The sequence below is a fragment of the Orlajensenia flava genome, assembly GCF_004801905.1.
Lineage (GTDB): Bacteria > Actinomycetota > Actinomycetes > Actinomycetales > Microbacteriaceae > Orlajensenia > Orlajensenia flava.
Window position 1 is genome coordinate 113325 of sequence record NZ_SSSN01000002.1, and the last position, 112024, is coordinate 225348.

Annotated in this window: 111 protein-coding genes, 2 tRNA genes, 1 pseudogene and 1 riboswitch (2 of these 115 only partly in view); of the genes and pseudogenes, 66 read left to right on the forward strand and 48 right to left on the reverse strand. The window is 69.0% G+C overall.

The genetic code is table 11. From position 1 onward, the window contains the following. The 3 genes in view from E6C70_RS00930 to E6C70_RS00940 are tightly spaced (each overlapping or abutting the next) and all read left to right on the forward strand, a layout consistent with a single transcriptional unit that may run on beyond the window. A protein-coding gene (locus E6C70_RS00930; protein WP_136421374.1) for a type III polyketide synthase crosses the window boundary here: on the forward strand, window positions 1–126 show its final stretch. 1005 nt of this gene lie to the left of the window's left edge; only the last 126 of its 1131 coding nucleotides appear in the window; its start codon lies off the left edge, out of view; the stop codon is at window positions 124–126. Then, window positions 123–869, forward strand: a complete 747-nt coding sequence (locus E6C70_RS00935) for a class I SAM-dependent methyltransferase (RefSeq protein ID WP_235833215.1) — start codon at window positions 123–125, stop codon at window positions 867–869. The genes E6C70_RS00930 and E6C70_RS00935 overlap by 4 nt, the downstream gene beginning before the upstream one ends. Continuing rightward, window positions 862–1971 (forward strand): FAD-dependent oxidoreductase, encoded by a 1110-nt coding sequence (locus E6C70_RS00940; protein ID WP_136421377.1) that lies wholly within the window; start codon window positions 862–864, stop codon window positions 1969–1971. The genes E6C70_RS00935 and E6C70_RS00940 overlap by 8 nt, the downstream gene beginning before the upstream one ends. Here E6C70_RS00940 and E6C70_RS00945 read toward each other — a convergent pair. The 3 genes from E6C70_RS00945 to E6C70_RS00955 all read right to left on the reverse strand — a co-directional run bounded on the left by E6C70_RS00945 (window position 1952) and on the right by E6C70_RS00955 (window position 5123). After that, the gene (locus E6C70_RS00945) at window positions 1952–2836 is read right to left on the reverse strand and encodes a sulfurtransferase (RefSeq protein WP_136421378.1); all 885 of its coding nucleotides are present in this window, start codon (window positions 2834–2836) and stop codon (window positions 1952–1954) included. The two genes, E6C70_RS00940 and E6C70_RS00945, sit on opposite strands and share 20 nt — an antisense overlap. 66 nt (window positions 2837–2902) lie before the next feature. Then, window positions 2903–3700: an MOSC domain-containing protein gene (locus tag E6C70_RS00950; protein WP_136421380.1), complete on the reverse strand. Its 798-nt coding sequence runs from the start codon at window positions 3698–3700 to the stop codon at window positions 2903–2905. Between the two features lie 37 nt (window positions 3701–3737). Beyond that, the gene (locus tag E6C70_RS00955; RefSeq protein ID WP_136421382.1) at window positions 3738–5123 is read right to left on the reverse strand and encodes an L-serine ammonia-lyase; all 1386 of its coding nucleotides are present in this window, start codon (window positions 5121–5123) and stop codon (window positions 3738–3740) included. A gap of 125 nt (window positions 5124–5248) precedes the next feature. On the opposite strand from E6C70_RS00955, the gene E6C70_RS00960 reads away from it, so the two are divergent. From E6C70_RS00960 to E6C70_RS00970, 3 genes are all read left to right on the forward strand, one after another. Further along, window positions 5249–6253 (forward strand): ATP-binding cassette domain-containing protein, encoded by a 1005-nt coding sequence (locus E6C70_RS00960; RefSeq protein ID WP_136421384.1) that lies wholly within the window; start codon window positions 5249–5251, stop codon window positions 6251–6253. Continuing rightward, window positions 6250–7095 carry an ABC transporter permease gene (locus E6C70_RS00965; RefSeq protein ID WP_136421386.1) on the forward strand — a complete coding sequence of 282 codons (846 nt, stop codon included), beginning with the start codon at window positions 6250–6252 and terminating at the stop codon, window positions 7093–7095. Before E6C70_RS00960 ends, E6C70_RS00965 begins: the two co-directional genes overlap by 4 nt. A 161-nt stretch (window positions 7096–7256) precedes the next feature. Further along, a complete protein-coding gene (locus tag E6C70_RS00970) occupies window positions 7257–8069 on the forward strand; it encodes a cytochrome c oxidase assembly protein (RefSeq protein ID WP_235833216.1) in 813 nt (270 codons plus the stop codon). 9 nt (window positions 8070–8078) lie between these two features. Here the strand turns inward: E6C70_RS00970 and E6C70_RS16585 are convergent, their stop codons facing one another. Beyond that, window positions 8079–8228 (reverse strand): hypothetical protein, encoded by a 150-nt coding sequence (locus tag E6C70_RS16585; RefSeq protein ID WP_168770832.1) that lies wholly within the window; start codon window positions 8226–8228, stop codon window positions 8079–8081. Window positions 8229–8261: 33 nt separating this feature from the next. Continuing rightward, window positions 8262–11495, reverse strand: coding sequence for an AfsR/SARP family transcriptional regulator (locus tag E6C70_RS00975; RefSeq protein WP_136421388.1), 3234 nt, complete (start codon window positions 11493–11495; stop codon window positions 8262–8264). A gap of 50 nt (window positions 11496–11545) precedes the next feature. Between E6C70_RS00975 and E6C70_RS16800 the strand changes: the two genes are divergently transcribed. After that, entirely contained in the window at window positions 11546–12562 is a 1017-nt protein-coding gene (locus E6C70_RS16800) for a GNAT family N-acetyltransferase (RefSeq protein ID WP_207670002.1), read from the forward strand. A gap of 57 nt (window positions 12563–12619) precedes the next feature. On the opposite strand, the gene E6C70_RS00990 is transcribed toward E6C70_RS16800, so the two are convergent. Next, window positions 12620–15406, reverse strand: a complete 2787-nt coding sequence (locus E6C70_RS00990) for an immune inhibitor A domain-containing protein (protein WP_136421389.1) — start codon at window positions 15404–15406, stop codon at window positions 12620–12622. 164 nt (window positions 15407–15570) lie between these two features. Between E6C70_RS00990 and E6C70_RS00995 the strand changes: the two genes are divergently transcribed. After that, window positions 15571–16131, forward strand: a complete 561-nt coding sequence (locus E6C70_RS00995) for a DUF3060 domain-containing protein (RefSeq protein WP_136421391.1) — start codon at window positions 15571–15573, stop codon at window positions 16129–16131. 27 nt (window positions 16132–16158) lie between these two features. On the opposite strand, the gene E6C70_RS01000 is transcribed toward E6C70_RS00995, so the two are convergent. From E6C70_RS01000 to E6C70_RS01010, 3 genes are all read right to left on the reverse strand, one after another. Beyond that, on the reverse strand, window positions 16159–16689 hold the full coding sequence (locus tag E6C70_RS01000) for a CoA-binding protein (RefSeq protein WP_407921007.1): 531 nt from the start codon (window positions 16687–16689) through the stop codon (window positions 16159–16161). Between the two features lie 125 nt (window positions 16690–16814). Continuing rightward, a complete protein-coding gene (locus E6C70_RS01005) occupies window positions 16815–18110 on the reverse strand; it encodes an O-acetylhomoserine aminocarboxypropyltransferase/cysteine synthase family protein (protein WP_136421395.1) in 1296 nt (431 codons plus the stop codon). 78 nt (window positions 18111–18188) lie between these two features. Further along, complete coding sequence (locus E6C70_RS01010; RefSeq protein ID WP_136421397.1) at window positions 18189–18764, reverse strand: cysteine hydrolase family protein; 576 nt, start codon at window positions 18762–18764, stop codon at window positions 18189–18191. A 38-nt stretch (window positions 18765–18802) separates the two neighbouring features. On the opposite strand from E6C70_RS01010, the gene E6C70_RS01015 reads away from it, so the two are divergent. The 3 genes from E6C70_RS01015 to E6C70_RS01025 are packed head-to-tail and all read left to right on the forward strand — an operon-like array spanning window position 18803 to window position 20800. Then, a complete protein-coding gene (locus tag E6C70_RS01015) occupies window positions 18803–20149 on the forward strand; it encodes an MFS transporter (RefSeq protein WP_207670003.1) in 1347 nt (448 codons plus the stop codon). Between the two features lie 25 nt (window positions 20150–20174). Continuing rightward, the gene (locus E6C70_RS01020) at window positions 20175–20495 is read left to right on the forward strand and encodes a rhodanese-like domain-containing protein (protein ID WP_136421399.1); all 321 of its coding nucleotides are present in this window, start codon (window positions 20175–20177) and stop codon (window positions 20493–20495) included. After that, on the forward strand, window positions 20492–20800 hold the full coding sequence (locus E6C70_RS01025) for an antibiotic biosynthesis monooxygenase family protein (protein ID WP_136421401.1): 309 nt from the start codon (window positions 20492–20494) through the stop codon (window positions 20798–20800). Before E6C70_RS01020 ends, E6C70_RS01025 begins: the two co-directional genes overlap by 4 nt. Window positions 20801–20881: 81 nt before the next feature. Here the strand turns inward: E6C70_RS01025 and E6C70_RS01030 are convergent, their stop codons facing one another. Continuing rightward, the gene (locus E6C70_RS01030; RefSeq protein ID WP_136421403.1) at window positions 20882–22249 is read right to left on the reverse strand and encodes an HNH endonuclease signature motif containing protein; all 1368 of its coding nucleotides are present in this window, start codon (window positions 22247–22249) and stop codon (window positions 20882–20884) included. A 112-nt stretch (window positions 22250–22361) separates the two neighbouring features. Further along, a riboswitch (guanidine-III (ykkC-III) riboswitch) is annotated at window positions 22362–22427 on the forward strand. Between the two features lie 14 nt (window positions 22428–22441). On the opposite strand from E6C70_RS01030, the gene E6C70_RS01035 reads away from it, so the two are divergent. Next, window positions 22442–22759 carry a DMT family transporter gene (locus E6C70_RS01035; RefSeq protein ID WP_136421405.1) on the forward strand — a complete coding sequence of 106 codons (318 nt, stop codon included), beginning with the start codon at window positions 22442–22444 and terminating at the stop codon, window positions 22757–22759. A gap of 21 nt (window positions 22760–22780) precedes the next feature. Here E6C70_RS01035 and E6C70_RS01040 read toward each other — a convergent pair whose 3' ends face one another. The 3 genes from E6C70_RS01040 to E6C70_RS01050 form a co-directional block, all read right to left on the reverse strand. Then, on the reverse strand, window positions 22781–23794 hold the full coding sequence (locus tag E6C70_RS01040; protein WP_136421407.1) for a hypothetical protein: 1014 nt from the start codon (window positions 23792–23794) through the stop codon (window positions 22781–22783). Between the two features lie 88 nt (window positions 23795–23882). Next, window positions 23883–24923 carry a YeiH family protein gene (locus E6C70_RS01045; RefSeq protein WP_328590790.1) on the reverse strand — a complete coding sequence of 347 codons (1041 nt, stop codon included), beginning with the start codon at window positions 24921–24923 and terminating at the stop codon, window positions 23883–23885. Further along, window positions 24914–26563, reverse strand: coding sequence for a dolichyl-phosphate-mannose--protein mannosyltransferase (locus E6C70_RS01050; RefSeq protein WP_136421409.1), 1650 nt, complete (start codon window positions 26561–26563; stop codon window positions 24914–24916). Before E6C70_RS01050 ends, E6C70_RS01045 begins: the two co-directional genes overlap by 10 nt. 18 nt (window positions 26564–26581) lie before the next feature. Here E6C70_RS01050 and rsmI point away from each other — a divergent pair, with 18 nt between their 5' ends. Continuing rightward, entirely contained in the window at window positions 26582–27400 is an 819-nt protein-coding gene (gene rsmI / locus E6C70_RS01055) for a 16S rRNA (cytidine(1402)-2'-O)-methyltransferase (protein WP_136421411.1), read from the forward strand. A gap of 76 nt (window positions 27401–27476) precedes the next feature. Beyond that, window positions 27477–28364, forward strand: a pseudogene (locus tag E6C70_RS16805) (NADP-dependent oxidoreductase); the annotation flags it as partial. A gap of 61 nt (window positions 28365–28425) precedes the next feature. Here E6C70_RS16805 and E6C70_RS16930 read toward each other — a convergent pair. Further along, on the reverse strand, window positions 28426–29598 hold the full coding sequence (locus E6C70_RS16930) for an AI-2E family transporter (protein ID WP_136421415.1): 1173 nt from the start codon (window positions 29596–29598) through the stop codon (window positions 28426–28428). 91 nt (window positions 29599–29689) lie between these two features. Between E6C70_RS16930 and metG the strand changes: the two genes are divergently transcribed. The 6 genes from metG to E6C70_RS01095 all read left to right on the forward strand — a co-directional run bounded on the left by metG (window position 29690) and on the right by E6C70_RS01095 (window position 36960). Then, a complete protein-coding gene (metG, locus tag E6C70_RS01070) occupies window positions 29690–31255 on the forward strand; it encodes a methionine--tRNA ligase (protein WP_136421417.1) in 1566 nt (521 codons plus the stop codon). Beyond that, entirely contained in the window at window positions 31248–32090 is an 843-nt protein-coding gene (locus E6C70_RS01075) for a TatD family hydrolase (protein WP_136421419.1), read from the forward strand. The genes metG and E6C70_RS01075 overlap by 8 nt, the downstream gene beginning before the upstream one ends. Beyond that, entirely contained in the window at window positions 32090–32941 is an 852-nt protein-coding gene (rsmA, locus tag E6C70_RS01080) for a 16S rRNA (adenine(1518)-N(6)/adenine(1519)-N(6))-dimethyltransferase RsmA (protein ID WP_207670004.1), read from the forward strand. Before E6C70_RS01075 ends, rsmA begins: the two co-directional genes overlap by 1 nt. A 9-nt stretch (window positions 32942–32950) precedes the next feature. After that, window positions 32951–33883, forward strand: a complete 933-nt coding sequence (locus tag E6C70_RS01085; protein WP_136421424.1) for a 4-(cytidine 5'-diphospho)-2-C-methyl-D-erythritol kinase — start codon at window positions 32951–32953, stop codon at window positions 33881–33883. Between the two features lie 266 nt (window positions 33884–34149). After that, window positions 34150–35073, forward strand: a complete 924-nt coding sequence (locus E6C70_RS01090; protein WP_136421425.1) for a hypothetical protein — start codon at window positions 34150–34152, stop codon at window positions 35071–35073. 87 nt (window positions 35074–35160) lie between these two features. After that, window positions 35161–36960, forward strand: coding sequence for an ABC-F family ATP-binding cassette domain-containing protein (locus E6C70_RS01095; protein ID WP_136421427.1), 1800 nt, complete (start codon window positions 35161–35163; stop codon window positions 36958–36960). A gap of 18 nt (window positions 36961–36978) precedes the next feature. On the opposite strand, the gene E6C70_RS01100 is transcribed toward E6C70_RS01095, so the two are convergent. Genes E6C70_RS01100 through E6C70_RS16940 form a run of 4 tightly spaced genes read right to left on the reverse strand, consistent with a single transcriptional unit; the run spans window position 36979 to window position 38843 of the window. Continuing rightward, a complete protein-coding gene (locus E6C70_RS01100) occupies window positions 36979–37503 on the reverse strand; it encodes a pyridoxine/pyridoxamine 5'-phosphate oxidase (RefSeq protein ID WP_136421429.1) in 525 nt (174 codons plus the stop codon). Between the two features lie 54 nt (window positions 37504–37557). Next, window positions 37558–38049 carry a MarR family winged helix-turn-helix transcriptional regulator gene (locus E6C70_RS01105; protein ID WP_136421431.1) on the reverse strand — a complete coding sequence of 164 codons (492 nt, stop codon included), beginning with the start codon at window positions 38047–38049 and terminating at the stop codon, window positions 37558–37560. A gap of 36 nt (window positions 38050–38085) precedes the next feature. Beyond that, the gene (locus E6C70_RS16935) at window positions 38086–38526 is read right to left on the reverse strand and encodes an SRPBCC domain-containing protein (RefSeq protein ID WP_136421433.1); all 441 of its coding nucleotides are present in this window, start codon (window positions 38524–38526) and stop codon (window positions 38086–38088) included. Next, window positions 38523–38843: an ArsR/SmtB family transcription factor gene (locus tag E6C70_RS16940; RefSeq protein ID WP_136421435.1), complete on the reverse strand. Its 321-nt coding sequence runs from the start codon at window positions 38841–38843 to the stop codon at window positions 38523–38525. Before E6C70_RS16940 ends, E6C70_RS16935 begins: the two co-directional genes overlap by 4 nt. Window positions 38844–38978: 135 nt before the next feature. On the opposite strand from E6C70_RS16940, the gene E6C70_RS01120 reads away from it, so the two are divergent. The 4 genes from E6C70_RS01120 to E6C70_RS01135 all read left to right on the forward strand — a co-directional run bounded on the left by E6C70_RS01120 (window position 38979) and on the right by E6C70_RS01135 (window position 41787). Next, window positions 38979–39050, forward strand: a tRNA-Gln gene (locus tag E6C70_RS01120). A gap of 1 nt (window position 39051) precedes the next feature. Next, window positions 39052–40482, forward strand: coding sequence for a bifunctional UDP-N-acetylglucosamine diphosphorylase/glucosamine-1-phosphate N-acetyltransferase GlmU (gene glmU / locus E6C70_RS01125; protein WP_136421437.1), 1431 nt, complete (start codon window positions 39052–39054; stop codon window positions 40480–40482). Between the two features lie 29 nt (window positions 40483–40511). After that, window positions 40512–41489, forward strand: coding sequence for a ribose-phosphate diphosphokinase (locus E6C70_RS01130; protein WP_136421670.1), 978 nt, complete (start codon window positions 40512–40514; stop codon window positions 41487–41489). Between the two features lie 4 nt (window positions 41490–41493). Continuing rightward, a complete protein-coding gene (locus tag E6C70_RS01135; RefSeq protein WP_136421438.1) occupies window positions 41494–41787 on the forward strand; it encodes a DUF3253 domain-containing protein in 294 nt (97 codons plus the stop codon). Window positions 41788–41806: 19 nt separating this feature from the next. On the opposite strand, the gene E6C70_RS01140 is transcribed toward E6C70_RS01135, so the two are convergent. Further along, entirely contained in the window at window positions 41807–42595 is a 789-nt protein-coding gene (locus E6C70_RS01140) for a hypothetical protein (protein ID WP_136421440.1), read from the reverse strand. A 180-nt stretch (window positions 42596–42775) separates the two neighbouring features. Here E6C70_RS01140 and E6C70_RS01145 point away from each other — a divergent pair, with 180 nt between their 5' ends. Next, entirely contained in the window at window positions 42776–44476 is a 1701-nt protein-coding gene (locus tag E6C70_RS01145) for a long-chain-fatty-acid--CoA ligase (protein WP_235833217.1), read from the forward strand. A 21-nt stretch (window positions 44477–44497) separates the two neighbouring features. On the opposite strand, the gene E6C70_RS01150 is transcribed toward E6C70_RS01145, so the two are convergent. The 4 genes from E6C70_RS01150 to gnd are packed head-to-tail and all read right to left on the reverse strand — an operon-like array spanning window position 44498 to window position 47029. After that, on the reverse strand, window positions 44498–44854 hold the full coding sequence (locus tag E6C70_RS01150; protein WP_136421442.1) for a hypothetical protein: 357 nt from the start codon (window positions 44852–44854) through the stop codon (window positions 44498–44500). A 12-nt stretch (window positions 44855–44866) separates the two neighbouring features. Continuing rightward, window positions 44867–45181 carry a DUF202 domain-containing protein gene (locus E6C70_RS01155; RefSeq protein ID WP_136421444.1) on the reverse strand — a complete coding sequence of 105 codons (315 nt, stop codon included), beginning with the start codon at window positions 45179–45181 and terminating at the stop codon, window positions 44867–44869. A gap of 10 nt (window positions 45182–45191) precedes the next feature. Beyond that, the gene (locus E6C70_RS01160) at window positions 45192–45545 is read right to left on the reverse strand and encodes a YidH family protein (RefSeq protein WP_136421446.1); all 354 of its coding nucleotides are present in this window, start codon (window positions 45543–45545) and stop codon (window positions 45192–45194) included. Between the two features lie 35 nt (window positions 45546–45580). Further along, window positions 45581–47029 (reverse strand): NADP-dependent phosphogluconate dehydrogenase, encoded by a 1449-nt coding sequence (gnd, locus tag E6C70_RS01165; protein WP_136421447.1) that lies wholly within the window; start codon window positions 47027–47029, stop codon window positions 45581–45583. Between the two features lie 284 nt (window positions 47030–47313). On the opposite strand from gnd, the gene E6C70_RS01170 reads away from it, so the two are divergent. Next, window positions 47314–47958, forward strand: coding sequence for a 50S ribosomal protein L25/general stress protein Ctc (locus tag E6C70_RS01170; RefSeq protein ID WP_136421449.1), 645 nt, complete (start codon window positions 47314–47316; stop codon window positions 47956–47958). 23 nt (window positions 47959–47981) lie between these two features. Next, the gene (pth, locus tag E6C70_RS01175) at window positions 47982–48572 is read left to right on the forward strand and encodes an aminoacyl-tRNA hydrolase (protein WP_207670005.1); all 591 of its coding nucleotides are present in this window, start codon (window positions 47982–47984) and stop codon (window positions 48570–48572) included. A gap of 34 nt (window positions 48573–48606) precedes the next feature. Here the strand turns inward: pth and E6C70_RS01180 are convergent, their stop codons facing one another. Continuing rightward, window positions 48607–49137, reverse strand: coding sequence for a hypothetical protein (locus tag E6C70_RS01180; RefSeq protein ID WP_136421453.1), 531 nt, complete (start codon window positions 49135–49137; stop codon window positions 48607–48609). A gap of 137 nt (window positions 49138–49274) precedes the next feature. Here E6C70_RS01180 and mfd point away from each other — a divergent pair, with 137 nt between their 5' ends. Beyond that, complete coding sequence (mfd, locus tag E6C70_RS01185) at window positions 49275–52925, forward strand: transcription-repair coupling factor (protein ID WP_136421455.1); 3651 nt, start codon at window positions 49275–49277, stop codon at window positions 52923–52925. On the opposite strand, the gene nhaA is transcribed toward mfd, so the two are convergent. After that, entirely contained in the window at window positions 52849–54081 is a 1233-nt protein-coding gene (gene nhaA / locus E6C70_RS01190; protein ID WP_235833218.1) for a Na+/H+ antiporter NhaA, read from the reverse strand. The genes mfd and nhaA overlap by 77 nt on opposite strands. Before the next feature lie 108 nt (window positions 54082–54189). Here nhaA and E6C70_RS01195 point away from each other — a divergent pair, with 108 nt between their 5' ends. After that, window positions 54190–54861: a nucleoside triphosphate pyrophosphohydrolase gene (locus E6C70_RS01195; RefSeq protein WP_136421457.1), complete on the forward strand. Its 672-nt coding sequence runs from the start codon at window positions 54190–54192 to the stop codon at window positions 54859–54861. Between the two features lie 7 nt (window positions 54862–54868). Here the strand turns inward: E6C70_RS01195 and E6C70_RS01200 are convergent, their stop codons facing one another. Together E6C70_RS01200 and E6C70_RS01205 are read right to left on the reverse strand one after the other, a co-directional pair. Then, entirely contained in the window at window positions 54869–55885 is a 1017-nt protein-coding gene (locus tag E6C70_RS01200) for an ABC transporter permease (protein ID WP_136421459.1), read from the reverse strand. Further along, window positions 55882–56814, reverse strand: a complete 933-nt coding sequence (locus E6C70_RS01205; protein ID WP_136421461.1) for an ABC transporter ATP-binding protein — start codon at window positions 56812–56814, stop codon at window positions 55882–55884. The genes E6C70_RS01200 and E6C70_RS01205 overlap by 4 nt, the downstream gene beginning before the upstream one ends. Before the next feature lie 66 nt (window positions 56815–56880). On the opposite strand from E6C70_RS01205, the gene hisS reads away from it, so the two are divergent. The 7 genes from hisS to E6C70_RS01240 all read left to right on the forward strand — a co-directional run bounded on the left by hisS (window position 56881) and on the right by E6C70_RS01240 (window position 63428). Beyond that, a complete protein-coding gene (gene hisS / locus E6C70_RS01210) occupies window positions 56881–58140 on the forward strand; it encodes a histidine--tRNA ligase (protein ID WP_136421463.1) in 1260 nt (419 codons plus the stop codon). A gap of 53 nt (window positions 58141–58193) precedes the next feature. Then, complete coding sequence (gene eno, locus E6C70_RS01215; protein WP_136421465.1) at window positions 58194–59474, forward strand: phosphopyruvate hydratase; 1281 nt, start codon at window positions 58194–58196, stop codon at window positions 59472–59474. 22 nt (window positions 59475–59496) lie between these two features. Further along, the gene (locus tag E6C70_RS01220; RefSeq protein WP_136421467.1) at window positions 59497–59988 is read left to right on the forward strand and encodes an FtsB family cell division protein; all 492 of its coding nucleotides are present in this window, start codon (window positions 59497–59499) and stop codon (window positions 59986–59988) included. Next, window positions 59985–60512 (forward strand): DUF501 domain-containing protein, encoded by a 528-nt coding sequence (locus E6C70_RS01225; protein WP_136421469.1) that lies wholly within the window; start codon window positions 59985–59987, stop codon window positions 60510–60512. The genes E6C70_RS01220 and E6C70_RS01225 overlap by 4 nt, the downstream gene beginning before the upstream one ends. Next, window positions 60513–61805, forward strand: coding sequence for a S8 family peptidase (locus tag E6C70_RS01230; protein ID WP_136421471.1), 1293 nt, complete (start codon window positions 60513–60515; stop codon window positions 61803–61805). It begins immediately after the preceding gene. A 22-nt stretch (window positions 61806–61827) separates the two neighbouring features. Further along, window positions 61828–63252 (forward strand): NAD(P)/FAD-dependent oxidoreductase, encoded by a 1425-nt coding sequence (locus E6C70_RS01235; RefSeq protein WP_136421472.1) that lies wholly within the window; start codon window positions 61828–61830, stop codon window positions 63250–63252. Window positions 63253–63354: 102 nt separating this feature from the next. Next, window positions 63355–63428 (forward strand) — tRNA-Leu (locus E6C70_RS01240). A 644-nt stretch (window positions 63429–64072) separates the two neighbouring features. Here E6C70_RS01240 and E6C70_RS01245 read toward each other — a convergent pair. Further along, window positions 64073–64468 carry an SRPBCC family protein gene (locus tag E6C70_RS01245; RefSeq protein WP_136421474.1) on the reverse strand — a complete coding sequence of 132 codons (396 nt, stop codon included), beginning with the start codon at window positions 64466–64468 and terminating at the stop codon, window positions 64073–64075. 144 nt (window positions 64469–64612) lie between these two features. Here E6C70_RS01245 and E6C70_RS01250 point away from each other — a divergent pair, with 144 nt between their 5' ends. The 8 genes from E6C70_RS01250 to E6C70_RS01285 all read left to right on the forward strand — a co-directional run bounded on the left by E6C70_RS01250 (window position 64613) and on the right by E6C70_RS01285 (window position 72041). Then, window positions 64613–64960: a cupin domain-containing protein gene (locus E6C70_RS01250; RefSeq protein WP_136421476.1), complete on the forward strand. Its 348-nt coding sequence runs from the start codon at window positions 64613–64615 to the stop codon at window positions 64958–64960. A gap of 123 nt (window positions 64961–65083) precedes the next feature. Then, on the forward strand, window positions 65084–65680 hold the full coding sequence (locus E6C70_RS01255; RefSeq protein WP_168770833.1) for a TetR/AcrR family transcriptional regulator: 597 nt from the start codon (window positions 65084–65086) through the stop codon (window positions 65678–65680). Further along, complete coding sequence (locus E6C70_RS01260; protein ID WP_136421479.1) at window positions 65677–66939, forward strand: MFS transporter; 1263 nt, start codon at window positions 65677–65679, stop codon at window positions 66937–66939. The genes E6C70_RS01255 and E6C70_RS01260 overlap by 4 nt, the downstream gene beginning before the upstream one ends. Next, window positions 66936–68174: an amino acid deaminase/aldolase gene (locus tag E6C70_RS01265; protein ID WP_207670006.1), complete on the forward strand. Its 1239-nt coding sequence runs from the start codon at window positions 66936–66938 to the stop codon at window positions 68172–68174. The genes E6C70_RS01260 and E6C70_RS01265 overlap by 4 nt, the downstream gene beginning before the upstream one ends. After that, window positions 68171–69541: a D-arabinono-1,4-lactone oxidase gene (locus tag E6C70_RS01270; RefSeq protein WP_136421481.1), complete on the forward strand. Its 1371-nt coding sequence runs from the start codon at window positions 68171–68173 to the stop codon at window positions 69539–69541. The genes E6C70_RS01265 and E6C70_RS01270 overlap by 4 nt, the downstream gene beginning before the upstream one ends. Window positions 69542–69752: 211 nt before the next feature. Further along, window positions 69753–70454: a hypothetical protein gene (locus tag E6C70_RS01275; protein ID WP_136421483.1), complete on the forward strand. Its 702-nt coding sequence runs from the start codon at window positions 69753–69755 to the stop codon at window positions 70452–70454. Window positions 70455–70592: 138 nt separating this feature from the next. Further along, complete coding sequence (locus E6C70_RS01280) at window positions 70593–71159, forward strand: LemA family protein (protein ID WP_136421485.1); 567 nt, start codon at window positions 70593–70595, stop codon at window positions 71157–71159. A gap of 9 nt (window positions 71160–71168) precedes the next feature. Next, window positions 71169–72041, forward strand: coding sequence for a M48 family metalloprotease (locus E6C70_RS01285; protein WP_136421487.1), 873 nt, complete (start codon window positions 71169–71171; stop codon window positions 72039–72041). On the opposite strand, the gene E6C70_RS01290 is transcribed toward E6C70_RS01285, so the two are convergent. Next, on the reverse strand, window positions 72038–73252 hold the full coding sequence (locus tag E6C70_RS01290) for a winged helix-turn-helix domain-containing protein (RefSeq protein WP_136421489.1): 1215 nt from the start codon (window positions 73250–73252) through the stop codon (window positions 72038–72040). The two genes, E6C70_RS01285 and E6C70_RS01290, sit on opposite strands and share 4 nt — an antisense overlap. Window positions 73253–73337: 85 nt before the next feature. On the opposite strand from E6C70_RS01290, the gene E6C70_RS01295 reads away from it, so the two are divergent. Together E6C70_RS01295 and ilvA are read left to right on the forward strand one after the other, a co-directional pair. Beyond that, complete coding sequence (locus E6C70_RS01295) at window positions 73338–74561, forward strand: AI-2E family transporter (RefSeq protein ID WP_136421490.1); 1224 nt, start codon at window positions 73338–73340, stop codon at window positions 74559–74561. A gap of 13 nt (window positions 74562–74574) precedes the next feature. Beyond that, window positions 74575–75825, forward strand: a complete 1251-nt coding sequence (gene ilvA / locus E6C70_RS01300; protein WP_136421492.1) for a threonine ammonia-lyase — start codon at window positions 74575–74577, stop codon at window positions 75823–75825. Between the two features lie 15 nt (window positions 75826–75840). Here ilvA and greA read toward each other — a convergent pair whose 3' ends face one another. Then, complete coding sequence (greA, locus tag E6C70_RS01305; protein ID WP_136421494.1) at window positions 75841–76329, reverse strand: transcription elongation factor GreA; 489 nt, start codon at window positions 76327–76329, stop codon at window positions 75841–75843. Window positions 76330–76387: 58 nt separating this feature from the next. Continuing rightward, the gene (locus E6C70_RS01310) at window positions 76388–76783 is read right to left on the reverse strand and encodes a DUF4307 domain-containing protein (RefSeq protein WP_136421495.1); all 396 of its coding nucleotides are present in this window, start codon (window positions 76781–76783) and stop codon (window positions 76388–76390) included. An 85-nt stretch (window positions 76784–76868) separates the two neighbouring features. Here E6C70_RS01310 and E6C70_RS01315 point away from each other — a divergent pair, with 85 nt between their 5' ends. Next, window positions 76869–77192, forward strand: coding sequence for a hypothetical protein (locus E6C70_RS01315; RefSeq protein WP_207670007.1), 324 nt, complete (start codon window positions 76869–76871; stop codon window positions 77190–77192). A gap of 17 nt (window positions 77193–77209) precedes the next feature. On the opposite strand, the gene trhA is transcribed toward E6C70_RS01315, so the two are convergent. Then, window positions 77210–77905 (reverse strand): PAQR family membrane homeostasis protein TrhA, encoded by a 696-nt coding sequence (gene trhA / locus E6C70_RS01320; RefSeq protein ID WP_235833230.1) that lies wholly within the window; start codon window positions 77903–77905, stop codon window positions 77210–77212. A gap of 156 nt (window positions 77906–78061) precedes the next feature. On the opposite strand from trhA, the gene E6C70_RS01325 reads away from it, so the two are divergent. Together E6C70_RS01325 and E6C70_RS01330 are read left to right on the forward strand one after the other, a co-directional pair. Further along, window positions 78062–78847: an isoprenyl transferase gene (locus E6C70_RS01325; protein ID WP_136421499.1), complete on the forward strand. Its 786-nt coding sequence runs from the start codon at window positions 78062–78064 to the stop codon at window positions 78845–78847. A gap of 22 nt (window positions 78848–78869) precedes the next feature. Beyond that, complete coding sequence (locus E6C70_RS01330; RefSeq protein ID WP_136421501.1) at window positions 78870–79991, forward strand: aminotransferase class V-fold PLP-dependent enzyme; 1122 nt, start codon at window positions 78870–78872, stop codon at window positions 79989–79991. Here E6C70_RS01330 and E6C70_RS01335 read toward each other — a convergent pair. Continuing rightward, window positions 79985–80590, reverse strand: a complete 606-nt coding sequence (locus E6C70_RS01335) for a hypothetical protein (protein ID WP_136421503.1) — start codon at window positions 80588–80590, stop codon at window positions 79985–79987. The genes E6C70_RS01330 and E6C70_RS01335 overlap by 7 nt on opposite strands. 247 nt (window positions 80591–80837) lie before the next feature. Here E6C70_RS01335 and phoH2 point away from each other — a divergent pair, with 247 nt between their 5' ends. Further along, the gene (gene phoH2 / locus E6C70_RS01340; protein WP_235833231.1) at window positions 80838–82190 is read left to right on the forward strand and encodes an RNA 5'-3' helicase PhoH2; all 1353 of its coding nucleotides are present in this window, start codon (window positions 80838–80840) and stop codon (window positions 82188–82190) included. 505 nt (window positions 82191–82695) lie between these two features. On the opposite strand, the gene E6C70_RS01345 is transcribed toward phoH2, so the two are convergent. From E6C70_RS01345 to xseA, 5 genes are read right to left on the reverse strand one after another with little or no spacing between them, the layout of a single operon-like run. Further along, window positions 82696–84114: a class II fumarate hydratase gene (locus E6C70_RS01345; RefSeq protein ID WP_136421504.1), complete on the reverse strand. Its 1419-nt coding sequence runs from the start codon at window positions 84112–84114 to the stop codon at window positions 82696–82698. A 5-nt stretch (window positions 84115–84119) separates the two neighbouring features. After that, complete coding sequence (locus tag E6C70_RS01350) at window positions 84120–84779, reverse strand: carbonic anhydrase (protein ID WP_136421506.1); 660 nt, start codon at window positions 84777–84779, stop codon at window positions 84120–84122. Then, on the reverse strand, window positions 84776–85429 hold the full coding sequence (locus tag E6C70_RS01355) for a DUF4245 domain-containing protein (protein WP_136421680.1): 654 nt from the start codon (window positions 85427–85429) through the stop codon (window positions 84776–84778). Before E6C70_RS01355 ends, E6C70_RS01350 begins: the two co-directional genes overlap by 4 nt. After that, window positions 85429–85683 (reverse strand): exodeoxyribonuclease VII small subunit, encoded by a 255-nt coding sequence (locus E6C70_RS01360; protein ID WP_407921006.1) that lies wholly within the window; start codon window positions 85681–85683, stop codon window positions 85429–85431. The genes E6C70_RS01355 and E6C70_RS01360 overlap by 1 nt, the downstream gene beginning before the upstream one ends. Window positions 85684–85693: 10 nt before the next feature. Continuing rightward, window positions 85694–86956 (reverse strand): exodeoxyribonuclease VII large subunit, encoded by a 1263-nt coding sequence (gene xseA / locus E6C70_RS01365; protein ID WP_235833219.1) that lies wholly within the window; start codon window positions 86954–86956, stop codon window positions 85694–85696. A gap of 86 nt (window positions 86957–87042) precedes the next feature. Here xseA and E6C70_RS01370 point away from each other — a divergent pair, with 86 nt between their 5' ends. Continuing rightward, window positions 87043–88080 carry a 4-hydroxy-3-methylbut-2-enyl diphosphate reductase gene (locus E6C70_RS01370; RefSeq protein WP_136421683.1) on the forward strand — a complete coding sequence of 346 codons (1038 nt, stop codon included), beginning with the start codon at window positions 87043–87045 and terminating at the stop codon, window positions 88078–88080. Between the two features lie 34 nt (window positions 88081–88114). Here the strand turns inward: E6C70_RS01370 and E6C70_RS01375 are convergent, their stop codons facing one another. Further along, window positions 88115–88708 carry a DUF6264 family protein gene (locus tag E6C70_RS01375; protein ID WP_268895940.1) on the reverse strand — a complete coding sequence of 198 codons (594 nt, stop codon included), beginning with the start codon at window positions 88706–88708 and terminating at the stop codon, window positions 88115–88117. Between the two features lie 2 nt (window positions 88709–88710). After that, window positions 88711–89736: a class II fructose-bisphosphate aldolase gene (fbaA, locus tag E6C70_RS01380; RefSeq protein WP_136421512.1), complete on the reverse strand. Its 1026-nt coding sequence runs from the start codon at window positions 89734–89736 to the stop codon at window positions 88711–88713. A gap of 47 nt (window positions 89737–89783) precedes the next feature. Between fbaA and E6C70_RS01385 the strand changes: the two genes are divergently transcribed. From E6C70_RS01385 to E6C70_RS01415, 7 genes are all read left to right on the forward strand, one after another. Then, the gene (locus E6C70_RS01385; protein ID WP_136421514.1) at window positions 89784–90719 is read left to right on the forward strand and encodes a fructose-bisphosphatase class II; all 936 of its coding nucleotides are present in this window, start codon (window positions 89784–89786) and stop codon (window positions 90717–90719) included. Window positions 90720–90853: 134 nt separating this feature from the next. After that, the gene (locus E6C70_RS01390) at window positions 90854–92212 is read left to right on the forward strand and encodes an NAD(P)H-dependent oxidoreductase (protein ID WP_136421516.1); all 1359 of its coding nucleotides are present in this window, start codon (window positions 90854–90856) and stop codon (window positions 92210–92212) included. A 90-nt stretch (window positions 92213–92302) separates the two neighbouring features. After that, the gene (locus E6C70_RS01395) at window positions 92303–93049 is read left to right on the forward strand and encodes a FadR/GntR family transcriptional regulator (RefSeq protein WP_136421518.1); all 747 of its coding nucleotides are present in this window, start codon (window positions 92303–92305) and stop codon (window positions 93047–93049) included. A gap of 60 nt (window positions 93050–93109) precedes the next feature. Continuing rightward, on the forward strand, window positions 93110–94438 hold the full coding sequence (locus E6C70_RS01400) for an MFS transporter (RefSeq protein WP_136421520.1): 1329 nt from the start codon (window positions 93110–93112) through the stop codon (window positions 94436–94438). 11 nt (window positions 94439–94449) lie between these two features. Then, window positions 94450–95715: a four-carbon acid sugar kinase family protein gene (locus E6C70_RS01405; RefSeq protein WP_136421522.1), complete on the forward strand. Its 1266-nt coding sequence runs from the start codon at window positions 94450–94452 to the stop codon at window positions 95713–95715. Between the two features lie 169 nt (window positions 95716–95884). Beyond that, the gene (glpX, locus tag E6C70_RS01410) at window positions 95885–96880 is read left to right on the forward strand and encodes a class II fructose-bisphosphatase (protein WP_136421524.1); all 996 of its coding nucleotides are present in this window, start codon (window positions 95885–95887) and stop codon (window positions 96878–96880) included. Between the two features lie 77 nt (window positions 96881–96957). Then, window positions 96958–98307 (forward strand): MFS transporter, encoded by a 1350-nt coding sequence (locus tag E6C70_RS01415; RefSeq protein WP_235833220.1) that lies wholly within the window; start codon window positions 96958–96960, stop codon window positions 98305–98307. A gap of 16 nt (window positions 98308–98323) precedes the next feature. On the opposite strand, the gene E6C70_RS01420 is transcribed toward E6C70_RS01415, so the two are convergent. Next, a complete protein-coding gene (locus tag E6C70_RS01420; RefSeq protein ID WP_136421527.1) occupies window positions 98324–99739 on the reverse strand; it encodes a DNA recombination protein RmuC in 1416 nt (471 codons plus the stop codon). A gap of 116 nt (window positions 99740–99855) precedes the next feature. Between E6C70_RS01420 and E6C70_RS01425 the strand changes: the two genes are divergently transcribed. Beyond that, complete coding sequence (locus tag E6C70_RS01425) at window positions 99856–101052, forward strand: alpha/beta hydrolase (RefSeq protein ID WP_136421528.1); 1197 nt, start codon at window positions 99856–99858, stop codon at window positions 101050–101052. Window positions 101053–101069: 17 nt separating this feature from the next. On the opposite strand, the gene E6C70_RS01430 is transcribed toward E6C70_RS01425, so the two are convergent. After that, window positions 101070–101675, reverse strand: a complete 606-nt coding sequence (locus E6C70_RS01430) for a 3'-5' exonuclease (RefSeq protein ID WP_168770834.1) — start codon at window positions 101673–101675, stop codon at window positions 101070–101072. Between the two features lie 198 nt (window positions 101676–101873). Between E6C70_RS01430 and E6C70_RS01435 the strand changes: the two genes are divergently transcribed. Beyond that, complete coding sequence (locus tag E6C70_RS01435; RefSeq protein WP_136421532.1) at window positions 101874–102590, forward strand: HAD family hydrolase; 717 nt, start codon at window positions 101874–101876, stop codon at window positions 102588–102590. Window positions 102591–102654: 64 nt separating this feature from the next. Next, on the forward strand, window positions 102655–103728 hold the full coding sequence (gene ychF / locus E6C70_RS01440) for a redox-regulated ATPase YchF (RefSeq protein WP_136421534.1): 1074 nt from the start codon (window positions 102655–102657) through the stop codon (window positions 103726–103728). A 115-nt stretch (window positions 103729–103843) separates the two neighbouring features. On the opposite strand, the gene E6C70_RS01445 is transcribed toward ychF, so the two are convergent. After that, on the reverse strand, window positions 103844–104329 hold the full coding sequence (locus E6C70_RS01445; RefSeq protein ID WP_136421535.1) for an SRPBCC domain-containing protein: 486 nt from the start codon (window positions 104327–104329) through the stop codon (window positions 103844–103846). Beyond that, entirely contained in the window at window positions 104326–104643 is a 318-nt protein-coding gene (locus E6C70_RS01450; protein WP_136421537.1) for an ArsR/SmtB family transcription factor, read from the reverse strand. Before E6C70_RS01450 ends, E6C70_RS01445 begins: the two co-directional genes overlap by 4 nt. Window positions 104644–104737: 94 nt before the next feature. Between E6C70_RS01450 and E6C70_RS01455 the strand changes: the two genes are divergently transcribed. After that, on the forward strand, window positions 104738–105568 hold the full coding sequence (locus tag E6C70_RS01455; protein ID WP_136421539.1) for a DNA-formamidopyrimidine glycosylase family protein: 831 nt from the start codon (window positions 104738–104740) through the stop codon (window positions 105566–105568). Window positions 105569–105613: 45 nt separating this feature from the next. Here E6C70_RS01455 and E6C70_RS01460 read toward each other — a convergent pair whose 3' ends face one another. Continuing rightward, entirely contained in the window at window positions 105614–106258 is a 645-nt protein-coding gene (locus E6C70_RS01460) for an LON peptidase substrate-binding domain-containing protein (protein ID WP_235833221.1), read from the reverse strand. A 114-nt stretch (window positions 106259–106372) separates the two neighbouring features. Continuing rightward, window positions 106373–107080 (reverse strand): hypothetical protein, encoded by a 708-nt coding sequence (locus tag E6C70_RS01465; protein ID WP_136421541.1) that lies wholly within the window; start codon window positions 107078–107080, stop codon window positions 106373–106375. 134 nt (window positions 107081–107214) lie between these two features. Here E6C70_RS01465 and E6C70_RS01470 point away from each other — a divergent pair, with 134 nt between their 5' ends. Beyond that, the gene (locus E6C70_RS01470) at window positions 107215–107853 is read left to right on the forward strand and encodes a TMEM175 family protein (RefSeq protein ID WP_136421542.1); all 639 of its coding nucleotides are present in this window, start codon (window positions 107215–107217) and stop codon (window positions 107851–107853) included. 15 nt (window positions 107854–107868) lie between these two features. Beyond that, window positions 107869–108726, forward strand: coding sequence for an Fpg/Nei family DNA glycosylase (locus E6C70_RS01475; RefSeq protein WP_136421544.1), 858 nt, complete (start codon window positions 107869–107871; stop codon window positions 108724–108726). Between the two features lie 9 nt (window positions 108727–108735). Here the strand turns inward: E6C70_RS01475 and E6C70_RS01480 are convergent, their stop codons facing one another. Both E6C70_RS01480 and E6C70_RS01485 read right to left on the reverse strand, forming a co-directional pair. After that, window positions 108736–109266, reverse strand: a complete 531-nt coding sequence (locus tag E6C70_RS01480; protein ID WP_136421546.1) for a gluconokinase — start codon at window positions 109264–109266, stop codon at window positions 108736–108738. Between the two features lie 41 nt (window positions 109267–109307). Then, entirely contained in the window at window positions 109308–109691 is a 384-nt protein-coding gene (locus E6C70_RS01485; RefSeq protein ID WP_136421548.1) for a hypothetical protein, read from the reverse strand. 216 nt (window positions 109692–109907) lie between these two features. On the opposite strand from E6C70_RS01485, the gene E6C70_RS01490 reads away from it, so the two are divergent. Both E6C70_RS01490 and E6C70_RS01495 read left to right on the forward strand, forming a co-directional pair. After that, window positions 109908–111581: a VWA domain-containing protein gene (locus E6C70_RS01490; RefSeq protein WP_136421550.1), complete on the forward strand. Its 1674-nt coding sequence runs from the start codon at window positions 109908–109910 to the stop codon at window positions 111579–111581. Between the two features lie 112 nt (window positions 111582–111693). Beyond that, window positions 111694–112024, forward strand: the 5' portion of a protein-coding gene (locus tag E6C70_RS01495) for a ribonuclease E inhibitor RraB (protein WP_136421552.1). It continues 65 nt past the right edge of the window; 331 of the gene's 396 nt are visible here — the first part of the coding sequence; it begins with the start codon at window positions 111694–111696; its stop codon lies off the right edge, out of view.

Genomic DNA, 112024 nt, shown 5'->3' on the forward strand with positions numbered 1-112024 from the left:
ATCGCCTTCGTGCTCCGTCACATCGTCGAGGGCGGGGCATCCGACGGCGAGCGGGTGCTGGCCATGGCCTTCGGACCCGGACTCACCGTCGAGACGGGGATCATGACGGTGCTCGTCGGATCGTGAGCGACGACAGCACAGGACGCGGATGGGGGTGGGTTGCGCCCCTGCGGCGCGGCTCGCTGAGCGCGCGCGACACCGCGGTCGTGGAACTGATGGACGATCCGGACTGCGACCCGCACCGGCTCGAGCGCACGTATGCGGAGTTCCCGGTCATCAACGCGGTCTTCTCCGGTTGGGCACGCACCTACCGGCGTTTCGTGCGTCCGATGCTCTCCACGACCGCTCCCACCCGCGTGCTCGACATCGGTTCGGGCGGCGGGGATCTCGCCCGAGCCCTGGCCGGGTGGGCGCGCCGCGACGGCCTGCGGATGCGGGTGGTGGCCAGCGACCCCGACCCGCGCGCGCTCGCGTATGTGCGCAACCTGCCCCCGGCCGAAGGCGTCGATTACCGCGACGAGTTGAGCAGCGACCTGCTCGCAGCGGGGGAGCGGTTCGACCTCGTGGTCTCCAATCACGTTGTCCACCACCTCGACGCGCCCCAATTGGCCGACCTCCTGCACGACAGCGAGCGGCTCGCACCGGTCTCGCTGCACGCTGACATCACGCGGGGACGGCTCGCATATGCCGGATTCGGCATGTTGACGTGGCCCTTCTTCCGCGACTCGCTCATCCGAGAGGACGGGCTGGGGTCGATCCGCAGGTCGCACCGGCCAGCCGAGCTGGAGCGCGTCATTCCCGAGGGCTGGAGCGCGCTTCCGCAGGGGCCGTTCCGGTACCTCCTCGCGCACGGGATTCCGCGTGGCTGACGTCGCCGTGGTGGGGGCCGGTCCGGTCGGCATGGTGACGGCGGCACTCCTGGCGGCCCGGGGCATGGATGTCGAGATCATCGAGCAGCGGGAGGCACCGTCGCCGCACTCGCGCGCGATCGGCATCCACCCGCCCGCCATCGAGGCGCTGCATCGCGCCGGTGTCGCCGTCGACGCGATCGCGCGGGGCGTCCGCATCGAGAGTGGCGAGGTGCGGTGCGACGGGCGGGTGCTGGGGAGCATGTCGTTCGCGACAGCCGGTGGCGCCTACCCCTTCGTTCTCTCGCTACCCCAGCGGCAGACGGAGGAACTCCTGCGGAGCCGGCTGGGCGAACTCGGGGTTCCGGTTCGCCAAGGTCGCGTGAGCGGGCTGCGTCCGGGCCGCGACGGCGTGACCCTGTCCGTCGACGGGGTGGAGATCGGCGCGCGCATCGTGGTAGGCGCGGACGGCACCCGGAGTGCCACACGGGCCGCCGCCGGAATCGCCTGGCGGCCGAGCGGGAGGACCGTCGACTACGTGATGGCCGACTATCCCGATGACACCGATCACGGATCGACGGCCGTCCTGTTCTTCGAGCGCGGTGGGGTCGTCGAGTCGTTCCCCCTGCCGGACGGCCGTCGCCGCTGGGTGGCGATGACCGATCGGGACTGGTCCAGTGCATCCAGCGACGAACTCGCCGCTCTCATCGCCGACCGCACCGGGCATCGCCCCGTGGGAGGCGATGCGGTGAGCGGATTCCGGGTCCGTCAGCACCTCGCCGATCGGCTGCTGTCCGGCCGCGTCGTTCTGGTCGGGGATTCCGCGCACGAGATCAGTCCGATCGGCGGGCAGGGGATGAATCTCGGCTGGCTCGACGCGGTTGCCTTGGCCCCCGCCATCGAGGCCGAACTTCGGCACGCGGATGCCGCGGCACTGCTTCGCTACGCCACCTCGCGGCGGCGATCGGCGGTCGTCGCCTCTCGGCAGGCGGCGTTCAACATGTCGATGGGCATGCCTGCGCGCGGCGCCCGGCTCGTGGGGCGCAACGCCGCCGTGCGCGCCCTCGCGGTTCCTCCCGCGAAGGCGCTCGTCGCCCGGGCCTTCACGATGCGGTGGTTGTGACCAGTACGGCGTCGGGGTCGGCCGACCACTCGGTGCGCGATCCGTCGTAGACGCGCACGTCGGATGCCCCCTGCGCCGTCAGCGCGAGTGCGCCGAGGCTGGCGAGGATGCCCGCGGCGCAGTAGAGGATGACGGGCCCGTCCGTGGGGATCTCGGCGGTGCGCGCGGCAAGCGCGTCGCCTGATCTCAGCAGGTTCGAATCGCGGTCGACGAGGAGCGCCGCCGGCACGTTGAGGCTGCCCGGGATGTGGCCAGCTCGTCGACCCGATGGCACGATCTCTCCGCGGTAGTCGGCAGCGGGCAGCGAGCAGACCAGGGTGGCGGGGTCCCGGCCGTCGAGCACCGCCTCGACGTCGGCCTTGTCCGCCCAGAACCCGGGCAGTCGCGCAGGTTCGAATGCCGTGCGCACAGCAGATGCCGCGACGTGCCCGGTCTCGACCGGCAGCCCGGCCGCCTTCCACGCGGTGAAACCGCCGTCGAGCACGGCGACGGATGCGAGGTCGAACGAACGCAGCAGCCACCACAGGCGGGCGGCGAAGCGACCGTTGACGGTGTCGTAGACGACCACCCGCGAATCGGCGCTGATCCCGACAGCGCCCGCGGCATCCCGCACCCGATCGGAGTCCGGGAGGGTGAACGGGAAACGTCCGTCCTGGTCTGAGAACTCCTCCAGCAGGTCGGCGAACACCGCGCGGGGGATGTGCCCGTCGATGAGGTATGGATCGTAACCGCTCAGCCAGGTCGATCCGCCGAACGGCGCCGTGATCAGCAACGCCGTCGCGTCGAGCACGACGAGGTCGTCGGACCCGAGGTGGTCGGCCAGCCACTGCGTCGACACGAGCGGCGTCGGAAGAAGAGACGTCATGTCCACAACGCTAAGCACGGCCGTTGCGGTGCGCGACGGTGGACGCAACGGGACGTCACAGATACCTCACCACTCGGGTGCGACGGCATCGCCGACCCGGATGGTGCCGGTGTCGAGCGGCGCCAGCCGCGTGCCGAACCAGGTGGAGCCCTCCCAGCGGCGGTGCTTCGCGAGGGTGCGGATGGGCTCGGAACCGCGCTCGAGCGTGCCGGGATCGATCGTCGTCATGACGCAGCGGTCGCAGACCATGGTGGTGCGGAAGCGGACGGCGCCGATGGTGACGAACGGCCAGGTGTCCTCCGCGAAGGCCTCGAGCCCGTCGACCACCACATTGGGACGGAAGCGCACGACATCGAGCGGCCGATCGGCGGTGTCGAGCCAGCCATCCAGACGATCGAGGGACGCCTCGTTCACCAGCAGCAGCGGCGCGCCGTCGGCCAGCGTCATGGTGTCGCCCGGCAGGCCGCCGAGCGCCGGGTCGATCGGGCGAGCCGTAGGGTCGGGTTGCCACACCAGGCGGAGCGGGCCCCCCATCCGCTCGGTCAACCACGCGTCGGCCTCCGCGGACGCCGCGGAAGCCGTGCCCTGCCGCTTGTGGGTCACCGCGACGGCGTCCCCGTCGCTCGGGAAGGCGACGTCGAGGGTGGAACCCGCGCGATCGCTCAGGCGCACACCGTCCGCGTGGCCGACCGCGGTGAGGCCGAGCAGGCCGTTCACCTCGCGCGCGGTCACCTTGGTGCCGCCCGCATCGACGATGGCCCACCGGCGATCGTCCTCGAGACCCCACGGGTTGACGCGCGCGCTCTCGACATCCGTTCCGGCGAGGGACTTGACCGGATACACCCGGATGCGCGTCAGCTGCATCTGGCGAGCGTATCGAACGCCCGCGACTGAAGGGCGCTCAGCACTCGATGACGTTGACCGCGAGCCCGCCCTCGCTGGTCTCCTTGTACTTCGTCGACATGTCGAAGCCCGTCTGGCGCATGGTCTCGATAGCGGTGTCGAGCGTGACCAGGTGGCTGCCGTCGCCGTGGAGGGCGAGGCGCGCCGCTGAGACGGCGGTCGACGACGCGATCGCGTTGCGTTCGATGCAGGGCACCTGTACGAGCCCGCCGACGGGGTCGCAGGTGAGGCCGAGGTGATGTTCGATGGCGATCTCGGCGGCGTTCTCCACCTGGCGGGGAGTTCCCCCGAGCACGGCGCACAGGCCGGCCGCCGCCATCGCGCATGCCGATCCGACCTCGGCCTGGCAGCCGCCCTCCGCGCCCGAGATGGACGCGTTGGCCTTCACGATCGACCCGACCGCCGTCGCGGTGAGCAGGTAGTCGCGGATGCCCGCGCGCGATGCGCCGGGGATGAAGCGCAGGTAGTAATGACCGACGGCCGGGATGATGCCGGCCGCCCCGTTCGTCGGAGCGGTGACGACACGACCACCCGAGGCGTTCTGCTCGTTCACCGCGAGGGCGAACGCCTGCAACCACTCGGTCGACGTGTCGCGGCCGTGCTCGCCGCGCCGGTCGTACTCCTCGAGCTTTCCGCGGATGGCGGCAGCGCGTCGCGTGACGCCGAGGCCGCCGGGCAGCACGCCATCCGTCGCCAGACCCAACCGCACGCACTCCATCATCGCCGCCCAGATGGTGTCGAGTCCGGTGTCGACCGCGCCGGGGTGCATGGCCTCCTCGTTGAGGCGGGCGAGCTGAGCGATCGAGATGCCCCGCTCATCGCAGAGGGCGAGCATGGCGTCGGCCGAGGAGAACGGGAGCGGCTGCTCGGCCGCGTCAGGGCGGATGTCGTCGCCCGCTCCTTCACGACGGATGAAGCCGCCGCCGATGGAGTAGTAGGTCTCCTCGGCGACGGGGAAGGTGTCCTCTCCCCAGGCTTGCAGTGTCATCGCGTTCGGGTGCGCCGGCAGGCGGGTGAACGGTGCGAAGGTCACGTCGTCTCGCGTGACGGCGATCACATGGGTGCCGCCGAGGGTGATCTCGGCGTCTCCGGCTCCGGCGCGGGGAAGGGTGCTCCACGCACCGTGCACGGCATCGGGATCGCAGGTCTCGGGATGCAGGCCCGCGAGTCCGGCGATGATGGCGTCGGGCGTTCCGTGGCCGATTCCCGTCGCGCCGAGCGACCCGTAGAGGGTGCAGCTGATGCGGCGAACGTCGCCGAGAAGGTCGCGCTCATCGAGCAGGGCGGCGAAGTCGAGTGCGGCCCTCATCGGACCCACGGTGTGGGAGCTGGAGGGGCCGATACCCACGGAGAACATGTCGAGGGCCGAGACGTACGCTGTCACCTCTCAAGCGTACGGCGCGCGGGGCGCAGCTTTCCCCTGTCGTCCGCCCGTTCGTTGTGAGCGGCTGTAAGCGCACGCAAGCAGCGTGTGACCGGCGTGTAAGCGCGGCCGTTCAGCATGGCCACATGACATATTCCGCATCCACCAGCGACTGGGCCGTCGAGGCCGACGGGCTCGTGAAGACCTTCGGCACCAACCGTGCCGTCGACGGCATCGACCTGCGCGTCGCGACCGGCACCGTCTACGGCGTGCTCGGCCCCAACGGCGCCGGCAAGACCACCACCATCTCCATGCTCGCCACGCTGCTCAAGCCCGACGCCGGCAGCGCCCGCATCTTCGGCCACGACGTGCAGCGCGAGTCGCAGGTCGTCCGCCAGCTGATCGGGGTCACCGGCCAGTACGCCAGCGTCGACGAGACGCTCTCGGCCACCGAGAACCTCGTCCTGTTCTCCCGCCTGCTCGGGCTCTCCAGCTCGCAGGCCAAGGTGAAGGCGCACGACCTGCTCGAGGAGTTCCACCTGACGGATGCCGCCAAGCGCCCGCTCAAGAACTTCTCCGGCGGCATGCGCCGTCGCCTCGACCTGGCCGCGAGCCTCATCGCCCAGCCGCCGCTCATCTTCCTCGACGAGCCCACCACGGGCCTCGACCCCCGCACCCGAATGCAGATGTGGGACACCATCCGTCGCCTGGTCTCCACCGGATCGACCGTGCTGCTGACCACGCAGTACCTCGACGAGGCCGACCAGCTCGCCGACCGCATCGCCGTCATCGACCGCGGGCGTGTGGTGGCGGAGGGAACCTCCAACGAGCTCAAGGCATCCGTCGGGGAGTCCAGCCTCGAGTTGCGTCTCGCCGACAATCGCGACCTCGATGACGTGCGCGTCGCCATCGAGCGCGTGCTCGGCGTCGACCCGACGGTCTCACCGGAGGCGGGCCGCATCACGGCTCCGATGAACAACCCCGACCGCGTCACCGAGCTGCTTGTTACCCTCCGCGAGGAGGGCATCCACCTCGCGGAGCTGAGCGTCGCCAAGCCGACGCTCGACGAGGTCTTCCTCACCCTCACCGGTCGCGGCGTCGACGATGCCGAGACCGAGAACACCGCCGAGCTCGAAGGGAGCCGCGCATGACCACCACGACCATCACCCCATCACCCCGACCGACGACCACCATCGTCCCCGGGGTCCAGCGCACCCTCAAGAACCGGGTGTCCATCGCCGAGACCCTCTCGCACACCGTCACGATGGCCTACCGCGGCCTGCTGAAGATCAAGCGCACACCGGAGCAACTGTTCGACGTGACGCTGCAGCCGATCATCTTCACCCTGATGTTCACGTACATCTTCGGCGGGGCGATCGCGGGTAACGTCCAGAACTACCTGCCCATCATCATTCCCGGCATCCTCGTGCAGACGGTCATCACGACGTCGGTCGTGACCGGCGTGCAACTGCGCGAGGACATGGACAAGGGCGTGTTCGACCGGTTCCGGTCCTTGCCGATCGCCCGCATCGCGCCGCTGTCCGGTGCGTTGCTCGCCGACACCGTGCGCTACCTCATCGCCACGACGCTCACCATCACGATGGGCGTCATCATGGGGCTCCGTCCCGCCGGCGGCATGGGCGGAGTGGTCGCCGCGGCGCTGCTCGTCATCGTGTGCTCGTGGGCGATCAGCTGGATCTTCGCCTTCTTCGGCGTGATCGCGCGCACGGCGTCGAGCGTGCAGGGCATCTCGATGCTCGTCCTGTTCCCACTCACGTTCCTCTCCAACGCGTTCGTCCCCGCGAACACCATGCCCGGCTGGCTGCAGTGGTTCGTCAACATCAACCCGGTGTCGCATCTCGTGACCGCGGTGCGCGACCTGATGAACAACGGCACCTTCGGAGCGGATGCCTGGATCTCGCTGCTCGGCGCGGCCGTGATCGTGGCGATCTTCGCTCCGCTGACCGTCAAGGCGTACATGCGTAAGGCCTGATCGCCTCAGGATGAGAACGGGGAGGGACGCACGTCGTCCCTCCCCGTTCTCGCGCGCATAATGGGATCTCACCCCCTCGCGATGCGGAGCACGCCACGCCTGACGTCGTCACCTTCTTCACGACTTTCACGTTCGATCCGGTCGCGCTCGCCGTCATCCTCGTGGCCGGCGGCCTGTATGCGCTCGGCATCCGTTCCGCCGCTCGCAACGGGGTGGCCTGGCCGGTGCGTCCGACACTCGCGTTCTACCTGCTCGGCCTCGGCTCGTTCGCCTGGGTCGAGTTCGGCTTCCTCGGCACGTGGAGCACCGACCTGCGTTGGGCGTTCAGCACCCGCGTCGCGCTGCTGCTGTTCGCGGTGCCGTCGCTGATCACGCTGGGCAGGCCGGTCGCCCTCGCACGCGCCGCGCTCAGCGGGTTGCCCGCAGAGCGGCTGGAGCGCATCCTCGGCTCCCGCTTCGTGCGCATCACCGGCAACGCCGTGTTCGCCCCGATCGTCGCTCTCGTCGGCTTCATGCTCTTCCTCACGCCGCTCGCCGCCGCGCTACGCGAACAGCCCGGCTGGGAGGTCGCCATCACCGTGCTCGTTCCCACCGTCGGCCTGCTCATGGTGCTGCCGATCGTCGAGACCAGCCTGGTGCGGACGGGCCTGTTCATCACCGCGGAGTTCCTGCTCGCGTTCGTGGAACTGCTGCTCGACGCGATTCCGGGCCTGCTGTTGAGACTCAACGATGTCGTGCTCGATCACGCCCCGGCGATCACCGGCGTGCTGCCGGGTTGGTTCCCGGGCGCGCTGCACGACCAGCATCTCTCGGGCGACTTCCTCTGGTTCATCGCCGAGATCGCCGACATCCCGGTGCTCATCATCCTGTTCGTGCGCTGGATGCGCACCGACCGCCGCGAGGCGAAGAAGATGGACGAGCTCAGCGACGAGGAGATGGAGCGGCTGACCCAGCGGCACCTGCGCCGGCAGTGACGTCGCCTCTCAGAGGTCGGGCCCGTCGCTCTCGGTGATGTCGGCTCCCTCGAAGAACGGATCGACGCCCAGGTCGGCGTCGTTCTGCCGCTTCAGCTCCGCCTGAACGGCGTCGTCGTCGGCGTAGTCGCGGTCGTCGGGCAGTTCGGTGTCGCTCATCGCGGGCTCCTGTCGTGATCGGATGGCAGCACGCTATACCCCTGCCGCATCGAGCGGTAGCGCCAGGAGAACGAGCGCTCGGGAGGCCCGCTCATCGACGTCGAGGGCGGCGGATGCGGCCCGCGCCGCACGCACGGGCTCTGCTCCCACCACGAGAGCCGCACGGCTGAACTGGACCTCTCGGGAGAGGCTGGCCAGGTCCTGACGCGATTGCAGGCCCTCGCCGAGCGCCAGGAGCTCGACAGCGCGCTGGGTCAACGTCTCCTGCGTGAGCGCCCACGCCCCCCATCCGACCGCGGCGGTGCCGAGGACCGGCTTGTCGATGAAGCCGGGCCGGGCGCGATGGAGCGCGACGGTGAGGCTGCGCAGTCGTCGTGCCCAGGTCGCGACCTCGTCGGCGGTCATCGATGCGTCCGTCACGCCCGCGCAGATGGTCGCGGCCATCGACATGGGGTACCACGGCGAGCGCCGCTCGTCGACTGACCGGAACGAGCGCATCCCCTCGCGGAAGTGCTCGGCAGCATCAGCCGTCCGTCCCTCGCTGCGAGCGATCTCGGCGTAGCCGAAGTCGGTCAGCGAATCCATCCGGCCCATGCCGTACGGGACGCCATCCTGGTCGAGGACCATGGCGTCGAGCCGGGCGGCCGCCTCGGCGTTGCGTCCGACGCCGATGAGGTTGCAGGCGCGGATCCAGTTCAGCTGGGCGAGGTCCTCCCGTGCCCGCACCAGCTGGAGGCCGGCCTCGGCCCGATCGACCCACCGAAGGGCCCCCTGGTGGTCGGCCGTCTGGCTCGAGACCTGGGCGATCATCATCGCCGACATCGACGCGCGCCACTGGTCGCCCACGGCGTGGGCGAGGTCGTAGGCCCGCGTGGCCATGGCCATCGCCTCGCCGACGCGTCCTTCGTTCTCCGCCAATTGCGAGGCGAGCATGGCACCGAGCAGCGCGGTCGAGGCGTCGGGGGAGGTGTGCATCCGCTCGATGACGCGCTGCGCTCGCTGTTCGTCGGGGAAGGCCAGCAGGAAGTCCGTCACCGCCACGATCTCGGGCGCCGAGATGACGGCTGTTCGCCTCAGGTTGCGCAGCCGGACGAGCGCGCGCACGCCCATGAACCGTCCCATCGCCAGCGCGGTGGCGCAGATCATGACGTAGGACCAGGCGGTCGCGTCGACGTGGGCGGCGTCGGGGTGGTACCCGCGCAGAGCATCCACGACCCCCTCGCCGAAGGTGACCACCTCTCCGTGCGAGCTGGTGACAGTCCAGTAGTAGCTGAGGGCGGCGAACACGGTGACGACGGCGTCGCGATCCCGGCGGTCCATCGCCTGGCGCAGAGCGGCGACGAGGTTGTCCTGCTCGACACTGATGCGCTGGTAGCTGGACATCGACGTGACGGTCTCGAGCATGTCGTCTGCGAACCACGCGGCCCAGTCGAGCAGAGCACTCCGCATCCGCTCGCCCTCTTCGGGCTCGGTCGCGACCGCCTGCCCGAATTCGCGGACGGTCTCGAGCATGCGGTAGCGCAGTTCTCCGGTCACGGTGTGCTCGTGCACGGACAGCAGCGACTGCATGAGGAGGCCGTCGAGAGCATGTTCGACCGGACCGATGCCCGCCACGCGTTCTGCCGCATCAGCGGAGAATCCGTCGGGGAAGATCGAGAGGCGGCGCAAGGCGATCTGCTCGTCGGAGGAGAGCAGGTTCCAACTCCACTCGATCACGGCCTGAAGCGTTCGATGGCGCTCGGGCGCCGATCGGTCACCACCGGTCAGCAGGGCGAACCGGTTCTCCAGCCGGGTCTCGATCTGCTCGACGGTCATGGTGCGCACGCGGGCTGCGGCGAGCTCGATCGCCAGCGGCAGCCCGTCCAGCCGGTCGCAGAGGCGCGACACGACGTCGAAGGGCAGTGCGGCGCCGGGCCGCACGGCGCGAGCCCTCTCGAGGAAGAGTCGCACGGCCGGGCCGGGGCCACCGGAGCTGCCGGCGGACTCCAGCGCGTCGAGCGGGTAGACCGCCTCCGAGCTGGTCGCCAGCGGGCTCCGGCTCGTGGCGAGGATGCGCAGGTGCGGGGCGGCGGCGAGCAGGTCGGCGCTCCACCGTGCTGCGCCGTCGATGACCTGCTCGCAGTTGTCCATCACCAGCAGGGTCGGCCACTCCGAGAGTTCGGAGATGATGCGCGAGTGCAGGTCGGGTCGCGTGGCGGCGTCGGCAAGGCGCTGGCCGGCGACCACCTCGCGGATGCCCAGCGCCGACGCGAGGGCGAGAACGACGTCGTCGTCGGTGCGCACGCTGGCCAACTCGGCGACGATGACGGCCGGCAGCGAGGACTGCGCCGCGATCTCCTGAGCCAGCCGAGTCTTGCCCAGCCCGCCGGCGCCGAGGATGGTCACCAGCCGGGAGTGATCGAGCAGGGAGCGGATGGCGAGCGCATCGTCGTCGCGCCCGAGCAGTTCGTTCGGCGCTGCGCGCAGTCCGATCCGCACGCGTACCGGTCGCTCGACTGTCGGCTGGTCGCTGTCCTGAAGGAGCCGGGCGTTCGCGGCGACCAAGGCCGGCCCGGGGGAGGTGCCGAGCTCGTCGCGGAGCCGCACGCGGAACGCGCCGAATGCCGCGATGGCCTGCTGCCGATCCCCGGCAGCCGCAAGCGCTTCGATGTACGCCAGGTGCAGGGCCTCGTCGAGCGGTCGCGCGCCGACGAGACGCGCTAGCTCCTCCACTGCCTGACGCGCCTCTCCGGCAGCCATCAGCAGCCGCGGCCGCAAGCCGATCAGCGAGTCGCGCACCGCCGCCGCCGTGTCGTCGAGATCGTCTCGAATGGGGGAGTCCGCGAGATCGGCGCCCGGTTCGCCCCGCCAGAGTGCGAGCGCCTCTTCGACGAGGCGAACGGCGGCCTCCGGGTCCTCCTCCGCCATCGCCTCGGCGGAACGGGCGAGCGACCGGGCCCGGCCCAGGTCGATGCGTCTCTCGTCGGCATCGATCGCGTACCCGGACGCGGTCGAGGTGATCAGTCCGTCGGCCGCCACCGCGCGCAGGCGCGACACGAGCGTCTGCAGGGCTGCCCGCGCGTTGCGGGGCGTGTCGTCGCCCCACAGGTCATCGATGATGGTCTCGACGCTCACCGGGCGGCGAGGGCCGGGTCGTCCCGCGGAGGCGAGGACGACGACGAGCGCCTTCGCGAGAGTGCCGGGGGGCTCGACGAGTGCTCCGGAACGCCCCTCGATGAGCACCGGCCCCAGGAGGGCCACTCTCACGTTGTCGTCGACGTTCAGCACTCTGCCGAGCCTACTTCTCCCAGTGGGTGCGGCTTAGGCTGGGACTCGCCATGCCCGAATCCCTTGTCATCATCCGTTCCCTGCTGCCCGCTGATCATGCCGCCGAGGCGGTCGTGGTCGCCGGGGCCTTCGCCGCCGGCCCGTACGGCCATCTGTCACTCACCGAGGCGCGCCGATCGTTCCAGAACGATTCCGGCGGGCGCGCCGCCGCCGGAGAGGTGTTCGTCGCGATCGTCGGCGACCGACTGGTGGGCTCCGCCACCGTCCTGCGTGGCGGTGGGAGGTACACCCGCGTCTCGCGAGAGGGTGAGGCCGAGATCCGCCTGCTCGCCGTCGATCCGGCGCACCAAGGCAGGGGCATCGCCGCGGCGTTGATGGCCGCCGCACTCGAGACGGCGGCCTCGTGGGGTGCCGACGCGCTCGTGCTCGACACCGGTCACCTGAACACACGGTCACAGGCGCTGTACGAACGCCTCGGCTTCGTGCGCCGGCCCGAGCGCGAGGCCGCCATCTCGGATGCGGATGTGACCGCCCTGGTCTACGCGTATCCCCTCCAGCAGGGTCTCGACGTGCGGGTTCGCCTCATGATGCCCGCGGAGACCGAGACGGTCGCCGAGCTGATCGATGCGGCGTACTCGCACGACTACGAGCTGCACGCCTCCTATCGGGCGAACATCGTCGCCGTGGCCGACCGGGCTCGCGACAACCAGGTCTGGGTGGCGGAGGATCGCGCATCCGGTCGGCTGATCGGTACCGTGACGACCCCGCACGCGGGGCGGGCGATCTCCGAGCTCGCCCAGGACGGCGAACTCGACTTCCGTCTCCTGGCCGTCGACCCCGCCGCCCGCCGATCGGGCATCGGAGAGTTGCTCACCCGCCACGTCCTCATGCTGGCTCGCATCCGGCGTGCGGAGCGAGTGGTCATGAACAGTGGACCGGAGATGGTGGGCGCGCACCGGTTGTACGAGCGCATGGGGTTCACGCGCATGCCCGACCGGGAGCCCATCATCGTGCGCGACGACGGCAGCACCCTGCAGTTGCTCGCCTTCGGGTACCGTCTCGGCTGAGTCCCGCAGCACATGGATGAGGCGCCGGCCCTCGTGGACCGGCGCCTCATCCTTGCTCTATCCGGCGCGCGGCGGGGTGATGCGGATGAAGGCGATGCGGTTGCCGAACAGCGCAGCCTGCACCTCCACCTTCGTGCCGTAGCCCGCACCGGCGTCGGCGGGGTTGCCCGACCCGGCGAGGCCGAAGCCGAGATCCTCACCGTAGTAGTCGGTCGCCGGAGAACCATCCGGGTTAACGATGCGCGTCGAGTACGGCTGGCCGCCAACAGACGGCACCACGACCGACGCGTCGACGTCGCGCCAGAAGATGCCCGTCGGACGAACCTCGAGGCCGGGCACCCAACCCTGGTTGTCGGTGAAGGTCTTCACCGGCTTGGAGGCAGGCACGTCGGTGCAGTACTCGGTGAACGCGGCGTCGGTGATGCACTCCGTGAACGGATAGGTGTTGTGCAGGCCGAACGCAGCGTTGGACGACTGCGCGCGCGAGGGCATGTTCTTCAGCGTCGTCGGATCGAGCGCAGCCTCAGCGCCGGTGCGCCGCAGCGGATCGAAGTGCGAGTCGACGATGAGCAGACCACCCTTGGCGCCCCCGCTGGGCAGTGACGTGAGGTTGGATGTCACGTGGTTGACGTCGCCGTACGTCGTGTCGCGGTACCAGACCAGGGCACCCGGCGCGTTGTACTTGATCTTCTGCACCTTCCAGGCGTCGTCGCTGTACACCGTCGTGTAGGCGTACTGCAGGCCGGCGTCGAAGCCGTCGAAGTTGCGCCACTCGACCAGGTAGTACTGCGCCTTGATCTGCGTGCCCGTGTCGATGCGCCAGCCCGGGCCCGTCGTGTCGGTGTGGCTCGAGACGGTGTTCGTCCAGCCGTTGTCACCGGACTCCACGTCGTCGGTCCAGACCGCCGTGTCTCCGCTCATGAGGGCGAAGTCGTCGGCGAACCAACCACGTTCCTCGAAGGCCGCGTCGGTGTTGTAGCGCAGCCGGAGGTCGATGGTCTTGCCCGCGTAGGCGGCGAGGTCGACGTACTGGTGCGCCCATCCGTCAGACGATCCGGTGAGGCCGTGGCTGAGGTCGCCGAACGTCGCGAGATTGCCGTTTGGGTCCGGGTAGTCGTCCGGAGTCGACACCTCGGTGCCGTCCTCGGCGTAGACCCTCAGGTCGGTCCAGGTGCTGCCGCCATCCGTCGATGCCTCGATGAAGCCGAAGTCCCAGTCCTGCTCGATGACGTAGTTGTTGTTCATCCAGAACTTGGCGTCAGCCGGAACGTCGAGGCTGCGGGTCAACCGCACGTCGGCCCACGACTGGTCGGCACCGGACCACCACATGTTCGTTCCGCTGGTAGGCGTCGCGAGGGTGACGACCTTGTCGGGCAGGTTGATCTTCGCGCCGTCCTCGGTGTACTTGATGGGGCGGGATGCCTGGCTCATCGCCAGCGTGCGCGTCTTGTCGCCGGGGTTGATCACCTCGGGGTCGTTCCAGCCCAGCACGTACTTGTCCCAGATGCCCATGTGGGTCGGCATCGACTGGAAGATCGGTCCGGTGTGGGATCCCGATGACATCAGGTCCCAGAAGTCGATGTCCGACTCGGCGGAACCCGAGGTGTCGTACAGGTCGGGCAGTCCGAGGTCGTGGCCGTACTCGTGAGCGAAAACGCCGACGCCCGAGTCCTCGGGCTGCACGATGTAGTTCGACACCTTGAGGTTCGAGCCGGGGATGGCTGCGCCACCCGCGACGGCGGACGAGTGCGCCCAGATGGCATAGGTGCCCTGAGCTCCGCCGCCGCCGGACTTGTCCTCACCGGCGTGCACGAGGACGACGTGGTCGATCACGCCGTCGGGCTCGTTGTAGTTGCCGTCGCCGTCCCGGTCGCCCTGGTCCTCCTGGTCGTAGTCGGCCCACGGGAAGTTCGGCTGCGCCTTCGCGAGAGCGGCCACGGCGTCGATCGGCAGCTGGCCCGCTCCGAGCTTGTTGTCGGGGTGACCCTGCATGTCCTGGATGGCTCCGGCCTCCCAGACGCCGTCGGCGTTGAGGTGGCAGGTGCTCGCACCGTAGTAGGCCTCGGAGTGCGGCACGGACACCCATGGGGTGGCCTCGCCGGTCACCGTGTATGCGCCCTGCGACATCTCCTCGTACATGTTCTTCATGGTGTACCCGGAGATGTCGAAGCCCTTCTTGCCGTCCGGCCCCGTGAGGTCGGTGCGCACGCGCTTCGTGATGCCCTTGGAGGTGTAGAGCATGTCGTTGTAGTGCTTGGACGAGAAGTCGGGCACCCACATCGAGTTGTTGTCGAGCTTGGACGCGTTGGCGGGGTTCGGGATGGTGTTGTTCGTCGGGCCGCTCTGCACGTCGCCCGGCTTGCACTCCGTCGAGCCGAACTCGGTCGGAACCTGGACCCCGGTGAAGTCGTCTTTGGCCTGGTCGTTGAACTCGACCAGGATCGTCAGGAGCTTGGCCTTCTGGGTCGTCTTGGACTTCTTGTAGAAGTTCTTGAGCCACTGCGGGCTCTTGCCCGTCTTGATGGACTGCGCCTCGAGCTTGGAGAGGCCCTCCGCGGCCACGGGGTTTCCGGCGGCGTACTTCTCGTCGATGCTCGTGGCCTTGGCCAGGGCGTCTTGCTGTCCGGTGGCGTCGACGGTGACGTCCGCCGTGAAGGCGTCCTCCGCTCGGGGCTCGACGTAGTTCATGTAGTACTCGGAATCGCTGATCACCGGTGGCGCGTAGCCCGGTGATGCCGTGGCTGTCCCGACCGCTGCCGTCGTCGCGAGACCCGCGACGACGAGGGCGACGATGGGGACGGCCGCGATCGCACGCCTGCGCGTGCGAACGTTCTTCCCTGACATGCTGCTCCTCTCGAGTGCCCGGTCGGCGGTGACCGGAGGGCACGAAGTGACGCCCGCTGCTTTGTGCGGGCTTAGAGGCATATTGCCGTTCCCTATGAGAGAAGGGAAGAGTCCTGGCCCATATCCGGGGGACATTTTTCCTGCCCGCAACATAAGCTGCTCTCATGAAGCGGATGGCGGCGGCTCTCGGGGCCGGAATGCTCGTCGCGCTCCTCGCGGGGTGCGTGCCGATGATCCCGAACGTCCCCGGCGACAGGAACCCCGCATCCGGGCGCAACGGGGGAGTCGCTCCGCGGGACGAGAGCCAGCCGACACCCGAGTCGCCGATCGCCCCGCCGCGGGACGTGCGGTGCGGCGACGGACAGGACGTCACACTCGACGCGCAGGGACGGACCTTCACGGTGACCGGCCAGTGCGGAACCGTCAACCTCAAGGGTCAGGCGCTGACCGTGACCGTGGACCATGCCGACGGCGTGTCGATCAGCGGCCAGGCCATCGTCGTGAAGGTGGGCGACGCCGTCGGGGGCCTGCAGATCAATGGCAACGCGAACGCCGTTCAGACCGGCGACCTCGGCGCCGTCTCCGTCTCCGGCCAGGGCAATCAGATCACGGCGAAGGCGCTCGGTGCACTCAGCATCAGCGGCAACGACAACACGGTCACCGGTGACACCGACCCGACGACGTCGGACGTCAACGGTCAGGGCAACGTGGTGCGACGCAGCTGAGCCGCGCCGCGCTTATCAGCGCTCGTCTCAGCGCAGGGTGCGGCGGCTCGTGATCTGACCGGTGTCGAATCCGAGCAGGTGCAGCCCTCCGTGGAAGCGCGCGTGCTCCACCTTGATGCAGCGGTCCATCACGACCGTGAGCCCTTCCGCCTCCGCGTCGTAAGCCGCTTCCTCGTTCCAGATTCCCAGCTGCACCCAGATGGTCTTGGCACCGGCAGCCACCACCTGATCGACGACCGAGGGGATGTCGCTGCCGCGGCGGAACACGACGACGATGTCCGGCACCTCCGGAAGCGAGGCGAGGTCGGGGTACGCCTTCTCGCCGAGGATCTCGTCGGCGTTGGGATTGACGAAGTACAGCCGGTAGTCGCTGCTCTGCTGCAGGTAGGTACCGACGAAGTAGCTCGAGCGAGCGGCGTTCGGGGAGGCTCCGACGATGGCGACGGATTTCGCGGCCCGCAGGATGCGCAGCCGCTCCTTGGCGTCGGGTCCCACCCAGGTTCGTTGCGATCGAAGCAGCTTCGCGAGCGGCGAAGACGCGGGCAGGTCGCAGCTCAGACCGTTGACGAGTCGGATGATCTCGGTCGGGTCGTCCGTCTCAGTCTGGGCATCCGTGTCGGCCTGGGCATCCGTGTCTTCCTGGGCATCCGTGTCGGCCCGGGCATCCGTGTCAGTCACCGTGCTCATCGGTTCGCTCCAATCGCGGCGTCGAGCGCCTGGTCGAGGTCGTAGATGATGTCGTCGACGTCCTCGATACCAACGCTAATCCTGATGATGCCCGGAAGGACCCCGGCATCGACCAATTGCTGCTCGCTGAGCTGCGCGTGGGTCGTCGATGCGGGGTGGATGATGAGCGTCTTCGCGTCGCCGATGTTGGCGACGTGGCTGGCGAGGTCGACCGACTCGATGAGCTTCTGTCCCACCGCGCGACCGCCCTTCACCTCGAAGCTGAACACCGACCCCGGGCCGATCGGCAAGTACTTCTCCGCGCGGGCGTGATGATGGTGCGACGGGAGCCCCGCCCAGTTGACGCCCTCGATGCGATCGTCCGCCGCGAGCCACTCCGCCACCGCGCGGGCGTTGTCGACGTGGGCCTGGATGCGGTACGGCAGCGTCTCTACTCCCTGGGCCAACTGGAACGCCGCCTGCGCCTGCAGGCTCGGGCCGATGTCGCGCAGTTGCTCGGCGCGCAGGCGCGTGAGGAACGCATATTCGCCGAAGTTGCCCGACCACTCCAGGCCGCCGTAGCTCGGCACCGGCTGACCGAACAGCGGGAACTTCTCGCTGTGCCAGTCGAACCGCCCGCTCTCGACGACGACTCCGCCGAGGGTCGTGCCGTGGCCGCCGAGGAACTTGGTGGCCGAGTGCGTCACGACATCCGCCCCCCATTCGATCGGACGGTTGAGGTAGGGCGTCGCGATGGTCGAGTCGATGATGAGCGGAATGCCATGCGCGTGGGCGACGTCGGCGAGCCCGGTGATGTCGGCGATGTCCCCGGACGGATTGGCGATCGTCTCGGCGAACAGCAGCTTGGTGTTGTCCTGGATCGCCGCGGCGTACGCATCGGGTTCGGAGCTCTGTACGAACGTGGTCTCCACCCCGAAGCGGCGCAGGGTCACGTCGAGCTGGGTGATGGATCCGCCGTAGAGGTTCGCCGACGCGACGATGTGGTCACCGGCGCCCACGAGGCTCGCGAAGGTGATGTACTGCGCGGAGAGGCCGCTCGCGGTGGCGACGGCACCGAGTCCGCCCTCCAGGCTCGCGACGCGCTCCTCGAAGCTCGCGACCGTGGGGTTGGCCAGCCGCGAGTAGATGTTGCCGTACTTCTGCAGCGCGAACCGGGCTGCGGCGTCCGAGGCGTCGTCGAACACGAACGCCGTGGACTGGTAGATCGGCAGCGCTCGGGCGCCGGTCACCGCGTCGGGGATGTTGCCGGCGTGGATTGCCCGCGTCTTGAAGCCGTACTCGCGATCTGCCATGCCTCAAACGCTACCGGCGTCGCGCGACGGGCTCGGCCCGTCGCGTAACCGGGGGCAATCGGCGCATCCGCGGCGTGCTCACGCCGGGTCTCCGGTCGCCTCGAGCAGGTCGGCCGTCGCCACCACTCGGGCGAATCCGCCACCGTGAAGGTTGACGGCGGTGGCACGGGTCAACTCGTCGGCGGTGAGGCGGGCGCCGTCCGTGCCCTCGAGGTCGAACGTGTGCGTCGCGTCGAGTGGCACGATCACGTCGTACCCGAGGTTGCCGCCCATCCGCGCCGTCGTCTCGACGCACATGTTCGTCTGGATGCCGACGATCACGATCTGGTGGATGTCGCGCTCGCCCAGCCAGCCGTGGAGGTCGGGGTCGCCGTAGAACGCGGAGTTGACCTGTTTGGTCACGAGGAGGTCGTGGCGCGCGTCGGCGACGACCGGCTTGAATGCATTGCCGGGCTGGCCGACGTCGAGCGGGGAATCGGGCGCGACGGAATCGTGGCGCACCAGCACGACGGGGCGATCGGCATCCGTCCACTCGGCAAGGATGGCGCCGATGTTCGCCTCAGCGCCGGGGTTGTCGCGCTCACCCCAACCCGGATCCTCGAAGCCCTTCTGCACGTCGATCACGATGAGGGCGGCGTTGTCGTCGATCTGCATGAGCCCATCGTGCCCTACGGCGGCATAGCATCGAGAGAGTGACACCGACGGCCGACCCAGCAGCGCGCAAGCGGCGGTTCGTCGATCTCACCCCCCTGCGGCACTCGCCGGCGTTCGCCCGGCTCTGGATCGGCGCGGCCATCTCGGGCATCGGCGCCCAGTTGACTATCGTCGCGGTCGGCCTGCAGATCTACGACATCAGCCGATCGACGCTCGCCGTCTCTCTCGTGGGCGGCATCGCGCTGTTGCCGATGATCGTCGCGGGCATCTGGGGAGGGATGCTCGCCGACGCCTTCGACCGTCGGGCCGTGCTGATCGTGTCGGCGGTCGCCGGATGGATGTCGACCATCGCACTCGTCGTGCTCTCGGCGGTCGACGCCGCGATGTCGTCGGGCGGCTCGCGCGTCGAGGTCTGGCCGTTCTACGTCTTCACGACCATCAATGCGGTCGCCGCCACCATCACGCAGGCGACTCGGAGCTCGGTGTATCCGCGCATCCTGCCGACCGAACTGGTCTCCCGTGCGAGCGCGCTCAACGGCATCGCCATGGGCATCCAGTTGACCGTCGGCCCAGCGCTCGCCGGCGTGCTCGTGGCCCTCATCGGCTTCCCACTCACCTTCGCGGTCGACGCAGTGCTGTTCACGGCGGGATTCCTGGGCATCCTCACCCTTCCGAAGCTGCCGCCGCTCACCGCCACCGCTCGACCCGGTCTGCAATCGCTCCGCGACGGAATGGCGTTCCTCAAGCGTGCGCCGAACATCCGCATGAGCTTCATCGTCGACATCATCGCCATGTCGTTCGGGCGTCCGTTCGTGCTGCTGCCGGCGGTCGCAGCCACCGTCATCGGCGGTGGTCCGATCACGGTGGGCATCCTCACCGCTGCTGCGGCCATCGGCACGTTCATGACCGGGCTGTTCAGTGGACCCGTCGCCCATGTGCACCGGTACGGCATCGCGATCGGTCGGGCGATCACCGTCTACGGCGCGTTCATCCTGATGTTCGGCCTGGTCATCGCGGCGATGCAGACCGGCTGGTTCGGCCCGGTCGGTGCTGACATCGCGCACGTGAACGTCGTCGCCCTCGTGCTCGCGGCCGTCGCGCTGGCCGGCACCGGAGCGTCGGATGAGGTCAGCGCCATCTTCCGGTCGACGATCCTGCTGGTGGCGGCTCCCGACGAGATGCGCGGCCGACTGCAGGGCATCTTCACCGTCGTGGTCGCCGGTGGCCCGCGCATCGGAGACCTCTACGCCGGCATCCTCGCCTCGCTTGTCGCGCTCTGGTTTCCGCCTGTCCTGGGCGGGCTGATGATCATGGCGCTCATCGCCCTCCTGCTCCGGATCTACCCCGCCTTCCGCGCCTACGACGCCCGCAATCCCACCCTCTGACCTCCCCATCTGACTGGAGCCCGCCATGGAATCGATCGACCCGGTAGCGCTCGCCGCCCTCCGCGCGGACGGCGGTGCCGCATCCGCCCCCATCATCGACGTGCGCGAGGTGGACGAGGTCGATGTCGTGCGCGTCGTCGACACCGTGAACATTCCGATGAGCGCGTTCCTCGACCGCATCGACGAGGTGCCGAGGGATGAGCGGATCTACGTGATGTGCCACGTCGGTGGCCGCAGCGCCCAGGTGACGATGTACCTGGAGCAGCGGGGCTACGACGTCGTCAACGTCGCCGGCGGCATCCAGGGGTGGGAGAACGCCGGCCTGCCCGTCGAGCACGGCCGATGATTCTCGAGCACGCGGTCCTCCCCGTCGTCGTCGGCCGCGAGGATGCCTTCGAAGCGGCGTTCGCGCAGGCGCAGGGCCTCATCTCGCAGATGCCGGGCTTCATCGACCTCACCTTGTCGCGCTCCATCGAGACCCCCAACCAGTACCTGCTTCTGGTGCGCTGGGAGAGCGTCGAGGATCACGACCCCGGCTTCCGAGGCTCGGCGGAGTACCAGTCGTGGCGGGACCTGTTGCACGGCTTCTACGATCCGTTCCCGGTGGTCGAGCACTTCCGGCCGGTCATGGGAGCGCCGGAGGGGCGCTAGCCCCGGAGCATTCGCCTCGGAGGCATTCGCCTCGGAGGCATTCGCCTCGGAGTCATTCGGCTCGGCGTCCCGGCTGCGGCATTAGAACGGAGGCCCGTCGGTGTCCTCGGTGGGACGCCGGCCTGCGTAACCGGGCGGCGCATCCGCGTAACCGGACGGCGCATTCAGGCGACCGGGCGCTGAACCCGTGCCACCGGGCGGCGGGTGGCTGTCGTATCCGGTCGGCGTGGTCACGCGGATGCCGCCGCCGGGCCTGGCCGTGATGGTGATGCCGGTGGTGGATTTCAGGCGGTGAAGTCGGGGCTTCAGCGGGAGCAGGTTCTCGATGTCGGTGGACCCACCGTCCTGCCACTCCCTGACGTGATCGACCTCGGCGTCGACCGAGGTGTAGTCGGCGGCATCGGCGTCCAAGCTGTAGCGGAGTGTGAGCCATTCGCGTTGTGCTCGGCTGGGCCGATACGCACGGCGGTCGAGGGTGAGGCGGGCGGGACGTAGCGGATCGGTGTACAACCGTCCGAAGGACGGGCAGTCACGCAGAGCTCGCCCCGAACGGGCCGGATCGACCTGACCGTACCCCTCCAACTGGCCGACTCCGTCCGGGTCGACCAGCAGGTAGGGGCGCACGATCGCTGCCGTCGGGGTGCCGTCACCCGCCAGCCAAGCGACGGCGGCGTCGGCGCGGAGTTGGGCCTTCGTCTTGGTCTGCCCGTCCTCGTGTCGCAGGCGCGTGGCGGTGCGAGTGAGTCGGGCGTCGATGCGGACCGCGTCGACGGCGGCCACGTACAGGTGCAGCCACGCCATTCCGTCAGCGGCGGGGTCGAACTCCACCCGCCGTTCCGCGTGAGCGCGGTCGTGGCGCACCTGAACCGGCTCCGTCGCGAGCTGCCCTGCGCGCCGCTTCATTCTGCGTCGGAACGCGCCCGGCGCCAGCCGGCAGGCTGCGTCGGATGCCTCCGCGTCGTACCGGGCGATCGCCTGCGGGTCGGATACGACTCCGGACGCCTCTACCGCCGCCCGGACCTGCAGGTAGGGAGCCAGTCCGGCTACGAAGACGTCGCGCAGGAGAGGCAGCCTCGTCTGCAGGGTGTCGGCGATGTGCAGGTGACTGTGGACGGTCTGCTCCGACAGGTGCAGCCGCGCAGCCAGATCGAACACGGCGGCTCGGACGCTGAAGCTGACCGCGTCGGCTTCGTTCACCTCGGCACCGGGACGGTGGGGCACGTAGATCTCCGGATGCGCGCGAGCGATCGCCACGGTATCGCCCACGGCGAGAACCAGCAGTGCATGCTCCTGGTTCGTCGCGAACTGGCGGCACTCCGCATCGTCCAAGGTGCGGCGGATGCCATCCAAGGCGCGGCTCTCGTCGTTGGAGTCTTCGTCGACGCGATCGGAGGCGACGTCCGCCTCATCGACGAGTTCACCTGTCGCGACCGCGCATCCGATCTCCATGATCCGACACTATGGTGACCCACCGACATCGAACCGAGGAACCGAAGAGGGCGCGGCGCGGGCGGGGGAGGCGCTGCACAGGGGCTGCACAGGGCGCTTCGGTACTCTGTTCACAGGTCGCCACACCAGCGGCCCCGGACGAGGGATCAGTACCCGGAGAGCGACAAGACTGGCCACAGGAGTGGATCAGTCATGGCATGGGTCATTCTCATCGCGTCCGGCGTGCTCGAAGCCGTCTGGGCGACCGCGCTCGGCAAGTCGGAGGGCTTCAGCAGGCTCTGGCCGTCCGTCATCTTCTTCGCCGGTCTCGTCGCGAGCATGGGCGGCCTCGCCCTCGCGATGCGCAGCATCCCGATCGGAACGGCCTACGCCGTCTGGGTCGGAATCGGCGCAGCACTCACCGTCGGCTGGTCGATGATCAGCGGCGACAGCACCGTCTCGTGGGTCAAGCTTGCGCTCATCGTCGGCCTCATCGGCTGTGTCGTGGGCCTCAAGCTCGTCGACCACTGAGGTCGGATGGCGAGGCGCCCGTCACTCGACCAGAGGTGCGGGCGCGGGCGCCTCGGCCGTCAACAGGTCGGCGTGCTCGCGTGCGTACCGTCGGGCCAGGACGATCCGACGGATGGTGAGCGGGATGGCCCAAACCAGAATCGCCACGAGCAGCACGATGAGTGCAACGTTGAAGGAGCTCGAACGGCGATAAGTCAGACTCTGAATCTGTTGGATCAGGATCCCGGCGTAGAGCAGTCCGATGAATCCCAGCTGGAATGCAAGCGTGTACGACACGATCGCCGCGTATCGTGCGGCGCCGACGCGTTCGGACTCCTCGAGCTCGATGGGCTTTCGTCGCAACACGAGTTTCATGTAGCGCCGCATCCGTCCGAGGTCACCGCCTCCGGTCGCGCGGAGACGCCGGTTGATCGACAACGAGCACATGACACAGGCGAATCCCGCGGCGATGAAGGCGAATTCGACTGCCAACGACACCTCGACCGCGGTCTCACCGATCCGATGCGAATCGCCGCGACCAAGGAGAAGGAACAGCGCGAGTCCGGCGAGGAGGAACACCACGAAGGTGATCGCGATGATGGCGATCTTGCGCCCCACCTCCCGACGGCTGACCGGCACCCACGCGGTGACGGGCCGCGGATGCGCCAATTCATGACGGATCAGCGATCGGCCGACCGCCAGACCGGCCGCGAACAAGCCGGCCGCTAGGACGATGAAGAGGATAGGCAGCCAGATCGGGGCGCCAACCACGACGCTGTACACGATGATCGCGACGACACCCAGGCCCTCGGCGATTCCCACGCCGAAGAGGTAACGACGGAAGTAGCTGCGGCTGTCGGCCGAGACCGTCGTGTCCCAGAAGGCCGAGATCGATCCCAGAATGAGCGGGCCGTAGATGAAGGTCGTCACGGCGAAGAACGCGAGGAAAATCAGCCAGCGACCATCGCGAGGCGTCGTGAGTACTAGAAGGAAGCCGGCTCCGACCATCACCCCGGTGGCCAACAGCACCGAACCGATATACGCCACTACCTTCATGCCAACCGCCCCCGTCGGCCGCGTCGTCGCTGAGCCGAGTGGAAGTCAACACCCGCGAGCCCGCGCGACGATACCCCTACAAAGAGGGTCAGCTGACGAGCACCGCTCCGTAGGCCAAGGCCGCTATGAAGACCCATGAGGTGAGGCCGACGACGAGGGCCCGCCATCCGGTGCGCGCCAGCTCGCTCACCCGCACTCCGCTGCCGAGGGCGAACAGGGCGACCGCCAGCAGAACGTTGCGCACGTCATCCGCCGCGCTCACCGCAGCAGCAGGGATGGGCAGGAACGTGCGCACCAGCACCAGCAGCACGAATCCAGCGACGAAGAGCGGCACGATCGGTGGGCGTGGGCCCGTGGCATCCGTCGCCCGTCGCCTCTCGATGGATGCCGTGATGGCCACCATCGGCGCGAGCAGCAGCACGCGGGTGAGCTTGACGATGACCGCGACGGCGAGGGCAGCTCCACCGGCGATCTGTGCGGTCGCGACCACCTGTCCCACGTCGTGCACGCCCGCCCCCACCCAGTGCCCGAACTGCAGGGCGTCCAGGCCGAGTGGATGCCACAGGGCGGGCAGTACCGCGATGGCAAGGGTGCCGCACAGGGTCACCAGCGCGATCGGGGTGGCCTGGTCGCGCTCCTTCGCGCGCACCACGCTGCCCATCGCGCCGATCGCGGATGCGCCGCAGATGGAGAATCCACTCGCGATGAGCAGCGGCTGGTGGCCGGGCAGTCCCATCGACCGGCCGAAGGCGAGCGTCACCGCGAAGGTCAGCAGCACGACGAGAACCGTCGTGAGGATGGCCCTCCAGCCGAGCGACGCGATGTCGCCGAGGCTCAGGTCGATGCCCAACAGCACGATGCCTGCTCGCATGATGGATCGACCCGCGAACGCGATGCCGGGCGCCAGCACGCCATCGAGGAGCCGACGCATCGGCGGCACCTGCGCCGCGACGATGCCGAGCACGACGACGGCGGTGAGCCACGGGATGGCGGGCACGAGCACGTGAACGCCCCAGGCGAGCAGGGCGCCAGCGCCGGCGACCAGCAGGCCCGGGAGCAGGCCGGGGACCAGGGCGGGAAAGAGCCGGCCGGAGGGCCGACCCGGTGCCGACCCGCCGCTCAGCGCCAACTCGGCAGCCAGATGTGCAGCTGCCAGTACCAGAACGGGATGCGCTCACCCGTCCAGAGCGGCCAGAAGAACACCGTCACGAGCACGCTGACGATGAGGAAGGCGCCCACCACGCCGATGCCGCGGGTGCGACGCCATGTCGGATCGTCCCGGCGGCCGAGGATGAGGGCTATCACGAACGTGAGCGCCAGGATCAGGTAGGGCTCGAAGGCGATCGTGTAGAACTGGAAGACCGTGCGGTTGGTGTACGCCAGCCACGGAAGGTAGGCGCCCACCATTCCCATCAGGATGAAGCCCACGCGCCACTCCCGGTAGCGGGCCAGGCGGTAGACGAGGTAGAACAGCGCGATCACGGCCGCGTACCAGATGATCGGATTGGCGATCGAGGTGATGGCGTCCGAGCATGCCGAGACATTGCAGCCGCTCTTCGCGTCGGTGCCGAGGTAGTACATGCTCGTCGGCCGCACCATGAACAGCCACGTCAGCGGATTGGCCTGGTACGGATGCGGGGTGTGCAGCCCCACATTCCAGCCGTACGCCTCGCTGTGGTAGTGCCAGAGACTCTGCAGCGAGTGCGGCACCCACGCGAGCGGTCCCGTCCACGCCTGGCCCGGTTCGTTCGCCCAGGTGCGGTAGTAGCCGCCCGACGTCAGGAACCAGCCCGTCCAGCTCGCGAGGTAGGTCGCCACCGCGATCGGGACCATGAGGAGGAAGCTGATCGGACCCTGCTTGAGGATGGCGGCGCTCGCCCAGAAGGGGATGCCGAGCCGCCGACGCGCGAGGGCGTCGACCACCACCGCATAGATGCCGAACGCCGTGAGCATGAACAGGCCCGACCACTTGACGGCCGACATGAGGCCGAAGCTGAGACCCGCCGCCATGAGCCACGGCCGCCACCACAGCGCCGGACCCCAGTCGGGCGGGCCGGCATCCGTTCCCCGCTCGAGAGCCCGTCGTTCGAGCGCGCGCGACAGCCGGCGTTCCGTCCACGTGCGGTCCAGCAGCATCGCCCCGAAGCCGAGGAGTCCGAAGAACATCACCGAGACGTCGAGCAGCCCGACGCGCGAGAGCACGATCGCGTGGCCGTCGATCGCGAACAGGAATCCGGCGATCACCCCGATGAGGGTGGAGTGGAACAGTCGGCGGGCGATGAGGGTGATCAGCAGGACTCCGAGCGTGCCCACCACGGCGGTGCCGATGCGCCAGCTGAAGCTGTTATCCGCACCGAACAGCATCATGCCGGCGCCGATGATCCACTTGCCGAGGGGCGGATGCACGACGTATTCGGCGGCGTCGTTGAAGATGTTCGTCTTGCCCGCCGCGAACTGCTGATCGGCGTCCGCCGGCCAGGTCGACTCGTAGCCGTTGTGCCACAGCGTCCAACCGTCCTTCACGTAGAAGGTCTCGTCGAACACCAGGGAGTGGGGGTTGCCGAGATCCCACGTCCGCAGGATCAGCGCGAGCAACGTCACACCGAGCGGACCGCCCCAGTACCAGAACCGCTGTCGAAGCGGAGTGCGCAAGGTCCACGCCCACCACGCGTCGAGGCGCGTGCCGCGGGGCTCCTCGTCTTCGAGGGACGGATGCGCATCGTCGACGTCGACGGCAGGCTGCGGCGCGGTCGCCGGTTCGACGGTCATTGCGCAATGCTAAGTCACATGATCATCCTCGGAGGGACGCCCATCGGCAACCTGGGCGACGCGTCCGCCCGACTGGTGGAGGCGCTGCGCACCGCCGAGGTCATCGCGGCCGAGGACACCCGGGTCACTCAGCGCCTGATGAGCGCTCTTCACATTGAGAACCGACCACGGCTGATCCCCCTCCATGACCACAACGAACGCGTCAAGGCCGCCGAACTGGTCGAGCTCGCCCGTGACGCGGATGTCCTCGTGCTGAGTGACGCGGGCATGCCGACCGTGAGCGATCCTGGCTACCATCTCGTCGACGCCGCGGTCGCGGCGGGTGTCGGAGTCACGGTCATCCCCGGCCCGAGCGCCGTGCTCGCCGCCCTCGCCGTGTCGGGGCTTCCCACCGACCGGTTCAGCTTCGAGGGATTCACCCCGCGCAAAGGCGGAGACCGGCGGAGCACGTTCACGGCGCTCGTCAACGAGCGCCGAACGATGGTGTTCTTCGAGTCGCCCAATCGGTTGGCGGCGTCACTGAGCGACATGGCCGCGGTGTTCGGCCCCGAGCGCATCGTCGTGGTCTGCCGCGAGCTGACCAAGTTCTACGAGGAGGTCCGCCGGGGGACGGCGACCGAGCTGGCGGAGTGGGCGGCCGAGGGGGTCAAGGGCGAGATCTGCATCGTCGTCGCCGGGGCACCGGAACGCGTAGCGGACCTCGGCTCGGGGGTCGACGAGGTGCTCGCCCGGGTCGCCGGGGGCGCCCGCCTCAAGGAGGCGGCCGCATCCGTCGCCGAGTCGACCGGTCTCGGCAAGCGCGACCTCTATGAAGGGGCCCTCGCCCGGCGCGGTTGACGCGGGCGTGCCGCCCTCATTTCGCCCCCGGAAGGGGTGAGAATGGACACGGAGGCTGTTGACACGGAGGTGCGCAATGGCTCGAGTGGTGCAGTACTCGCGGTTCGGAGGACCCGAGGTACTGGAGGTTGTCGACATCGACACGCCCGCGCCGGGGGCCGGTGAGGTGCTCGTGCGCGTCATCGCGGCCGGCACCAATCCCGTCGAGAGCGCCGCGCGCAGCGGGGCCGCGCCGGAACTGTGGCACGTCGACCTGCCGACCGGGCAGGGCAGGGATCTCGCAGGCATCGTCTCCGCCGTCGGGTCGGGGGTGAGCCGGTTCCGCGTCGGCGACGAAGTCATGGGCTACGTGGATCACGGGTCGCAGGCGACGGATGTCGTCGTTCCCGAAGTGCAGCTCGCACCCAAACCGCGTGGCGTGGAGTGGGAGATAGCGGGGAGCCTGTACGTCGCCGGCACGACCGCGCTGGACGGCGTACGCGACGTGGCGTTGCGACCGGGCGACGTGGTGGTCATCACGTCGGCGGCCGGGGGAGTCGGCGGGCTCGCCGTGCAACTCGCCGTGGCGAAGGGCGCGCGCGTGATCGGGACGGTGGCCGAGCGCAACTTCGACTACGTGCGGATGCTCGGCGCGACGCCGGTGGCGTACGGTGCCGACCTCGCGTCCCGCATCCGTTCCGCCGCACCCAACGGCGTCGACGCGTTCATCGACTTCTTCGGCGGCAACTCCGTCGAGGTGGCCCGGGAGCTCGGCGTGCCGTCCTCGCGCATCACCACTGTCCTCGCGCTCGACGCCGTGGACGAGTACGGCGTGCAGACCGCGACCGCCGGCGGCCTGGCCGAGATGCTCGAGATCGCGAAGCTCATGCAGGACCACCAGCTGCGCATGCCGATCGCCGACGTGTTCCCGCTGGAGGACATCGTCGCCGCATACACGCAGCTCGATCGCCGCGAGTCCGTCGGCAAGATCGTGATCGGCATGAACCCCGTGCGCTACCGCAACCAGCGCACGCGAGACACCGGCGTCAAGCAGCAGGATGTGACGCTGGGGGTGCCGACTCCTCATGATCAGATCGACTCTCCGGTTGTTCTTCCTCCGGTTTTCGGTCACCGGAGAGGGCACGCGCCCACTCCGCCTGCGGATCGGCGTCCAGAAGAAGAAGCTTGAGCAGCAGCGTCAGCGGAACGGCCAGCAGCGCGCCCAGTGGGCCGAGCACGAAGCCCCAGAAGAAGACGGATGCGAACGTGATGGTGAATCCGAGGCTCACGGCCACGGCGACGAATCGCGGCTGAACGAGCACCTGCAGGGTCACGTTGATCACGATGTAGACGCCGATGACGACGAGAGCGAGCCCCCAGCCGCCGGTGACCAGCGCGAGCGCCGCGGGAGGCACCACGCCGATGATGAAGCCGATGTTCGGGATGAAGTTGGTGATGAACGCCAGCACCGCCCAGATGAAGGCTCCGGGAACGCCGAGCGCCCACAGGATGAGCCCGTCGAGCACGGCGACGATCGCTCCGAAGATCGCGTTGACGATCATGTAGCTGCGCACGCCCGAGGCGAACCGGTTGAGTGCGGCGATGACGTGCCCCCGCGAGTCCCGGTAGCGGGCGAACAGCGGCGCGATGTAGGCCGCATCCGCCGCCATGAAGAGGGCGTATGCGAACACGAGGGCGATCGCCGAGATGGAGCTGAGCAGAGACTTGGCGCCCGCGAGCACGATGCCGACCAGCGTGCCGGGGTCGAACGACCCGCTGATGGCCTTCGTCTGCGCGGCCGAGAGGCCGAGGCCGTTCACCCAGTCCGTGAACTGGCGGGCGCTCGCCTCGAACTGGTCGGCACTGTCGGTCACCAGCCGGGCGAACTGGGCGAGGGCCAGCACGAGGAGGCCCAGGATGATGATGAGGATGAGGTAGACCACGACGATGACGGTCGTGGTGGCGAGCCAGCGGGGCCATCCCCGCTTCTCGAGGAGCGGGCGAACCGGGTGCGCGATGATGACCAGCACCACCGCGAGCACGATGGGGCCGATGATGTCCTTCGCGAAGTACATGCCGGCAACGGTCAGCGTCGCGGCCGCGAGCGTGATGAGCACCCGGGTCGAGAGCGAGAAGCCGACCGGTGCCACGGCGGCTCCCGGCCGTTCGGTGTCCTGGGCGTCGTGGATTCGCACGTCGGGGGTGGTGGCATCCGTCATGCGCCCATGCTGACAGGCGCGGGCACCACCGCGCGGAGGGCTTGCCGTAACGCGGCCGGTCGGGTACGGCCCGCCGAATAGGATGGAAACCATGCCCAGCGGTTCCTCCTTCTACGTCACGACGCCGATCTTCTACGTCAACGACGTACCCCACATCGGCCACGCGTACACCGAGGTGGCCGCCGACGTGCTCGCCCGGTGGCACCGCCAGCGCGGGGACGACACGTGGATGCTGACGGGAACCGACGAGCACGGCCAGAAGATCCTGCGCACGGCAACGGCGAACGGCGTGACGCCGCAGCAGTGGGCGGACAAGCTCGTCGCCGAGGCGTGGAAACCCCTGCTCGAGACGGTCGATCTCGCCAACGACGACTTCATCCGCACCACCGATGAGCGTCACGAGGTGAACGTGCAGAAGTTCCTGCAGCGGCTCTACGACGACGGCCACATCTACACGGGTGAGTACGAGGGCTACTACTGCGTCGGCTGCGAGGAGTACAAGCAGCCGAGCGACCTGCTGCCGGGCACGGGCGAGTACGAGGGTCAGCTCGTCTGCGCCATCCACTCCCTGCCCGTCGAGCTGCTCAAGGAGCGCAACTACTTCTTCCGCATGAGCGCGTTCGGCGATCGCCTGCTCGAGCTCTACGCCGCCCAGCCCGATTTCGTGCAGCCCGAGAGCGCCCGAAACGAGGTGGTCTCGTTCGTGCAGCAGGGCCTCGCCGACCTGTCCATCTCGCGGTCGTCCTTCGACTGGGGCGTCAAGGTGCCGTGGGACGAGTCGCACGTCGTCTACGTCTGGTTCGACGCCCTGCTCAACTACATCACCGCTGTCGGCTACGGAGCGGATGAGGAGGAGTTCGCGCGGCGCTGGCCGGCGACCCACATCGTCGGCAAGGACATCCTGCGCTTCCACGCCGTCATCTGGCCGGCCATGCTGATGGCGGCCGGCCTCGACGTGCCCAAGCGGGTGTTCGGCCACGGCTGGCTGCTGGTCGGCGGCGAGAAGATGAGCAAGTCCAAGCTCACCGGCATCGCCCCGTCGCAGATCATCGACACCTTCGGCTCGGATGCGTTCCGGTACTACTTCCTCCGCGCCATCGCCTTCGGGCAGGACGGCTCGTTCTCGTGGGAGGACCTCGCCGCCCGGTACCAGGCCGAGCTGGCCAACGGCTTCGGCAACCTCGCCTCCCGGGTGGTGGCGATGGTCGCGCGCTACTGCGACGGCGTCGTGCCGACGCCCGGCGAGTTGACGGATGCCGACCGCGCGATCGTGGACCTCGAGAGGTCCGCGACGGCGGCCGCCGACAAGGCGATCGACTCGCTCGGCATCCACGAGGCCATCGCCGCGACCTGGCGACTCGTCGATGCGCTCAACGGGTACATCACCGAGCAGGAGCCGTGGGTGCTCGCGAAGGATCCCGCGCAGCGGGAGCGCCTCGACACGGTGCTCGCGACCGTCGTGCGCGGGCTCGGGACACTGGCCGTGCTGCTGTCTCCCGTCGTTCCGAAGGCGACGGCGAAGCTCTGGGAGGCGCTCGGCGGAGAGGGCGAGCTGGCGGCGCAGCGCATCGATCGCGCCTGGGAGTGGCGAGGCGGGGCGACGGTCACCCCCTTGGCCTCGCCGCTGTTCCCGCGCATCGAGGCGAGCGGTGAGTAGCGTCCCGGCCTACCCCGAGGCACCTGAGCCGCTTCCCGTCGGCGTCTACGACAACCACACCCACCTCGAGTTCGATCCCGGCTACCCGGGCCTGGAACTCGGCGACCACCTCGATCGTGCGTCTGCCGTCGGCGTCCTCGGCGTGGTCCAGGTGGGCACCGACCTCGAGAGTTCGCGCTGGTCGGCTGCGACGGCGGCCGCAGAGCCTCGCGTACTCGCATCCGTCGCCATCCATCCCAACGAGGCCGTCGAGTATGCCGAACAGGGCGTACTCGACGCGGCCCTAGCCGAAATCGACGCCCTGGCTGCGCTGCCGCGCGTCGTGTCGATCGGCGAGACCGGGCTGGACTACTACCGCACGGAGACGGATGCCGGCCGCGCCGCGCAGTTGCGCTCGTTCGAGGCGCACATCGCCATCGCCAAGAAGCACGAGCTGGCCCTGCAGATCCACGACCGCGACGCGCACGACGACGTCATCGCCACGCTTCTGCGCGTCGGCGCCCCGGAGCGCACCGTGTTCCACTGCTACTCGGGCGACGCCGAGATGGCCGCCGTCTGCGCCGCCCACGGCTGGTACCTCTCCTTCGCCGGCAACGTGACCTTCAAGAATGCGGGCAACCTGCGCGAGGCCCTCGCGGTGACCCCGCGCTCGCGCATCCTCGTCGAGACGGATGCGCCGTTCCTCACGCCTGTGCCCCTGCGCGGGCGACCGAACGCGCCCTACCTGATGCCGCACACCGTGCGCGCGATGGCGACGTATCTCGACATGGCTGTCGACGACCTCGGCGAGCAGCTCGCCACGAACACCGAAGCGGTCTACGGAAGGTGGTCGTGATGGCGATGCTCGGACCCGCGGAGATCCGCGACCTCGCCGAACTGCTCGGCGTGACGCCGACGAAGAAGCTCGGCCAGAACTTCGTCATCGACGCCAACACCGTGCGGCGCATCGTCAAGGCGGGCGGGGTGCGCGCCGGAGAGCACGTCGTGGAGATCGGCCCGGGCCTCGGCTCGCTCACGCTCGGGCTGCTCGAGGCCGGAGCATCCGTCACCGCGGTGGAGATCGACGGACGCCTCGCCGAGCAGCTGCCCAAGACCGTCGAGTTGATGCAGCCGGGCGCGGCGTTGACCGTCGTGCACGAGGATGCACTGCGCGTCGACGCGCTCGACGGCGACCCGGTGCGCCTGGTCGCCAACCTGCCGTACAACGTGTCGGTGCCCGTGCTGCTGCACTTCCTCGAGCACTTCCCGTCCTTGCAGTCGGGCGTTGTGATGGTGCAGGCGGAGGTGGGACACCGGCTGGCCGCCGCCCCGGGGTCGAAGGTCTACGGGAGCCCCAGCGTCAAGGCGGCGTGGTACGGAGACTGGCGGCTGGCCGGCAACGTCAGCAGGCAGGTCTTCTGGCCGGTGCCCAACGTCGACTCGGTGCTGGTGGCGTTCGAGCGGCGCACGGATCAGCTCGGCACGGAGGACGAGCGTCTGGCGACGTTCGCGCTCGTCGATGCCGCGTTCCAGCAGCGCCGCAAGATGCTGCGACAGTCCCTCTCGAGCGTGTTCGGCGACTCGGCGCGAGCATCGACCGCGTTGGAAGCGGGCGGCGTGCCCCCGACCGAGCGAGGCGAACAGCTCACCGTTCACGACTTCCTCCGGGTCGCCCGGGACGGGTGGTCGGAGGGTGCGCTGGGATAGGTTGGGGACATGACCAGCCTCGTCCCGACTCCGGTTCACGTGCGGGCTCCCGGCAAGGTCAACGTCTTCCTCAAGGTCGGCGCCCGGCAGGACGACGGCTACCACGACGTCGCGATCGCCTACCAGGCGGTGTCACTCGTCGAGGACGTGCGTGCCTACCCCGCCGACGACTTCTCCGTCTCCTTCGGCGGGAGCGTCGACACCTCGGGGCTCGTCACCGACGGCAGCAACCTCGCCATCAAGGCGGCGCGCATGCTGGCCCGTCGCACCGGATTCCGCGGGGGAGTGCGACTCGAGATCGAGAAGAACGTTCCGATCGCCGGGGGCATGGGGGGCGGGTCGGCGGATGCCGCTGCCACGTTGCTCGCGTGCGATGCGCTGTGGGAGACCGGGATGGCACGCGACGACATGCTCGCGCTCGCGGCCAAGCTCGGCGCCGACGTCCCGTTCGTGCTCGTGGGCGGGACGGCCATCGGCACCGGTCGCGGGGACCAACTCTCGCCGGCGCTGGCGCAGGGGACGTTCCACTGGGTGCTCGCCATCGCCGAGTTCGGAATGTCGACCCCCGCCGTCTACGAGGAGCTCGATCGGCACCGCGAACGCCACCAGCGCGACATCCGTCCCGCCGAGGAGGCGCCGAGCGTGGACGCCGAGGTGCTCCAGGCCCTGCGCGCCGGCGACGCGCGGATGCTCGGCGATGCGCTCCACAACGACCTCCAGGCACCGGCACTGCATCTGGCGCCGGGCCTCGGCCGCATTCTCGAGCTCGGCGAGGAGAACGGGGCGCTCGCCGGCATCGTGTCGGGTTCGGGTCCGACGGTCGCGTTCCTCGCGCCCGACGCCGACGCCGCCCTCGAGCTCCAGGTGGCGCTCTCGGCGGCCCGGCTCACGGCGGTGCGCGCCCACGCTCCGGTGCACGGCGCCCGCCTGGTTCACGACTGACGCGCTAGCTCGCTCGCCCCGCAGTCCCTCCCCAGCTGCGCGCTAGCCCGCCCTCCAGCCACGCTGTCCGTCCCCAGCTCCCACCCACCACCTCGTCGAAAACGCAACTCTTGCGGGTTGACGCGGCCGCGCACCCACAAAGACTGCGTTTTCGATCCCGACCGGGGACGAAAATGGGTCCTCCCCAAGGTGGGGCCGCGAGGGTCGGATGCACAGATCTGGCGCGCAGGTCTGGCGCTCGGGGATGGCGGGGCGAGCATCGGTGAGTGACCGCGCGAGGCATCCTTCCACCCGAGCTGGGCGATGTCCCATTCTCGACGGCTTCAGCACTGTCTCGTGGCGCCACGCCATCCCGGTTGCGCGCGGCAGACCTCGAACGCCCGTTCACCGGGGTGCGGAGCCCGGTGCCGGTACGTGACATGGTCGAACGAGCGCGTGCGCTGCTGCCGGTTCTTCCTGACCGTGGAATCTTCAGCCACGCGACGGCGGCGATGGTCCTCGGTGCGCCACTGCCGAGCGGCCTCGAGCGCGGTCCCGTCCATCTCACCGTGGTGAAGCCGGGTCGCGGGTCGATGAGAAGGGGCGTGGCCTGGCATGAGACGGATGCCGAGCTGCCCGCGCTCGTGTTCGACGGATTGAGAGTGATCTCCCCTGCCGTCGTGTTCGGTCAATTGGCCGGCTGTCTCAGCCTCGCGAACCTGGTTGCCCTCGGCGACTACCTCATCACCGGTCGCGAACCGATCTCGGGTGCGCGGGCGCATTCCACCATCGCTGAGCTCCGCGAGGCCGTCGATGGATGGGGGTCGCGGCGGGGAGCTCGAACACTGAAACAGGCTCTGATGCTCGTGCGCTGGGGCCCGCTCTCCCGCCCCGAGTCGCTGCTCAGAGTCGGACTCGTGCTGGCCGGACTACCGGAGCCGCTCATCAACCATCGCATCTGGCATGCCGGTCTCCTTCGGCACTTCATGGTCGACCTCGCCTTCGACGGCCTGCACATCGCTCTGGAATACGAGGGCGATCACCACCGGACGGATCGCGCCGTATTCGAATCGGACATCCTCCGCCGGGAGCAGTTGGCCGAGATCGGCTGGACCGTCATCCGCGTCACGGCGTACGACCTCGGTGATGGATGGGAAGCCTTCGTGCTCCGTCTCCGCACTCACATCGCTCGCGCCCGGTCAGCGTCCTGATGCTCGAGATCGCAGCTCTTGCGGGTGCGGCCCGGAGCGCACCCGCAAGATCTGCGATCTCGGCGGCGCGGGTACGCTTGAACGGATATGGCACACCTGCTGGGCGGCGAGAAGCTGCGCCTCGAATACCCCACCCGACTCGTCTTCGACGGCGTCACCGTCGGTCTCAATGAGGGCGATCGCGTCGGCGTCGTCGGGCGCAACGGCGACGGCAAGTCGACCCTGCTGCGGCTGCTCGCGGGCCGCACCGAGCCGGATGCCGGCCGCGTCACGCGTCGACGTGGCGTGCGGCTCGGCATGCTCGACCAGGCCGACGCCGTCGACCCGACCCTCACCGTCGCCCAAGCGGTCGTCGGCGGCATCGAGGAGCATGTCTGGGCGGGCGACGCCCAGGCGCGCGATGTCATCGCCGGCCTGCTCGGTGACGTGCCGTGGGACGCCGAGGTCGGAACCCTCTCGGGCGGGCAGCGTCGCCGCGTTGGCCTCGCCGCGCTGCTCGTAGGCGATCACGACGTCATCTTCCTCGACGAGCCCACCAACCACCTCGACGTCGAGGGCATCGCCTGGCTCGCCGGCCACCTCAAGAAGCGCTGGGCTGCGGATGCCGGCGGCCTCGTCGTCGTAACGCACGACCGGTGGTTCCTCGACGAGGTGTGCACGATGACGTGGGAGGTGCACGATCGTGTCATCGAGCCGTTCGAGGGCGGCTATGCGGCCTACATCCTGCAGCGCGTCGAGCGCGACCGCATGGCCGCCGCGAGCGAGTCCAAGCGGCAGAACCTCATGCGCAAGGAGCTCGCGTGGCTTCGCCGCGGGGCTCCCGCGCGCACCAGCAAGCCGCGTTTCCGCATCGACGCCGCCAACCAGCTGATCGAGAACGAGCCTCCCGTGCGCAACCCGGTCGAGCTCAAGCAGATGGCGACCGCCCGCCTCGGCAAGGACGTCGTCGACCTGCTCGACGCATCCGTCAGCTACGACGGCAGGACAGTATTGCGCGACATCGAGTGGCGCATCGCTCCGGGCGAGCGCACCGGCATCCTCGGGGTCAACGGTGCCGGAAAGTCCACGCTGCTCGGCCTCGTGACCGGAGCGGTCGCTCCCACCTCGGGTCGGGTCAAGCGCGGCACGACCGTGCGCATCGCCTCCCTCACGCAGGAACTCGCGGAACTGAAGGACGTCCAGAACGATCGCGTCTCGGCGATCGTGGCGCGGCAGAAATCGAGTTACACGGTCGGCAGCGGCGGATCGGCGGCCGAGCTCACGCCCGGTCAGCTCCTCGAGCGACTCGGATTCACGAGCGCGCAGCTCTCGACGGCGGTGAAGGACCTGTCCGGTGGCCAGAAGCGGCGGCTGCAGCTGCTCCTCATCCTGCTCGACGAGCCCAACGTACTCATCCTCGACGAGCCGACCAACGACCTCGACACCGACATGCTCGCCGCCATCGAGGACCTGCTCGACTCCTGGCCCGGCACGCTCCTCGTCGTCAGCCACGATCGCTACCTCATCGAGCGCGTCACCGACCAGCAGTACGCCGTCGTCGACGCCCACCTGCGTCACCTGCCCGGCGGGGTCGACCAGTACCTCGCGGAGCGGGCGAAGGTGACGGATGCCGCGCCTCTCGCCGCCGCAGCGTCCGCACCGGCCGCGGTCGCCTCCGGGCTCACGGGCGCGGACCGTCGCAACGCGGAGAAGGAGCTGTCGGCGATCGACCGCAAGCTCGCCAAGACCCAGAACGAGATAGCGGTGGCACACGAACGTCTCGCCGAGCACGATCAGAGCGACTACGCCGGAGTCGGGCGCCTCTCCCAGGAGCTGCAGGACAAGGAGGCCTCGGTGGCAGACCTCGAGACGCGCTGGCTCGAACTCTCGGAGCTGCTCGAGGTCTGAGCGACGCGAGCGGCTGCCTCAGGCGTTGGGGCGGTAGGTGTGCCGCACGTGGTGGCGGTCGTGTCGACCCTGCCAGAACTCGATCTCGACCGGCCGCAGCGCGTACAGCCGCCACTCGCGATTCACCGTCCCGTCCGACCCCGGGCGCGCCAGCCAGTCCGCCTCCGATTCCTCGTCCGACAGCGCGGTCACGCCGCCGACGAGTCGCACCTGCCTGCCGAGGTCGAGCCACGAGAAGTTCATGGCGGCCTGCGGGTTCTCGACGAGTTCGCGGCCCTTGCGCGAGTGCTCAGACGAGGCGAACTGCCATCCGCCGTTCTCGATTCCCTTGAGAATGAGCATGCGCGACGACACCACGCCCGCCGCCGTGGCCGTGGCGAGGCTGAAGGCATGCGGCTGACGGATGCCCGCGTCGATCGCGATGTGCAGCCAGTCGAGGAACAGCTCGACCGGATCGTCAGGCGCTGCTGCCGCGTCGAAATCGGGCATGTCAGGCGGGAAGTCGGGCAGGGCACGCAGTTCGGCGCGCAGTGATTCGCTCACGTTGCGAGCCTAGATGCACGAGGCGCGGCCCTGTGAAGGAGATAGAGGCGCGACTCAGTCGAAGTCGAGGCTGAGCTTGCGCAGCAGGCCGGCCAGCCGCTCCTGGTCGCTCGCGCTCAGCGTGCCGAGCAGGGCGGCCTCGGCGCTGACCAGGCCCGAGATGGCGTCGTCCACGCGGGTGAGGCCGGCATCCGACATGCGGACGAGCACGCCGCGACCGTCGCGCGGGTCGGTGCCGCGCACCACCAGGCCGCGCTCGACGAGCCGGTCGATGCGGTTGGTCATCGTCCCGCTGGAGACCAGGGTCTGCTGCAGGAGCGCCTTGGGCGAGAGCTGGTAGGGAGAACCGGCCCGGCGGAGAGCCGAGAGCACGTCGAACTCCCATGACTCGAGCTGCGCGTGGGCGAAGGCGCTGCGTCGCTCCCGGTCGAGGTGCTTCGAGAGTCGGCCGACCCGTGAGAGCACCTGCAGCGGGGCGAAGTCGAGGTCGGGCCGCTCGCGCTGCCACGCATCGACGATGCGGTCCACCTCATCGCTCGCTGCCATCCGTCCATTATCTCGGTATCGAGACAGTTCCGCCCGTCACTCGGCGCGGGGGAGAGCCTCGCCGGTCTCGAGGTAGCTCTTGAGCGAGCTGAGCACGTACATCCACCCGGGACCCGAGACGCTCTCGGCGGTGCGCGGCGATGAATCGAGCCGGTCGTGCACGAGGACGAGCCGGGTCAGTCCGGGCGACACCTCGTCGAGCTCCCAGCTGACGCGGCTTGCCGGCTCCGCGCCGAGCTCCACGTCATAAGCCGAGCGCCACTCGTGCACCAGCCGCCGCGGCGGGTCGAACTCCATCACCGCGCCACTGCCCCAGTCCGATCCGTCCGGGCCGTGCGTCTCGTGCCGCTCGGCCGTATTGGTGGTGGCGGCGCCGTGGAAATAGTGCACCGAGTGATCCGGGCGCGTGATCGCCTCCCACACTTCCTCCGGCGTCGCCTTGATGAAAACCTGGTAGACCTGCGTGTTGTCGCTCATGAGTGCTCCTCGAATGATCGGGCCAGGTCGGCGAGCGCGCGAGCGGGACCCTCGCGGTACTTGTCGATCCAGCGGTCGTGGATGAGGCGGATGGGCACGGCGTTCAGGTAGTGCAGTTTCTCGCGCCCTGAACGACGGGCCACGACGAGACCGGCATCCTCGAGGACTCGGAGGTGCTTCATCACGCCGAAACGGGTCATCTCGGCGAGAGCCTCGAGGTCGGTCAGGCGTGCTCCGTCGTGCTCGAACAGGTGGTCGAGCAGCCGACGCCGGGTCGGGTCGGCCAGCGCTTTGAACACCGCGTCGTCATCGTCCATCGCTTCACATAATAGGTGACCATATGGTCACCTGACAAGACCCACGACGGCACGAACGGCGAGGGCAACGGCGTCGGCGGGCGGCTCCGGTTCTGGCAGACTGGAGCACGCGTGCGGCCCCGGGGGCGCCCGCGGTCCGCCGTAGTGTAATGGCAGCACGACAGCCTTTGGAGCTGTTAGGTCCAGGTTCGAGTCCTGGCGGCGGAGCATGGACACAAACCTCGCCATCGTCATCCTCGCCGCCGGACAGGGCACGCGCATGAAGTCCGCCATGCCGAAGGTGCTGCATCCGCTCGCCGGCGTTCCCATCCTCGGCCACGTGCTCGCGACCGCCCAGGCGATGGACGCCGCACACGTCATCACTGTCGTCCGCCACGAGCGCGATCGGGTGGCCGCCCTCGTCGGTACCGACCTGCCCGCCTCGATCGTGGTCGATCAGGACGAGACGCCCGGAACCGGCCGCGCCGTCGAGATGGCCATCACGGCGCTTCCGGATGACTTCGCGGGCGAGGTGCTCGTGGTCAACGGCGACGTGCCCCTGCTCGATGCCGCGACCCTCACGGCCTTCGTCGCCGCCCACCGTGACGACGCCGCCAGTGGCACGGTGATGTCGTTCGAGCCGTCCGACGTGACCGGCTACGGCCGTATCGTGCGCGGCGAGGGCGGCGGGTTCGACCGCATCGTCGAGGAGAAGGACGCGACGGATGCCGAACGCGCCATCACCGAGGCCAATGCCGGTGTGTACGTCTTCGGGGTGAACGAGCTGCGCGACCAGCTCGCCAACGTCACCTCTGCCAACGCCCAGGGTGAGCAGTACCTCACCGACGTCATCGCCCTGTTGCGTGAGGCCGGCAGCGAGGTGGCGGCCGTTCCCGTCGCGGAGCCCTGGCTCGTGGCGGGCATCAACGACCGCGCCCAGCTCTCCGAGGCGGCGCTCAAACTCAACGCCCTCATCGTGCGCGGATGGCAGCTCGCCGGAGTCACGATCGACGATCCGGCCACCACGTGGATCGACCTCCGGGCACGACTCGCCCCCGACGTCACGCTCAAGCCCGGCACGCAGATCCTCGGCGCGACGGACGTCGAGACGGGCGCGACCATCGGGCCCGACACGACCCTCGTAGACTGCGAGATCGGCGCAGGCGCAACGGTGAAGCGCACCGATGCGACGCTTGCGGTCATCGGCGCCGGTGCATCCGTCGGCCCGTTCGCCTACCTGCGCGCAGGCACCCGCCTCGGCGCTGACGGAAAGATCGGCACCTTCGTCGAGACCAAGAACGCCGTCATCGGCGACGGCAGCAAGGTGCCCCACCTCTCCTACGTGGGCGACGCCACCATCGGCGAAGGCGCGAACATCGGAGCCGGCACCATCGTGGCCAATTACGACGGCGTCAACAAGGCGCGCACCGAGGTGGGCTCCCACGTGCGAACGGGGGCTCACGGCGTGTTCGTCGCCCCCGTTAGGATTGGTGACGGGGCCTACACGGGAGCAGGAACGGTCGTCCGCAAGGACGTTCCGGCCGGCGCCCTGGCCATCACCGTCGCCCAGCAGCGCAACCTCGAAGGCTGGGTGGCAGAGCACCGGGCCGACACGGCGGCGGACCACGCCGCCCGAGCCTCGCACGACACGGACGGATGAATGTGTTGACCGAACGAAGTGAGGACGCCTTGTCCGGAATCAAGATGACGGGCCAGAAGCGGCTCGTGCTGGTCTCGGGTCGGGCCCATCCGCAGCTCGCCATCGACATCGCAGCCGAACTCGGCAGCGACATCGTCCCGACGGATGCGCGCACCTTCGCCAACGGCGAGCTCTACGCGCGCTTCGACGAGAGTGTGCGCGGCTGCGACGCCTTCGTGATCCAGTCGCACACCGCGCCCATCAACGAGTGGCTCATGGAGCAGCTCATCATGGTGGATGCGCTGAAGCGCGCCTCGGCCAAGCGCATCACCGTGGTCGCGCCGTTCTACCCGTACGCCCGCCAGGACAAGAAGGGTCGCGGTCGCGAGCCCATCTCGGCCCGCCTCGTCGCCGACCTGTTCAAGGTGGCGGGAGCGGACCGGATCATGTCGATCGACCTGCACGCCGCCCAGATCCAGGGCTTCTTCGACGGTCCGGTCGACCACCTGTTCGCGATGCCGGTGCTGCTGGAGTACTTCCGCGAACAGCTCGACCCCGCCACGCTCACCATGGTCTCGCCCGACATCGGCCGCGTGCGCGTCGCCGACATCTGGAGCGACAAGCTCGGGGCGCCGCTGGCCATCATCCACAAGCGTCGCGATCCGCTGGTTCCCAACGAGGTGTCGGTGCACGAGATCGTCGGTGACGTCGACGGCCGTGTCTGCCTGCTGGTGGACGACCTCATCGACACCGGCCGTACCATCGTGAAGGCGGCTGAGGCGCTGCGCAAGAACGGCGCCATCAGCGTGGTCGTCGCCGCCACGCACGCGGTGTTCAGCGATCCCGCCGTCGAGCTCCTCCAGTCCGACGCGATCGATCAGGTCGTCGTGACCGACACGCTCCCCATTCCGGAGTCCAAGCGCTGGGACCGCCTGACCATCCTGCCGATCGCCCCCGTTCTCGCCCGGGCCATCCGCGAGGTCTTCGAGGACGGATCCGTCACCAGCATGTTCGACGGCGCCGCCTGAGGCCATGAGCGGCGACGGGGCCGTGAGTGACGAGGCCGTGAGCGCCGAGGACCGCGAGTGGGAGTCCGTCATACTCCGGATGCTCGGTGAACGGTCGCCGACGTCGTCGATCTGCCCCTCGGATGCCGCGCGCGACGCCGGAGGAACAGGCTGGCGTCGCTCGATGGAGGATGTCCGCCGTGCGGCGCGACGATTGATGGCAGCCGGGGAGGTCGAGATCACTCAGGGCGGGAGTGTCGTGCCCGATCCGACGTCGGTACGCGGTCCGATCCGCATCCGCCGTCCTCGAGAGGACTAGGACCGCTGGAGCCTGTGGTCTACCAGGCGTCCGCAGGCGCCTCGACGACGGTGGCCGGCGTGTAGGCCCAGTGGGCCCCGTTCGCATAGTGGCTGCTCGCCCACGGCGACGCCCAGATGGCCGCCTCGATCTGCGACGTGGGGGCGGATGCGGCGAAGCCGGCCGCGATCGCGGAGTAGCCCGAGTTGCGGTGCAGGGCATCGGCGCAGTTCTCCGCGGCGGTCACCAGGCTGTCGTAGCTGCCGAGCCCGCTTCCTCCGCCGGACCCCCATCCGTTGTTCAGCGGGTTGTTGCGGTTCCACCAGTCGTCGACGCCGTTCTCCTGACGCATCCAGCGGGTGAACACCGTGATGTTGCTGTCGCTCGTGGGCCAGCCGGCGAAGGTCATCACGAGGCGAGCCCAGTCGTAGTTGGTGCCGCCCGCGATGAGGGTCTTGGCGCCGGTCGTCGCGCTGTAGCCGTCACGGGTGACGAGAGTGTCGGCGATTCCATCCGTTACCGCGAAGCTCTGCACCGCGTGCGCGCGCTGGGAGACGGGCGGTGCCGCCTCGACCGAGGCGGTCGGCGACGACCAGGCGAACACGGCGCCGAGCCCGAGAACCGCCAGCACGGCGGGGATGGTCAGGATGCTGCGCGGCCTACGAGGGGGATGCGTCGCCCCGCGCCGTGCCGTGCGATCCGTGCTGCGACGCGACGGGCGCCGGGTGCCGCGACGTGACGGGCGATCGGCGCGCGGGTTCGACTCGGAGCGCACTGCGCGGTGTCGCGATGCGCGCTCGGCGTCGGAAGGCTCGTGTGCTGAGGTCATGGGCGGCTTGGTGGAAGGGTAGCAGCCTCCGCTGGCTCGCCCCTGGGCGCTCCGCGGTATCCGTTGGGCACCAGGTGCGCGCGGATGGGCTCGCGACGAGCATCTACTGCCCAGCGGATGGGGAGACGGGGCGGATGGGGAGGCGGGGCGGATGGGGGAGCCGGGAATAGGGTGGAAGCCGTGCCCCTCTCGACGCCGCGCCCGTGGTTGACCTCGTACGCCGATGGCGTGCCCGACGACATCGACGCCCCGACGGGCTCGCTCTACGACCTGGTTCGGGCATCCGTCCACGCCTACCCGCGCAATGCAGCCCTCGAGTTCTTCGGGCGCACCACCACCTACGCAGACCTGGGTGAGCAGATCGAGCGTGCCGCCGAAGGACTGCGCCTGCTCGGGGTGCAGAAGGGCGACACGGTGGCGATCGTGCTGCCGAACTGCCCGCAGCACATCGTGGCCTTCTACGCCGTGCTGCGCCTCGGCGGCATCGTCGTCGAGCACAACCCGCTTTACACGCCGCGGGAGCTCCGCCATCAGTTCGAGGACCACGGTGCCAAGGTCGCGATCGCCTGGAACAACGTCGTCGAGACGCTGCAGGCCTTTCCCGAGGACATCGAGATCCGGTCGATCGTCTCGGTAGACGTCACCCGAGCCATGCCGTTCCTCACCCGCGCGGCCCTCCGCCTGCCGGTGGACAAGGCACGGTCATCACGGGCTGCCCTCACGACGTCCGTGCGCGGCACCACCCCGTGGGAGAGGGTGGTCGGTGCCGAGCCCATCGACGAGCACATCATCGCGCCGGAGGTGAGCGACGTGGCGCTCATCCAGTACACCAGCGGCACGACAGGCAACCCCAAGGGCGCCACCCTCACCCACGCCAACCTGCTCGCCAACGCGGCTCAGGCCCGTGCCTGGGTGCCCGCAATCGAGCGCGGTCGTGCGGTCGTGTACGCGGTGCTCCCGATGTTCCACGCGTACGGGCTCACGCTGTGCCTGACCTTCGCCATGAGCATGGGCGCCCGGCTGGTGCTCTTCCCCAAGCCCGACCCCGACCTCATCCTCGACGTCGTCGCGAAGCGGCCGGCCACTTTCCTGCCCGCCGTTCCGCCCATCATCCAGCGATTGACCATGGTCGCCGAGCAGCGAGGAGTCTCGTTGGAGGGCATCGCCATCTCGATCTCGGGTGCGATGGCCCTCTCGTCCGCCGTCGTCGAACCGTGGGAGGCCAAGACGGGCGGCTACCTCGTCGAGGGTTACGGCCTCTCGGAGTGCTCGCCGGTGCTGATGGCGAACCCGGTCGCACCGAATCGTCGAGCGGGCACCGTCGGGCTGCCGCTTCCGAGCACCGAGGCGCGCGTGGTCGACCCCGACGAGCCGACGACGGATGTCGCGCCCGGCGAGGAGGGCGAGCTCATCGTGCGCGGTCCGCAGGTGTTCTCCGGCTATTGGAAGAAGCCCGATGAGACGGACGCCGTGTTCGTCGCGGCCGACGACGGCGGACTGCCGTGGTTCCGCACGGGCGACATCGTCACGATCGATGGGGACGGCTTCGTGCGCATCGTCGATCGCATCAAGGAGCTCATCATCACCGGGGGCTTCAACGTGTCGCCGACCGAGGTGGAGGACGCGCTGCGCCGGCATCCGTCGGTCGAAGATGTCGCGGTCGTCGGGCTGCCCGACGAGCACAGCGGCGAGCGGGTGGTGGCGGCCGTCGTCCTGGCCGATGGCTCGACGCTCGACGAAGCCGCCCTGCGCGCGTTCGTCCGCGACGAGCTCACGCCATACAAGGTGCCCAAGCACGTGGTGGCGGTCGACGAACTGCCGAAGTCGCAGATCGGCAAGACCCTTCGACGGGTGGTGCGGCAGAACCTGCTGGCGGAGTGATCGTCCGACTCGCGCGGTCGGCTACGTCGCAACGCCCTCGTGCGGACGGGGCGCCGACGGGATGAGGCCGAGCGGCCCCACGAACGTGTGCGGCCCGCTGGACGAGACCGCATAGCACTGCCAGCCCGGCCCGCCCGCGCCGAACAGCTCGAACGGCGCGGCGTATCCCGCTGCATCCGGCTTGAGATAGCCGACGTATGCCGCGCAGGTCCGGTTGGCCGTGGACTGGGCGACGCCCGCTGCGACCAGAACGCCGGGCAGCACGAGCACGACGATGCCGACCCAGACGACCACGCGCTGCATGCGCCGGCGACGCTCGCTGAAGAACGGAGCGCCATCCTCGTCGGAAGCGCCCTGCAGTTCGGGATGCGCGGTCATCGTGCAGCGACCCTAACCCACCGCGAGGACGGATGCGATGCCCGCGACGCAGGCCAGGAGTGTCACCGAGACCGCGACGAGCACGGGAACCAGGCTCACGGGCGCGTCTGCTCGGGCCTCGAGCTGCCGACGACGCTGGACGCCGAAGAGGATGGCGGCCCCAGCCGCTGCGGCGAGGACGACGCCGACGACCACGAACTCCGGCTGCGCGAGCACGACACCCGAGCGAACGGCGAGGAGCCCGTTGACGACGAGGACGAGCGCCGTCCGCGTCCACGAGAGGGCGGTGCGCTCGGCCTGCAGTCCCGGATCGCGCGCGATGCTCATCGTCCCCGCCTCACGGGAAGGCCAGCAGGACGGCGATGACGACGGTCACGATCAGCAGCGCGATCGAGAGCGCGGGGAGCACCCAGGATGACGGGAGTGGGCGGCCGGTGCGGATGGCCACCTCATTGCCGCGCCAACGCGTGTAGGCGACGATGGTCAGTCCCGCGGCGATCACGCCGAACGCCACGGCGAGGACGACGATGACCGGCCTCGGCCCCAACGTCGATGCGAACTGGTGCATCAGCACGCCCCCCGCGAGCAGCGCTAGCGCCGTGCGGATCCACGCCAGGAAGGTGCGCTCGTTGGCCAGCGTGAACCGGTAGTCGGGCTCCTCGCCCTCCTGCCGCCACTTCGGTTGCCTCACGTCGCCAACCCCAAACCGCCTCGCGTACCGACGGCTCAGTGGGTGTCGACAGACTCGATCTCGCTGCGATCTCCCGACCACAGCGTGTGGAAGGTGCCCTCCTTATCGACGCGCTTGTACGTGTGCGCGCCGAAGAAGTCGCGCTGCGCCTGGATGAGCGCGGCCGGAAGGCGGTCGGCCCGCAGTCCGTCGTAGTAGGCCAGGCTCGAGGAGAATGCCGGGGAGGGGATGCCCGCCTGCGCCGCGGTTGCGACCACCCGGCGCCAGGCCTCCTGGGTGCGGCCGAGCGCTTCCGCGAAGTACGGTGCGGCGGCGAGCAGGGTGAGGTCGGCGTCGTCGGCGTACGCCTCGGTGATGCGGTTGAGGAAGCGGGCGCGGATGATGCAGCCGCCCCGCCAGATCGCCGCGATGTCGCCCTTCTTGATGTCCCAGCCGTACTGAGCGGCACCGGCCACGATCTCGTCGAAACCCTGCGAGTAGGCGATGATCTTCGACGCGTAGAGGGCGTCGCGCACGTCGGAGATGAAGGCGTCGGGGTCGTCGACCGTCCAGGCCTCCGACGGTCCGGGAAGGTCGGAGGCTGCGGCGCGCTGGGCCGGCTTGCTCGAGAGCGAACGGGCGAACACGGCCTCGGCGATGCCCGAGACGGGGATGCCGAGGTCGAGCGCGGTCTGCACGGTCCATGCGCCGGTGCCCTTGGCGCCGGCCTGGTCGAGGATGACGTCGACGAGCGGCTTTCGGGTGTCGGCGTCGACCTGGCGGAGCACCTCGGCGGTGATCTCGATGAGGTAGCTCTCGAGCTCTCCCGTGTTCCAGTCGGCGAAGACGTCGGCGATCTCGGCGGGCGACTTGTCGGTTCCGCGACGGATGAGGTCGTACGCCTCGCCGATGAGCTGCATGTCGGCGTACTCGATGCCGTTGTGGACCATCTTCACGAAGTGGCCGGCGCCGTCGTGGCCGACGTGCGTGACGCAGGGCTCTCCCTCGGCGATCGCGGCGATGGACCTGAGGATGGGGCCGAGGGTCACCCAGGACTCGTCCGACCCGCCGGGCATGATGGATGGACCGTTGAGGGCACCTTCCTCGCCGCCCGAGATGCCGGCGCCCACGAAGTTGATTCCCGTCTCGCGCACGGCCTTCTCTCGGCGGATGGTGTCGGTGAAGAGGGCGTTTCCGCCGTCGACGATGATGTCGCCGGGCTCGAAGACCTCCGTGAGCGAGGTGATCACCGCATCCGTTCCCGCGCCGGCCTTGACCATGATGATCGCGGTGCGCGGCTTGCTGAGGGAGGCCGCGAATGCCTCATAGTCAGATGCGGGAACGAATCCCGCCTCGGGGTGCTCGCCGATGAGGGTCTCGGTCTTGTCATAGTGGCGATTGAAGACGGCTACCGTGTTGCCCTCGCGACTGGCCAGGTTGCGTGCGAGGTTCGATCCCATCACCGCGAGCCCGACGACACCGATGTTCGCTGTTGCCTCAGTCATTGCGCACCCTTCGTAGACGTGGTTTCCAGCCTAGGACGTGCGCGGCACCCGTCAATCGGCTGCTCGACGGGAGCATGCACGACTGGTGACCGGTGCCCCGCGCCCCTGCTAGACTCCATAGCTGGACTTCGGCGAGGGATCCTTTCGTGCTGCGCAAGCGGCCGGCGGGGTCCGTGATCGACGCGGTGGATGTGCTGTGACGGCTTTTCCTCACGCTGACATGCGTTCGAGTTGAACAACAGACAACGATCTGGGCCCACAGAGCCCGCAAGGAGATACTGAACATGGCTGACGCCAAGAAGAAGGACGACAACAAGGTCGTCGCCGAGGCACGCGAGTCCTTCGGCAAGGGCGCTGCCCGCAAGATCCGTGCCGCGGGCAAGATCCCCGCCGTCATCTACGGCCACGGCAGCGAGCCCCGCCACGTGACCCTGCCTGCGCACCAGGTCGGCCTCATCCTGCGCAAGGCCAATGCCCTGCTCGACCTCGACGTCGACGGCAAGGGCGAGCTCGTCCTGGTCAAGGACGTGCAGAAGGACCCCGTTCGCCAGATCATCGAGCACATCGACCTCATCGTCGTCAAGAAGGGCGAGAAGGTCGTCGTCGAGATCCCCGTGCACCTGACGGGCGAGTCGTTCGCCGGCACCATTGCCGACCTCGATGCCAAGACACTGCAGCTCGAGGTCGAGGCCACCCACATCCCCGAGAACGTCGTCGTCGACGTCGAGGGCCTGGAGGAGGGCACCCAGATCCTCGCCGGAGCGATCGAGCTTCCCCGTGGCGCGACGCTGCTCATCGACGCCGACACGCTCGTCGTCAACGTGCACGTGCCCCAGAAGGTCGACCTGCCCGAGGAGGGCGAGGAGGCCGCCGAGGCCGAGGCCGAAGAGGGCACTGAGGAGACCACGTCCGACGAGGCCGCCGAGTAATCATCTTCGGCATCCGTCGCACCGTGTCAGCAGACACGAACACCTGGTTGGTAGCCGGGCTCGGGAACCCCGGGCCCGGCTACTCCGGCAACAGGCACAACGTCGGGCAGATGGTGCTCGACGAGCTCGCCGCTCGTATCCAGGCGCGGTTCAAGACCCACAAGGCGAACGCCCTCGTCGCCGAGGGGTGGCTCTCGCCCGGCGGCCCGAAGCTCATCCTCGCCAAGCCCGGCACCTACATGAACCTGTCGGGCAAGCCCGTCGCCGCGCTGGCGAAGTTCTACGGCATCGCACCTGATCGCATCATCGTCATCCACGACGAGCTCGACGTACCGTTCGACACCGTGCGGCTCAAGCAGGGCGGCGGTCACGGCGGACACAACGGACTGCGCGACATCCTCGCCGCACTCGGCTCAGCCGACTTCGTGCGCGTCCGTGTGGGCGTCGGGCGCCCGCCGGGCCGTCAGGACGCCGCCGACTTCGTGTTGAAGGACTTCTCGAGCGTCGAGAAGGCGTCCCTTCCCATCCTGCTGACGGATGCCGCAGACGCCGTCGAACTGATCGTGACCGACGGGCTCAACGCTGCCCAGCAGCGGTACCACTCGCCGGCCTGAGCGCCCTGGGATAGCACGTCAGCCAGCGAATGCGTCAGCGGCCGGCGGGAATGACCGTCGCGGCGATCGTGATGGAGAAGGCCAGGTACGACAGCAGTGGTGCGAGCGCCGCGATGACGATCGCCGCGATCCCGAAGCCACGGCCGCGGTGCTTCACGACGGCCACGATGCCCTGGACGATCGCCCAGATGCCCAAGGCTGTGCCGAGAGCGACGTGGATGATCGCGGCGAGAGCGAACATGCCGCCCCCGGTCGTAACGCTCCCCGGGACAGCTCGCCCGTTCTCGATCACCACGGCCGCGGAGAGCCCCTGGCCGATGAACGCGGCCGCGATCACGGACAGCACGAACACCGTCACCGCCACGATGAACGCGACGGCGCCGAGTCGACGCGACGGCGTGCTCTCCTGCCACGAGTAGGGCATGGCCGGGGGAGCGGCGAACGTCGCCGGAGCGTCGACGGCCGTCGCAGTGAGCCCCGGCACCAGGCCGGGGCTCAGCGAGGGCACTGCGAAACGTGATGCTGCGGCGTATCCGTCACCGTCGGTCGGTGGCAGGTTCGTCATGTGATCGCCTTCGTCGTAGGGAACTGGGCATCGCCAACATTAGAGAACGCTGTGAGTCCACTGCCCGTCCCAGTACGGGTGATTCCCGTCCGGGGTACGCGCGCCTCAGTGTCGGAGCGGGCCCGTAGACTTGCACGGTGATGCTGCAGGGCCTGATTTCCGCGCTCTCGCGCGCCTCCACCGTTGAAACCGCGTTGTCCTCAGCGCGCCGCGACGCCGATTTCTCGCTCGCCGAGGGAGCATCCGCGCCCCTTCTCGCGGCACTGCTGAATCAGCGGGCGCTGACCAGCGGAGCGCCGTGCGCGCTGGTGGTGACGGCCACGAGCCGAGAGGCCGAGTCGCTCGAACAGAGCCTGTGCGCCTACCTGCCGTCGGCCGAGGTGCTCGACTTCCCCGCCTGGGAGACGCTGCCGCACGAACGACTGAGTCCCAGTGCCGAGATCGTCGGCCGGCGCATCGACACGCTGCAGCGACTCCGAGCGTGGACCGAGACGGATGCGGCCTCGCGGCCGGCGATGATCGTCGTCGCGTCCGTGCGGGCGGCCCTGCAGCCGTTGGCCGACAACCTCGCCGATCGCGGACCCGTCACGCTCGAAGCGGGCGGGCGGGGTCACGACCTCAGCGCCATCGCGGTGCAGTTGATCGAGCTCGCCTACTCCCGGGTCGACATGGTGACGCGGCGAGGCGAGTTCGCCGTGCGCGGCGGCATCCTCGACGTCTTCCCGCCGGTGGCCGATCACGCCTATCGCGTCGACTTCTTCGGCGACGAGGTGGAGCAGGTGCGGGCGTTCTCCGTCGCCGACCAGCGTTCGCTGCCAGAACCCATCGCATCCGTCAGCCTCACCGCCAGCCGGGAGATGCTCATCAGCGACTCGGTGCGCCAGCGCGCCGCCGAGATGCAGCACGAGTTCCCCAGCCTCGCGCAGATGCTCGCGAAGATCGCCGAGGGAATCCCCGTGGAGGGGATGGAGTCACTCGCCCCCGCGCTCGTCGATCGCTTGGTGCCGCTCACCCACTATCTGCCCGACGGCGCGGCCATCGCCGTCATGTCTCCCGAGCGGGTCTCCAGCCGTGCTGCGAGCCTCGCCGAGACCAACCGCGAGTTCCTCGCCGCGGCGTGGAGTGCTGCGACGGCGGGAGCCGAGGCGCCCATCGACCTGGACTCCGGTGACTTCCTCACGCTCGGCGACCTGCGCGATGCCTCGCGTTTCTCTGCGCCTGGCCAGCCGGCCCCCGATCATCCGTGGTGGACCTTCTCCTCGTTCGATGCGGGAGATGCCGACGTCGAGGACTACCTCCGGGTTCCCGCCACCGCGGTCCCGAGCTTCTCCGGGAACGTCGACGGCGCCCTCGACCACGTCGCAGGCCGACTGGCCGATGGCTGGTCGCTCGCCATCGCGGCCGCCGGGCACGGCCTCGTCGAGCGCGCCCGCGATGTTCTTGCGGAGCGCGGCCTGGCCGGCCGGGTCGCCGACGAGTTCCCCGCCGACCCCGAGCCCGGTGTCGCCTACCTCATCCAGGCCGGCGTCGCCCGCGGCTTCGAGCTCGCGGAGGCAGGGCTCGGTCTCATCAGCGAGAGCGAGTTCTATGGACGTTCCGCCGGCTATGCCGCGGGGGGAGTCAAGAAGCTCGCCAGCCGGCGCAAGAACGTCGTCGACCCGATGCAATTGCGCAGCGGGGACTACGTCGTGCACCAGACCCACGGCATCGCGCGCTTCGTCGAGATGACCCAGCGCACGGTCGCGGCCGGAGCCCGCCCGACCGGCCCGAGTCGCACAGCGGGCATCGCCCAGCAGCCCACCATCGTGCGCGAGTACCTCGTGCTCGAGTACGCGCCGTCCAAGCGCGGGCAAGCCGGCGATCGACTTTACGTGCCGACCGACCAGCTCGACCTGCTCACCCGTTACGTGGGCGGTGAGGCCCCCTCGCTGTCGAAGATGGGCGGCAGCGACTGGTCGTCTGCGAAGAGCAAGGCACGCAAGGCGGTCCGCGACATCGCGGTCGAACTGGTCAAGCTGTACTCGGCCCGGATGGCGTCGCGCGGTCACGCCTTCGGGCCCGACACGGCGTGGCAGCGCGAACTCGAGGAGGCCTTCCCCTTCGTCGAGACGCCCGACCAGGTGCAGACCATCGACGAGGTCAAAGCCGACATGGAGCGTCCCATCCCGATGGATCGGCTGCTTTCGGGCGACGTCGGCTTCGGCAAGACCGAGGTGGCCGTGCGCGCCGCGTTCAAGGCTGTGCAGGACGGCAAGCAGGTGGCCATGCTGGTGCCGACCACCCTCCTCGTCAAACAGCACGTCGAGACGTTCCAGGAGCGCTTCGCGGGCTTCCCCATCCACCTGCGTGCGCTCAGCCGGTTCCAGAGCGATCGCGAGGCGCGCGAGACTGTGGCGGGTCTCGCTGACGGCACGGTCGACGTCGTCATCGGCACGCACCGCATCCTCGCCGACAATGTCGTCTTCAAGGACCTCGGCCTGGTCATCATCGACGAGGAGCAGCGCTTCGGCGTCGAGCACAAGGACCGGCTCAAGAAGCTGCGCACCAACGTCGACTTCCTCGCGATGAGCGCCACCCCCATCCCGCGCACGCTCGAGATGGCGGTCACCGGCATCCGCGAGATGTCGACGCTCGCGACGGCGCCCGAGGATCGGCACCCCATCCTCACGTTCGTCGGCCCCTACAGCGAGAAGCAGGTAGGCGCCGCCATCCGTCGCGAGTTGCTGCGCGAGGGCCAGGTCTTCTTCGTGCACAACCGGGTCTCATCGATCAACCGGGTCGCCGCCCAGCTGGCCGAGCTCGTGCCCGAGGCGCGCATCGCCGTCGCCCACGGCAAGCTGCCCGAGAGCGTGCTCGAGCAGATCGTGGTGGACTTCTGGGAGCGCAAGTTCGACGTGCTCGTCTCGACGACCATCATCGAGACCGGCCTCGACATCGCCAACGCGAACACCATCATCATCGACCGCGCCGACAAGTACGGCCTGAGCCAGCTCCACCAGCTGCGCGGACGCGTCGGCCGCGGCCGCGAGCGGGCCTACGCCTACTTCCTCTACGACGAGAACACCCCGCTGAGCGAGACCGCGCACGACCGCCTGTCGACGATCGCGGCAAACAACGAGCTCGGCGCCGGCATGCAGGTGGCGCTCAAGGATCTCGAGATCCGCGGTGCCGGCAACCTGCTCGGTGGCGAGCAGGCCGGCCACATCGCCGGTGTCGGGTTCGACCTCTACTTGCGCATGATCGGCGAGGCGGTCTCGACGTTCCGGGGCGACGTCGCCGAGGGGCAGACCGAGCTGCGGCTCGAGCTTCCCGTCGACGCCCACATCCCCGAGGACTACGTCGACAGCGAGCGGTTGCGGCTCGAGGCCTACCAGAAGCTGTCGACCGCATCGTCGCCCGCCGCGAAGGACGAGTCCATCGACCTCGTGCTCGAGGAGCTCACCGATCGCTACGGTGAGCCGCCTCAGCCCGTCCTCACACTCATCGCCGTGTCGCGCCTGCGCCGTCGTGCGCAGCGCGCCGGCCTCGGGGACGTCGTCGCCATGGGATCGAACCTGCGTGTCGCGCCCGCGACGTTGCCCGACTCGATGCAGGTGCGGCTGCAGCGGATGTACCCGGGCTCGCGATACGTCACGCAAAACGGCTCCATCTCCATCCCGCTACCCTCGTCGCACGGAGAGGTGCTGGCCGACGCCGAGCTGATCGCGTGGGTCACCCAGCTGCTGACGGCGCTGTTCCCGGAGTCCGTTCCCGCGCCTGCCGACGATAGTGCCGAGCGCGCCAGCTGACCACGCAGGCCGAGACCACGATCGCCACCCCGGAACCGAGGAGCACGGCGAGCGTTCCCTCATCGACGACGAGCGGATGCTCGCTGAATGCCAGCTCGTTCATGAGCAGCGACACGGTGAAGCCGACCCCTCCCAACGCGGCGACGGGCAGGAGATCGGGCCACCGGAGGGCACCCGGTCTGCCCCGGAAGATCGACGCGCCGATCAACCCACCCGCGGTGATGCCGACGAGCTTGCCGACGGGGAGTGCGACGAGGATGGCCCAGAAGGCCGGGCTGAACTGCGCCGGAGCGACGGCGGGTATGACGACGAGCGCGGCGGAGAACGCGAAGACCGGCAGGATGAGACCGTTCGACCACGGCTCGAGCGCGTGCACGCTGCGCCCGCCGGGCCGTCGGGCGATGACGAAACCCAGCGCGACCCCAGCGATCGTCGCGTGCACACCGGACTGGTAGACGAAGAACCAGGCCAGCACGCCGAGCACGATCATCACCGCGATGAGCGGCCACTGCGGCCGGCGACGGAGCACCCACGGGGACCGCGGGCGCAGCAGTCGACTCACGGCGCCGAAGGCCGTGATGGCGATGGCGGCGGCGCCGATCCACGCGAACTGCACCCCAGCCGTGAAGAAGAAGGCGATGATGAGGATCGCCACGAGGTCATCGAGCACCGCGAGAGCCATCAGGAAGACCCGCACCCGGGTGGGCATCGCCGAGCCGAAGACGGCCAGGATGCCCAGCGCGAAGGCGATGTCCGTCGCCGTCGGGATCGGCCATCCGGCGGCGAGATCCGTTCCGGCGGTCATGACGAGGTAGATCGCGGCGGGCACGACCACCCCGCCGAGGGCCGCGATCGCGGGGAGGGATGCCTTGGCGAGCGAATTCAGCTCGCCGATGACGAGCTCGCGCCGCAGCTCGACGGCGACGATGAAGAAGAACACCGCCAGCAGGCCGTCGCTGATCAGGTGGCTGAGCGAGATGTCGAAGCCGATGGCCGGAACGGCGAAGTGCTCGTCCATCAGGTCGAGGACGGCCGGACCGACGGCCGTGTTGGCGACGACGAGCCCGATCACGGCCGCCAGCAGCAATAGCAGAGCGGCCACACGCTCGGAGCGGAACGGCGAGCGGCGGAGGTCATCCGTGTGTTGCATGGTCATCGGCTGGTCTCCACGGTCGGTTCAGGGTCAGAGCGCACATCAGCGCTCGCCGACCAGTCTTCCCGGCGCACCTGCGACCACTGTATCGGTCACGCATACCATGAGCGGATGACCGACAGTGCGGAAGCAGCCACACCGATTCACCCCGAGCTCGAGGAGCTCGTGCGCACTGTCGCGCTGCTGCGCGCGCCCGGAGGGTGCCCATGGGACGCCGAGCAGACGCATGAATCGCTCGTGCGCTACCTCGTCGAGGAGACCCACGAGCTCATCGACGCCATCGAAGCGGGCGATCGCGCCGAGATGATCGAAGAGCTGGGCGACGTGCTCTACCAGGTGCTCTTCCACGCCGACCTGGCCGCCCACACCGCGGGCGAGGACTTCACGATCGAGGATGTCGCCGCCCACATGACGGCCAAGATGGTCGGTCGGCATCCGCATGTCTTCGGTGATCGTCAGGCTGCGACGGCAGAGGATGTCGTCGCGTTCTGGGACGAGCTGAAGGCCGATGAGAAGCCGCATCGAACCAGCGTGCTCGATGGGGTTCCGCAGGGAATGCCGGCTCTGGCGTTGGCGGACAAGACCCTGGGCAAGGCCGCCAAGGTCGGCGTCACCCGCATGGATGCGACGACGATCGTCTTCGAGGATGAGGATGCGCTCGGCGAGCACCTGCTGCTGCTGGTCTCCGCGGCCCGCGACCGCGGGCAGGACCCTGAGCGCGCCCTGCGCGCCGCCATCCGCTCCCTTCGCGATGACGTCCACGCCGCCGAAGCAGGAGCCTGAGCTCGCGTCAGGCCACCCTCATGCCTGTCGCCAGTCGCCGAGCGGGGGTGTCGGTACGACGCCACGCCCAGAACAACGCGCCAGCCGCGAGCACGAGTTGAATCGTCAATCCAACGAACCACGACGGCACGGCCGACTCGTAGATCTCCTCGGGGGTCGGCTGGTGTGCCGGCGGCGCGCAGTCGTCGTAGGTGGTCTCGAGAGGCGGAGCCTTCTGCACCTGACGGACGCCGACGGCGATCGCTGTGAACAGGTCCTGCGGCTGACCCCGATCGCTGAACGACGGGGGAGCGGCGTCCGCGAGGATCACGTAGGGGTTCGCCGCCAGGATGCCCCAATAGTGGTCGAACCGGGGAACTCGAGAGTACGAGACGTTGATGGCAGAGCAATCCGTCCCGGTTTGCGACTTGTAGGTGTACGTCGTATCCGACTGGGTCGCGGCGCCGAGGAGCCCGAAGGTGATGAGGGTGCCGACGCTGAGGGCTGCGATGACGAGGTAGGTCACCACGATCGAGAACAGCGGGCGCGACAGAACGCCCGACAATCCCACCCCGAACGCCGCGATGACCGCCAGCTCGGCGGCGAGCACGAGGGTGGACACCGCGATGGTCCCGAGGGAGACCTGCCCGAGCGCCACCGCGAAGACGAGGAACGGCAGGGCGCCGACGAGGAACGCCAGCGCGGTGATCCACGCGGCGAGCCACTTGCCGATCACGATCTGCGCGGTGCTCACGAGGGTCACCTGCGTCGTGGCCAGCGTGCCCGCGTCGCGCTCGCCGTTGATGGCGTTCCCGCTGAGCGCGGGGGAGACGAGCGTGGCCAAGAGCAGCACGAGGAAGATGATCGTCGAGAAGACTCCGCCACCACCGCTGTGCAGCGCGTTGGTGGCCAGCACCAGCAGAGCGGTCGCGCAGAGGATGACGAACATGAAGACCCCGAGCAGCACGTACCAGGCGACACCGCGCACCCGCTGCCTCAGCTCGATCATCGCGATGAGCCAAGCTCCGCCGATCACTCCGGTCATGAGTCGCCCTCCTCGCGGTTGAGCTCCAGGAAGACGTGTTCGAGGTCGCCGACGGCCGGCCCGAACGATGAGACCGCGACGCCCGAGCCGACGAGGGCCGCGAGCAGCCGCGCCGCCTGGTCCTCGTCGCCGATCGGAACCAGGGTGCCGAGGTTGTCGGCGCGGATCAGTTCCGCCGGCACTCCGGCGGCCGCGAGCGCCGGTGCCAGCGTCGACGCATCGATGGCCCGGATGCGCCAGTCGCGCGCCGAACGCACCGACCGCTCGACGGCATCCGCCGACGCGGTCCTCCCGGCGCGGAGGTAGACGGCGGTGTCGGCCATCTCGTCGAGTTCTGCGAGCACGTGCGAGGACACCAGAACGGCCTTTCCCTCGGCGGCGAACCGGCGGATGAGCTCCCGCAGGTCTGCTCGAGCCTGCGGGTCGAGACCGGATGCCGGCTCGTCCAGCAGTAGGACGTCCGGATCGTGCACGATCGCCCTGGCGAGGCTCAGGCGCTGCTTCTGGCCGCGCGAGAGCACTCGGTTGGGGCGGTCGGCGAGGGGCTCGAGGCTCACGACGTCGATGAGTTCCGCGGCACGTTCCCCTGCTGCGTCTTGCGTGAGCCCGTAGAGCCTGCCCGCGGCCACGAGCGTCTGGCGCACCGTCAGCGACGGCCAGGCGCCCAGCGTGTCGGGCATCCAGCCCATCCGAGCGCGCACCTCGCGCGGCTGCTCGACCGGGTCGTGGCCGGCGATGCTGATGCGTCCGGCATCCGGCGCCAGCAGCGTCGCCAGCATGAGCAGCAGCGTGGTCTTGCCCGAGCCGTTCGGCCCGATGAGCCCGGCCACCGAGCCCGGCCGCACCGTGAGCGTCGCCTCCCGTACGGCGTGCACATCGCCGAACGAACGCGCGACGCCGTCGACGTCGATTCCCCCTGAGATCGTCATCGTCCCCCTTCGTCTGCCCGATCCTATGGGTGGGCTGTGATCGGCGCGAACTGGAAGAATGGACGCATGGCCTCATCCGTGACACCGCCGCGCGGCATGCGCGACTTCCTGCCCGCTGACAAGGCTCGCCGCGAGCACGCGCTCGGCAGCATCCGGCAGGCCTACCGCGCCCACGGGTTCGATGAGATCGAGACTCCCGTCATGGAGGACGCCGCCTATCTGCACGCAGGCCTGGGCGGCGACAACGAGAAGCTCGCGTTCGCCGTGATGCGTCGCGGCATCACCGACGAGGCGCTCGCGGCGGCCGCGGCATCCGGAGACGCCCTCTCGCTCGCCGACCTCGGGCTCCGCTTCGACCTGACCGTGCCGCTCGCCCGGTTCTACGCCAGCCACCGCGCCGACCTGCCCGCGGTGTTTCGCGCCATCCAGGTCGCCCCGGTCTGGCGAGCCGAGCGCCCGCAGAAGGGGCGCTTCCGCCAGTTCATGCAGTGCGACATCGACATCATCGGCGAGGCGGGGATGCTCGCGGAGGTCGAGCTCATCAGTGCGACCGCATCGGCGATCGACGCGCTGGGACTGGTCGGCTGCCGTATCCGCGTCAACGACCGCCGCATCCTCGCCCGGCTGCTCGACACGTGGGCGGTGCCGGCCGAGCTGCACGAGCGCGCCCTCATCACCATCGACAAGCTCGACAAGATCGGCGTGTCCGGCGTCGCCGAGGAACTGGCCGGCCTCGGCGTGGACGCGGCGTCGGCGGCTGAGACCCTCGGCTCGATCCAGAACGCCGGATGGCACCTCGCCGACGAGGGCGAGCCGCCGGCGTGGCTCGACCTCGACGTCTACGACGAGTTGCTCGCCATCCGCGCGGCCGTCACCGGGATCGAACTCGACTTCGACCCCACCCTGGTGCGCGGCATGGGCTATTACACCGGCACCATCTTCGAGATCTCGCACCCCGAGCTCGGATACTCACTCGGCGGCGGCGGCCGGTACGACGGCATGATCGGTCGCTTCCTGGGCAGCGAGGTGCCAGCCTGCGGGTTCTCCATCGGCTTCGAGCGCATCATCGACCTGCTGGCCGACGACGACGATGCGGTGACGGATGCCGTGCTCGTCATCCACGAGAAGAACGCGTCACCGGCGGAACTGATGGCGTTGAAGCAGCGACTCGTCGCCGAGGGTGCCCGGGTGCGTCTGGCCGGGCGCACCAAGAACACCCGGGCGCTGCTGGAACGCGCCCTCGCCGACGGCTTCTCGCGCTACGCGTTCGTCGCCGCCGACGGCGAGATCGGACCGTTCCGCCCCCTGGGCTCGTCACTAGACTGAGCGAAGAACAACGTCGTTCTCTACATCCGAAACCGGTTCAAAAGGAGATAGTTGTGGCTCTCATCGAGGCTGTAGGCGCTCGCGAAATTCTGGATTCCCGCGGCAACCCGACCATCGAGGTCGAGGTCCTGCTCGAGGACGGCACGGTCTCCCGTGCCGCTGTCCCGTCCGGCGCGTCGACCGGTGCGTTCGAGGCGTACGAGCTGCGCGATGATGACCCGAAGCGCTACGGCGGAAAGGGCGTGCTCAAGGCCGTTGACGCCGTCATGGGCGAGATCGCCGATGAGATCGAGGGCCTCGAGTCGACCGAGCAGCGCGTCATCGACGGCGCGATGATAGCCCTCGACGGCACCGAGAACAAGAGCCGGCTGGGTGCCAACGCGCTCCTCGGCGTGAGCCTCGCGGTCGCCCGCGCATCCGCCGACTCCCTCGACCTTCCGCTGTTCCGCTACGTCGGCGGGCCGAACGCCCACACCCTTCCTGTCCCGATGATGAACATCATCAACGGCGGAGCGCATGCCGACAACGGAATCGACACGCAGGAGTTCATGATCCTGCCGATCGGCGCGGAGTCGTTCGGTCAGGCATTGCAGTGGGGCGCGGAGGTCTACCACGCGCTGAAGAGCCTGCTCAAGGCGAACGGTCTCGCGACCGGGCTCGGAGACGAGGGCGGATTCGCACCCGACATCTCCTCGTCTACGGCCGCTCTCGACTTCATCGTCGAGGCGATCGGCAAGGCAGGATTCACCCCCGGAACCGACTTCGGACTCGGCCTCGACGCCGCGTCGACCGAGTTCTACAAGGACGGCAGCTACCACTTCGAGGGCCAGCAGTTGAACGCCCAGCAGGTGACCGCCTACTACCGCGACCTGGTGGCGAACTACCCGCTCGTCACGATCGAGGACCCGCTGGCCGAGGACGACTGGGAGGGCTACGAGCACCTCACGGCTGAGCTCGGCTCGAAGGTGCAGGTGGTCGGCGACGACCTGTTCGTCACCAACCCCGTCCGGCTGGCGGACGGCATCCGTCGCGGCGCAGCCAACTCGCTGCTGGTGAAGGTGAACCAGATCGGGACTCTGACGGAGACGCTCGACGCGGTAGCGCTCGCCCAGCGCAGCGGCTACACCACGATCCTCTCGCACCGCTCGGGCGAGACCGAGGACACCACCATCGCCGACCTCGCCGTCGCGGTGGACTCGGGCCAGATCAAGACCGGTGCGCCTGCTCGGAGCGAGCGAGTGGCTAAGTACAATCAACTCCTGAGGATCGAAGAGGAGCTGGGCGACGCAGCGGTCTACGCCGGTCGCGGCGCCTTCCCTCGATTCCAGGTCTGACGCGGACGGGAGGAGACTGAGCATGGCCTCCTCCCCGACCCGCCCCGGGCGCCCGGCCGACGCCCGCGGTGAGCGCGGTGTCAGCGGGTGGGTCCGCGGCATGCGCTTCTCCGGCTTCACCGTCATCATGATGGGGCTCGCCGTCCTGGCGGTGATCGTCATCGTGCCGAGTGTGCAGGCGTGGGTCGCCCAACGCCAGCAGATCGCCGGCTTGCAGAGCACGGTCGCCCAGCAGAAGGCCACCATCAAGGATCTGGACGACCAACGCGAGCGCTGGAACGACAAGACCTTCATCACCACTCAGGCGCGCGAGCGGTTGGCCTACGTGCTTCCCGGAGAGGTGAGCTTCCTCGTCATCAACGACGTCCCCGCACTGCAGGGCACGGGAGAGCCGGCACCCGTGAGCCGTGACCTGCAGACCACCAAGACCGACTGGATGCACGTCCTGTTCTCCTCGACGCTGAGCGCCGCCCTCACACCCGAGACGGCGCCACCCGCCGGCGCGACGCAATGAGCACCCCGCCCTTCCAGCCGGCATCCGATCGCGATATCGACATCGTCTCCGCGCAGCTCGGTCGTCCGGTCCGCAACGTCATCGGCATTCCTGCCCGCTGCGTGTGCGGCGCGCCCACCGTCGTCGCGACGCGTCCCCGCCTCGACGACGGCACGCCATTCCCGACGCTGTACTACCTGTCCCACCCGGCGGCGACGGCCGCCCTCTCGCAGCTCGAGGCGACGCAGGTGATGACCGAGTACACCCAGGTGCTCGCGGATGACGAAGGCGTTCGGTCGGCCTACCATCGCGCGCACGAGTCGTACCTCGCGGACCGCGACTCCATCCTCGTGGTCGACGAGATCCGGGGCTTCTCCGCCGGCGGCATGCCCGAGCGCGTCAAGTGCCTCCACGCTCTCGGAGCCCACGCACTCTCGGCCGGGCCGGGCGTCAATCCCATCGGGGACCTCGCACTCGAGCGCGCCGCGTGGTCGACCGAGGTCTGCGAGTGCGCCGACTACGACCTCGACGGGACGATCGACTAGGTGGTCTCGGCACGAGGGCGGTGGCTGGGGGGCGTCGCGATCGCGGCGGCCGTCCTGGCACTCGGCGTGGCGCCGGTCGTCGTCGACGACACCCCCGCGCACGCCGATCAGGTGCGCGACCTCGAGTACTGGTTGTCCGACTACGGTTTCACGAGCGCGTGGAACACCTCCAAGGGCGCCGGCGTCAAGGTGGCCGTCATCGACACGGGCGTCGACGGGACGGTTGCGGAACTGCGCGGCGTCGTCGTCGGCGGAACGGACGCGTCCGGAACCGGCGCGGCCGACGGGCAGAAGCCGGTCGGGCAGGACAGCGACCACGGGACGATGGTCTCCTCCCTGCTCGCCGGGCGAGGGACGGGCACGGGGAACGGCGTGCTCGGCGTGGCACCTGAGGCGACGCTGCTGAGCGCATCCGTCGCCTTCGGTGCCGAGGACGGCGCAGGCATCTCGACGGACGACCAGATCGCAGCCGCCGTGAAGTGGTCGGTCGATGCGGGCGCGAAGGTCATCAACATGTCGCTGACCCGCAACACGCTCGACTGGCCCGAGAGTTGGGACGACGCGTTCCTCTACGCGTTCGAGCACGACGTCGTCGTCGTCGCGGCCGCCGGCAACCGCGGGGAGGGCACGTCGCAGGTCGGGGCGCCAGCCACCATCCCGGGCGTCGTCGCCGTGGCCGGGGTTGACCGCAACCGGCAGGCGAGCTTCGACGCGTCGTCGCAGGGCATCACCATCTCCGTCGCCGCCCCCAGCGAGGACCTCGTCGGCGTCGTGCCGGGCGGCGGTTACGTCAAGTGGAGCGGCACGAGCGGGGCGGCGCCCATCGTCTCGGGGCTCATCGCACTGGTCCGCTCCGCTTACCCCGACCTCGACGCCGCCAACGCCATCCAGCGCGTGGTCGCGACGGCCAATCCCGACGGTCACACCGTCCCGAGCCCCATCTACGGCAACGGCCTCATCGATGCGAAGGCGGCGCTGACAGCCACGGTCGCGCCAGCCACCACGACGCCGGCCGACCAGCTCAAGGAGTGGATCCGCATCCACCGCCGGGCCCAGACCCCGTCCGACCAGACCGCCGCGCCGACGCCGGTCGCCGTGGCGCCGACACCCGACCCCGCGGTGCCCAAACGCGACGTCGGAGCGCTTCTGCTGCCCAACGTCCTGACCCTGAACTACCTGACGGTCCCGTTCGCCGTGCTGCTGGGGTTTGCTACCCTAGTGGTGCTGCTGGGCATCGGGGCCTCACGGCATATCAAGCGGACCCTGCGCAAGCAGGCAACTCGCGATCCATGATCACCGAGGAGACCTTTTCACTGTGCCCAGAATTCTGATCGTCGGCGGGGGTTACGCCGGGTTCTACACTGCGTGGAAGCTCGAGAAGTGGCTGCGTGACGGGGAGGCCGAGGTCACGATCGTCGATCCGCTGCCGTACATGACCTACCAGCCCTTCCTGCCCGAGGTCGCAGCCGGATCCATCGAGGGTCGCCACGCGGTCGTCTCGCACCGTCGTCACCTCACCAAGACCAACATCCTCAACGCCAAGGTCACCTACATCGACCACGCGAACAAGACCGCGACCGTCCAGCCGCTCGTCGGCGAGCCGTACCCGTTCGAGTACGACCAGGTGGTCATCACCGCCGGTGCCGTGTCGCGCACTTTCCCCATCCCCGGCATCGCCGACCAGGCGATCGGCCTCAAGACCATCGAGGAGGCCGTCGCCATCCACGAGAAGGTCGTCGGCAACTTCGACAAGGCCGCCCTCCTGCCCCCCGGCCCCGAGCGCGATCGCCTGCTCACCTTCGTGGTCGTCGGCGGCGGCTTCGCGGGTATCGAGATCTTCGGAGAACTGCGCTCGCTCGCGAGCGCGTTGCTCGACAAGTACCCGACCATCTCGTTCGAGGACACCCACTTCCACCTCATCGAGGCGATGGGGCGCATCATGCCCGAGGTGTCGCTCAAGACCAGTCACTGGGTCATCAAGAACCTGGCCGACCGCGGCGCGACCATCCACCTCGAGACGCAGCTGCAGAGCGCCGTCGACGGGCACGTCGAGCTGTCGAACGGAATGAGCTTCGACACCGACCTCATCGTGTGGACGGCCGGCGTCATGGCCAACCCTACGATCGTGCGCAACACCGACCTGCCCATCGAGGAGCGCGGGCGCCTCAAGGTGCGCGCCGACCTGCGCGTTGGAGACGACGACGGGTTCATCGACGGGGCCTGGGGTGCCGGTGACGTTGCGGCGGTGCCCGACCTCAGCGGCGGCGGTGTCGGCGGCTTCTGCGTGCCGAACGCCCAGCACGCCGTGCGTCAGGGCAAGCTCATGTCGAAGAACATCGTGGCCGTCCTGCGTGGCGAGGGCCCGAAGGACTACAACCACAAGAACCTCGGCGCGGTGGCCAGCATCGGCCTCGGTGTCGGTGCGTTCCAGTCGGGCAAGATCGGCATCACCGGTCTCCTGGCGTGGTTCGCCCACCGCGGCTATCACGGACTGGCCATGCCGACGTGGGAGCGCAAGATCCGCGTCGTCACCGGGTGGGTGAACAACTTCTTCCTCGGTCGTGACATCGTCGCGATCGAGGCACTGCAGCATCCCCGGGCCGTGTTCGAGGAGTTCGCCGCGCGTCCCAAGCCCCCGGCTGCTGCCGCACCGGTGGAACCGGCTGCCGTACCGGCGGCATCGTCCAATGGACGCGCCTCGAAGGTGAAGGCCGATAAGGCCCCCGCCGGCGCCAAGTAGAACCCGCCACTGAACGGTCGCCCCTCGTGGAGGTGGCGGCCGTTCGTGCGTCCGGCGCGGGCGAGCCTCCGCTGCGGGTGCACTACCGTGGAACCGGCATCCGCCCCCGTAGCCCAACCGGCAGAGGCAGGCGACTTAAAATCGCTTCAGTCAGGGTTCGAATCCCTGCGGGGGCACGGTGCATTCGCGGCCTCTGCGACTCCGCGCTCCATCCACCGGATGCGCGATATGGCACCGAACCGGTCGCGGGATGCCAGATGCGCGTTATGGCACCGAACCGGTCGCCGGATGCGCGTTGTGGCACCGAACCGGTCGCGGGATGCGCGTTGTGGCACCGAACCGGTCGCGGGATGCGCGTTGTGGCGCCAAACCGTCGCGGGATGCGCGTTACGGCACTGAACCACTGGCGGATGCGCGTCGTGGCACCGAACTACTCGCCGGTGCGCGTCGTGGCATGGAATCACTCGCTGATGCGCGTTGTGGCACTGAACCGCCGGCGTGATGCGCGTTGTCGGACGTCGCGATGTGCGACCGGCACCGTCCGACCAGTACCCGTCGAGGTGATGCGCGTCATGGCACCGACCGCAGACGGGATGCGCGTTGTTGCGCTGAACCGCCGACGCCTCGCGCATGGACGGATATCCACGCGACGGTATGCGAGTAATCGCACCGAATCGGCGATGGGATGCGCGTTGTTGCACTGAACCGCTGACGCTTCGCGCGCATGGGCGGATACCCACGCGACGGTATGCGCGTTATCGCACCGAGCCGGTGGCGGGATGCGCGTTATGGCACCGCAGCGGGCGGCGGACGCGCGGCGTCAGTCGGCCTGCTGCTCCAGGTTGGCGGCGATCGTGGCCAAGGCGTCGTCGAGGGACTCCTGGATGCCGGGGAACTCCGCCGTGGTGTGGATCGTCAACTCGACACCGTCATCCGTCAGCTTCAACGAACCGTGGTAGTCGTGGTCGCCGGGCGAGGACCACGTGATGGTGCGGGACGCGTCGTCGACGTCGAACTTCGCGTCCGACGTGACGGTCTCGTCCTTCCCGTCCTGGTCGGCGTCGACATGAGCGGTGGTCTCGACCATGCCGTTTCCCACGTCGTGGGCCTCCGTCATGCGCGGGAAGTACTTCGGCAGGTTCTCGGCATCCGAGACGTAGTCGAAGTACGCGTCGGCGTCGCCGTCCAAGGGGCGCTTCGCAGTGTAGGTGGGCATCATCGCCTGCTCTCTCGGGTCTCCCCGCTCGAACGCAACGGTACGGGGGCCGGCCGGCGATGCCAGCAGGTTGACGCGGCCCCGGCGCGGGTCTACATTCACCTGAACCGGCACGGGCATACGTTCGCGGCGTACCCTCGGGGCATGACGGATGAGGACCCGGTGACGACCAACCCGGAGCACTACCGGATGATCTTCGAGAACGAGTCGGTGCGGGTGCTCGACTATTGGGATGAGCCGGGCGAGAGCACGACGCCGCACGTGCACCCGAACTCGGTGATGATCACGCTGACGGACTTCCAGCGTCGCCTCAGCACGGGTGGCGGCCAGCGCAACGTGGACCTCGCCTCCGGGCAAGCGCTCTGGCTGCCGGCGCAACGTCACACCGGCGAGAACATCGGAACGACTCCGACCCACACGATCCTCGTCGAACTCAAGGGGGATGCGGCGGGCGCCGTCGACGCTGACGCGATGGGGCCGGACACCGCGTGATCCGGCGTCCCGTCCGCGCGGGACGGGATGCGCGCCGAACGCGCCCGAATGGTGCATACTGATGCGACGACCATCTGGGTCGTCCGTCCCACTTTTGTCCCACCGCCGTGTCAGGAGTCGCCGTTGGCCCGCATCCCCGCACCCGAACGCCGGGCGGCGCTCGTCCAGGCGGCGGTGCGCGTGATCGCACGCGGAGGGGTGGCTGCGGCCACGACGCGCGCGATCGTCGCGGAGGCGGGCATGTCGCTCGCCAGTTTCCACTACGCGTTCACGAGCCAGGCGGAGCTCATGCGCGAGGTGGTCGCCTGGGTGGTCGCGGGCGAGCAGCTCGCCGTGCTTCCCGAGGACATCCCAGAAGGCGGACTCCGAGAGGTCCTGCACGCCGGACTCCAGCGCTACCTGGAGCTGCTGCGCGAGAACCCCACCCGCGAGCAGGCCGTCAACGAGCTCGCCCTGTACGCGCTGCGCACCCCCGAGCTGCAGGATCTCGCGCGCGAGCAGTACGACCGCTACCACGCTCTCGCCGCCGAGGCGCTCGTCGTCGCTGCGCAGCGCACGGGGAGCATCTGGAACCGACCGATCACCGAGGTGGCGCGAATGCTCATCGCGCTCACCGACGGACTCACCCTCAGCTGGCTCGTCGACCGCGATGATGCGGCCGCCGACCGTCTGATCGACAACGCGGCGGATGCGCTCGCGGGATGGGCCACCACGCCATGACCGATGTGAACGCCATGACCCCGGCAGTCTTCGCCGAACCACGCCAGCGGGTTACCGGAGGATGGATCGCCGCGTTCGGCGCGGCCTGGCTCGGCATCTGGATGGCGCAGCTCACACCCATCCAGCTCCTGCTGCCGCAGCAGGTGGACGACCAGCTCCACCCCGCCCACTGGGTCGACAGCGTCGTGGCGTTCGGCATCATCTCGGGCATCGCCGGGGTGTTCGCGATCGTCGCCTACCCGCTCACCGGCGCGCTCTCCGACCGCACGACGTCGCGGTTCGGGCGGCGCCGACCGTGGATCGCCGGCGGGGCGCTGCTGTTCGCGTTCGGGCTCATCGCGCTCGGGCTCCAGACCTCGATCATCGGCATCGGCATCTTCTGGGTCGTGACACTGACGGGCTTCTGCGTGATGACGGCCGCCCTGACCGCCACCATCTCCGACCAGGTGCCGGTGGACCAGCGGGGCTACGTCTCCGGCTGGCTGGCTGCCCCGCAGGCCGTCGGAACCATCCTCGGCCTGCTGCTCGTGCTCTACCTCTTCACCGGGCAGGTGGCGGGCTACGTCGCGGTCGCGGTGCTGCTCCTGGTTCTCGTCGTCCCCTTCCTCCTCCGGCCGGACGCCGTGCTCGCTCGCGAGCAGAAGGCGCGACTGACGGCGCGCGGCATGCTGGACGACCTCTGGATCTCTCCGCGCGAGCACCCCGACTTCGGCTGGACGCTGCTCGGGCGGGTGCTGGTCAACTTCGGCAACGCGTTCGGAACCACGCTGCTGCTGTACTTCCTCATGTTCGGGCTCCACGACAAGACGGCCGAGGACGACCTCATCACCCTGACGCTCGTCTACATGGTGTTCGTCATCCTCGCCTCCATCGGCCTCGGCCGGCTCAGCGACAAGCTCGGTCGTCGGCGCATGTTCGTCGCCATCTCATCGGGGCTGCAGGCCCTAGCGGCCCTCCTCCTCGCGTTCGTGCCCGACCTGACCGTCGCGATGGTGGCGGCGGCTCTCCTCGGCGCCGGCTACGGCTGCTTCCTCTCCGTCGACCAGGCGCTCGCGACGCAGGTTCTGCCCGATCCGCTCACCCGGGGAAAGGACCTGGGCATCATGAACATCGCCCTCGCCGTCCCGCAGGCGATGGCCCCGCTCATCGGCGCCCTCCTGGTCGCTGCGATGGGCGGTTTCATGGGACTGTTCCTGCTCGCCGCCGTGTGCGCCGCGCTCGGCGCCCTGGCCGTGATGCGGGTTCGGAGCGTGCGATGAACTCCATGCACCTCGACCGCATTCCGGATGCCCAGCCGTGGCTCGAACCCGACGCCTACTGGGGAGCCATCGACCGCGCCACGGCGCACCTCGAGACGCCGTTCGCGGCGCTGCACCTCGACGCGCTGCGGCACAACGCCCACGACATGGTTCGCCGGGCCGGGGGCACCCCGATCCGGGTGGCGAGCAAGTCCGTTCGCGTACGCGGCGTCATCGAGCAACTGCTCGCCGAGCCGGATTTCGCAGGCGTGCTCGCCTACACCCTCGCCGAGGCGCTCTGGCTGGCGGAGACCGTCGACGATGTGGTCGTCGGGTATCCGACCGTCGACCGCACCGCCATCCGTCGCCTCGCCAGCTCGCCCGAGCTCGCCTCCCGCGTGACGATCATGGTCGACTCACCTGCCCAGCTCGACCTGGTGGACGCCGTGCTCCCCGCCGCGGCGCGCGAGGAGATCCGGGTCTGCCTCGAGCTCGACGCCTCGTGGAACTCCCGCCTGCTGGGGCACATCGGCGTCTGGCGCTCTCCCGTGCACGACGCGGATGCCGCCGCCTCGCTCGCGCAGTACATCGGGCGCCGGCCCGGTTTCCGGCTGGTCGGCATGATGGCCTACGAGGCGCAGATCGCCGGCGTCGGCGACCGGCCGATCGGCAAGCCCGTCGACGGCGCGATCAAGCGGTGGATGCAGCAGCAGTCGATCGAAGAGCTGCACGATCGTCGCTCGGTCGCCGTGGCCGCCGTGCGTCGCATCGCGGACCTCGAATTCGTCAACGGCGGTGGGACGGGCTCGCTCGAGAGCACCCACTCGGATGCGTCGGTCACCGAGATCGGCGCCGGCAGCGGACTGTTCGGCGGACACCTGTTCGACAGCTACTCCCGGTTCACCCCCGCTCCAGCTGCCGCCTTCCCCATTCCCGTCGTGCGCCGGCCCGCCCCGGGAACGGCGACGCTCCTCGGCGGCGGCTGGGTCGCGTCGGGACCGCCCGGGAACGACCGGCTGCCTCAGATCGCGTGGCCGAGTGGGTTGAAGATGGTGCCGCGCGAGATGGCGGGGGAGGTGCAGACGCCCGTCACCGGACCCGGCGCGCGAGCCCTGCGTCTGGGCGATCGCGTCTGGCTGCGTCACACCAAGTCGGGCGAGCTCGCAGAGCACGTCGACGAGTTCGCACTCATCGACGGCGGCGAGGTTGTCGGCACGCTGCCGAGCTATCGAGGCGAGGGAAGGGTCTTCCTGTGAGTGCCACCGGCGCGACGTGGCGCAACTGGGCGCGAACCGAGAAGGTTCGGCCCGTGCGGGTGGAGCGTCCGACCTCCGCCGGCGCCGTGCAGCGCGCCGTGCAGGCGGCGGCACGTTCCGGCCTCGGGGTCAAGGCGGTGGGAGCCGGGCACTCCTTCACCGGCATCGCGGTGGCGCCGGGCGTGCAACTCGACCTGACCGACCTCAGCGGCATCATCGACGTCGACCACGCGCGCGCCAGGGTGACGTTCGCCGCGGGAACCCGTCTGCACCGCCTGCCCGCGCTGTTGAAGCCCTGCGGTCTCGCCCTGACGAACATGGGAGACATCGACCGGCAGTCGATCGCGGGCGCCACGTCGACGGGGACGCACGGGACCGGCGGACGATTCGGCGGCATCGCGACGCAGATCCGGGCGCTTACGCTCGTGACGGCCGACGGCGAGCTGCTGAGGGTGAGCGAGACCGAGAATGCCGAACTGCTGCCGGCCGCGGCGCTCGGCCTGGGTGCGCTCGGCATCATCGTCGATGTGACCATGCAGCTCGAGCCGGCCTACCTGCTGCAGGCGGTCGAGCGCCCCGAGCCCCTCGACGCCGTGCTGGAGAGCTACCTCGAGCGGTGCAGCGACGCCGACCACTTCGAGTTCTACTGGTTCCCGCACACCGCGACGGGTCTCACCAAGACCAACACCCGTCTCTCCGGCGATGCGGAGCGACATCCGCTCGGCCGCTTCGGTCGCTGGCTCGACGACGAGGTGATCGCGAACGGGGCGTACCGGGCCCTCTGCGCCGTCGGGACCCTCGCACCCGCCTCTGTTCCCGCGACGGCCCGCCTCGCCGAACGCGTCTCGGGCAACCGCGACTTCACCGACCATTCGCCATCCGTCTTCGTCACCAACCGGACGGTGCGCTTCCGGGAGATGGAGTACGCCCTGCCGCGTGCGGAGATCCCCGCCGCGGTCCGCGAGATCCGGGCGCTCATCGAGAGCCGGGGATGGCGCATCTCCTTCCCGATCGAGGTGCGCTCCGCAGCAGCCGACGACCTGTGGCTCTCCACAGCCACCGGTCGCGAGAGCGGCTACATCGCCGTGCACCGCTACTACCGCGAGGATCCCACCGAGTACTTCGCCGCGGTCGAGCAGATCCTGCGCGAGCACGGCGGTCGTCCGCACTGGGGCAAGCTGCACACGCTCGGCTCCGACGAGCTGCGCACCCTCTATCCACGGTTCGACGATTTCACGGCGTTGCGCGACCGGCTCGATCCGACCGGCATGTTCGCCAATCGCTACCTCGATCGCGTTCTCGGGTGTGCTCCCGGTCGTCCCAGTTCGGGTGACAACGGGATTAACGCTACCGCCGCCCATAAATAGGTTCTCACCAGCATTTGCGCGAAACCGGCTTGCGTCGGGGGTTGACCCCATTCCGGGTGGCTTCGCCGTTCGGGGGACAGGAACGGGGGATAGACACCCGGATGGCGGCGCTGTCACGCTGTGCAGGTCGACGGCCCCCTACCCGTCGGCGCATCCACCTCCTGTAACTCCCTACGGTTGCGGGCGGCCCTACCCGCCCGGATGGAGCACCATGAACACGCACCCCGCCCTCCGGCGCCGCCCGCTGGCCATCGCCGGAGCCGCCCTCGTCGTCGCAGCGATCGTCACGGCGTCCAGCGTCTCCGCGGCCGCCGCTCACGCGAGCGAGCTGAGCGTCAACGAGGCACGATCGGTCGCGATCGTCGAGAACGCCCACCACATCGGCATCGGCAGCACGACGCTCGATCTCGCGGCGAGCCGTTCCGCCGTGCTGCGTGCCCTCGCCCGCGACGAACTCGCGAACGGCGCCGCGGCGTCGGCGGCAGGCACGGGCAAGGCCAGCGGTGCGGCGCTCGACGCGCTTCGCGCCGCCACGACGAACCTGACACGGGCGATGGACAATGCGTCGTTCCCCGTCGACCTCGTGTTCACGGTGCGCGCGGCGGAGAAGTCGGTGACCGAGCAGACGGCGGCCTGGCAGGTGGCCGAGGATGCGCGAGTCGCGGCCGAGGCTGCCGCTGCCGCGGCTGCTGCAGCAGCGGCCTCTGCCGCCGCCGCAGCGGCAGCAGACTCCTCTGACGACTCCGGTTGGACGCCGTCCTCGTCTCGGTCGGGCGGATCGAGCGCTTCGACCTCGACCACCACCACGACCACGACGATCGCGGCACCTCCGCCCACGGGGTGCGGTCCGTGCCCCGGGGCCACGCTCGTCCAGGTGACGATCAACGGAACGCAGTACTGGGCCTGCCCCTGACCGCGGCATCGCGTCGAACGGGTGCGATTCCGCTCGCAGTCACCTTTGAGTCTGGTGGGAACCGCCGGTGAGCACGAAGGCCCGCGGATAGGATGAATCCGCCCTCATCGGGGCTCGCCCACGCCTAGGAGTTCCGCAATGGAATGGCTCATCGCCCTCATCGTCGTCGTCGTGATCCTCGCCATCATCGGCATCTACCTGTGGGCCACGTACAACGCCCTGGTCACCCTCAAGGTGCGCGTCGACGAGGCCTGGAGCGACATCACGGTGCAGTTGAAGCGCCGAGCCGACCTCATCCCCAACCTGATCGAATCGGTCAAGGGATACGCCGCCCATGAGAAGGGCGTGTTCGAATCGGTGTCGCAGGCCCGCGCAGAGAGCCTGTCGGCCCAGACGCCTGCTGAGGCATCCGTCGCGGAGAACCACGTGCAGCAGGCGCTGCGGTCGATCTTCGCTGTCGCCGAGGCGTACCCGCAGCTTCAGGCCAGCCAGAACTTCCTGCAACTGCAGGCCGAACTGGTCGACACCGAGGACAAGGTGCAGGCAGCCCGGCGGTTTTACAACGGCGGCGTCCGCGAGCTCAACACCAAGATCCAGGTGTTCCCCAACAACGTCTTCGCCCGCCGCCTCGGCTTCGGCGAGCGCGAGTTCTTCGAGGTCACCGACGCGGCTGCCATCGCCGAGCCGCCCCGCGTGCAGTTCTAGGGACGTGCGTTGTACAGCGCGATAGCCCGTAACAAGCGCAACACCGTCATCATCGTCCTGTTGTTCCTGGTGATCATCGGCGCGCTCGGGTGGTTGGCTGCCGCGATCTACCAGAACGTCGGCATCGTCATCCTCACGGTCGTGGTCGCCCTCGGTTACGCGACTTTCCAGTACTTCTTCGCCTCTGCTCAGGCCGTCGCGGTCAGCGGTGGGGTGCGCATCGAGAAGGCCGACAATCCGCGGCTCTGGCGCGTCGTCGAGAACATCGCGATCTCGCAGGGCATGCCGATGCCGGCCGTCTACATCGTCAGCGATCCCGCGCCCAACGCGTTCGCCACCGGTCGCGACCCCGATCATGCCGTCGTCGCAGCCACCACCGGCCTCCTCGACCTCATGGACGATGCCGAGCTCGAGGGCGTGATGGCCCACGAGATGTCTCACGTGCGTAATTACGACATCCGCGTGTCGATGATCGTGTTCGGCCTGGTCGTGGCGGTCGGCTTCATCGCCGACCTGCTGGTGCGCATGGCCTTCTTCGGGCGCGGGCGCGACAACTCCAATCCCATCGTCATGGTGTTCGGCCTGGTCGCGATGCTGGTCGCCCCACTCGTTGCCGCGATCGTACAGGCCGCCGTCTCGCGGCAGCGCGAGTACCTGGCCGACGCATCGGGAGCGCTCATCACGCGGCATCCCGACGCGCTCGCGAGCGCTCTGGAGAAGCTGGGAGCCTACGGGCGCCCGATGCAGCGGCAGAACTCCTCGATGGCGCACCTGTGGATCGCCGACCCGCTGCGGCCCGGCCTCATGTCGCGCCTGTTCGCCACCCACCCGCCGCTGCCCGATCGCATCGAGCGCCTGCAGAAGATCGGCAGCACCTTCTAGCCAGCCGGTGCCCCCGAGAGCGCACTCTCGAGCGCCGGTGAGAGCGTTCCGCGCCCGACCACCGCGATGTTCTCAAGACCCTGCCATCCGGCCGCCGATCGCAACGGAGCCGCGGTGCGTTCCGCTATCTCGTCGACGGATGCGGAGAGCGCGCCCTCCTCCAGCCACGCCGACTGCACGCGCAGCACGCGGGCCTGTCGATCGTTCTTGAGGTCGATGCGGCCGACGAGTGCATCATCGATGAGGATGGGGAGGTTGTAGTAGCCGTGGATGCGCTTCTCTGCGGGCGTGTAGATCTCGATGCGGTAGTGGAACCCGAACATCCGCTCGGTGCGGGCGCGCTCCCAGACCACCGGGTCGAACGGGGACAGGAGCGCATCGGCACCGATGCGACGCGGCAGGCGGGCGTCGCGGTGCAGCCACGCAGGGGCGCGCCATCCGTCGACCGTCACGGGCAGGAGAGAGCCCTCATCGACCAAGCGGGCGATGGCGGGGCGCACGTCGACCCGCTTGAGGCGGAAGTAGTCGGCGAGGTCCTTCTCGGTGCCGATGCCGTGGGCACGGGCGGATTGCTCGATGAGCTGCACGTGCGCGTCCTCGCGGCTCACGACGCGTTCGAGGATGGATGACGGCAGCACCTGCTCGGGGAGTGCATACGTCCGTTCGAAGCGCGTACGGCCCGCCGTGACCACGTCGCCCTGGCGGAACAGCACCTCGAGGCCGCGTTTGACGTCGGACCACCCCCACCACGGGCCGCGGCGCACGTTGGACTCGTGCTCGATGGCACTGGCCGGCAGCGGTCCGTTCGCGGCCAGCTCGTCGCGGAGCCAGTCCAGCATCGGCCGGTTCGCGGCGGCCCAGCCGCCATCCTGGGCGAAGTAGTCGCGGTAGACCTGCATCCGCCAGCGCATCAGCGGCCACGTCTCGACGGGAATGATCGCCGCCTCGTGTGCCCAGTACTCGACGTAGCGACCCGAGCGAGGAAACGTGAGCCGGTCGAGCAGACCCTTGTCGTAGGCGCCGAGGCGGGCGAACACGGGCAGGTAGTGGGAGCGCTCGAAGACGTTCACCGAGTCCAGTTGCAGCAGTTGCAGACGGTCGATGACGCCGTTGAGTTGGCGAGTGCCGACGGCGGGCGGATGCGGTCGGCCGAACCCCTGGGCAGCCAACGCGACGCGACGGGCGAGGGCGGGGGAGACGGAGTCGACCATGGTGAAGCCGACGATAACAGCAGCCGCCCACACGCCGACCGCGCAAGCCCCAGGGGCCGAAGAGGCTCGACCGTAGACTGAGCCGATGAGCGAGACGTCGACGACCTGGTGGGATCGCCTGTTCACGCGACGGCCGCCCGAGCCCGAGGAGACGCCGTTCAGCGTCGAGGAGAGCATCCCGAACGGCGTGCGCCTCGCGGGCGGGTGGTCGTGGCGGCTGCTCGTGATCGGTGCGGTGATCGCCGTCGCGATCTTCCTGATCATCCAGTTGCGACTCATCATCATCCCGCTGCTCATCGCCGTCCTCGTCGGAGCACTCCTCGTGCCGCTCGTGGGCTTCCTCCAGCGCCACCACTGGCCCAAGTGGCTCGCGGTCGTGGTGACACTGGTGGGAACCCTTGCGATCGTCGCCGGGCTGCTCACGCTCGTCGTCTGGCAGATCAGTCGCGGATGGGGGGACCTCAGCGGAAAGGCCGTCCAGTCCTTCGAGGACCTCAAGGCGGCGCTGCTGGCCTCTCCGCTGCAACTCACCGAGACCCAGATCAACGATTACATCGCGTCGGCGCTGCAGAGCATCCAATCCGACAGTGCGGTCTTCATCACGGGGGCGCTCTCGGTCGGGGCGACCCTCGGGCACGTCGGCGCGGGCCTGCTGCTGACCATCTTCAGCCTCATCTTCATCCTGATCGACGGCAAGGGCATCTGGGCCTGGGTCGTGCGCATCTTCCCCAAGCGCGCGCGAGCCGCGATCGACGGCGCTGGACAGGCCGGATGGAACACCTTGGGCAACTTCGCTCGCGTGCAGATCCTGGTGGCGACCATCGACGCCATCGGCATCGGGCTCGGGGCCTTCCTGCTCGGGGTGCCGCTGGCCATCCCGATCGCCGTCACCGTCTTCCTGGGCTCGTTCATCCCCATCGTCGGCGCCGTCGTGACCGGCGCGCTGGCCTGTGTGATCGCGCTGATCTACAACGGCTGGTTCATCGCGCTCATGCTGCTGCTCGTCGTGCTCGGCGTGCAGCAGCTGGAAGGGCACGTGCTTCAACCGCTCGTGATGGGCACCGCGGTGAAGGTGCACCCGCTCGCGGTCGTGCTGGCGGTTGCGGCCGGATCGCTGCTCGCGGGCATCCCCGGCGCACTGTTCGCGGTGCCGTTCGCCGCGGTCCTCAACGTGATGGTGCGCTACATCAGTGGGGGCACGTGGAAATCGCACCCGCCCGTCGAGCCGCCGCCTCCGACCTCGAACATCTGGCAGACCGTGCCTCAGGACCACCCCGGCTACCGTACGGACATGCCGCCGCGTGCATGATGCCCGCAATACGATGGCGGACGTGAGTGATGCGACCACCGAGGTGACGGGCCCCACCCTCCGCGAGTTCGAGGCGGCCCTTCCCGTCGTGCGTCAGGTCGCCCGCATCACGCCGCTCGAGTCCTCGCGATACCTTGCCGACCTCGTCGGAGTTCCCGTGCACCTCAAGTGCGAGAACCTCCAGCGCACCGGGTCCTACAAGATCCGCGGAGCCTACAACCGCATCTCGTCGCTCAGCCCGGAGGAGCGCGAGCGCGGGGTGGTCGCGGCATCCGCCGGCAATCACGCTCAGGGGGTCGCCCTCGCGGCCCGCGAGCTCGGTATCCGCGCGACGATCTTCATGCCCATCGGAGTCGCGTTGCCCAAGCTCGAGGCGACGCGGGACTACGGAGCCGACGTCGTGCTGAGCGGGGCCTCCATCGGCGAGACCCTCGAGGCGGCCGCCGCGTTCGCCGAACGGACGGGCGCCGTCGTCATCCCCCCGTTCGACCACCACGACGTCATCGCCGGGCAGGGAACGCTCGGCCTCGAGATCCTCGAGCAATTGCCGGAGGTCGAGACGGTCGTCGTCGCGATCGGCGGGGGAGGACTCGCCTCCGGTGTGGCGAGCGCCATCCGGCAACGCTCGGCCCAGCTGGGACGCCGCGTGCGCATCGTCGGCGTCCAGGCCGCGAACGCCGCCCCGTACCCCGCTTCGCTCGAGGCCGGCGCACCGTTGGCCGTGCCGGTGGTGCCCACCATCGCCGACGGCATCGCGGTCTACCGTCCGGGGGAGATCACCTTCGGCATCGTCAAGGACACCGTCGACGAGGTCGTCACGGTCACGGAGGACGACGTCGCCCGGGCCATCATCGTGCTGCTGGAGCGCGCCAAGCTCGTCGTCGAGCCCGCCGGCGCCGTCTCGGTGGCGGCCATCCTCTCCGGCGCCGTCCGCCCGACCGGCCAGACCGTCGCGATCCTCTCGGGCGGCAACATCGACCCGTTGCTCATGCAGCGGGTCATCAGCCACGGACTCTCGGCATCCGACCGCTACCTGACCATCTCGATCATGCTGACCGACCGGCCCGGCGAGCTGGCGCGCACGTCGAAGATCGTCGCGGACGCCAACGCCAACGTCGTCGAGGTGCTCCACACCCGACATGGAGCTGGCCGCCAGATCAACGACGTCGAGCTGCAGCTCTCGATCGAGACGCGCGGCCCCGAGCACAAGCAGCGCGTGGTCGACGCGCTTCGTGCCGACGGCTACGACCCTCGCATCGTGTGAGGGGCGGCGGCGAGGCTATCGTCCCGACCAGGTCTCCACATCGGTGACCTCGACGGCGATCTCGCGCCCGTTCGGAGCCGTGTAGCTGGTGGTGTCGCCGACCTTGAGGCCGAGGATGGCTGCGCCGAGCGGGCTCTGCTCGCTGTAGACGTCGAGCTCGCTGTCGCCCGCGATCTCGCGGTTCCCGATGAGGAACACGCTCTCGTCGCCGGCGATCTTCGCCGTGATCACGGTGCCGGGCTCCACGACGCCGTGGCTCTCCGGCGCCTCGCCGACCTCGGCGTGCTTGAGCAGCTCGGTGAGCTGACGGATGCGCGCCTCGATCTTGCCCTGCTCGTCCTTCGCGGCGTGGTACCCGCCGTTCTCCTTGAGGTCGCCCTCCTCGCGAGCGGCTTCGATGCGCTTGACGATCTCCTCGCGACCCGTGGTGCTGAGCGTGCTGAGCTCGCCGGCGAGACGGTCGTAGGCGTCCTGGGTGAGCCAGGACACGGAGGCATCGGTCATCGGTACTCCTCGAGATAAGACAGAGCCCCAACGGTCACGTCGGGGCGAATGACCAATACTAGGTCGGCCAGCAGCCCTTGACCAAACCGGTGTTGCTCTGGCTGGAGGTGCGCAGGACCTCCGTGAAGGCGCGCGTGTAGGTCGAGGCGGCGGGGATGTCGACCACCCTCCACCCGACGATCGAGAAGCTCTCGTTGAGGGCCTGCACGGCGCAGCTGGCTGTCGTTCCGGGCGCCATCGTCACCTCGAACGACACGCTGACGGTGTGTGCATCGATGATGGAGTGCTTGGTGTCCTGCGCGTCGACGGTGGGCTTGGCGCCGTCGAGGCCCGCCCAGATCACCCACGCCGCGAACACGACCACGAACGCGACGCCCATGATGACGGCGATCCACACGTCGCGACGTCTGCTGCGACGGGTGCGTCCGTAACGCTGGTCGAGGGTGGCGGTCATGCGGGCTTTCGATGGCGGGGCGGGTGTTCCCGCGACGGTTAGGCTGATGTATCTAGGCTAACCGGCTGAACCGAGGAGATGGACCGTGCTCGAGAGCGTCACCGACCTGCTGGCACGGGCATCCGTTCTGAGCGCCACCACCCCGGCGCCGGTCACCCCCGACGAGGACATCGTCACGCCCGGGTGGATCGGCTTCGCCGTGACGTTCTTCGTCGCGGCGGTGACCGTCCTGCTCATCATCGACATGGTGCGCCGCATCCGCAGGACGAACTACCGCGCCCTGGTGCGCGAGCAGATCGCGGCGGAACAGGCCGTCGCGGATGCCGGTGCCTCATCGCCGGGCGCCTCCCCTGCCGGCGGAAGCGTCGGCAGAGCCTCGCCGCGTGACGGCGAGGACCCGCGAGTCTGAGCCGGGCCCGCCGGCTCTCAGGTCGCGAGTGAGCTGGCGATCGGCGCGATCACGATCAGCAGGCACGCCGTCCAGTGGCACAGGAAGGCGAACAGCGTGCAGGTGTGGAAGATCTCGTGGAAGCCGAACCGGCCGGGCCACGGGTTCGGCTTCTTGAGCGCGTAGACGATGGCGCCGCCCGTGTAGAGCAGGCCACCGACCAGCACGAGCACCATCATCGCCACGTTCGCGTCGAGCAGGTCGACGATGTACATGATGGCCGCCCAGCCGAGCGCCAGGTAGAGCGGCACGTACAGCCAACGCGGGGCGTGGATCCAGAACACCCGGAAGCCGATGCCGAGGAGCGCCCCCGCCCACACCAGGCTGAGCAGCAGGACGCCCTTCTCGGCCGGGAGCGCGCAGACGGCCAGCGGAGTGTACGTGCCCGCGATGAGCAGGAAGATGTTGGCGTGGTCGATGCGCTTGAGCACGATCTTCGTGCGCGGTTTCCAGTTGAACCGGTGGTAGAGCGCCGAGTTGCCGAACAGCAGCAGGGACGTGGCCATGAACACTGCCGACGACCACTTGGCCGGCGCGCCATCGGCGAGGCAGATGAGCACGATGCCGGCGGCGATCGCCACCGGGAACGTGCCCGCGTGGATCCAGCCGCGCCAGGTCGGCTTGATCTCCGCCTCGACGGGGAGGGACGCCTCCAGCAGCGGCAGGTTGGGCAGCTCGGGGCCCGCGAGGTCGTCGGCGGCGACCGCTGCGTCCGCGGCATCCGGAGCACCGGTCGCACGGGTGTCTGGGGCGCTCATGGCGAAAGCCTACGTCACGCCATATGCCAGTGGGGTGTGAGGGTCGCTGCCCCCGTGCACTACCGTGGGGGAGTGCAGAAACCGCAGCAACCTCTGGGTCGCGGCATCCTGTACGGCGTCTACCAGCGGCGCCTGCGCCGGGGTCTGACGGCCGAGACTCTGCCCAGGCACGTGGCCATGATCATCGACGGGAATCGTCGCTGGGCCCGGCAGTTGGGCTACGCATCGCCCTCCCACGGGCACCGCGCCGGTGCGGCGAAGATGCGCGAGTTCCTCGAGTGGTGCGACGATCTCGGCATCAGCGTGGTCACGCTGTACCTGCTCTCGAGTGACAACCTGACCAATCGCGCCAGCGACGAGCTCGACGACCTCATCGGCATCATCGCCGACCTCGCCGAGGAGCTCTCGCACTTCCGGGACTGGAAGGTCAAGCACGTCGGGTCCCCGCTGGGGCTGCCGACGGCTCTGGTCGGCGCCCTCGACGCCGCCCAGGAGCGCACGACGGGCAACACGGGCATGCACGTCAACCTCGCGGTCGGCTACGGCGGTCGCACGGAGATAACGGATGCCATGCGCAGCATCGTGGCGAGCCACCATGCCGAGGGCCGCAGTCTCGATGACCTCGCCGAGCGACTCACCCCCGAGCTGATCGGCGAGCACCTCTACACCGGTGGCCAGCCCGACCCCGACCTGGTCATCCGCACGTCGGGCGAGCAGCGGCTCTCGGATTTCATGCTGTGGCAGTCCGCCCACAGCGAGTTCTACTTCGTTGAGGCGCTGGGACCCGACCTGCGAGAGGTCGACTTCCTGCGCGCGCTACGCGATTACGCGAGGCGGCATCGCCGATTCGGCGGATGAAGCCCACTCAGGAGAACACGCGATGAGCACACTCGAGCAGTTCCGCGCCACGTTCGGTGAGGAGTCCGGCTACCTCGACTGGGGCCGGGTCGGCCCGCTCTCGCGCACCGTCGTCGCCGAGGCGCAGGGAATGACGGACCTTCTGGCCAAGGGCCGGTTCGGTTCGCTGGCGGTGTTCGACGAGCAGGAGCCGCGCATGCACGACGCGGTCTCGGCCCTCATCGGCATGCCGGCAGATCAGGTGGTCACTCAGCCCAACACGTCCATGGGCCTGATGCACGCGATGTTCGGCCTCACCGGCGACGTGCTGTTGTCGGCCGGCGAGTTTCCCAGCCTCCCGATCGCCGCGGTGCGCGCCTCGGAGGCGCTGCAGGTCGTGCGCCCCGTCTGGCTCAGCACCGACCACGGGCGTGTCACGGCTGGCGCGGTCCGGGAACAGCTCACGGAGTCGATCGCCGCCGTCGCGGTGACACTGGTCGATTCGCGCACGGGCTACGTGACGGATCTCGACGGCATCCGACAGGTCATCGGCGACCGATTGCTCATCGTCGACGCCATTCAGGGCTTCGGGGTGGTCGACGCCCCGTACACGGTGGCGGATGTCGTGGTCTCAGGCGGGCAGAAGTGGTGTCGCGCCGGCTGGGGGACCGGCTTCATGGCCATGAGCGAGCGCGCGATCGATCGGCTGACCCCCGTCGTATCGGGGTACACCGGAACGGCCGACCCGAACGTCTGGGACGACGTGGAGCCGCCGGTCGCAGGCGCTGCCGCCTACCGGGTGACCAACCCCGACCGCATCGCACAGACCCGCTTCGCCGCCGCGCTCGAGGAGATCCACGCGGTGGGCGTCGACGTGATCCAGGCCGCAGTCGCCGAGAACGTCGAGAGGGTCATCGACCTCGCCGACGAGTTCGCCATCCCCGTCGTCTCCTCCCGTGACGAACGCGAGCGATCCGGGCTCGTCGTGCTCGAGCCGCCGGCCGAGCAGCTGACCCTGCTGACGGCGTCGCTGTTCAACCACGGCGTCACGGCCACCAACCGGCTGGGAACCGTGCGACTGAGCGTGCACGCCGAGCTCTCCGACGACACCCTCGGAATGCTGCAGGGAGCGTTCACGTCCTACGGCACGGCCGCCATCTACTGAGCCGGTGCCTGCTCCTGCGCGGGTCGTTCTGTTGCTGACGGCGCACTGACGGTCCACGCGAGCCACCCGAAGCCGCTCGCCAGCAGGAGCATCGAGACCGTCCCCCAGCCGAAGTAGATGTGCGAGCTGTACAGCAGGACGGACCCCGCGAGAGCGAGCACGGCGCCGGGGAGCGCACGCAGGCCGAAGCGGCTGATCGCGGCGATCGAGGCGACGAGCACCGCGAGCACGAGCGCGACCACGCCGATCGTCGCGACCACGTGACCCTGGGCGTAGAGCGGGCCCTTGGCATCCGCGTGACCCGTGAGCTGGAGCGATCCGGCACCGACGCCGGCGAGCACGTCGAGCGAGGTGTAGAACGCGGCATAGAACAATCCGAGGATGCCGGCGGCCACCCCGAAGCCGCGGCCGGCCGTGCGCGCGATGAGCCAGGGCGCGAAGCCCACCAGCGGGAAGATCACGATGAGCCCGAAGTGCAACGCGAGCCAACGCGCGGCCGTGACGTCGGTCAGGTGGGCGGGGTGGAAGACCGTCGCGATCGCCAGGATCAGGGCCGGACCGGCTGCGGAGAAGAGGAATGCTGCGCGTCTGGTCGGCATAGTCGATGCTAACCACGACGCAGCCGACATCCGTCCTCCAGGCCATTTGTGAACGCCGTGCGGACACGGGCGTGTCGCAGCCGCAAATGTCGGGGGTCGGACGTAGGTTCGCCACATCAGGTAAGGCGCCTGATCGAGTCGGCCACGAAAGACGGCTCGATATCACGCCACGTGGCCGCCTCGCGAGTTCCGGGTTTCAGGACTCGGGGTGGGAGCGGTTGTGACCTCACTGGACTACCAGAAGCCGATCGACACGCGCGCGGGCGCGGCTCTTCGGGAAGCGGACGAATCGCCTCGAGCGGATCGCACGGCCGAGCGCACGTATGTGCTCGACACGTCGGTGCTGCTGAGCGATCCGACGGCGCTGTTCCGATTCGCCGAACACGCCGTCGTGCTGCCGGTCATCGTGATCGCGGAGCTCGAAGCGAAGCGACACGATCCCGAGATCGGCTACTTCGCGCGCAAGGCGCTCCGCACCCTGGACGACCTCCGCATCGAGCACGAACGACTCGACTTCCCGATTCCCGTCGGCGATGGCGGGAGCCTCCGGGTCGAGCTCAACCACTCCAACATGGCTGTGCTGCCCAACGGCCTGCAGTTGAAGGACAATGACTCGCGCATCCTCGCCGTCGCCCTCAACCTGGCCAACGAGGGGCTCGACGTCACGGTCGTCTCCAAAGACCTTCCGCTCCGTGTCAAGGCGGCATCGATCGGCCTCGCTGCCGAGGAGTACCGTGCTGAGCTCGCGCCCGAGTCGGGATGGACCGGGATGACCGACCTGACGCTCGGTTCGCGCGAGATCGACGATCTCTACGAGCAGGAGCACCTCGAGACGCGCATGATCGCCGACCTGCCCGTCAACACGGGGCTCGTCATCCACTCCGATCGCGGCAGCGCACTCGCGCGAGTGACTCGGCGCGGGGAGATGAAGCTGGTTCGCGGTGACCGCGACGTCTTCGGGCTTCACGGACGGTCGGCCGAGCAGCGGCTCGCCATCGACATGCTGCTGGACCCCGAGATCGGCATCCTCTCCCTCGGCGGCCGCGCCGGAACCGGGAAGTCGGCTCTCGCCCTGTGCGCCGGCCTCGAGGCCGTGCTCGAGCGACAGCAGCACAAGAAGATCATGGTCTTCCGTCCGCTGTACGCCGTCGGGGGCCAGGAACTCGGCTACCTGCCGGGCGACGCCAGCGAGAAGATGAACCCGTGGGGGCAGGCGGTGTTCGACACGCTCGGATCCGTCGTCTCCGACAACGTGCTCGAGGAGGTGGTCGCGCGCGGCATCCTCGAGGTGTTGCCGCTCACCCACATCCGCGGCCGCTCGCTCCACGACGCGTTCGTCATTGTGGATGAGGCGCAGTCACTCGAGCGCAACGTGCTGCTGACCGTGCTGAGCCGCATCGGGCAGAACTCGCGGGTGGTGCTCACGCACGACGTCGCGCAGCGCGACAACCTGCGCGTGGGTCGGCACGACGGCGTCGCCTCCGTGATCGAGACGCTCAAGGGCCACGGCCTGTTCGGACACATCACCCTCACGCGGTCGGAGCGCTCGGCGATCGCCGCCCTCGTGACCGAGATGCTGGAGGGCAACGAACTGGCCTGAGAGTCGATCGCTCTCGGGAGTCGCCGCCGCCGCCGGTTTCGGGCGGCGGTGGCGCGCCCGCCCCGGATGCGCGTTATGGCACCGTAGGTCGACGGGATGCGCGTTATGGCACCGCTGGGCCGTGCGACACCCCGTTGGTCGCCCGGCGCCCTCCTAGGATGCGCGTTGTGGCACTGCCGCGCGAAGGGATGCGCGTTATGGCACTGCTGGTCGATGCAACGCGGTGAGGGTCGCCGCACACCCTCCTGGGATGCGCGTTAGGGCACCGCTGGGCAGTGCAACGCGCTGCCGGTCGCCGGGCGCCTTCGCCGGATGCGCGTTATGGCACCGCTGGTCGACCGGATGCGCGTTATGGCACCGCTGGGCACTGCAACGCGCTGTCGGTCGACGCGAGCCTTCGCCGGATGCGCGTTATGGCACCGCTGGTCGGCGGGATGCGCGTTATGGCACCGTAGCTCGGCGGGATGCGCGTTATGGCACCGTTGGCCGGTGGGGCGAGGCGGAGCTAGCGCTTGACCGGCGGGCGGGTCATCGAGAGCACGTCGAGGGCGCTGTCGAGCTGCTCCTCGGTGACCTCGCCGCGCTCGACGTAGCCGAGGTCGATGACGGCGTCGCGCACCGTGATGCCCTTCGCGACCGAGTGCTTGGCGATCTTGGCCGCCGCCTCGTAGCCGATCACCTTGTTGAGCGGGGTGACGATCGACGGCGACATGCCCGCGAGGGCGGCTGCGCGCTCGACATTGGCCTGAAGTCCGTCTATGGTCTTGTCCGCGAGCGCACGTGTGACGGTGGACAACAGCCGGATCGACTCGAGCAGCGCCGTGCCCATCACGGGGATCTGCACGTTCAGCTCGAACGCGCCCGACGCGCCGCTCCAGGCGATGGTGGCGTCGTTGCCGATGACGCGCGCGGCCACCATGAGGACGGCCTCGGGGATGACGGGGTTGACCTTGCCCGGCATGATCGAGGATCCGGGCTGGAGGTCGGGGATGTTCAGCTCGCCGAGACCGGTGTTGGGGCCCGAGCCCATCCAGCGGATGTCGTTGGAGATCTTGGTGAGGCTCACCGCGATGGTGCGGAGGGCACCGGATGCGTCGACCAGGCCGTCGCGGTTGGCCTGCGCCTCGAAGTGGTCGGCCGCCTCCGTGATGGGCAGCTCGGTCTCCTTCTGGAGCAGCTCGATGACGAGTTGCGGGAACCCCGCGGGGGTGTTGATGCCGGTGCCCACCGCAGTACCGCCGAGCGGCACCTCGGCGACGCGGGGGAGCGCGGACTGCACGCGCTCGATGCCGAGGCGCATCTGGCGGGCGTAGCCGCCGAACTCCTGGCCGAGAGTGACCGGCGTCGCGTCCATCAGGTGTGTTCGACCGGCTTTCACGACGCCCGACCATTCGGACGCCTTGGCCTCGAGGGCGACGGCCAGGTGATCAAGGGCCGGGATGAGGTCGTCGATGAGAGCACTCGTGACGGCGATGTGTACCGAGGTCGGGAACACGTCATTGGAGGACTGCGAGGCGTTGACGTGGTCGTTGGGGTGCACGGGGCGACCGAGGCGCTCGGTGGCCAGCGCGGCCAGCACCTCGTTCATGTTCATGTTCGACGAGGTCCCCGAACCGGTCTGGTAGACGTCGACCGGGAACTCACGGTCGTGGACGCCGGTGATGACCTCGTCGGCCGCGGCGGCGATCGCCTCCGCGATGTCGGCATCGAGAACGCCCAGCTGCTCGTTGGCGAGCGCCGCCGACTTCTTGATGCGGGCGAGTGCGGCTATCTGCGCCGGCTCCAGGCCCGATCCGGAGATGGGGAAGTTCTCGACTGCCCGCTGCGTCTGAGCACCGTACAGAGCGTTGACGGGAACCCGCACCTCTCCCATCGTGTCGTGCTCGATGCGGAAATCGGTCTCGGCCGCGCTGCTCACTGTCATGCCTTTCAAAGGGGATTCGAGTGGATGTCGCCCACCACGATGTCGGTCTCGGCGCGGCCCTCACGGAGTCGGTAGTTCGCGCCGACGATAGCCAATCTACCTTCAGCGACCGCCTCGCTGATCATCTCGCTCTCCTCGAGGAGCTCCGCGACGGTGTCGCGCAGGTGCTCCCGTCCGACGAAGGCCGCGTCGATGTCGGAGGTGTCGACATCCCCTCTCCCGGCGACGCGATCGACGGCCGGGGTGATACGGGAGATGAGCTGAGCGATGTGCGGAGGAAGCGGGGCCGCCTCGGGATCGCGCGCATCGATGGCCGCCTGGACCGCGCCGCAGGAGTCATGTCCGAGAACGAGGATGAGCGGCACGCCCAGCACCCCGACGGCGTACTCCAAGGAGCCGATGACCGACTCGGAGATGACCTGGCCGGCGTTCCGGACGACGAACAGGTCGCCGAGGCCGAGGTCGAAGATGATCTCCGCGGCGAGCCGCGAGTCGCTGCAGCCGAACAGCGCGGCGATCGGCGCCTGGCCTCCGGCGATGTCGCTGCGGCGGTCGACGTCCTGGCGCGGATGGCGCGGGGCGCCGGCGACGAAACGGTCATTGCCGCGTCGGAGCTCCTGCCACGCGCTCGCGGGGGTGGCGGGCACCGTTTCGGTCGAGGTCATCGCTTCTCCGTCTCCGCGGTGATCGTGGGGGTGAGGCTCGAGGCCAGCTGGCGGAACTCCGCCGGGCTGGCGCTGCCGGCCAGCAGCCACGTGCTGACGGGCGTCTGCGTGACGAGGGCGTACTTCGCGTTGCCGACGTCGGCATCGGTGTCGCGGTTGTCGTACACCGTCCACTGGACGCCATCGATCGTGACCGAGCCGTCGGCGAGCGTGTTGTGCAACTGCTTGGCGATCCAGACGTCATTCGCTCCGAAGGCCTGGCTCATGCCGATGAACTCGTTCTCGGGCGTGAGGAAGCCGATGTACCAGGCGTCCACCTTGTCGGCGGCCCCGGTGCGGTATTCGGCGGCGTTGGAGCGCCAGCCGCTCGGCAGCTTCGGGTCGGCGAGAGTGGTCGGCAGCGACCGCTGGGCGTCGGCGGCGACCGAGTGGTAATCGACGGTCTTGTCGATTGTCGTGTCGCCGCGCGGCACGAGCAGCACCAGCACGATGACCGCGGCGAGGGTCGCGAGCAGCGAGAGGACGAGGTTGTTGGGCGTCTGGCGGATGCGGTGCAGCCGTGAGCTCTCGGCCTTACGGTCGGCCGTCTCGTCTGCCGTCTCGGGTCGGCCGAGCTCCGCGACGACACGCTGCGGCTCGCGCTGCGCCATCACGGTGCGACGTCGACAGGCAGGTCGACGACGTCGACGCGGCCGGACGCGTGGCCGGACCGGGCCTTCTCGAGGCGCGCCTTGGCGCCGATGAGCCACTCCTCGCAGCGACGGGCGAGCGCCTCGCCCCGCTCCCAGAGCGCCAGCGACTCCTCGAGGGTCGCCGAGCCCTGCTCGAGCGCGGAGACGACCCGGACGAGCTCGTCGCGTGCCTGCTCGTAGCTGAGCTCGCTGATGTCGTCGGAGGTGGGCATGACATCCATTCTATTTGCCGGTCCTGACATCTCCGGATGCCCCCAGCGCCCGTGAGCGAACCGCGCCATGGGCGAGCGTGAGCAGCAGGTCGGTGCCCTCCGGCGCCTGATCGGCTGCGCGTAGGACGTGGCCGTCGGGGAGTTGGGCGATGGCGTAACCGCGGTCGAGGGTGGCTTGTGGCGACAGCGCTCGAAGCCGGGTGGCGAGTTCGCCCGTCTGCGCTGCGGCCCGTTCCAGCGTGCGATCGAGCAGTTCGGTGCCGCGATCGAGCGCGTAGGTCAATTCGTTGGCGCGCTCGTCGACGATCCAGTCGCCGCCCGCCAGCACCGGCCGGCTGCGCAGCTGGGCGATGCGGTCGAACTCGTGCCGCAGCAGTGTCGTGATGCGCCCGCTCATGCGCGCGAGCGCCTGGCCGACGCGGTCGCGCTCCTCCGACACGTCGGGCACGACGCGCTTGGCGGCATCCGTCGGCGTGGACGCACGCAGGTCGGCCACCTCGTCGAGCAGCGGTCGGTCGGCTTCATGCCCGATGGCGCTGACGATGGGGGTGCTCGCGGTGGCCGCGGCACGCACCACGCGTTCGTCGCTGAAGCCGAGCAGGTTCTGGAAGTCGCCGCCGCCACGGGCGACGATGATGACGTCGACCTGCGGATCGGCGTCGAGTCGACGGATGGCGGCGGTCACCTCGGGGGCGCAGCGATCGCCCTGCACGGCGGCGTGAATGACGCGGAAGTCGACGGCCGGCCACCGCAGCTGGGCGTTGCGCAGCACGTCCTTCTCGGCGTCGGAGTCCTTGCCGGTGACCAGGCCGATGCAGTGCGGCAGGAACGGCAGTCGCTTCTTGCGGTCGGCGGCGAACAGTCCCTCGGTCGCGAGCTGGCTGCGAAGCCGTTCGAGGCGCTCGAGCAGGTCGCCGATGCCGACGTGCTTGAGCGTGATGACGTTCATGGTGAGCGTTCCGCCCTTGACCCACCAGTCCGCCTTCACGAGGGCGACGACTCGGTCGCCCTGCGCGAACTTCTCGGGGAGCTTGGCAACGGTGGAGCTCCACAGCTTGATGCTCACGGTCGCGTCGGCCGAGAGGTCTTTGAGCTTGCCGTAGACGGTGCCGCTCGACGCGTTCCACTGCGTCAGCTCGCCCTCGACCCAGACCGTGCCGAGCCTGTCGATGTAGTCGTGGATCTTGCTCGAGAACACCGCGACGGGCCAGGGAGCGTCGGGCGTGGTCAGCGGAGGTCGGGTGACGGATGGGGGCGCCGAGGTCTCGCTCACGCATCGCCTCCCAGACTCGCGCGGATCGACCCCCGTAGAATCGAGGAGTGACCAGCAGTACGGATGCCCCGCCCATCGGCCTCGGGATGCCACGCGTTCCCGGACTGCGGGGGCGGCTCAAGGATAACCCGGTGCTCGGACAGAAGCGGGTGCTGCTCGCCGCCCCGCGCGGGTACTGCGCGGGAGTCGACCGCGCCGTGATCGCTGTGGAGAAGGCGCTCGAGCACTACGGAGCGCCCGTCTACGTGCGCAAGCAGATCGTGCACAACATCCACGTGGTCACCGAGCTCGAGAAGAAGGGCGCCATCTTCGTCGACGAGGTCGACGAAGTGCCCGAGGGCTCCCACATCGTCTTCAGCGCCCACGGCGTCTCGCCGGCCGTCGTCAATGCGGCATCCGACCGTGGTCTGCTGGCCATCGACGCCACCTGCCCGCTGGTCACCAAGGTGCACCGCGAGGCCGTCCGGTTCGCGCGTGACGACTTCGAGATCCTGCTCATCGGCCACGAGGGCCATGAGGAGGTCGAGGGGACCGCCGGGGAGGCGCCCGACCACGTCACCCTCGTGGGCAGTCCCGACGAGGTGGCGAATATCGAGGTGCGCGACCCCGAGAAGGTGGTCTGGCTCTCGCAGACGACACTCTCGGTCGACGAGACCATGGAGACCGTGCGTCGGTTGCGCGAGCGTTTCCCACAGCTGCAGGACCCGCCCAGCGACGACATCTGCTACGCCACTCAGAACCGCCAGGTCGCGATCAAGAAGGTGGCCACGGATGCCGACCTCGTGATCGTCGTCGGCTCGGCGAACAGCTCGAACAGCGTCCGGCTCGTCGAAGTGGCGCTCGAGTACGGCGCGAAGGCCGCCTACCGCGTCGACTACTCCAGCGAGATCCGTCAGGAGTGGCTCGACGGCGTCCAGACCGTCGGGGTCACGAGTGGAGCATCGGTGCCCGAGGAGCTCGTGCGCGAGGTTCTGCAGGATCTGGCGGATGCCGGCTACGGCACCGTCGACGAGGTCAAGACCGCCGAGGAGGACCTGATGTTCAGCCTCCCGAAGGAGCTGCGCAAGGATCTCGCGGGCAACCGTGACGAACGGGCGCTCGGCGGGCGGGCGACGCGGGACTGACGGCGGCGCCGCGCTGGCGCCGACCCCCGCTCCCCTAGAGGCGGGTGGACTCCATATGGCCCAGCAGGGTGGGGTCGGTGAGCATCACGGCGAGGATGATGCCCATCATGGTGAGGACCGAGATCACCCCGAACGCGAGGGGCACCCAGAACGCCCGGCGACGCCGCAGCAGCAGGGTGATCGAGATGGCCGCGGCCACGAACCACAATGCGACCTGGGCGATCAGGCCGCCCGCGATGCTTCCCGAGACGGATGCCGCAGGCGTGTACGAGCCGAGTCCCTCCTGCTGGTAGAGCGTGGCTATTGCCTGCGGGATGCTGTTCTGGACCTGGACGAAGGTGTACACGCCGAGCACGCCGATGATGAGAAGAGCGATCGTCAGGCGGGCGTCCCATAGCGGAGCGGGCTTCCGGCCAGTGGCGAGAACGCCATCCGTCGCCGACTCCCCGGCGCGGACGGCGGGCGCAGGAGCAGCAGCCCCAACGGGGACCGGCTCGTCACCGGCGGGCGGCTTCCAGTCCCATCCGGGAGGCGCCATCTCGCCGAAACGCGGGCGCGGGGCAGGCGACGGTCTCGGATCGCCCCGACCGTCGTCGTGAGGCGAGCCCGAGCCCGAGGTGTCCGACATCCCTAGGCGGCGTGTCCGGCCGAGCCGAGCTGCTGGGTGGCCTCGACGACGCGGGCGGCCATCGCCGTCTCGGCCACCTTGCCCCAGGCGCGCGGGTCGTAGAGCTTCTTATTGCCCACCTCGCCGTCGATCTTGAGCACGCCGTCGTAGTTGGCGAGCATGTACCCGGCGATCGCGCGCGTGAACGCATACTGCGTGTCGGTGTCGATGTTCATCTTCACGACGCCGTTGGCGACGGCTGCGGCGATCTCCTGGTCGGTCGAACCCGACCCGCCGTGGAAGACCAGGTCGAGCGGCTTGGGACCGGTGCCGAACTTCTCGGCGATGCCGTTCTGGATCTCTCCGAGGAGCTCCGGACGCAGCTTGACGCCACCCGGCTTGTAGACACCGTGGACGTTGCCGAAGGTGAGGGCGGCGATGTAGCGCCCGTTCTCACCGAGCCCGAGCGCCTCGACGGCCTTCGTCACGTCTCCGACCGTCGTGTAGAGGGCGTCGTTGGTGCCCTCGTGCTCGACGCCGTCCTCCTCGCCGCCGACGACGCCGATCTCGACCTCGAGGATGGCGTTGATGGCCTTGGTGCGCTTCAGCATGTCCTTGGCGATCTCGAGGTTCTCATCGAGCGGCACGGCCGACCCGTCCCACATGTGGGACTGGAAGATGGGGTTGCCGCCATCGCGGACGACCTCCTCCGATGCCGCGATCAGCGGCAGCACGAAGTCCTCCAGCGCCGGCTTGGGGCAGTGGTCGGTGTGCAGGGCAACGGTGACGGGGTAGTTCGCGGCCACCTCGGTGGTGAATCGCGCCATGGCGAGTGCGCCGGCCGCCCGGTTCTTCACGGTCTGCCCGGCGAAGTAGTCGGCGCCACCGGTCGTCACCTGGATGATGCCGTCCGAGCCGGCCTCGGTCAGGCCCTGCAGCACGGCGTTGATGGTCTGCGACGACGAGACGTTGAAGGCGGGGTAGGCGAATCCGCCCGCCTTGGCCTTGTCCAGCATCTCGGCGTACTGCTCGGGGGTGGCGACGGGCATGACGGCTCCTTCGGGGCGTTCAGCGGGTGTCATCGCAGTCTACCGACGTGACGGATGACGCGCCGACCGACAGGATGGGGACCGTGCTCCCCGCGCTGACCCCCGAGATCCGCTCCGCCGCGCTGGAGGCGATGCGCTCGGCCGCACGTGCGGCTGCGGTGCACGTGGGCGGCGGCGATGGGGATGCCGTCGATGCGGCCGCCGTGCGCGTGCTGCGCGCCCAGCTCGGAGGGCTCCCGATCGACGGCGTCGTCGTGGTCGGCGAGGGCGAGAAGGATCGGGCGCCGATGCTGTTCGTCGGCGAGCACATCGGTCGCGGCGGCAGCGGGTGGGATGTGGCGGTCGACCCGGTCGACGGCACCCGTCTGGCCGCCGCCGGACAGCCGGGAGCGATGGTCGTGCTGGCGCTGGCGCCGCGTGGAGCGTTGGCCGACATCGGTGCCGCGCACTACCTGCGCAAGCTCGTCACCCGGGCGGACGATGACCGCCTGTCGGTCGCCGCATCCGTCGCCGACACGCTGGCGATCTTGTCGGAGCGCCTTGGCAGGGACGTCGCCGAACTGACCGTCGCCGTTCAGGACCGTCCGCGCAACGCCGCGCTCGCCCGGGAGGTCGTGGCCGCCGGAGCTCGGCTCGACAGCTTCGTTGACGGCGACGTCGAGCGCTCGCTGCGCGTACTGCTCCCCGGTGGCGGACTCGACGCGCTGGTGGGCATCGGCGGGGCACCCGAGGGCGTCATCACGGCGGTGGTCGCACGGGCTCTCGGGGGCGGGATGCGCGCATCGCTCTCGCCGCAGAGTCGTCGCGAGGCTGGGCGCATCCGGGAGGCCGGACTCGACGAGGGGGAGTTGTCGCTCGACGCGCTGTGCTCCGCCGACGGCTGGATGGCGGTCGCGTCGGTGACGGGGATCGACCTGGGCGCCCGGACGCTGCCGCCCGTCGGCGCGGATGGATCCGTCGCGGTCTGGGCATCCGACTCCTGACCCGTGGCATCGATTCTCTGAATCGCGCTTGACAGATGGTCAGACCAATGGCAGTGTGTTCTCAGATCGTTGGTCTGACCATCATTCCAACAAGTCATCAACCCGAGTGTTCGGGCTACGAAGGAGTAGTAGGCATGAATCTCTTCTCGCTCATGCAGAAGCGGAACGAGGACGCCGGTCCGATCCGCGTCGGCGTCATCGGTGCGGGCAAGTTCTCGTCGATGTTCCTCACGCAGGCGGTGAACGCCGAGACCATCCACGTCGTCGGCGTCGCCGACATCGACGTGCCGAAGGCTCGGGGCGCGCTCGAGCGCACGGGGTGGGCGGCAGATCGATACGCGGCATCCTCGTTCGACGAGGCCCTCCGCAACGGCACCACGTTCGTGACGGACAGCGCGGACGCCCTCGTCGAGCTGCCGCAGGTGGAGGTCATCCTCGAGATCACCGGCAACCCGCTCATCGGCACCTACCACGCGCTGAAGTCGATCGACAACGGCAAGCACGTCGTCATGGTCAACGTCGAGGCGGACTGCATGGTCGGTCCGATCCTCCAGCGCCGCGCGCAGGCGGCCGGGGTGGTCTACTCCATGGCCTACGGCGATCAGCCGGCGCTCATCTCCGAACTCGTGGACTGGTGCCGCACGGTGGGCTTCGACGTGGTCGCAGCCGGCAAGGGCACCAAGTACCTGCCCGAGTACAACTACTCCACGCCCGACACCGTGTGGGACTACTACGGCTTCACCGCCGAGCAGCTGGCCACCGGCGACTTCAACCCGAAGATGTTCAACTCGTTCCTCGACGGCACCAAGTCGGCCATCGAGATGGCGGCCGTCGCCAATGGCACGGGCCTCATCCCGCAGGACGAGGGCCTCAACTTCACCCCGGTCGGCGTCGACGACCTGCCACGCATGCTCAAGGAGCGCGAGAAGGGCGGCACGCTGTCCCGCCGCGGCACGGTCGAACTCATCTCGAGCCTCAACCGCGACGGCAGCCCCGTCTTCCGTGACCTGCGCTGGGGCGTCTACGTGACATTCGAGGCGAAGACGGACTACGCGGCGCAGTGCTTCGCCGAATACGGCGTCATCACCGACGAGAGCGGACGCTACGGATCGCTCTACCGGCCGTACCACATGATCGGTCTCGAGTTGCCGGTGTCGATCGCCTCCGCCGTGCTGCGCGGCGAGGCCACCGGCTCCCCGACGGGGTTCCGCGGCGACGTCGTGAGCACGGCCAAGAAGGACCTGCGCGCCGGCGACACGCTCGACGGCGAGGGCGGCTACGCCGTATTCGGCAAGCTCGCGCCCGCCCACCTCTCGCTCGAGCACAACGCCCTGCCGCTCGGCTTGGCGCACGGCGCGAAGCTCATCCGCGACGTGCCGAAGGACAGCACGGTGTCATGGGACGACGTGGTCGTCGACGAGACGCTCCAGGCTGTCCGCGTGCGGCGCGAGCTGGAGGCGGAGTTCCGCGCCGAGTCCCTCGTCGTGGCCTGACCAGCAGACCAATCAAGCCCATGGAACCTACACTGAGAGCAGTCGGCGCCTCCGCCGACGGATCACGGATTCCAGAGGGGTGGACCACCGGTGTCGAGTGCGAACGCGTGGGAGCCGGTGCAGCGATTGCGCACCTACGAGCAGGTGATGGCGCAGATCGAGGAGCGCATCCTCGACGGCCGGCTGAAGGCCGGAGATCACCTGCCGAGCGAACGCGACCTCGCGGTGCAGCTCGGAGTGTCACGGCCGAGCCTGCGCGAGTCCCTCCGGGTGCTCGAGGCCCTCGGCATCGTGGACATCCGGCGCGGCGGGGGAGCGGATGGCGGAGCCGTCCTGGTGGGAACGCCCGGGCCGGGCTTCGTCAACCTCCTCAAGCTCCAGCTCGCGCTCGGGCACTTCAGTGCCGGGGACGTGCTGGACACGCGCATCGCCCTGGAGACCTGGTCATGCTCGGAGGCCGCGAGCCGGGCGGGTGAGGCCGACCACGCCGACCTCGCCCGCATCCTCGACGCGATGGACGACCCATCCGTCGAGACCAGTGAATTCAACAGACTCGACACCGCCTTCCACGTTCGGATCGCGGAGTCGACCGGCAACGCCCTGACCGCTCACCTCATGGGGTCGCTACGGGTCGCGATCAATCGCCAGATGATCGAGGCCTACGCGGGGCTCGCGGACTGGAGACAGACCGCGACCACGGTCAGGCATGAACATCGCGACATCCTCGACGCCATCCGGCGCCGGGACTCGGGTGAGGCCGTGCACCTCGTGCAGGACCACATCCGGGACTTCTACAAGATCGGCAATGTCGGGGGGATCGTCCACCCCGCAGGGTAACCGGGTTCGTCCGGGTCCTGCCCGGACGATCGTCCCGCTATCAAAGGAGATACGGACGCCATGACCACCACCACCCTTCAACCCAAGGCGACGCAAGCCGCCAACGGCTCACCCGACAAGATCAAGACCGCGATCGGCTCGACCGTCGGCACGACGATCGAGAACTACGACTTCCTCGCCTACGGCACGGCTGCCGCGCTCTACTTCGGAGCCGACTTCTTCCCGGGGTCCGATCCCGCGACCGGGGTGCTGCTGGGCTTCCTCACCTTCGGCATCGGATTCGCCATGCGGCCGCTCGGCGGCATCATCGGCGGGTACCTGGGCGACCGCTACGGCCGAAAGCCTGTGCTCGTGGGAGCCCTGTTCGTGATGGGATTCGCCACCGTCCTCATCGGACTCCTGCCGACCTACGCGCAGGTGGGGATCCTGGCGCCCATCCTCCTCACGGCCATCCGCGTCATCCAGGGCCTCGCCTTCGGCGCGGAGTGGGGCGGCGCGATCCTCATGACCTTCGAGCACGCACCGTGGAGGAAGCGCGGAAAATTCGCGGCGATCCCGCAGCTGGGTGTTCCGCTGGGCGTGTTCCTCGCGAATGTGGCGTTCCTGCTCTCGGCCGGGCTCGACAGCGAGCTCGCCTGGCGCGTGCCGTTCCTGCTCAGCGCCGTGCTGATCATCGCCGGAATCATCATCCGCCTGAAGGTCAGCGAATCGCCCGAGTTCATCGAGACCAAGACCGCCGGCCTGCTGGTGCGCAACCCGGTCTGGACCGTCGTGCGCGACGACTGGCGCACGATCCTCCGCGTCATCGCCCTGCGGCTGGCCGAGACCGGCGGCTTCTACGTGATCGTCACCTACCTCATCAGCTACGTGACGACCAACGAGCTCGCCACCCGCGAGACCGCCCTCACCGGGCTCATCATCGCTACCGCGATCGGGTCCGTCGCGACGGTGCTCTGGGGTGCGCTCAGTGACCGGGTCGGCCGCAAGACCGTCTACCTCGCTGGGTGCCTGCTGACCATCGCGTTCGGTTTCCCGCTGTTCCTCATGGCCAACACCGGACTGCCGGCATTCATCGTGCTGGTCTACATCATCGGCCTGCCGATCATCCACGACATGCTGGCGGGAACCCAGGGCGCCTACTTCAGCGAGCTGTTCGCCACCAACACCCGCACCTCGGGAGCCTCCTTGGGCTACCAGTTCTCAGCTGCCATCTCCGGCTTCATCCCCTTCATCGCGGCCGCGGTCGCCGTGGGCGCCGGATGGGGTGGTGTCGCCTGGATCTACGTCGGCGTCGGCGTGATCGGACTCGTCGGAGTGCTGCTCACCCGCGAGACCTGGGGTCCGAAGGAGCGCGCGGCGGTCGACGAGCTCATCGCCTCGGGCCGCTGAGGATCACGACGATGAAGACGGTCGTCCTGGACGATGATCCGACGGGCACCCAGTCGGCGACGGGAGTGCGGGTGCTGCTGGAGAGCTCCGCCGCTCTCATCGCGGATGCACTGCGCGCGGCGGACAGCGTCTACGTGCAGACCAACTCGCGCGCCATCGACGAGGCAGAGGCGGTGGCCCTGGTGACGCAGGTGCGGACGGATGCCCTCGAGGCCGGCAGGACGCTGGGCGAGGAGATCGCGTTCGTCCTGCGCGGCGACTCCACACTGCGAGGACACGTGTTCGCCGAGACCGAGGTCTTCCTGGAGGACGGCGCGGTGATGGTATTCGTGCCCGCATTCCCGGCCGGCGGGCGTCGGACGCGCGGCGGGGTCCACTACGTCGAGACCGATGGCGTCGAGGTGCCCGCTCACGAGACCGAGTACGCCGACGACCCCGTCTTCCCGTTCAGCACCGCCGACCTGACCGCCTATGTCGAGGAAAAGTCGGGGCGCGCCGGCATTCGCCACCCTCTCGATGACCTCCGGCGCGGGCCCGATGGTCTGGCTGCCGCGCTCGCCTCGGCACCAGCCGGAGCCGTGGTGGTGCCGGATGCCGAGTCGGACGAGGACATCCGCACCATCGCCGCGGGCATCCGCTCGGCCCGCGACCGGGGCGCGAGGCTCGTCGTCCGGTCGGCGTCGCCGCTGGCGGCAGAGCTCGCGGGGGTGGCCAGCTCGGGCCTTCTCGACCGTCCGCTGATCGATCGTCCTCGGGCGACACTGCTGGCGTGCGGATCGCACACGAGCGGTGCGACGGCCCAGATCGACGCGGTGGCGGATCGGTGGGGGCATCCCGAGCAGGTCGACACCGATCTGGCGCTCACCGACCCGCAGGCCGCGGGCACGAGCGTCGCGGACGACGCTCGGCGCGCTCTGCTGGCCGGCGGCCTGGCGTTCATCACCAGCGCTCGCACCCGATCGTCTGCGCACAACACCCTCCGCCACGGCGAACTGGTCATGCAGGCGCTCACGACGGCGGTGCGTGAACTCCTTCCGGACGTCTCCGTCGTGGTGAGCAAGGGAGGCATCACCTCGGCGGAGGTGGCACGGGTCGGCATCGGCGCCCGCTCGGCGACCGTCCTCGGTCAGGTCCTGCCCGGCGTGTCGGTGTGGAGTATGGAGACTCACGACGGTCGGTCGGTGCTGTACGTCGTCGTCCCGGGGAACGTCGGGGGACCGTCGACGCTCGTCGACGTGCTCGAGGCCCTGAGCGTGCCCAGCGTCGTGAACGCCTGATGCGGCAGCGACCCGGCCGCGTTAAGAACGGTCGAACTTTCATCGTCGGGCCGCCGAACTCTCCCGTTCACGGGCCGACCGGATGGCTAGGCTCGGAGGGTGGGATCGGTCTCGGCGGTGCGACCGCGCGGTCCGTCCACTTCGCCCCCAGCGTCCGGGAGGACCCACGATGACTGACACGCACGACACCGCAGAGCTGCTCCACCCCGACCGCAATCTCGCCATGGAACTCGTCAGGGCGACCGAGGCGGCGGCCATCCGTGCGGTTCCCTGGATCGGCAAGGGCGACAAGAACGGGGCGGACAAGGCTGCTGTCGACGCGATGCGGGCGTTCCTGTCGACCGTGAACTTCGACGGACTCATCGTCATCGGCGAAGGCGAGAAGGATGCCGCTCCGATGCTGTTCAACGGCGAGCACGTGGGCAACGGACGGGGACCGTCGTGCGACATCGCCGTCGACCCGATCGACGGCACGTCGCTGACGGCGGCCGGCCGGCAGAACGCGCTCTCGGTCATCGCCGTCTCCGACCGCGGCACCATGCTCGACGCGTCCTCCGTGTTCTACATGGACAAGATCGTGACCGCGGGCGCTGGCGCGGGAGTCGTCGACATCGACCGCCCCATCGGGGACAACATCCGCGCCTACGCGAAGGCCGTCGGCAAGGATGTCGGCGACCTGCGCGTCGCCGTCCTCGACCGCCCGCGTCACGAGCAGCTCATCGCCGACGTGCGCGCGGCCGGCGCCGGAACCCGACTGATGCTCGATGGCGACGTCGCGGGAGGCATCAACGCCGCACGCTACGAGTCGCGCATCGACATGTGCGTGGGCATCGGCGGGAGCCCGGAGGGCATCACCACCGCGTGCGCCATCAAGGCTCTCGGCGGTTTCATGCAGACGCGGCTCGCCCCCCGCAATGACGACGAGCGGCAGAAGGCCATCGACGCAGGCCTCGACGTGGACAGGCTGTACGAGGCCGACGACCTGGTGGCGGGCGACAACACGCTCTTCGTGGCCACGGGCGTGACGGATGGCGGTCTCGTCGAGGGCGTGCGGCGCCGCGGGCCCGTCATCCGCACGCAGTCGATCGTGTTGCGCTCCGGGTCGGGCACCATCCGCACCATCAGCGCCGACCACCTGCGTTCGAAGTGGCACCTCGAATCCTGATGCCATCGCCGCAACCGTCCCTGCGTGATTGGTAGCATTCCCGCAGCGCGAGGGCGCCAGTCGACGAGGGGGTGCGCGTGGCCGAGATCAGCACCCGGCTGCCTCGGGCGTTGCGCCCGTTCGGCAGAGGGCAGTATCGACTGCTCGCGGTAGCCCTCGCCTTCTCGCTGTTCAGCGCCGGGGGATGGATCGTCGCGGCCGCGTGGCAGGTCGTCCAACTCGGCGGACGGCCGACGGATCTCTCCTTGGTCGCCCTCGGTAACAGTATCGGCCTCGTGCTCGCCGTGCTGCTCGGCGGGGTCGCGGCCGATCGCATCCCTCAGCGACGCATCCTGCTCGCGTGCGAGGCGACCCGCTGCGTCGCCTTCGCAACGGCGGCCGCGCTCGCGTTGACCGGCGCCATCCAGGTGTGGCAGCTCGCCGTCATCGCGTTCGTGCTCGGGGCCGTCGACGGGTTCTTCTACCCGGCCTACTCCGCGTGGCTTCCCTCCCTCCTCCCAGCCGACGAGTTGCTCGCAGCCAACGGCATCGAGGGGGCCCTGCGACCCTCCATCCTCAACGCGGCGGGTCCCGCGGTCGCGAGCGGGTTGATCGCGCTGGCCTCTCCGGGGCTGGCGTTCCTCGTGATGGCGGTGCTGCAGGTGGGTGCGGCGGTCACACTCGCGATCATGCGATCGACGCCGCTACGGCGAGAGCTCGTCGATGAGAGCAGACATGTCCTGGTGGAGAGTCTCGCCGACCTTCGCGAGGGTTTCTCCTACATGCTGCGTACGCGCTGGCTCTTCGCGACCCTGATGTTCTCCATCCTGCTCTGCTTGGTGATCCTCGGGCCGATCGAGGTGCTCATCCCGTTCGCCGTGAAGGACCAGACCGGGGGAGGAGCAGGCTCGTTCGCCCTGGTGCTCGCGGCATTCGGCATCGGCGGGGCGATGGGCTCGCTCGCCGTTGCCTCACGGAGGCTGCCGAGGAGGTACTTGACGCTCATGATCATCGGGTGGGGACTGGGATGCGTTCCCCTGGTGGTGGTCGGGCTCACCAGTCAGCTCTGGGTGATGGTGGTCGCGCTCTTCGTCTGCGGGTTCCTGTTCGAGGCGTCGTCGGTGGTATGGGGAACACTCCTGCAACGCCGCGTTCCGCCGGCCATGCTCGGTCGGGTGTCGAGCCTCGACTTCTTCGTCTCGCTCGCACTCATGCCGGTCTCGATGGCCCTCGCCGGGCCCGTGGGAGAGGCGATCGGCATCGCCCCGACCTTCGTGTTCGCCGGCAGCGTGCCCATCCTCCTCGCCGTCGGCACTCTCGTGCTGGCGCGCCTGGGCTCCGACGAGCGCGCTCACCCTCTGGATGCCGACGGGCCGGATGCCGCACCCGTCACGGGAGCCGCGGCCGCGGCGGGCCTGGAACCTCCGGTCGAGGAGCCTCGCGGCTGAGTCGCGGGTTCGGGTGCTAGATCGAGCGGATCTCGGGATGGATGGACGCCTCGATGTCGAGGGTGTCAGCATCATCGAGCATCGGAGCGGAGTCGAGCGGCGCAGCGGAGTCGAGCGCCGCGGTCAGCTCGTAGGCGGTGAGCTCACGCGGACTCTCCTCGATGCCCGTGAGCGGACCGAACACCGTCGACTCGTCGAGCGCGCCGAGCTTGCGGGCGGTGGGAAGAACGCGCTTCTCGAGTGAGCCGACGAAGGCGTTGTAGTCCTTCACGGTTCGCTCGATCGTTCGACCGAGCTTCTCGATCTGCCCGGCGGTCGTCGAGAGGCGGGAGTAGAGCTCCTTGCTCAGGTCGAAGAGGGTCTTGGCTTCGTGCGTCAGCACGTCCTGCTGCCAGCTGAACGCCACCGTCTTCAGCACCGACCACAGGGTGACGGGCGAGGCGAGCGCGACGCGCTTGGAGAACGCGAACTCCATGATCGAGGGATCTGCCTCCAGCGCACTCGAGACCAGCGACTCGCTCGGGATGAATGCGATGACGAGCTCGGGGGAGGAGTCCAGTCCGTTCCAGTACGTCTTGCCACCCAGAGTCGTGATGTGGTCGCGCACGGCCTTGACGTGATCTTTGAGCTTGGCGTTGCGTTGCGCGAGTTCCAAGCCGGTGGCGGTGGCCGGGATCTGACTCGCCTCGAGGTACGAGTTGAACGGCACCTTGGCGTCCACGGCGATGTTCTTGCCCCCCGGCAGATGGATCACCATGTCGGGCCGACCGGCGCCGGCATCCGTCGAGATCGACGACTGCGTGTCGAAGTCCACCCGCTCGAGGAGCCCAGCCGCCTCGACGACGCTGCGCAGCTGCGTCTCACCCCAGACGCCTCGTGTGCTGTTGGAGCGTAGGGCGGAGGCGAGTGACTCCGCCGTGGACCGCAGCCGCTCTTCCGACTCCGCGGCGGTCTTCAGCTGCTGGCTCAGCTCACCGTGCTGGAGGCTGCGCTGCTTCTCGAGATCGGTGACCTTCACCTGCATCTCGGACAGGGTCGCCTTGACGGGCGCGAGCGCCTGCAGCACCTTGCTCTCCGCCAGTTCACGCTGCTCGCGCTGCTTCTGTTCGGTGCGCTGCTGGTCGACCAGCTCGCGATACTGCGTCTTGGAGGCCTCGATCTGGTCGCGGAGTGCCTCGGCGGTCGCCTGGATGGACGACAGGTCCGACCGCAGGCCGGCCTGGACCGCCTGCTCCTGGGCGAGGACGCGGGACCGCTCGGCCGCCTCATCGGCTCGCAGCTGAGCGAGCTGCGCTCCGTGGCGTGCCTCGACGAGCTCGGGATCGATCGTCGTCGGCTGCTGCGACGCGCGACGCGAGCCGAGGAACGACATGGCGAGGGCCCCGAGCACGACGCCGACCACCAGGCCGATGATGAGGGTGAGGATGTCCATGGATTCAGTGTCGCAACACCCGCCGACATCGCTCGCGGGACGCGCCAGCGCGGCGGCGATGCGCACCTGTGCTCGCGTTAGCATCCGTGCTCGCGCCCTCGCCGTAGAGTGGCGGCATGCGCATCCGTGCTCTCGCGTCTCTCGTGGCTATCGCGCTCGTGGCCGTCCTCGCGGGCTGTTCCCCAGACGCGGACCGACGCCTCGCCGAGGGCGCAGCGGAGCAACTCGGCGACAGTGCCTTCTACACGCCGCCGACGACCGTGCCGACGGGACGCCCGGGTGACATCGAGCGCCAGGAGCAGATTCTCAGCGCACCAAGCGGGTCACGGGCGTGGCGGCTGATCTACCACTCGATCGACGCGTTCGGCCGGGACGTGCTCGTCTCGGGCATCGTGGTGGCGCCGGCCGCCGCGCCGGTCGGCGGAAAGCGCACCATCGTCTCGTGGGCGCATCCGACCACCGGATCGGCGCCGCGCTGCGCCCCGTCCGTCGGCGTCGACCCCTTCAGCACGATCGAGGGCTTGAAGGACCTGCTGGCCCGCGGATACACGGTCGCCGCCACCGACTACCCCGGCATGGGCCTGACCGGGCCGAGCAGTTATCTCATCGGCTCGTCGGCGGCGCACAGCGTGCTCGACATCGCCCGAGCCGCTGAGACGATCCCTGCCGCGCACGCCGGTGATCGCGTGCTGCTGTGGGGGCACTCGCAAGGCGGTCAGGCGGTGGTGTTCGCGGCAGAGGAGGCCGCGCAATACGCGCCTGACCTCAAGATCGTCGCCGCGGCCGTTGCAGCCCCCGCGATCGACCTGGTCACGCTGCTCGATGACGACATCGGCACCATCTCGGGCGTCACCATCGGTTCGTACGCCTTCACCGCCTACGCGGGCGCCTACGGGGTGCCTCTCGAGAGCATCCTCACCCCGGCAGCGGCCGCAGCGGTTCCGGGCATGGCCAAGCTCTGCCTGTTGGGCCAGAACGCGCAGCTGCACACCATCGGCAAGCCCTTGGTCGGCTCGTTCCTCCGGTCCGACCCGGGCACGACGCCGCCGTGGGACACCCTGCTCGCCGAGAACACGCCCGGTTCCGTCCGACTGGACATCCCGCTGTTCGTAGCCCAGGGCGAGACGGACACTCTCGTGCACCCCGCTGCGACCGCCGCCTTCGTGGACCGGGAGTGCGCGCTCGGCACGCGCGTGCGTGCCCTCTCGATCCCCGACACCGGCCACGGTCTCGTGGCGCTGAAGGCGTTGAGCGAGCTGCTTCCCTGGTTCTCTGCGGCTGTCGAGGGACGCACTCCCGACTCGACCTGCTGACGATCCGTTCGGCGGCGCTAGGCCCATGCCATCGGGGCGTGTGTTGCGGCGGCTGCGGGGCCGATGGCGCCGAATCGCAGGCCGGTCACGCGTGCCAGCGCATCGATGTCGACGGCGTCGTGGCGTCTGGCCGCATGCATGATGATGTGAGCGCACGCCTCGGCATCCGCCAGCGCATCGTGATGGCTGAAGTCCTCGAACCCTGCCGCCATCGCGGCAACGGGCAGGCGATAGGAGTCGAGCGAGTAGGTGCGTCGGGCGACCTGCAGGCTGCACAGATAGCGGATGTCGGGCACGGCGAGCTCGAAGAACGCGGTCGACGCCTTGATGACGCCGAGGTCGAACCCCGCGTTGTGCGCCACCAGCGTGTCGTCCTCGGCGAAGGCGAGCACGTCGGCTAGCCGGTCGTTCCACTGCAGGGCGTCGGCGCACTGCTCGGGCTCGATTCCGTGAATGCGGATGTTCCACTCGTTGAACTCGTCGTGCGGAAACGGCGGCCGGATGAACCACGCCACGCGGTCGACCACGCGACCGTCGCGTACCTTGACGAGGCCGACGGAGCAGGCCGACACGTTGGAGCCGTTGGCCGTCTCGAAGTCGATGGCGGTGAAGTTCAGGGACACGCTGACACTCTCGCACGGGGCTCCGACAGGGCGGCGAGCCGGCCCGGCCTGTCGCATCCGGCTGATGCACCCGTGCCTTCGCATCCGGGCGTCGCACCCGGCCGCTCCATTCGGCCGGTGCATCTGGACCGTCGCATGCGGTCCGCCGCAGACGGATGCCGTCGGTAGGCTCGTAGTGGCCATCGAACCGGAGGACCCGTGCCGAGAACAGATGCACTGCTGCTCGACCTGGACGGGACCCTCCTCGACCACGCCGAGGTCGACCTCGCCATCCGTGGAACGGCCGAGGCGATCGTTGCATTCCGTCCGAGCCTCGACCTCGACACCGTGCTGACCGTCACGGCGTTGAGCCGCGCCGAGCACTGGGCGGTGCTGCAGACGGACTGGAACTCCGGCGCCATCGACGACCCCGCCTACGGACTGCTCTCGTGGGGCCGCATCCTCACCGAGCTCGACATCCACGACGAGGCCTTCCTCGGCCGGCTCACGTCTACCTGGTACGACCTGGCCGCCGCGCACCAACACCCCTACGCCGATGTGAACGAGTTCCTCGAGCGGGCGACGGATGCCGGCGCGCGCCTCGCCATCGTCACCAACGGGCCGCCGCTCGCCCAGCGCGCGAAGCTGGCGCGGGTCGGCATCCGCGAGCCCATCGACGCGGTCGTGGTCTCGGGGGAGGTGGGCTCCGCCAAGCCCGACCCCGCCATCTTCCGGCACGCGCTCGATCTGCTCGAGTCGACGCCGGATGCCGCATGGCACGTCGGCGACATGCTCGACACGGATGTGGTCGGCGCACGCAACGCCGGCATCCGTTCGGTCTGGCTCAATCGCGGGGGAGCGCGCAACCACCTGCCGGGCGTCGTGCCCGACCGCGAGGTGCGCTCGCTGGCGGAGCTCGGGGACTGGTTGGCCTGAGAGTCACGGCCGTCCCGCAGCGCCCGACTGCCGGCGCAGGGCCACGCCGGTAGACTGGTCGCCCGTGGCTCTCACTATCGGCATCGTCGGCCTGCCCAACGTCGGCAAGTCCACCCTCTTCAACGCACTGACCAAGAATCAGGTGCTCGCGGCGAACTATCCGTTCGCGACCATCGAGCCGAATGTCGGCGTCGTGAACCTGCCCGACCCCCGCCTCGCAGTGCTCGCCGAGATCTTCAACAGCGAGCGCATCCTGCCCGCTCCGGTGTCGTTCGTCGACATCGCCGGCATCGTCCGCGGCGCCTCCGAGGGCGAGGGCCTCGGCAACAAGTTCCTCGCCAACATCCGGGAGGCGGATGCGATCGCGCAGGTCATCCGAGGTTTCACCGATGACGACGTCGTGCACGTCGAGGGCGCCGTCGACCCGAAGGCCGACATGGAGACCATCAACACCGAGTTGATCCTCGCGGACCTCGAGACGCTGGAGAAGGCGATCACGCGTTACGAGAAGGAGGTGCGTGGACGCAAGCTCGGGCCCGAGGTTCTCGCCGCCGCCCAGGAGGCGCTCGCCGAGCTGCAGAAGGGCATCCCGCTGTCGGCGTCCTCCGTCGACCTCGGCCCCATCCGCGAGCTCGGACTGCTGACCGCCAAGCCGTTCATCTACGTGTTCAACGTCGACGAGGCGGTGCTGACGGATGCCGCGAAGCGCGCTGAGCTGGAGGCGCTCGTCGCGCCCGCCCACGCCGTGCTGCTCGACGCGAAGATCGAGTCGGAGCTCATCGACCTCGACCCCGAGGACGCCGCCGAACTGCTCGCGTCGACGGGCCAGGACGAGTCCGGCCTCGACCAGCTCGCCCGCATCGGCTTCGAGACCCTCGGACTGCAGACCTACCTCACCGCAGGTCCGAAGGAGACGCGCGCCTGGACGATCCACCAGGGCTGGAAGGCACCGGCGGCCGCTGGGGTCATCCACACCGACTTCGAGCGCGGCTTCATCAAGGCCGAGGTCATCTCGTTCGACGATCTCGTCGCCACCGGCTCGGTGCACGAGGCCCGCACGCACGGGAAGGCCCGCATCGAGGGCAAGGACTACGTGATGAAGGACGGCGACGTGGTGGAGTTCCGCTTCAACGTCTGATGCACCTCTGCACGCGGGTCTCTTGCGCAGTTTTCACGAGCGGAGGGCGTGTCGCCCGTGGACCATCGTCGCATCCGCCGCGACACGCGCTCCGCTCCTGAATTGCGGGCGTGCTTCACTCCACGCGCATCGTCTCGTACGCGGGGGTGAGCTCGGTCCAGCGCTCCTTCCACGCCGACGATTCGCCGACCAGTGAGCGGGCGAGGTCCTCGAGGTGCGCCTGCCAGCCGGCACCGTAGTAGTGCAGCTTGTCGAGCGGATGACCGTCCTCTTCCACGACCAGTCGCGTCTTGTCGCCCTCGGCGGTGAACCAGGCCTCGAGGCGGGCCTCCTCATCCGTTCCCGGCTCCATCGTGAGCAGGATGTGATGCGGGCGATCGCACACGTCGATGCGGATGGGGCCCTCCCAGGTGCTCGTGAAACTCGCCTCGACCGTCGCGCCGACGGCCAGATCACCCGAGACGTCGGCGATCCACCGTGCGAGCCGTTCCGGAGTGGTGCAGGCTGCCCAGAGATCCTCGATTCCGGTGTCGTAGACCTCTTCGGCACGGATGGCTCCTCGCCGATCGTCGAGCGCATGCATGGTGGCGATCGTGTTCATCGTTCGTTCCTCTTTCCTCGGGTGATCTCGGTGTGCAATGCGTCGAGCCTGTTGCGCCAGAGGAGCCGATAGGTCTCCAGCCAGTCGTCCAGCTCGGCGAGCGGATCGGCGCGCAGTGAGTAGATGCGTCGCTGGGCGTCGTGCCTCACGTCGACGAGGCCCGCCTCGCGCAGGACGCGCAGGTGACGCGACACTCCCGGCCTGGCAATCGGCAGCGCTTCCGCCAAGGCGCCCGCCGTGGCGGGACCCTCGCGCAACATCGCCAGGATCTTTCGGCGGCTGTCGTCGCCGATCGCCTGCAAAACGTCGTCCATGTCTTGAATGTATCAAGTGCGGTACGTAACCACAAGGGTACGCATGATTACGGGGCGCCTTCTCCCTGTCGGACGCGTGTGGAAGGCTGGCGTCATGCCCGAATCTCCCGAGGTGCAGGTGCTCGCCGAAGAACTCGGCGCGCGCCTCAACGGCCGCGCGCTCATCGACGTCGAGATCCTCGAGTTCCGCACCGTCAAGACGCGTGCTCGGCCGCCGGCAGGTGTGGTGGGCGAGCGAGTCACCGACTGCATACGCCACGGAAAACTCATCGACCTCGTGTTCGGAGCCCAACATCTCGTCGTCTCGCTCGGTCGCCACGGTTGGGCTCGCTGGGCCGGTGCGGATGAGCTGGTCGCCGATGCGCCGCCTGCCCTCGTTGCGCTTACCTTCGACGACGGCAGCACTCTCGAGCTCACGGATGCCGGTTCGTGGGTCTCCTTGGGCCTCTGGGTCGTCGATGACTCGGCCGAGGTGTCCGCCGTCGCCAAGCTCGGACCCGACCCCGCGGATGCCGCGTTCTCGCGAGCGGAGTTCGACGAGGCGGTGGTCGGTCGTCGCAAGCAGGTCAAGGCGGTGCTGCAGGATCAGGAGTCCTTGGCCGGTATCGGAAACGCCTATTCCGACGAGATCCTGTTCGTCGCGCGGCTCTCACCGGTTGCCCACGCGGCAGCCCTGACCGCTGACGAGCTCGACGCGTTGTTCACGGCGACAGTCGGAGTCATCACCGACGCCATCACGGCGGGACGGGGTGTGCCCATTGCGCGGTTGAAGGAAGCGAAGGTCGCCGCGATGCTGGTACACGGACGAGCGGGCGAGCCGTGCCCAGACGGCGATGACACCATCCGCGACTTCACCTTCGCGAGCACCACGGCGCAGTACTGTCCCGCCGGCCAGACGCGCGGGGAACTTCTCCCACTGAAATGACGCTCTCGTGGGCGAGCTGCCGAAGCGAGCGGGCGGGCGCCCGGCTCAGGCTCCGAGTTCGGGGTCGTCGCCTTCCTCCGCGTACCAGGTTGCCGTGAACGTCTCGCCTGCGGCATCCGTCAGATCGATGACCCGGGCGAGCAGTTGCGCGACACTCGTCGATCGCAACAGGGTGATTTGATCGATCTCGCCGAGAGGCGCGATGCCGGCGAGCTGCCAGCTGGCCCGAACGGGGTCGTCGTCGAGCTCGACATCCGCGGGCCACTGAAGCTCGACGAATTCGCTCGCCCGCGAGATGGTGCGGCGAACGACGATCTCGGCCTGATCGAGCAGAGGACGTAATGACTCGTCCCACGAGAGCTCGGGCAGCTCGCGAACGTCGGCGAGCGGATGCGGCTCGTCGTCCAGCCAGCGCTCCACGGCGATGCGTCTCGTGCCCAGCCCCACGAGTCCGACCACGCCCTCCGATGCCTCGAGCTGCGCGATGCGGGCCACCGTTCCCACTTCGAAACGCTGCTCGCCTCCGCCTACCTCCGACCCGCGCTCGATGAGCACGACGCCGAACTCCGACGGCTCGGTCTGAAGCACGCGGGCGAGCATGACGAGGTAGCGCTCCTCGAAAACGCGAAGCGCGACCGGCATGTGCGGGAAGAGCACCGAACCCAACGGGAACATCGGCAGCGACGACATGGGCACAGTGAACCACCGGATGCTGGGAGAGCCCGCCGAACCGCACGGCGACCCGGCGGCCGTCAAGCGGGTGACGTCGCAACGCTGCGACGCCCCCGCTCGGTCGGAGAGAGCTCAGACGCCGGTCGTCCCGCGGCGCGTGTCTCTTTCGTCGGTGCCCAGCGGCGCGTCCGCATCCCGCACGGCGGCTTCGTCGGTGCGGTCGGTGGCAGCGTCGTTCACGTGCGATTCGCCCATGTCCATCTGCGGGGCATCCATCCGCGGAGCATCCATCCGGGTCGCCGCCGGAGAGGTGGCGGTGGGGTGTGCGGCGACCACCGGCTCGGCGCCAATCCGTTCGTCGTTCGCGGTGGTGCCGTCGTCGACGCGAGCCGTCTCAGTGGTCGATGCCGCGACCCGACCGTCGGGCGTGCGAGCCGTGTCGGCAGCAGCGTTCTCGCCGGCGACGCGGACGTCGGGATCCAGGTCGGCCGCCTGACGGGCGTGCTCCTCGGACTCAGCGCGCAACGTCGCGGCCTGCTCATTGCGCGATGCGCTCTCGCGGGCGAGCCGCTCGGAGTCGAGTTCGGCCTGACGGGCGTCCGCCTGCGCCTGAGCCGCCTTGGCCTGGGCCGCCAGACCGTCTGCGTCGGCCTGCGAAGCAGCTGCGGCGTGTTCACGGGCCGCGCGGTCGCTGTCCTCCGCCTTGGTGCGAAGCTCCGTGGCGTGGGCCCGATCGGCTTCCACCTTGGCCTCCCGTCGCCGTCGCGAGCTGCCCATGACCGACACGATCACGATGATCACGACGACCACCACGACCGCCACAACGATCCAGATCCACATGCTCGAATCCATGACTTGTTCCGCCTTTCCAGGGAATCGTCCCAGACAACCCCCGATCAGCCCCGCGTTCAACGGGTTGTGCTCATGGGCGTCGAGACTGTACAGGGTCGGGATGGGTGTGGAACGCTGGGGTCATGGTGGATATCCGGACGGAGCGGGGCCTCGATCGGCTCGTAAACTTCTCCGACGCGACGGTCGCGATCGCCATCACCATCCTCGTGCTGCCGCTGGTCGACCTCGCGGCAACCTTCGGAAAGACCGAGAACTTCGGCGAGTTCTTCGTGGCGCACTCCAGCGCGTTCGTCGCCTTCGGCATCACGTTCGTCGTGATCGGCCAGTTCTGGGTCATCCATCATCGGGTGTTCGAGTGGGTCATCGACTACTCGTATCGCATGGTGTGGATCAATCTTCTCTGGCTCGCGAGCATCGTCTTCCTGCCGTTCGCCGCTAACGCCCTCTCGAACATCAAAGTGAGGGATGGCGGGGTGTACGCGCTGTACATCGGCACGATGGTCGTGACGAGCCTCAGCATGGGTCTCATCGAGGCCCATCTCAATTCCCACCCCGAACTGCTGCGGGAGGACATGCGGGGCCAGATCGACATGGTGAGGCCGGTGGTGATGACCAGCGTGATGCTGCTCTCCCTCCTCCTCGCCGTGCTGCTTCCGGTCATCGGCCTGTTCTGGTTGTTCCTGCTGTTCTTCGCCTCGCCGATCACGTCTGTCGTCCGGAGGGTCCGGGGAAGCAGCGGGGTGACGGATGTCGGCCGGTAGCGGCAGACTGATGCCATGCCCGAGTTGCCCGAGGTGCAGGCGCTCGTCGACTTCCTCGACGCGCGCCTGACCGGGCACGCCTTCACGGCTATCGCCGTCAACTCGTTCGCCGCACTCAAGACCTTCGACCCCCCGGTCACGGCCGTCGTCGGCACGCCCGTCGCCTCGGTGAGCCGCCATGGCAAGTTCGTCGACATCGACGCGGGCGTGCACCTGGTGTTCCACCTGGCCAAGGCCGGTTGGCTGCGTTGGTCCGACGACCTGCCGCCCGCCGTGCTCAAGCCGGGGCGCTCGGCCATCGCGCTGCGCGTGCGCGTCGATGACGGATCGGGCTTCGACCTCACCGAGGCGGGCACCAAGAAGTCGCTGGCCGTGTACGTCGTGCGCCAGGCATCCGACGTGCCGGGCATCGCCCGCCTCGGCCCCGATCCGCTCGCGCTGGACTTCAATGTGGAACAGTTCTCCGAGCTCCTGTCGGGTCGGCGCACCCAGATCAAGGGGGTCCTCCGCGATCAGTCGATCATCGCCGGCATCGGGAACGCCTACTCCGACGAGATCCTCCATGCCGCCAAGCTGTCGCCCTTCGCGATCGCGGCAACACTGTCGTCCGCGGATGTCGAGCGACTGTACGCGGCGATGCGCACGACGGTGACGGATGCGGTGACGACGGCGAGCGGAAAACCCCCGGCCGAGTTGAAGGACGCGAAGCGGCGCGGCATGAGCGTGCACGGACGCACCGGGCTCGCGTGCCCGGTCTGCGGTGACACGGTGCGCAGCGTCTATTTCGCCGACAACTCGTTGGAGTACTGCCCCACCTGCCAGACCGGCGGAAAGGTCCTCGCGGATCGCCGGCTGTCGCGCCTGCTCAAGTGAGGCGGCCGCTCACGACGGGTCGAGGCCCAGGCTCCGGATGATGGTGGTCGCGATCTCCGCTGGGCCGGCCGCCACGTCCACCGTGAGCACGCCCTCATCGGGTCGAGGCTCCTCGAGCGTCTCCAGCTGGCTGCGCATGAGCGACGCCGGCATGAAGTGGCCGCGGCGCGCCGACTGTCGCGCAACGAGGGTCGCCGGATTTCCGCGCAGGTAGACGATGCGCACCCCGGGACCAGCGGAGCGCAACTCATCGCGGTACTCGGCCTTGAGCGCGGAGCACGTGACGATCGCGTCCTGACCGGCCTCCAGGCGCGCCCGGATCCAGTCCGTGATGCGACGTAACCAGGGCGCCCGGTCGGCGTCGGTGAGCGGGATGCCCGCCGCCATCCGTTCGATGTTCTCCGGAGGGTGCATCGCGTCGCCCTCGGCGAAGGTCCAACCGAGTCGATCCACCAGCTCGGCGGCGATGGTGCTCTTGCCCGAGCCCGACACCCCCATCAGCACGATGACGGTCGATGACGGTCGTGGGGTGGGCTGCATGGCGCTCATCCTGCCAGCGTTGCCGCCCCTTGTCGTCACCGTCAGCCGAGAGCCATCACGAGGAAGAGCGCCGCCACCACCGTGCTGATGATGCCGCCGAAGAATCGCTCGGGGATGCTCGGCGACAGCACGATGGGCACGATGACGAGAGCCAGGAAGCCGAAGACCAGCCAGTTCAGGACCCCGAGCACCGGCGCGCCGAAGAGGTGAGTGATGCCGGCGTTCTCTCCGGCCACACCGGCGAACACGGCTGCGACCACGACAGCCAGCCCACTGGCGATGCGGTAGCCGACGGGCAGCCTGCGGTGGGATCCGCCCCACGCGACGACGCCGCACGGCGCCCCCAGAATCAGGGCGAGATGCACGACGACGAACAGGGCGAGGACGGCGATGGCGGCGTATTCGGCGCCTGTCACGGTGATCATCCGGCGCTCGCGGTCGACATGGCATCACCGTAGCGAAGAACGTCGCGGCTGCCCAGATACCCCGCTCGGGGGTTGCGTGGCAGGCGAGCTTTCGTCGTATCCTCTTCTCACGGTGCCGCAGGACTCGTATACACTGACCAGCGGCCGCCCCGCCAACGGGGTACACCGTAGTTTCTGGACACACCGGCTGATGACGGCCTGGCTATCGACAATGGAGTGAGCGTGGGACGTCACAGCGACAAACGGCGCCGCCGTGGGCTCATCGCGGGCATCGTCGCCGCGGCCGTTGCGCTCGTCCTCGTCGCCGGAGGCGGTGTCGCCTGGGCCACGGGGTACATCGATGTTCCTCTCCCCGGCGCGGCATCCCCGCAACCGTCGTGCAAGCAGACTCCGATGTCCGTCGTCGCCGATCCCAGCATCGCGCCGGTGCTGACGAAGATCGCCAAGACCTTCGACGCCAAGAATCCCTGCGTCAAGACCACCGTCCGCACGGAGGACTCGGCCGACACGGCATCCGTCATCGCGAGCGGTGGCAACCCCAAGGCCGACGTCTGGATCCCGGATTCCGCGGCGTGGAGCGACCGGATGGGCGCAACAGCGGGTTCCCTGGGTCGTCCTGCGCCGGTGGCGGCTTTCGGCGACCCCATCGCGACGACGCCCGTGGTCTTCGCTGCACCGGCCGACCAGGCCGAGGCGTTCACGGCCGGTTCGGTCGGTTGGTCGTCGATCCTCGGAGGCACGGTCAGCGCGCTGCTGCCCGACCCCGAAGGCAGCGCGGCCAGCCTGCTCGCGCTCGGGGCGCTGCAGGCGCACGCCCCTGCCGGCGACACCCGCACCTTCGCCGGAGCCATGATCGCACTCGGCAAGACGATTCCGAGGTCGCTGGATGCGGCGATGGCTTCCGCTGAGAAGGCTGCGACGCCGACCGTCGTCATCACGACCGAGCACAGCGTCGTCACGTCGAACGCGGCGAGTCCCGACGACCAGTTCTTCGCTCTGTACCCGGCGGATGGCACCTCGGCCGCGAGTTACCCCTACGTCCGCGTCGCCGGGCTCTCGGCAGCAACCGTCGGCCTCGACACCGCGGTCGGTGATTTCGAGAAGACCCTCCGCGACTCGGGCAAGACGTTCGCGAAGGCCGGCTTCCGCGGGCCGGACGGCTCGGGCGACATCTCCGCGCCCGGCATCGTGAAGACCCCCGACCCGCTGCAGCCCGCTGCAGAGGGGACGGCCCAGCTGGCGATCCTGCGCAGTTGGTCGGTCCTCACCCTGCGCTCCCGGATGCTCGCGGTCGTCGACGTCTCGGGTTCCATGTCGGAACCGACGGCGAGCGGGCTGCGCCGCATCGACATCTTCCAGCAGGCGGCCATGGGCGCCCTGCAGAAGTTCTCGGGCGAGGTCGAACTCGGCATCTGGGACTTCTCGACCAACCGGGTCGGCACTCAGGACTGGGAGGACCTCACGCCGATCGCGCCGCTCGGCGACGCCCAGCACGCTCAGGACATCGCCAACATCATCGCCGGACTCCCCGCTCGCCTCGGCGGAGCGACCGGTCTCTACGACACCACGCTCGCGGCCGTGCAACGCGTGCAGGAGACCTACGATCCGAGCAAGGTGAACTCGGTGCTGCTCATCACCGACGGCAAGAACGAGGACGACAACGGCATCTCGCTCGACGACCTGTTGGCCAAGCTGCAGGCGACGGAGGACCCGAAGAAGCCCGTTCCGGTCATCTTCATCGGGTTCGGCCCCGACACCGACCTCGATGCGATGACGCGCATCGCGAAGGTCACCGGGGGAGCGGCGTACTCGGCGTCCAAGCCTGAGGACCTCGGGAACGTGTTGGTGGACGCGCTGTCGCAGCGCACCTGTCGCCCCAACTGCCCCTAGGGCTCTTAGCAAGCCGACCCGTTGTGCGGCAACCCTGTGCACAAATGCAGCGGAGCGATATCCGGATGCCCTAGTGTGACACCCGAACAGGTGTCACCGAAGGGAACCCGAAATGCCCGACGAACGCACTCGACGACTCGCTGCCCAATTCGCGGTCGACCGAGCTCAGATCGACAACCGCCGCATGCTCGGCGACGACGTGGCGCGGCCGCGCGACGTGGAACACTTCGCCTACTTCCCGACGGCGGATGCGGCACAGCGTGCCGTCGAGCAGTTGGAGAAGGCGGGTTTCGCCGGTTCGACCTACTTCTCGGCTGATCGGAGTTCGCTGATGGCGGTGCGCTCCGACGCCGTGGACGAGGAGAGCGCGCGAGCGTTCGTCCGCGAGGTCGACGCGATCGTCGAGGCCAACGGCGGCCACTACGACGGCTGGGGAGCTCCCG

What these genes read in the sequence shown, in the direction of transcription:
- E6C70_RS00945 (WP_136421378.1), bottom strand. Translation starts at nt 2,836, where the DNA reads ATGACGTCTCTTCTTCCGACGCCGCTCGTGTCGACGCAGTGGCTGGCC.
- E6C70_RS00950 (WP_136421380.1), bottom strand. Translation starts at nt 3,700, where the DNA reads ATGCAGCTGACGCGCATCCGGGTGTATCCGGTCAAGTCCCTCGCCGGA.
- E6C70_RS00960 (WP_136421384.1), top strand. Translation starts at nt 5,249, where the DNA reads ATGACATATTCCGCATCCACCAGCGACTGGGCCGTCGAGGCCGACGGG.
- E6C70_RS00965 (WP_136421386.1), top strand. Translation starts at nt 6,250, where the DNA reads ATGACCACCACGACCATCACCCCATCACCCCGACCGACGACCACCATC.
- E6C70_RS16585 (WP_168770832.1), bottom strand. Translation starts at nt 8,228, where the DNA reads ATGAGCGACACCGAACTGCCCGACGACCGCGACTACGCCGACGACGAC.
- E6C70_RS16800 (WP_207670002.1), top strand. Translation starts at nt 11,546, where the DNA reads ATGCCCGAATCCCTTGTCATCATCCGTTCCCTGCTGCCCGCTGATCAT.
- E6C70_RS00990 (WP_136421389.1), bottom strand. Translation starts at nt 15,406, where the DNA reads ATGTCAGGGAAGAACGTTCGCACGCGCAGGCGTGCGATCGCGGCCGTC.
- E6C70_RS00995 (WP_136421391.1), top strand. Translation starts at nt 15,571, where the DNA reads ATGAAGCGGATGGCGGCGGCTCTCGGGGCCGGAATGCTCGTCGCGCTC.
- E6C70_RS01005 (WP_136421395.1), bottom strand. Translation starts at nt 18,110, where the DNA reads ATGGCAGATCGCGAGTACGGCTTCAAGACGCGGGCAATCCACGCCGGC.
- E6C70_RS01010 (WP_136421397.1), bottom strand. Translation starts at nt 18,764, where the DNA reads ATGCAGATCGACGACAACGCCGCCCTCATCGTGATCGACGTGCAGAAG.
- E6C70_RS01020 (WP_136421399.1), top strand. Translation starts at nt 20,175, where the DNA reads ATGGAATCGATCGACCCGGTAGCGCTCGCCGCCCTCCGCGCGGACGGC.
- E6C70_RS01025 (WP_136421401.1), top strand. Translation starts at nt 20,492, where the DNA reads ATGATTCTCGAGCACGCGGTCCTCCCCGTCGTCGTCGGCCGCGAGGAT.
- E6C70_RS01030 (WP_136421403.1), bottom strand. Translation starts at nt 22,249, where the DNA reads ATGGAGATCGGATGCGCGGTCGCGACAGGTGAACTCGTCGATGAGGCG.
- E6C70_RS01035 (WP_136421405.1), top strand. Translation starts at nt 22,442, where the DNA reads ATGGCATGGGTCATTCTCATCGCGTCCGGCGTGCTCGAAGCCGTCTGG.
- E6C70_RS01040 (WP_136421407.1), bottom strand. Translation starts at nt 23,794, where the DNA reads ATGAAGGTAGTGGCGTATATCGGTTCGGTGCTGTTGGCCACCGGGGTG.
- E6C70_RS01050 (WP_136421409.1), bottom strand. Translation starts at nt 26,563, where the DNA reads ATGACCGTCGAACCGGCGACCGCGCCGCAGCCTGCCGTCGACGTCGAC.
- rsmI (WP_136421411.1), top strand. Translation starts at nt 26,582, where the DNA reads ATGATCATCCTCGGAGGGACGCCCATCGGCAACCTGGGCGACGCGTCC.
- E6C70_RS16930 (WP_136421415.1), bottom strand. Translation starts at nt 29,598, where the DNA reads ATGACGGATGCCACCACCCCCGACGTGCGAATCCACGACGCCCAGGAC.
- metG (WP_136421417.1), top strand. Translation starts at nt 29,690, where the DNA reads ATGCCCAGCGGTTCCTCCTTCTACGTCACGACGCCGATCTTCTACGTC.
- rsmA (WP_207670004.1), top strand. Translation starts at nt 32,090, where the DNA reads ATGGCGATGCTCGGACCCGCGGAGATCCGCGACCTCGCCGAACTGCTC.
- E6C70_RS01085 (WP_136421424.1), top strand. Translation starts at nt 32,951, where the DNA reads ATGACCAGCCTCGTCCCGACTCCGGTTCACGTGCGGGCTCCCGGCAAG.
- E6C70_RS01095 (WP_136421427.1), top strand. Translation starts at nt 35,161, where the DNA reads ATGGCACACCTGCTGGGCGGCGAGAAGCTGCGCCTCGAATACCCCACC.
- E6C70_RS01105 (WP_136421431.1), bottom strand. Translation starts at nt 38,049, where the DNA reads ATGGCAGCGAGCGATGAGGTGGACCGCATCGTCGATGCGTGGCAGCGC.
- E6C70_RS16935 (WP_136421433.1), bottom strand. Translation starts at nt 38,526, where the DNA reads ATGAGCGACAACACGCAGGTCTACCAGGTTTTCATCAAGGCGACGCCG.
- E6C70_RS16940 (WP_136421435.1), bottom strand. Translation starts at nt 38,843, where the DNA reads ATGGACGATGACGACGCGGTGTTCAAAGCGCTGGCCGACCCGACCCGG.
- glmU (WP_136421437.1), top strand. Translation starts at nt 39,052, where the DNA reads ATGGACACAAACCTCGCCATCGTCATCCTCGCCGCCGGACAGGGCACG.
- E6C70_RS01135 (WP_136421438.1), top strand. Translation starts at nt 41,494, where the DNA reads ATGAGCGGCGACGGGGCCGTGAGTGACGAGGCCGTGAGCGCCGAGGAC.
- E6C70_RS01140 (WP_136421440.1), bottom strand. Translation starts at nt 42,595, where the DNA reads ATGACCTCAGCACACGAGCCTTCCGACGCCGAGCGCGCATCGCGACAC.
- E6C70_RS01150 (WP_136421442.1), bottom strand. Translation starts at nt 44,854, where the DNA reads ATGACCGCGCATCCCGAACTGCAGGGCGCTTCCGACGAGGATGGCGCT.
- E6C70_RS01155 (WP_136421444.1), bottom strand. Translation starts at nt 45,181, where the DNA reads ATGAGCATCGCGCGCGATCCGGGACTGCAGGCCGAGCGCACCGCCCTC.
- gnd (WP_136421447.1), bottom strand. Translation starts at nt 47,029, where the DNA reads ATGACTGAGGCAACAGCGAACATCGGTGTCGTCGGGCTCGCGGTGATG.
- E6C70_RS01170 (WP_136421449.1), top strand. Translation starts at nt 47,314, where the DNA reads ATGGCTGACGCCAAGAAGAAGGACGACAACAAGGTCGTCGCCGAGGCA.
- E6C70_RS01180 (WP_136421453.1), bottom strand. Translation starts at nt 49,137, where the DNA reads ATGACGAACCTGCCACCGACCGACGGTGACGGATACGCCGCAGCATCA.
- nhaA (WP_235833218.1), bottom strand. Translation starts at nt 54,081, where the DNA reads ATGACCATGCAACACACGGATGACCTCCGCCGCTCGCCGTTCCGCTCC.
- E6C70_RS01195 (WP_136421457.1), top strand. Translation starts at nt 54,190, where the DNA reads ATGACCGACAGTGCGGAAGCAGCCACACCGATTCACCCCGAGCTCGAG.
- E6C70_RS01200 (WP_136421459.1), bottom strand. Translation starts at nt 55,885, where the DNA reads ATGACCGGAGTGATCGGCGGAGCTTGGCTCATCGCGATGATCGAGCTG.
- E6C70_RS01205 (WP_136421461.1), bottom strand. Translation starts at nt 56,814, where the DNA reads ATGACGATCTCAGGGGGAATCGACGTCGACGGCGTCGCGCGTTCGTTC.
- hisS (WP_136421463.1), top strand. Translation starts at nt 56,881, where the DNA reads ATGGCCTCATCCGTGACACCGCCGCGCGGCATGCGCGACTTCCTGCCC.
- E6C70_RS01220 (WP_136421467.1), top strand. Translation starts at nt 59,497, where the DNA reads ATGGCCTCCTCCCCGACCCGCCCCGGGCGCCCGGCCGACGCCCGCGGT.
- E6C70_RS01225 (WP_136421469.1), top strand. Translation starts at nt 59,985, where the DNA reads ATGAGCACCCCGCCCTTCCAGCCGGCATCCGATCGCGATATCGACATC.
- E6C70_RS01245 (WP_136421474.1), bottom strand. Translation starts at nt 64,468, where the DNA reads ATGCCCACCTACACTGCGAAGCGCCCCTTGGACGGCGACGCCGACGCG.
- E6C70_RS01250 (WP_136421476.1), top strand. Translation starts at nt 64,613, where the DNA reads ATGACGGATGAGGACCCGGTGACGACCAACCCGGAGCACTACCGGATG.
- E6C70_RS01260 (WP_136421479.1), top strand. Translation starts at nt 65,677, where the DNA reads ATGACCGATGTGAACGCCATGACCCCGGCAGTCTTCGCCGAACCACGC.
- E6C70_RS01265 (WP_207670006.1), top strand. Translation starts at nt 66,936, where the DNA reads ATGAACTCCATGCACCTCGACCGCATTCCGGATGCCCAGCCGTGGCTC.
- E6C70_RS01275 (WP_136421483.1), top strand. Translation starts at nt 69,753, where the DNA reads ATGAACACGCACCCCGCCCTCCGGCGCCGCCCGCTGGCCATCGCCGGA.
- E6C70_RS01280 (WP_136421485.1), top strand. Translation starts at nt 70,593, where the DNA reads ATGGAATGGCTCATCGCCCTCATCGTCGTCGTCGTGATCCTCGCCATC.
- E6C70_RS01290 (WP_136421489.1), bottom strand. Translation starts at nt 73,252, where the DNA reads ATGGTCGACTCCGTCTCCCCCGCCCTCGCCCGTCGCGTCGCGTTGGCT.
- E6C70_RS01295 (WP_136421490.1), top strand. Translation starts at nt 73,338, where the DNA reads ATGAGCGAGACGTCGACGACCTGGTGGGATCGCCTGTTCACGCGACGG.
- ilvA (WP_136421492.1), top strand. Translation starts at nt 74,575, where the DNA reads ATGGCGGACGTGAGTGATGCGACCACCGAGGTGACGGGCCCCACCCTC.
- greA (WP_136421494.1), bottom strand. Translation starts at nt 76,329, where the DNA reads ATGACCGATGCCTCCGTGTCCTGGCTCACCCAGGACGCCTACGACCGT.
- E6C70_RS01310 (WP_136421495.1), bottom strand. Translation starts at nt 76,783, where the DNA reads ATGACCGCCACCCTCGACCAGCGTTACGGACGCACCCGTCGCAGCAGA.
- E6C70_RS01330 (WP_136421501.1), top strand. Translation starts at nt 78,870, where the DNA reads ATGAGCACACTCGAGCAGTTCCGCGCCACGTTCGGTGAGGAGTCCGGC.
- E6C70_RS01335 (WP_136421503.1), bottom strand. Translation starts at nt 80,590, where the DNA reads ATGCCGACCAGACGCGCAGCATTCCTCTTCTCCGCAGCCGGTCCGGCC.
- E6C70_RS01345 (WP_136421504.1), bottom strand. Translation starts at nt 84,114, where the DNA reads ATGACAGTGAGCAGCGCGGCCGAGACCGATTTCCGCATCGAGCACGAC.
- E6C70_RS01350 (WP_136421506.1), bottom strand. Translation starts at nt 84,779, where the DNA reads ATGACCTCGACCGAAACGGTGCCCGCCACCCCCGCGAGCGCGTGGCAG.
- E6C70_RS01355 (WP_136421680.1), bottom strand. Translation starts at nt 85,429, where the DNA reads ATGGCGCAGCGCGAGCCGCAGCGTGTCGTCGCGGAGCTCGGCCGACCC.
- E6C70_RS01360 (WP_407921006.1), bottom strand. Translation starts at nt 85,683, where the DNA reads ATGCCCACCTCCGACGACATCAGCGAGCTCAGCTACGAGCAGGCACGC.
- E6C70_RS01370 (WP_136421683.1), top strand. Translation starts at nt 87,043, where the DNA reads ATGCCACGCGTTCCCGGACTGCGGGGGCGGCTCAAGGATAACCCGGTG.
- E6C70_RS01375 (WP_268895940.1), bottom strand. Translation starts at nt 88,708, where the DNA reads ATGTCGGACACCTCGGGCTCGGGCTCGCCTCACGACGACGGTCGGGGC.
- fbaA (WP_136421512.1), bottom strand. Translation starts at nt 89,736, where the DNA reads ATGCCCGTCGCCACCCCCGAGCAGTACGCCGAGATGCTGGACAAGGCC.
- E6C70_RS01390 (WP_136421516.1), top strand. Translation starts at nt 90,854, where the DNA reads ATGAATCTCTTCTCGCTCATGCAGAAGCGGAACGAGGACGCCGGTCCG.
- E6C70_RS01400 (WP_136421520.1), top strand. Translation starts at nt 93,110, where the DNA reads ATGACCACCACCACCCTTCAACCCAAGGCGACGCAAGCCGCCAACGGC.
- E6C70_RS01405 (WP_136421522.1), top strand. Translation starts at nt 94,450, where the DNA reads ATGAAGACGGTCGTCCTGGACGATGATCCGACGGGCACCCAGTCGGCG.
- glpX (WP_136421524.1), top strand. Translation starts at nt 95,885, where the DNA reads ATGACTGACACGCACGACACCGCAGAGCTGCTCCACCCCGACCGCAAT.
- E6C70_RS01420 (WP_136421527.1), bottom strand. Translation starts at nt 99,739, where the DNA reads ATGGACATCCTCACCCTCATCATCGGCCTGGTGGTCGGCGTCGTGCTC.
- E6C70_RS01425 (WP_136421528.1), top strand. Translation starts at nt 99,856, where the DNA reads ATGCGCATCCGTGCTCTCGCGTCTCTCGTGGCTATCGCGCTCGTGGCC.
- E6C70_RS01445 (WP_136421535.1), bottom strand. Translation starts at nt 104,329, where the DNA reads ATGAACACGATCGCCACCATGCATGCGCTCGACGATCGGCGAGGAGCC.
- E6C70_RS01450 (WP_136421537.1), bottom strand. Translation starts at nt 104,643, where the DNA reads ATGGACGACGTTTTGCAGGCGATCGGCGACGACAGCCGCCGAAAGATC.
- E6C70_RS01455 (WP_136421539.1), top strand. Translation starts at nt 104,738, where the DNA reads ATGCCCGAATCTCCCGAGGTGCAGGTGCTCGCCGAAGAACTCGGCGCG.
- E6C70_RS01460 (WP_235833221.1), bottom strand. Translation starts at nt 106,258, where the DNA reads ATGTCGTCGCTGCCGATGTTCCCGTTGGGTTCGGTGCTCTTCCCGCAC.
- E6C70_RS01465 (WP_136421541.1), bottom strand. Translation starts at nt 107,080, where the DNA reads ATGTGGATCTGGATCGTTGTGGCGGTCGTGGTGGTCGTCGTGATCATC.
- E6C70_RS01470 (WP_136421542.1), top strand. Translation starts at nt 107,215, where the DNA reads ATGGTGGATATCCGGACGGAGCGGGGCCTCGATCGGCTCGTAAACTTC.
- E6C70_RS01475 (WP_136421544.1), top strand. Translation starts at nt 107,869, where the DNA reads ATGCCCGAGTTGCCCGAGGTGCAGGCGCTCGTCGACTTCCTCGACGCG.
- E6C70_RS01480 (WP_136421546.1), bottom strand. Translation starts at nt 109,266, where the DNA reads ATGCAGCCCACCCCACGACCGTCATCGACCGTCATCGTGCTGATGGGG.
- E6C70_RS01485 (WP_136421548.1), bottom strand. Translation starts at nt 109,691, where the DNA reads ATGATCACCGTGACAGGCGCCGAATACGCCGCCATCGCCGTCCTCGCC.